The 83,792-nt window shown below is 63.4% G+C and carries 87 protein-coding genes and 1 pseudogene; 37 read left to right on the forward strand and 51 right to left on the reverse strand.

Features of this window, described 5'->3' with window-relative positions; translation table 11 throughout:
• The 6 genes from EPN31_RS15135 to EPN31_RS15160 form a co-directional block, all read right to left on the reverse strand.
• On the reverse strand, positions 1–665 hold a 665-nt coding region (locus tag EPN31_RS15135; RefSeq protein WP_291774927.1), incomplete at its 3' end, for a glycosyltransferase family 2 protein.
• Positions 665–1,006, reverse strand: coding sequence for a MarR family EPS-associated transcriptional regulator (locus EPN31_RS15140; protein WP_291774930.1), 342 nt, complete (start codon positions 1,004–1,006; stop codon positions 665–667). The genes EPN31_RS15140 and EPN31_RS15135, both read right to left, overlap by 1 nt.
• Before the next feature lie 23 nt (positions 1,007–1,029).
• A complete protein-coding gene (locus tag EPN31_RS15145; protein ID WP_291774933.1) occupies positions 1,030–2,436 on the reverse strand; it encodes an O-antigen ligase in 1,407 nt (468 codons plus the stop codon).
• A 95-nt stretch (positions 2,437–2,531) separates the two neighbouring features.
• Positions 2,532–3,971, reverse strand: a complete 1,440-nt coding sequence (locus tag EPN31_RS15150; protein WP_291774936.1) for a mannose-1-phosphate guanylyltransferase/mannose-6-phosphate isomerase — start codon at positions 3,969–3,971, stop codon at positions 2,532–2,534.
• A gap of 21 nt (positions 3,972–3,992) precedes the next feature.
• The gene (locus EPN31_RS15155; RefSeq protein ID WP_291774939.1) at positions 3,993–4,157 is read right to left on the reverse strand and encodes a hypothetical protein; all 165 of its coding nucleotides are present in this window, start codon (positions 4,155–4,157) and stop codon (positions 3,993–3,995) included.
• A 2-nt stretch (positions 4,158–4,159) separates the two neighbouring features.
• Positions 4,160–4,444: a CopG family transcriptional regulator gene (locus tag EPN31_RS15160; protein ID WP_291774942.1), complete on the reverse strand. Its 285-nt coding sequence runs from the start codon at positions 4,442–4,444 to the stop codon at positions 4,160–4,162.
• A gap of 475 nt (positions 4,445–4,919) precedes the next feature.
• Between EPN31_RS15160 and EPN31_RS15165 the strand changes: the two genes are divergently transcribed.
• On the forward strand, positions 4,920–5,255 hold the full coding sequence (locus EPN31_RS15165) for a type II toxin-antitoxin system HicB family antitoxin (RefSeq protein WP_291774945.1): 336 nt from the start codon (positions 4,920–4,922) through the stop codon (positions 5,253–5,255).
• 45 nt (positions 5,256–5,300) lie between these two features.
• Here the strand turns inward: EPN31_RS15165 and EPN31_RS15170 are convergent, their stop codons facing one another.
• The 6 genes from EPN31_RS15170 to EPN31_RS15195 all read right to left on the reverse strand — a co-directional run bounded on the left by EPN31_RS15170 (position 5,301) and on the right by EPN31_RS15195 (position 15,420).
• Positions 5,301–7,454, reverse strand: a complete 2,154-nt coding sequence (locus EPN31_RS15170) for an autotransporter domain-containing protein (protein WP_291774959.1) — start codon at positions 7,452–7,454, stop codon at positions 5,301–5,303.
• A gap of 217 nt (positions 7,455–7,671) precedes the next feature.
• Positions 7,672–8,295, reverse strand: coding sequence for a transcription termination/antitermination protein NusG (locus EPN31_RS15175; RefSeq protein WP_291774962.1), 624 nt, complete (start codon positions 8,293–8,295; stop codon positions 7,672–7,674).
• Between the two features lie 60 nt (positions 8,296–8,355).
• Complete coding sequence (locus tag EPN31_RS15180) at positions 8,356–9,876, reverse strand: nucleobase:cation symporter-2 family protein (RefSeq protein ID WP_291774966.1); 1,521 nt, start codon at positions 9,874–9,876, stop codon at positions 8,356–8,358.
• Positions 9,877–10,082: 206 nt separating this feature from the next.
• Complete coding sequence (pgi, locus tag EPN31_RS15185; protein ID WP_291774969.1) at positions 10,083–11,627, reverse strand: glucose-6-phosphate isomerase; 1,545 nt, start codon at positions 11,625–11,627, stop codon at positions 10,083–10,085.
• 116 nt (positions 11,628–11,743) lie between these two features.
• Entirely contained in the window at positions 11,744–12,940 is a 1,197-nt protein-coding gene (locus tag EPN31_RS15190) for an acetyl-CoA C-acyltransferase (RefSeq protein WP_291774972.1), read from the reverse strand.
• A 59-nt stretch (positions 12,941–12,999) separates the two neighbouring features.
• Positions 13,000–15,420 carry a 3-hydroxyacyl-CoA dehydrogenase/enoyl-CoA hydratase family protein gene (locus tag EPN31_RS15195; protein WP_291774975.1) on the reverse strand — a complete coding sequence of 807 codons (2,421 nt, stop codon included), beginning with the start codon at positions 15,418–15,420 and terminating at the stop codon, positions 13,000–13,002.
• Between the two features lie 213 nt (positions 15,421–15,633).
• Here EPN31_RS15195 and EPN31_RS15200 point away from each other — a divergent pair, with 213 nt between their 5' ends.
• The 3 genes from EPN31_RS15200 to EPN31_RS15210 all read left to right on the forward strand — a co-directional run bounded on the left by EPN31_RS15200 (position 15,634) and on the right by EPN31_RS15210 (position 23,484).
• Positions 15,634–16,422: a hypothetical protein gene (locus EPN31_RS15200; RefSeq protein ID WP_291774978.1), complete on the forward strand. Its 789-nt coding sequence runs from the start codon at positions 15,634–15,636 to the stop codon at positions 16,420–16,422.
• A 901-nt stretch (positions 16,423–17,323) separates the two neighbouring features.
• Positions 17,324–22,006: a glutamate synthase-related protein gene (locus EPN31_RS15205; RefSeq protein ID WP_291774980.1), complete on the forward strand. Its 4,683-nt coding sequence runs from the start codon at positions 17,324–17,326 to the stop codon at positions 22,004–22,006.
• Positions 22,007–22,020: 14 nt separating this feature from the next.
• A complete protein-coding gene (locus EPN31_RS15210; RefSeq protein WP_291774983.1) occupies positions 22,021–23,484 on the forward strand; it encodes a glutamate synthase subunit beta in 1,464 nt (487 codons plus the stop codon).
• 53 nt (positions 23,485–23,537) lie between these two features.
• On the opposite strand, the gene EPN31_RS15215 is transcribed toward EPN31_RS15210, so the two are convergent.
• The 6 genes from EPN31_RS15215 to EPN31_RS15240 all read right to left on the reverse strand — a co-directional run bounded on the left by EPN31_RS15215 (position 23,538) and on the right by EPN31_RS15240 (position 31,037).
• The gene (locus EPN31_RS15215) at positions 23,538–24,470 is read right to left on the reverse strand and encodes a 3-keto-5-aminohexanoate cleavage protein (RefSeq protein ID WP_291774986.1); all 933 of its coding nucleotides are present in this window, start codon (positions 24,468–24,470) and stop codon (positions 23,538–23,540) included.
• An 81-nt stretch (positions 24,471–24,551) separates the two neighbouring features.
• The gene (locus EPN31_RS15220) at positions 24,552–25,496 is read right to left on the reverse strand and encodes a 3-hydroxyacyl-CoA dehydrogenase (RefSeq protein WP_291774989.1); all 945 of its coding nucleotides are present in this window, start codon (positions 25,494–25,496) and stop codon (positions 24,552–24,554) included.
• Between the two features lie 15 nt (positions 25,497–25,511).
• Entirely contained in the window at positions 25,512–26,294 is a 783-nt protein-coding gene (locus EPN31_RS15225; RefSeq protein ID WP_291774992.1) for an SDR family oxidoreductase, read from the reverse strand.
• 37 nt (positions 26,295–26,331) lie between these two features.
• Positions 26,332–28,833, reverse strand: a complete 2,502-nt coding sequence (locus tag EPN31_RS15230; RefSeq protein ID WP_291774995.1) for a branched-chain amino acid ABC transporter ATP-binding protein/permease — start codon at positions 28,831–28,833, stop codon at positions 26,332–26,334.
• Positions 28,830–29,705 carry a branched-chain amino acid ABC transporter permease gene (locus EPN31_RS15235; protein ID WP_291774998.1) on the reverse strand — a complete coding sequence of 292 codons (876 nt, stop codon included), beginning with the start codon at positions 29,703–29,705 and terminating at the stop codon, positions 28,830–28,832. The genes EPN31_RS15230 and EPN31_RS15235 overlap by 4 nt, the downstream gene beginning before the upstream one ends.
• 66 nt (positions 29,706–29,771) lie before the next feature.
• Complete coding sequence (locus tag EPN31_RS15240; protein ID WP_291775000.1) at positions 29,772–31,037, reverse strand: ABC transporter substrate-binding protein; 1,266 nt, start codon at positions 31,035–31,037, stop codon at positions 29,772–29,774.
• Positions 31,038–31,143: 106 nt separating this feature from the next.
• Here EPN31_RS15240 and EPN31_RS15245 point away from each other — a divergent pair, with 106 nt between their 5' ends.
• The 6 genes from EPN31_RS15245 to EPN31_RS15270 all read left to right on the forward strand — a co-directional run bounded on the left by EPN31_RS15245 (position 31,144) and on the right by EPN31_RS15270 (position 35,816).
• Entirely contained in the window at positions 31,144–31,836 is a 693-nt protein-coding gene (locus EPN31_RS15245; protein ID WP_291775003.1) for a GntR family transcriptional regulator, read from the forward strand.
• 87 nt (positions 31,837–31,923) lie between these two features.
• A complete protein-coding gene (locus EPN31_RS15250) occupies positions 31,924–32,751 on the forward strand; it encodes an ABC transporter ATP-binding protein (RefSeq protein ID WP_291775006.1) in 828 nt (275 codons plus the stop codon).
• Positions 32,748–33,533, forward strand: coding sequence for a lipid asymmetry maintenance ABC transporter permease subunit MlaE (gene mlaE, locus EPN31_RS15255; RefSeq protein WP_291775009.1), 786 nt, complete (start codon positions 32,748–32,750; stop codon positions 33,531–33,533). The genes EPN31_RS15250 and mlaE overlap by 4 nt, the downstream gene beginning before the upstream one ends.
• A gap of 63 nt (positions 33,534–33,596) precedes the next feature.
• Positions 33,597–34,157, forward strand: a complete 561-nt coding sequence (gene mlaD / locus EPN31_RS15260) for an outer membrane lipid asymmetry maintenance protein MlaD (protein ID WP_291775012.1) — start codon at positions 33,597–33,599, stop codon at positions 34,155–34,157.
• 89 nt (positions 34,158–34,246) lie between these two features.
• Complete coding sequence (locus tag EPN31_RS15265; RefSeq protein ID WP_291775015.1) at positions 34,247–35,113, forward strand: VacJ family lipoprotein; 867 nt, start codon at positions 34,247–34,249, stop codon at positions 35,111–35,113.
• 46 nt (positions 35,114–35,159) lie between these two features.
• Entirely contained in the window at positions 35,160–35,816 is a 657-nt protein-coding gene (locus tag EPN31_RS15270) for a phospholipid-binding protein MlaC (RefSeq protein ID WP_291775017.1), read from the forward strand.
• A 17-nt stretch (positions 35,817–35,833) separates the two neighbouring features.
• Here EPN31_RS15270 and EPN31_RS15275 read toward each other — a convergent pair whose 3' ends face one another.
• Together EPN31_RS15275 and EPN31_RS15280 are read right to left on the reverse strand one after the other, a co-directional pair.
• Positions 35,834–36,169, reverse strand: a complete 336-nt coding sequence (locus EPN31_RS15275; RefSeq protein WP_291775020.1) for a type II toxin-antitoxin system RelE/ParE family toxin — start codon at positions 36,167–36,169, stop codon at positions 35,834–35,836.
• Entirely contained in the window at positions 36,166–36,399 is a 234-nt protein-coding gene (locus EPN31_RS15280) for a type II toxin-antitoxin system ParD family antitoxin (RefSeq protein ID WP_291775331.1), read from the reverse strand. Before EPN31_RS15280 ends, EPN31_RS15275 begins: the two co-directional genes overlap by 4 nt.
• 150 nt (positions 36,400–36,549) lie before the next feature.
• On the opposite strand from EPN31_RS15280, the gene EPN31_RS15285 reads away from it, so the two are divergent.
• Genes EPN31_RS15285 through hisG form a run of 5 tightly spaced genes read left to right on the forward strand, consistent with a single transcriptional unit; the run spans position 36,550 to position 40,367 of the window.
• Positions 36,550–37,380, forward strand: a complete 831-nt coding sequence (locus tag EPN31_RS15285; RefSeq protein WP_291775023.1) for an ABC transporter ATP-binding protein — start codon at positions 36,550–36,552, stop codon at positions 37,378–37,380.
• Positions 37,377–38,168, forward strand: a complete 792-nt coding sequence (locus EPN31_RS15290) for an ABC transporter permease (RefSeq protein ID WP_291775025.1) — start codon at positions 37,377–37,379, stop codon at positions 38,166–38,168. Before EPN31_RS15285 ends, EPN31_RS15290 begins: the two co-directional genes overlap by 4 nt.
• Positions 38,169–38,172: 4 nt before the next feature.
• Complete coding sequence (locus EPN31_RS15295; protein WP_291775028.1) at positions 38,173–38,424, forward strand: BolA family protein; 252 nt, start codon at positions 38,173–38,175, stop codon at positions 38,422–38,424.
• Positions 38,417–39,670, forward strand: coding sequence for a UDP-N-acetylglucosamine 1-carboxyvinyltransferase (gene murA, locus EPN31_RS15300; RefSeq protein WP_291775031.1), 1,254 nt, complete (start codon positions 38,417–38,419; stop codon positions 39,668–39,670). The genes EPN31_RS15295 and murA overlap by 8 nt, the downstream gene beginning before the upstream one ends.
• Before the next feature lie 31 nt (positions 39,671–39,701).
• Positions 39,702–40,367, forward strand: a complete 666-nt coding sequence (gene hisG, locus EPN31_RS15305; protein WP_291775034.1) for an ATP phosphoribosyltransferase — start codon at positions 39,702–39,704, stop codon at positions 40,365–40,367.
• Between the two features lie 17 nt (positions 40,368–40,384).
• Here the strand turns inward: hisG and EPN31_RS15310 are convergent, their stop codons facing one another.
• Both EPN31_RS15310 and EPN31_RS15315 read right to left on the reverse strand, forming a co-directional pair.
• Positions 40,385–40,798, reverse strand: a complete 414-nt coding sequence (locus EPN31_RS15310; protein WP_291775037.1) for a type II toxin-antitoxin system HicB family antitoxin — start codon at positions 40,796–40,798, stop codon at positions 40,385–40,387.
• A 64-nt stretch (positions 40,799–40,862) separates the two neighbouring features.
• Complete coding sequence (locus tag EPN31_RS15315) at positions 40,863–41,048, reverse strand: type II toxin-antitoxin system HicA family toxin (RefSeq protein ID WP_291775040.1); 186 nt, start codon at positions 41,046–41,048, stop codon at positions 40,863–40,865.
• Between the two features lie 235 nt (positions 41,049–41,283).
• Here EPN31_RS15315 and hisD point away from each other — a divergent pair, with 235 nt between their 5' ends.
• The 12 genes and pseudogenes from hisD (at position 41,284) to EPN31_RS15375 (ending at position 49,907) form a co-directional block, all read left to right on the forward strand.
• Positions 41,284–42,585, forward strand: coding sequence for a histidinol dehydrogenase (hisD, locus tag EPN31_RS15320; RefSeq protein WP_291775043.1), 1,302 nt, complete (start codon positions 41,284–41,286; stop codon positions 42,583–42,585).
• Positions 42,586–42,627: 42 nt separating this feature from the next.
• Positions 42,628–43,215: an imidazoleglycerol-phosphate dehydratase HisB gene (gene hisB, locus EPN31_RS15325; protein WP_291775046.1), complete on the forward strand. Its 588-nt coding sequence runs from the start codon at positions 42,628–42,630 to the stop codon at positions 43,213–43,215.
• Positions 43,216–43,242: 27 nt separating this feature from the next.
• Entirely contained in the window at positions 43,243–43,887 is a 645-nt protein-coding gene (hisH, locus tag EPN31_RS15330) for an imidazole glycerol phosphate synthase subunit HisH (protein WP_291775050.1), read from the forward strand.
• 69 nt (positions 43,888–43,956) lie between these two features.
• A pseudogene (hisA, locus tag EPN31_RS15335) lies at positions 43,957–44,694 on the forward strand (1-(5-phosphoribosyl)-5-[(5-phosphoribosylamino)methylideneamino]imidazole-4-carboxamide isomerase); the annotation flags it as partial.
• An 80-nt stretch (positions 44,695–44,774) separates the two neighbouring features.
• A complete protein-coding gene (gene hisF, locus EPN31_RS15340; protein WP_291775053.1) occupies positions 44,775–45,602 on the forward strand; it encodes an imidazole glycerol phosphate synthase subunit HisF in 828 nt (275 codons plus the stop codon).
• Complete coding sequence (gene hisI / locus EPN31_RS15345) at positions 45,599–46,021, forward strand: phosphoribosyl-AMP cyclohydrolase (RefSeq protein WP_291775057.1); 423 nt, start codon at positions 45,599–45,601, stop codon at positions 46,019–46,021. Before hisF ends, hisI begins: the two co-directional genes overlap by 4 nt.
• Entirely contained in the window at positions 46,018–46,365 is a 348-nt protein-coding gene (locus EPN31_RS15350) for a phosphoribosyl-ATP diphosphatase (protein ID WP_291775060.1), read from the forward strand. Before hisI ends, EPN31_RS15350 begins: the two co-directional genes overlap by 4 nt.
• An 82-nt stretch (positions 46,366–46,447) precedes the next feature.
• Positions 46,448–46,816 carry a histidine triad nucleotide-binding protein gene (locus EPN31_RS15355; protein ID WP_291775064.1) on the forward strand — a complete coding sequence of 123 codons (369 nt, stop codon included), beginning with the start codon at positions 46,448–46,450 and terminating at the stop codon, positions 46,814–46,816.
• A gap of 8 nt (positions 46,817–46,824) precedes the next feature.
• Positions 46,825–47,070, forward strand: coding sequence for a Sec-independent protein translocase subunit TatA (gene tatA, locus EPN31_RS15360; protein WP_291775067.1), 246 nt, complete (start codon positions 46,825–46,827; stop codon positions 47,068–47,070).
• A gap of 20 nt (positions 47,071–47,090) precedes the next feature.
• The gene (tatB, locus tag EPN31_RS15365; protein ID WP_291775070.1) at positions 47,091–47,642 is read left to right on the forward strand and encodes a Sec-independent protein translocase protein TatB; all 552 of its coding nucleotides are present in this window, start codon (positions 47,091–47,093) and stop codon (positions 47,640–47,642) included.
• An 8-nt stretch (positions 47,643–47,650) separates the two neighbouring features.
• Positions 47,651–48,454, forward strand: coding sequence for a twin-arginine translocase subunit TatC (gene tatC, locus EPN31_RS15370; protein WP_291775073.1), 804 nt, complete (start codon positions 47,651–47,653; stop codon positions 48,452–48,454).
• 109 nt (positions 48,455–48,563) lie between these two features.
• Complete coding sequence (locus EPN31_RS15375; RefSeq protein ID WP_291775076.1) at positions 48,564–49,907, forward strand: HipA domain-containing protein; 1,344 nt, start codon at positions 48,564–48,566, stop codon at positions 49,905–49,907.
• A gap of 54 nt (positions 49,908–49,961) precedes the next feature.
• Here EPN31_RS15375 and dsbD read toward each other — a convergent pair whose 3' ends face one another.
• The 28 genes from dsbD to EPN31_RS15515 all read right to left on the reverse strand — a co-directional run bounded on the left by dsbD (position 49,962) and on the right by EPN31_RS15515 (position 71,347).
• Positions 49,962–52,166: a protein-disulfide reductase DsbD gene (gene dsbD, locus EPN31_RS15380; protein ID WP_291775079.1), complete on the reverse strand. Its 2,205-nt coding sequence runs from the start codon at positions 52,164–52,166 to the stop codon at positions 49,962–49,964.
• Positions 52,150–52,605 (reverse strand): divalent-cation tolerance protein CutA, encoded by a 456-nt coding sequence (cutA, locus tag EPN31_RS15385; RefSeq protein ID WP_291775081.1) that lies wholly within the window; start codon positions 52,603–52,605, stop codon positions 52,150–52,152. Before cutA ends, dsbD begins: the two co-directional genes overlap by 17 nt.
• A gap of 116 nt (positions 52,606–52,721) precedes the next feature.
• A complete protein-coding gene (gene rplQ / locus EPN31_RS15390) occupies positions 52,722–53,105 on the reverse strand; it encodes a 50S ribosomal protein L17 (protein WP_291775084.1) in 384 nt (127 codons plus the stop codon).
• Positions 53,106–53,179: 74 nt separating this feature from the next.
• Positions 53,180–54,175, reverse strand: coding sequence for a DNA-directed RNA polymerase subunit alpha (gene rpoA, locus EPN31_RS15395; protein ID WP_291775087.1), 996 nt, complete (start codon positions 54,173–54,175; stop codon positions 53,180–53,182).
• A 135-nt stretch (positions 54,176–54,310) separates the two neighbouring features.
• Positions 54,311–54,934, reverse strand: coding sequence for a 30S ribosomal protein S4 (gene rpsD / locus EPN31_RS15400; protein WP_291775090.1), 624 nt, complete (start codon positions 54,932–54,934; stop codon positions 54,311–54,313).
• 10 nt (positions 54,935–54,944) lie between these two features.
• The gene (rpsK, locus tag EPN31_RS15405; RefSeq protein ID WP_291775092.1) at positions 54,945–55,346 is read right to left on the reverse strand and encodes a 30S ribosomal protein S11; all 402 of its coding nucleotides are present in this window, start codon (positions 55,344–55,346) and stop codon (positions 54,945–54,947) included.
• A gap of 13 nt (positions 55,347–55,359) precedes the next feature.
• The gene (gene rpsM, locus EPN31_RS15410; RefSeq protein WP_291775095.1) at positions 55,360–55,725 is read right to left on the reverse strand and encodes a 30S ribosomal protein S13; all 366 of its coding nucleotides are present in this window, start codon (positions 55,723–55,725) and stop codon (positions 55,360–55,362) included.
• A gap of 33 nt (positions 55,726–55,758) precedes the next feature.
• Positions 55,759–55,872: a 50S ribosomal protein L36 gene (rpmJ, locus tag EPN31_RS15415; protein ID WP_003805360.1), complete on the reverse strand. Its 114-nt coding sequence runs from the start codon at positions 55,870–55,872 to the stop codon at positions 55,759–55,761.
• 28 nt (positions 55,873–55,900) lie between these two features.
• On the reverse strand, positions 55,901–56,119 hold the full coding sequence (infA, locus tag EPN31_RS15420; protein WP_043678924.1) for a translation initiation factor IF-1: 219 nt from the start codon (positions 56,117–56,119) through the stop codon (positions 55,901–55,903).
• A 5-nt stretch (positions 56,120–56,124) separates the two neighbouring features.
• Positions 56,125–57,447, reverse strand: coding sequence for a preprotein translocase subunit SecY (secY, locus tag EPN31_RS15425; protein WP_291775259.1), 1,323 nt, complete (start codon positions 57,445–57,447; stop codon positions 56,125–56,127).
• 12 nt (positions 57,448–57,459) lie between these two features.
• The gene (rplO, locus tag EPN31_RS15430; RefSeq protein WP_291775262.1) at positions 57,460–57,900 is read right to left on the reverse strand and encodes a 50S ribosomal protein L15; all 441 of its coding nucleotides are present in this window, start codon (positions 57,898–57,900) and stop codon (positions 57,460–57,462) included.
• A 14-nt stretch (positions 57,901–57,914) separates the two neighbouring features.
• A complete protein-coding gene (gene rpmD / locus EPN31_RS15435) occupies positions 57,915–58,103 on the reverse strand; it encodes a 50S ribosomal protein L30 (RefSeq protein WP_291775265.1) in 189 nt (62 codons plus the stop codon).
• Positions 58,104–58,106: 3 nt separating this feature from the next.
• Positions 58,107–58,625, reverse strand: coding sequence for a 30S ribosomal protein S5 (rpsE, locus tag EPN31_RS15440; protein WP_291775269.1), 519 nt, complete (start codon positions 58,623–58,625; stop codon positions 58,107–58,109).
• A 9-nt stretch (positions 58,626–58,634) separates the two neighbouring features.
• The gene (gene rplR / locus EPN31_RS15445; protein WP_291775272.1) at positions 58,635–59,000 is read right to left on the reverse strand and encodes a 50S ribosomal protein L18; all 366 of its coding nucleotides are present in this window, start codon (positions 58,998–59,000) and stop codon (positions 58,635–58,637) included.
• Positions 59,001–59,021: 21 nt separating this feature from the next.
• The gene (rplF, locus tag EPN31_RS15450) at positions 59,022–59,555 is read right to left on the reverse strand and encodes a 50S ribosomal protein L6 (protein ID WP_291775275.1); all 534 of its coding nucleotides are present in this window, start codon (positions 59,553–59,555) and stop codon (positions 59,022–59,024) included.
• Between the two features lie 12 nt (positions 59,556–59,567).
• A complete protein-coding gene (gene rpsH / locus EPN31_RS15455) occupies positions 59,568–59,963 on the reverse strand; it encodes a 30S ribosomal protein S8 (RefSeq protein ID WP_291775279.1) in 396 nt (131 codons plus the stop codon).
• An 11-nt stretch (positions 59,964–59,974) separates the two neighbouring features.
• On the reverse strand, positions 59,975–60,280 hold the full coding sequence (gene rpsN, locus EPN31_RS15460; RefSeq protein WP_291775282.1) for a 30S ribosomal protein S14: 306 nt from the start codon (positions 60,278–60,280) through the stop codon (positions 59,975–59,977).
• A gap of 9 nt (positions 60,281–60,289) precedes the next feature.
• The gene (gene rplE, locus EPN31_RS15465) at positions 60,290–60,829 is read right to left on the reverse strand and encodes a 50S ribosomal protein L5 (protein WP_291775284.1); all 540 of its coding nucleotides are present in this window, start codon (positions 60,827–60,829) and stop codon (positions 60,290–60,292) included.
• A 12-nt stretch (positions 60,830–60,841) separates the two neighbouring features.
• Complete coding sequence (gene rplX / locus EPN31_RS15470; RefSeq protein WP_291775288.1) at positions 60,842–61,162, reverse strand: 50S ribosomal protein L24; 321 nt, start codon at positions 61,160–61,162, stop codon at positions 60,842–60,844.
• Between the two features lie 10 nt (positions 61,163–61,172).
• Positions 61,173–61,541 (reverse strand): 50S ribosomal protein L14, encoded by a 369-nt coding sequence (gene rplN, locus EPN31_RS15475; protein WP_043678954.1) that lies wholly within the window; start codon positions 61,539–61,541, stop codon positions 61,173–61,175.
• Positions 61,542–61,835: 294 nt separating this feature from the next.
• Entirely contained in the window at positions 61,836–63,110 is a 1,275-nt protein-coding gene (locus tag EPN31_RS15480; protein WP_291775292.1) for a M20 family metallo-hydrolase, read from the reverse strand.
• 21 nt (positions 63,111–63,131) lie between these two features.
• Positions 63,132–64,427 (reverse strand): amidase, encoded by a 1,296-nt coding sequence (locus EPN31_RS15485; RefSeq protein WP_291775295.1) that lies wholly within the window; start codon positions 64,425–64,427, stop codon positions 63,132–63,134.
• A gap of 7 nt (positions 64,428–64,434) precedes the next feature.
• The gene (locus tag EPN31_RS15490; RefSeq protein WP_291775297.1) at positions 64,435–65,142 is read right to left on the reverse strand and encodes an ABC transporter ATP-binding protein; all 708 of its coding nucleotides are present in this window, start codon (positions 65,140–65,142) and stop codon (positions 64,435–64,437) included.
• The gene (locus EPN31_RS15495; RefSeq protein WP_291775334.1) at positions 65,139–65,930 is read right to left on the reverse strand and encodes an ABC transporter ATP-binding protein; all 792 of its coding nucleotides are present in this window, start codon (positions 65,928–65,930) and stop codon (positions 65,139–65,141) included. The genes EPN31_RS15490 and EPN31_RS15495 overlap by 4 nt, the downstream gene beginning before the upstream one ends.
• A complete protein-coding gene (locus EPN31_RS15500; protein WP_291775299.1) occupies positions 65,930–67,096 on the reverse strand; it encodes a branched-chain amino acid ABC transporter permease in 1,167 nt (388 codons plus the stop codon). The genes EPN31_RS15495 and EPN31_RS15500 overlap by 1 nt, the downstream gene beginning before the upstream one ends.
• 1 nt (position 67,097) lies before the next feature.
• Positions 67,098–68,027, reverse strand: a complete 930-nt coding sequence (locus EPN31_RS15505; RefSeq protein ID WP_291775300.1) for a branched-chain amino acid ABC transporter permease — start codon at positions 68,025–68,027, stop codon at positions 67,098–67,100.
• A 79-nt stretch (positions 68,028–68,106) separates the two neighbouring features.
• A complete protein-coding gene (locus EPN31_RS15510) occupies positions 68,107–69,288 on the reverse strand; it encodes a branched-chain amino acid ABC transporter substrate-binding protein (protein ID WP_291775303.1) in 1,182 nt (393 codons plus the stop codon).
• Positions 69,289–69,415: 127 nt separating this feature from the next.
• Positions 69,416–71,347 carry an EAL domain-containing protein gene (locus EPN31_RS15515; RefSeq protein WP_291775306.1) on the reverse strand — a complete coding sequence of 644 codons (1,932 nt, stop codon included), beginning with the start codon at positions 71,345–71,347 and terminating at the stop codon, positions 69,416–69,418.
• 130 nt (positions 71,348–71,477) lie between these two features.
• On the opposite strand from EPN31_RS15515, the gene EPN31_RS15520 reads away from it, so the two are divergent.
• From EPN31_RS15520 to EPN31_RS15540, 5 genes are all read left to right on the forward strand, one after another.
• Entirely contained in the window at positions 71,478–73,820 is a 2,343-nt protein-coding gene (locus tag EPN31_RS15520) for an acyl-CoA dehydrogenase (RefSeq protein WP_291775309.1), read from the forward strand.
• Positions 73,821–73,881: 61 nt separating this feature from the next.
• Entirely contained in the window at positions 73,882–75,570 is a 1,689-nt protein-coding gene (locus EPN31_RS15525; protein ID WP_291775312.1) for an AMP-binding protein, read from the forward strand.
• Between the two features lie 313 nt (positions 75,571–75,883).
• Entirely contained in the window at positions 75,884–76,879 is a 996-nt protein-coding gene (locus EPN31_RS15530; protein WP_291775315.1) for a TAXI family TRAP transporter solute-binding subunit, read from the forward strand.
• A gap of 6 nt (positions 76,880–76,885) precedes the next feature.
• A complete protein-coding gene (locus EPN31_RS15535; RefSeq protein WP_291775317.1) occupies positions 76,886–77,293 on the forward strand; it encodes a hypothetical protein in 408 nt (135 codons plus the stop codon).
• A complete protein-coding gene (locus EPN31_RS15540) occupies positions 77,272–79,377 on the forward strand; it encodes a TRAP transporter fused permease subunit (RefSeq protein ID WP_291775320.1) in 2,106 nt (701 codons plus the stop codon). Before EPN31_RS15535 ends, EPN31_RS15540 begins: the two co-directional genes overlap by 22 nt.
• A 67-nt stretch (positions 79,378–79,444) precedes the next feature.
• Here the strand turns inward: EPN31_RS15540 and EPN31_RS15545 are convergent, their stop codons facing one another.
• Complete coding sequence (locus EPN31_RS15545) at positions 79,445–79,597, reverse strand: hypothetical protein (protein ID WP_291775340.1); 153 nt, start codon at positions 79,595–79,597, stop codon at positions 79,445–79,447.
• Positions 79,598–79,692: 95 nt separating this feature from the next.
• On the opposite strand from EPN31_RS15545, the gene EPN31_RS15550 reads away from it, so the two are divergent.
• From EPN31_RS15550 to EPN31_RS15570, 5 genes are all read left to right on the forward strand, one after another.
• Positions 79,693–80,451, forward strand: coding sequence for a GntR family transcriptional regulator (locus EPN31_RS15550; RefSeq protein WP_291775322.1), 759 nt, complete (start codon positions 79,693–79,695; stop codon positions 80,449–80,451).
• A gap of 232 nt (positions 80,452–80,683) precedes the next feature.
• Entirely contained in the window at positions 80,684–81,271 is a 588-nt protein-coding gene (locus EPN31_RS15555) for an ABC transporter permease (RefSeq protein WP_291775325.1), read from the forward strand.
• A 5-nt stretch (positions 81,272–81,276) separates the two neighbouring features.
• The gene (locus tag EPN31_RS15560; RefSeq protein WP_291775337.1) at positions 81,277–82,110 is read left to right on the forward strand and encodes an ABC transporter ATP-binding protein; all 834 of its coding nucleotides are present in this window, start codon (positions 81,277–81,279) and stop codon (positions 82,108–82,110) included.
• 34 nt (positions 82,111–82,144) lie between these two features.
• A complete protein-coding gene (locus EPN31_RS15565; protein WP_291775326.1) occupies positions 82,145–83,140 on the forward strand; it encodes an ABC transporter substrate-binding protein in 996 nt (331 codons plus the stop codon).
• Positions 83,137–83,792: GMC family oxidoreductase (locus EPN31_RS15570; protein WP_291775328.1), on the forward strand; the 656-nt coding region annotated here is incomplete at its 3' end. The genes EPN31_RS15565 and EPN31_RS15570, both read left to right, overlap by 4 nt.

Here is an 83,792-nt window from a genome sequence, read left to right on the forward strand (position 1 = left end):
TAGCGGATGGTGGCTGCATCATCGACGGAAACCTCGCCACCACACCCCGCCACGACCATGTAGGTCCACCAGTCATGGGGAATGTCCGGCGCAAACGGCTGCGTCGCCGCCAGCAGCGCTCTGGCCGCCTGGTTGAAGACCATGGTGTTACCCCCCGCGACGTTCTGCGCAAGCGCGTTGGCAAAACTGACCGGACGCGAAATAGGCACCGAAACGCCAATGGGCCGATCGCTCGCATCCACCAGGGTGGAGCGTGAGCAGTACAGCGCGGGCACGTCGGCCGGCACCGTCGTCAGCCACTTCAGCGCCCGCTCGAGCTTGTTGGGCTCCCAGATGTCATCCTGGTCCGAGTACGCAAAATAGTCAGCATGGATATCGGGATGAGCAGCGAGAGACATGAAATTTGCGGCGTAGCCTTTGCGCGGCCCATGCCACAGTGAGACCTGCCCGGCGGGCCTGTAGGCTCTCCAAGCCTCCAGCAGAGGCAGGGTGTCATCCGTGGACCCGTCATCCGATGCGTGGACCACCCACCGGCGATGCGTCTGCGCCTCGTAGGACGCCAGTTGCTCAGCCAGATAGTCCTGGCCCTGGTAAGTGCACAGAAGGATCGCAACCGACGGCGGTGTCGCGACCTTCGGGGCCAACTCCACGGTCTCGCCCCCCATCACGAAGCCTGAACCTCTTTTTGCAGGCGCTCGATCTCCTGGCGCAGTGTCTCGTATTCCCGCTGCTTCAACGCCAGGAAGCGGCGCGTGAGATCCGCCTTCGCCACGATCCCAGTCGGGGTCAGCAGATACGCATAGGCCAGCTTGTTGTCGCTATTCCTGAAGTTCTGCATCTTGACCAGCCCCTTGTTCAGCAAGGCACGGATGCAGTAGTTGGTCTTGCCCAAACTCACGCCCAGCGCCCGCGACAGCTCGCGCTGGCTCAGGCCTGGGTCGGATTCCAGCAGGCGCAAAACCTGTAGTTGGCTTTCTTCGTGCAGAGGAGTTCGCAATTCAAACACGCTACCGCCGTGCTGTTATACGGTCAGCAAGCGCACGAGGTATGTTCATCAAGTGAACGCAATGTTACTTCAGCGTTATTTATGACGACCGCACCATCCGTCACAGGCTGTTTCTGCCAACGGCCAACACCCCCCGATCCGATATACGTTGTTTCACGTTCCCGTATCGCCGCCCACAACACAGCAAGCGACACCAGAAAAAACATCACACCATTATTCCGCCCAAGGATGACTTGGGTCAGACCAAAGGTAGCAAACGAGGCCGGTAGGCTTGCGCCGCAGCAGGCCAGGACACGTAGCAACAAGTCTGGGGATCGCAAACGGCGGGCGAAACTCCAGAAGCTTGAAATCAGCAGCGCGAGGATGGCCACCAGCCCCAAAGTACCCTGGTGCAGCCAGATCTCGAGGAAGTTGTTGTGGGTGTTGGACAGCGTATCCACAAACGGATTCACGCGTCCCACTGCGATTAGATCACGCAGATGGGCATCGTACTGTAGATGCCCCCAGCCCAGAATCGGCCTTTCAGGAATGCTCACGAAGGCAGCCTTCCAGGCCTCGAGGCGGGGACCCACGGTATTGTTGGCAACCTCGCCCAGTCGGCTATATTCCTGCCATTCTGTAAATGCCCCTGTATAACGGCTATCGGCAATCTTGCCGACCGGCAATACGGAGAAAATGATGACCAGCATGACCAGTACCGCCGCCCCACCCGCCAGCAACGGCCGCAAATGACGGCGGCGAAACAGCGCAATGCCGCCCAGCACGGCCATGACTGGCAAAGCCAGCAAGCTTCCCCGGGTGGCCGATGCGATCACCGCATACTCCCCCGCCAACCCCGACAGCAGCAACAGTACCGCCCACACCCTGCGCCCGCGGATGGCCGCCTCGGCTGCTGCCATCAGGCACCAGAAACCCATGGTGAGCGCAATGTCGCCAAAAGGGATGGCGCTGGTGACAAAACCGCTGGGACGATCCAGCGCCAGATGGCCGACCTGCCACCAGGCAATGGCCCCGGCGCCGCTTGTTCCAAGCGCCAGTGCCGCCACAATCCAGCTCAGGCGCAGGGACACGCGGCGAAGACCATACACGATGGGAATGGCGAGCAGATAACGGCTGCCCTGGTCCAGATACTTGCCCTCGTCACCATGCCACACTACCGCGGCGGCATTGACGACGAAGACGGCGAGCAGCAGCCAGCACAAGGTGCGGTCTTCGCGGGACCAGGGAGCCATCGCCGCGCCGACGCCTGCATCAGCGTGCTTCGGTCCACGGCGATCCGTTAACCAGACTGCCAGGCCGCCAAACAGCAGCAACGCCGCCCCCAGGGAATAGCCGGAAAACGCGGTCAGCATCAACAGATAGAACAGCGCCGCACTGGCAGACATCCAGGCAGACAGCCACGCAGGCGGTGAAACGGAAGCGGAGGGCATGGGAGAAAAATCGTAGGGGAGTGGTGAATTGTAATCGGTGCGGAGGAACGAGAATATGGCAGCGTTTGGCGCTGACGATCGCACAACCCGCGCCACTATACCCTGCCGTACAGATCTTCCAGCCGCACGATGTCGTCCTCGCCCAGATAGGTGCCCGATTGCACTTCGATCAGCTCCAGCGGGACGGTCCCCGGGTTCTCCAGCGAATGCACTTGGCCGATCGGGATATAGGTGGACTGATTTTCGGTGACCAGATAGGTCCGGTCGCCATTGGTGACCTTCGCAGTGCCGCTGACGACCACCCAGTGTTCCGCACGGTGATGGTGCTTCTGCAGCGATAGCCGCCCCCCCGGATTGACCGTGATTTTCTTCACCTGATAGCGCGGTCCACTGCCGATGGCGTCGAACATCCCCCACGGCCGGTACACCTGGCGGTGCCGCAGATGTTCGGTACGGCCAAGTGTCTCGAGCTGCGCGACAATGCGCTTGACGCCCTGCACTGCACCCTTGTGGGCGACCAGAACGGCATCGCTGGTTTCTGCAATGATCAGATCCTGTACGCCCACCGCCGCGACCAGACGGCTTTCGGCATGCACGACAGTACCGTGCACAGATTCCATCAGCACGTCACCTTGCAGACAATTTCCGTCGGCATCGCAGCCCAGCTCCGCAGCGAGCGACTCCCAGGTGCCCAGGTCGTTCCACCCCGCATCCAGCAGGACCACTGCGGCATCCTGGGTATGTTCCATGACGGCATAGTCGATGGAATCGGACGGAGACAATGCGAAGGCCTGCGCATCGGCGCGGATGAAATCCAGGTCACGCCGCGCACCCGCCCATGCGGCTCGGCAGGCGGCCAGGATCCCGGGTGCAAACCGTTCCAGTTCCTGCAGGTAGCGGCTGGCACGAAACAGGTATATGCCGCTGTTCCAGCAGTACCGACCTGAGGCCAGGAACTCAGCGGCGCGGGCGGCATCGGGCTTTTCGACGAAGCGGGACACCACCCAGCCCGTGTCCAGCACGGCGCCGCGTTCGATGTAGCCATAGCCGGTTTCGGCGCGATCGGGAGCGACGCCGAACGTGACCAGCCGGCCCCGGTCGGCCAGGACAGTCCCCTGTTCCACAGCCTGCCGAAAGGCCGCCGCATTCCGGACGAGATGGTCGGCCGGCAGCACAAGCAGCAGCGGATCATCGCCCTGATCCGTTGCGTGGAATGCCGCCAGCGCAATGGCCGGCGCCGTGTTGCGGACTGCCGATTCCAGGATCAGGCTGGTGCCCCGGACCCCGGACTGCCGAAGCTGTTCGGCGGCCAGGAAGCGATGTGCCTCGTTGCAGATGACAGACGCCGGGCGGCACGGCAGGCCGTCCAGCCGCATCAGCGTCTGCAGCAGCAGGGATTGCGGGCCCAGCAGATTCAGGAACTGCTTGGGCCTGTGCTGACGCGACAACGGCCAAAGGCGCGTGCCTGCTCCCCCCGCCAGGATCACCGGTTGCAAAGTTCGCAATTCGGACGGGCCAGCGTCATTCCGTGACATGATCAACAATCAGTGCGATGTTCATGGTTCGGCCGGATCGCGCGGAAACCCGGCTTCTCGCTGCGCTCGCACAGCAAGTACGAAGGCGATGTCGAGTTCCGGGACATAACGAGTATGCCTTGCCAGATGATCGATGATTCGATCGAAATCTTCGACGATCTTGGGCGCCAGTTCAATGCGCGCCACGACTACTTCGCCAACCGGCGTGGCGTCGGTGGTACAGCAGTCCGTCCGCCCATACTGCTTTCCAAGTATGCACGCATGTCGGCCCAAGACAGGGCCAGGCCCGATTCGACGATGCGCGCGTAACGCGCTTCAGCCCCTGCTTCAAAATCAGCCTGACGCTCGGCCGCGCGCGTCTTCTGCTCGATGGCCTCAAGAATGAAATGATGCGCCGTGACACCGGACTTCCTGGCAGCAGTCGCAACCCGCGTTTTCAGGTCTTCGGATAGGGGGATGGTGGTGGTGCTCATGACAAGCCTCGTTCGCGATCTACAGCGATGAAATCAATGTAGCGCATCAGCGGCGCGTCTAACGTGAGACAACGATATCCATCAGTAGAAAAGCGACTGGGAGCACGGCGCAATGGTCGTCATGCTGTACCCGCCACATCTACATTGCTAATCTGTGCTAGCAACTAATAGTTAGTTGCTGTATCCGATCGAATGAGGCAATATCTCCCATGTCGAAACGACAGAAGTTATTGGAACGCTTTCTCAAGACACCGCCCCCTTTGGACCTCCGGTTCGACGAGCTGGATACCTTGCTCCGTAGTTTTGGGTTTCGGATGCACGAGAACTCTGGAGGTTCTTCTCACAAATTGTTCGTACGGACTGAAGCCGACGGACGTGAGCACAGAATCGTTTGCAGCAGGCCGCATCCAGGCGGTGTCCTGAAGGCGTATCAGATCCGGGAAATCAGGGACCGGCTGATTCAATGGGGATTCTTATGAGCAACGTGCTGGAATACCGCGGCTATCTCGGATCAGTGGAATTCAGTGTCGAAGATCAATGTCTATGTGGCAAGGTGGAATTTATCGATGATCTGATTCTGTTCGATGGAACTTCGGTCACAGAGGTCGAACAGGCCTTTCGGAACGCTGTGGACGCCTACCTGGTGTCATGTGCCGAGCGTGGCGTGACACCCGATCAGCCCTTCAAAGGCAGTTTCAATGTGCGGATTGGCGGTGACCTGCATCGGCAGGCTGCCTACGAGGCCAAACGCCGTGGTGTGGCGCTGAACGAATTCGTGCTGCAGGCCATCAAAAGCGAGCTGCACGCGTAAGGCGGCTCGGCGGCGGCCAGCGCAAACAGGCCACCCCCTCTCCTGTCAGATCGCGATACTCACGCCCAGCCACACGCCATGCTGACGCTGTTGAGCACCATACTGGCCCGTATAAGCAAGCTTCAGCCGCGCATGACGCGTGACAGGTGCATGGACGCCAATGTCCAACCGCAGCGAGTGGCGCGCCAACGGCGGGCTTGCCACGTCGAACCAACGGTCAGGATCGGCGTTGTAGGCCTGACGGCTGTTCAGGCTCCGATTCCCCCAATGGCTCTGCACCCCCACATCCGCAGCCAAAACAGCAGGGCCGTGCTCCGTTGACCATTGCCGCTGGATCTGCACACCCAGATGGCTGACCCAACGCTGATCAGTCTGGGGTGACAGCGAGACCGCGGCCAGGCTACCCGATTCCTGCAAACCGGGCCGGTGCAGGCGCAGCCACGCCAGGCGGGTGTAGGGCGTGACCCCCCAGTCCCGCATGGCCAGTGGCAGGTCCGGACGCAGGTCGATCCATGCCTGTGTCAATTGTGCCTGGGAACGGGTGCGCAGATCCGCCTCGGCGGGATCAGCCTGCCGGTGCAGCTGCGCATGATGCCAGGCATGGGCAGCGCCAACCGTCAGACGCAGCCCGCGCCAGCCGTGGCTGGAACCCAGGCCGACGTGGGTAGCGGTATCTCTGGCCCCATGGCGAGCGGCGGTCGAGTCGTATTGGCTGGAAAGGTCCGTGGTCTGGGCACCGGCAAAGGCGGACAGGAACCAGTCGGCGGAAGAACCCATCCGATGGCTGATCCCGATCTGCAGACCGGCGGTGTCCCGATCATCGCTCGGCCATCCATCCGCCGCCGGACGCTCGGCATTCGCAGCCCAGGTCTGCGCCCACGCGCGGCCGCTGGCAGCATGCGCCAGCGCCGATTCGCGGACGAACCGGCTGTCCTCGATCAACGCGCTGCGCCAGGCGCCATCGACGGTATTCAGGCCGCGCGAGTTGAACCGAAGACCCAGCAGGACCCGAGTCGGTTCGTAGGTGAGCACAGGATCGAGATAACGGATCGTGCTGGCGGCCGTGGCGAACCGGCTGCCGGCGAGTGCCGACATACCGATCGAATCCGGCACTACCGCGGCCGACGCATCCGGCGCCATCATGGCGAACGCCGACGCGTCGGCTGGCCCGAAGCCTGCGTCCGCCTGTGCAATCACCCAGCGGGTTTGCGGAGTCCACGCGCCGGGTGTGGGCTCGACCCGCAGGTCGCCCGCCAACTGCATGGTGTCCCAGGTCTGCAGCGCATCGGCGCCGCCGGTGGCATCGATACGGATACGCGTCTGCGCGGTGGGCGCCAGACGCAGGCCCTGGTCGAACATCAGGGTGCCCACCGCATCCGGGCTGCCCGGCTGTAAGTGACCGGCGACCTGTGCCTCATGAATATAGCCATTCCCGGACAGCACGGTGCCCGACTCAGTATGGATAGGACCGCGCAACCACAGGCCGTCCACGCGCAGGCCGCCGCCGAGCACAACCAGCGGATCGCCATTGGCGCTCTGGTTGAATTCAGTCAACCGCAGGGTCCCCGCGCCGTCTTTCACGATAGGCGCCGTGGCATCGATGTGCCCGGCCAGCGTCGCCTCGCCCGCCGCGACGCGCCAGGTCACAGGTTCCTCGCTGTGCGCCGCCGTGAGCGTCCATCTGCTGTCCAGCAGGTCGACAGGATCGTCACGGCGTACACGCAACGACTGCGCCAGCCGCACGCCGTCTGCCAGTTCCAGCCGGGTACCCGCAACCAGGGTCAGCGTATTCGTATCGGCACCCAGCGCACCGTCTGCCGCCACCCCCAGGCTGCCGCGCAGCAGCAGTGTCCCACCCCCGCGGCTGCTGTCCGCATGCAGGGCCAGGTGGCCTTCCCCGAGCTTGAAGAGCGAGCGGGTCGCATCAGGGTCGTGGGGGTTGACCGGACCGGTGATATCGCTGTCGACGGCGCCCATCAGCGTGAGTGTGCGCCCTGCCGCCACGTCCAGTGCGCTGTGGTCCGCCAGAATGACGCGGCCGACCACCTGCCGGTCTTCATCGATCACGACCTGTTCACCGTGCAAAACAAAAGGCGCCGGGGAAGCCTCCCACGGCGCCTGCATTGCCATTGCCATTGCCCCGCTGGGCGGCGGCAGTCCCACACAAAAACAAGCGAGTGCAGCATGCATCAATTTCATGTTGTCTCCTGTTTGGTATGTCGTCGTCACTGACTGTGACAAAACGAACCATACGGGAAGACACTGAACGCAATCCGTGTAAAAAACGGCACGATCACGCATTGATCACGCTGTGAATACTTGTGAAGATGCTGTAAATTGTTGCGTTCTCGAAATCTGCGCGGGCCACCTGCCAAGCCGGCCGAAGGCTAAGCATTCCAATCGTTCAACCCGCGCCTCACAGCGGCGCGATCCGCCCGAACTCCACCTGCACGGACTGCGGCCGGCCCAGGATCTCCAGCAGCAGCGTGACACGATCCTTGGACACCGATTGCACCAGCGCCTGGAGGCCGGCGAGCGCCGGATCCAGCAGCCGCACGGCCATGCCAGGCTCGTACGGACTGATGCTGTCCAACGACGCCGTCTCACGCAGGGATTCGGCCTTGCGGATGCTGTGGATGGCCTCGTCGGCCAGCGTGGCCGGATGCTGACCGAACATGACCAGACGGCTCACTCCCACCGTGGAGCGCACCACCGACAGCGACTGCGTGCTACGCGTGGGGCGCAAAAACAGGTAGCGGGGAAACATGGGCTCGTGGATGACGGCGGCTCCGGCTGCCGCCAGTGCGGTCGAGCGTTCAACGCCAGCGGCAGAGACTTTGGCCACGCCACCTGCCGCCGCCCTTCGTCCCGGTTTCCTGAACACCCGGAACAGGGGCAGATAGACTTCGAAGTCCTGGCGCTGGAGCTGCTGCAGCGCGACGTGTTCCTGTCGCGGCTTGGTGTGGGCGACATACCAGGCCGCAGCCGCCGTCGTAGACGGCGTGCAGGTCTGATCGCTGGGCGAAGCCGTGGAAGTCATCGAGAATGCCTGGACGCTGGGTCCTCATTCGCTGGGCCTCCATTGTAAGGGACGCGCCACTCACGCCCCCACTTGCTTCGCAGCCTCGACCGCGGCGCTGGTATGAGCCGGGTCACCGCCCTTCGGGGCACCGTTGAAGAACAGGTTCAGCCCAACCGCAGCGATCGAGGTCAACAGGATCCCGGACTCGATGAGCGGGTGAATGGCGGCGGGCATCCACTGGCGGAAGCTGGGGGCCACCACCGGGATCATGCCCACGCCGATGGAAATGGCGACGATCATGGCGTTGTGGCGGTTTTCCTTGAAATCCACGCCCCCCAGGATGCGGATGCCGGTGGCGGTCACCATGCCGAACATCACGATGCCGGCACCGCCCAGCACCACGGTAGGCAACGATTCCACCATGGCGGCGAGCTTGGGCAGCATGCCCAGGACCAGCATGATGATCCCGCCCGCCACGCAGACATAGCGACTGCGAACGCCGGTGACGGCCACCAGCCCGACGTTCTGTGAGAAGCTGGAGTACGGGAAGGTATTGAAGATGCCGCCGATGAGCGTCCCCAAGCCATCGGTGCGCAGGCCGCGCGCCAGGTCCTTTTGATCGATTTTCTTACCGGTCATGTCGGACAGCGCCAGGAACATCCCGGTGGATTCGATCAGGATCACGATCATGACCAGCACCATGGTCAGGATCATCCAGAAGTCGAAGCGCGGCATGCCGAAATGGAACGGCACGACGATATCGAACCAGGCCGCCCGGGCGACCTTGTCGTAGGTCATCATGCCCAGCGCGCTGGTGATCACCGCACCCACGATGATGCCCAGCAGCACCGCGATATTGGCCAGAAAGCCCTTGCAGAACTTGGCGATGACCAGGATGGACACGAGCACCGCCGCCGCAATGCCGACGCCGGTCAGGTCGGCATAACGCGGGTTGGGCATGGTGGGCAGAATCGCCAGTCCCTGCGGAATCGAGGGCAGCGCCGATCCGGGAGCGCCCGCCATGGCCTTGATGTCCCGCAGCCAGGCCACGTAATTCGGGTCCACCACGCTGGGGGCGGTGGGGCCGAACGGGTTGCCGAAGATCCAGTTGATGCCCACCCGCATCAGCGTGATGCCGATGATGGCGATGATGGTGCCGGTGACCACGGGCGGAAAGAAGCGCAGCAGCCTGCTGACCCAGGGCGCGATGATGATGGTGATGACCCCGGCGGCGATGATGGTGCCGAACAGGAGCTGGGCGCCTTCGTGCCCCTGGGCCGTGTTGGCAATGTGGATCATGGGCCCGACAGGCGCGAAGCTGACGCCCATCATCACGGGCAGCTTGATGCCGAACCACTGGGTAGCCCCCAGCGACTGGATGATGGTCGCGATGCCGCAGGCAAACAGATCGGCGGCAATCAGCATGGATACTTCCGCATCCGTGAGATGCAGGGCACGGCCAATGATGAGCGGCACGGCCACTGCCCCCGCATACATCACCAGCACGTGCTGCAGACCCAGGGTGGTCAGCTTACCGAGCGGCAGGATCTCATCGACGGGAGCAACTGTCTTGCTCGCCGAAACAGCGGCTTCGCGCATGTTCGTCTCCAGAATTTTCTGATGTTGGATGCAAACTCTACCGTAGCCGCCCCGGGCTGGCTATACGGGAAGCGTCATAAGCCGCCTGTGGGATTCCCCATAAATCCGGGATAACCCTGATCTGGCGTCCCGACCGTCGCGCCCCAACCGGATCTGCCCCGATCGTCGCCCCAGACCGCAGCTCCCCCGACCGCAGTTCCCAAACCCTAGCGCTTCAGTTCAGTGATCCAGTGACGGGTGGAGACATCATGAACAGGTTGAGCCGTGTCGCCCTGCAGCTCGCCCACGATGTCGCGTGCGAGCACCTTGCCATATTCCACACCCCACTGGTCAAAGGGATCGATGCCCCAGATCAGGCCCTGGGTGAAGACACGGTGTTCATAGAGCGCCAGCAGCGCCCCCAAGGAATACGGCGACAGGCGCGGCAGGACGACGAGATGGTTGGCGCGGCCGCCCGGGTGCACGCGATGGGGTGCCAGCGCATCGGCCTGCGCCGCATCCAGGCCTTCGGCCAGGCATTCGGCACGCGCCTGATCCAGCGTCTTGCCGCGCATCAGCGCCTCGCGCTGCGCCAGGCAATTCGCCAGAAGCTGGCGATGGTGTGTCGGCCAGTGGTGATCGGCCTGCCGACAGACGATGAAATCGACGGGCGCGCCGTCGCTGCCCTGGTGCATCCACTGGAAGAACGTGTGCTGCGCGTCGGTCCCCGGCATGCCCCAGACGGCCGGGCCGGTCGGCACACCCACGGGGCGCCCCGCCAGATCCACGGATTTCCCCAGGGATTCCATGTCCAGCTGCTGCACATAGGGCACCAGATTCGCCAGCCGCGAGTCATACGGGGCGATATTCAGGGACCCGTGGCCCAGGATGCTGCGGTTGACGACCCCGGCCAGCGCCATGCGCACGGGCGCATTGACGGACAGCGGCGCGTGAAGAAAGTGCTCGTCCATGGCCGCGGCCCCCATGCGCAGCCCCGCCAGCACGTCGGCCCCCACCGACAGCGCGGTGGTCAGGCTCACCGCCGACCAGACGGAAAACCGCCCACCCACCCAGTCCCAGAGATGGAAAATCTGTTCGTCCGGAATCCCCCAGGCCCGGGCCCGCTCGGGCTTGGCGGTGACGGCCACCATATGTGCGGCGGGGTCCAGACCCGCTGCCTGGAGCCACTCGCGGGCGCGGGCGCCGTTCTGCAGCGTCTCGGCGGTGGTGAACGATTTGGAAACCAGCACCACCAGCGTGTGGCGAGGGTCCAGGCCCGCCAGCCCGCCCTCGATCGCGTGGCCGTCGATATTGGCCACGGATCGTACTTCGCGCCAGGTGCCGGCATAGCCGAAGGCCGAGACGGCCAGCCGCACGCCCCAGTCCGAGCCGCCGATGCCGATGTGGACGATGTGGCGCCAGCGGCGCTCGGCGTCGGCCTTGCGGACGAAGGCATCCATGCGCTCACGTTCCGACAGCACGCCTTCGGGGCTGCGCAAGGCGCGCAAGGCCGTATGCCAGGCGGCGCGATGTTCAGTGGTGTTGACGGGCTCGCCCGCGAAGAGCCGCGCCCTTTGTGTCGAAAACTGCCGCGCGGCCAGCAGGGCCTCGCCGGCGGCCAGCAACTCGGCCGAATGCCGCTGCCCGCTGGAATCCAGCGTGAGGCCCGGCGCCTCAATCAGGTCCAGGCCATCCTCGCGCGGCGCACAAGCCTGCGCCACCAGCACGAAGCGTTTCCATTCAGGCAAATCGGTCAGCGCAGGAAAGGTCACGGTGAGACACGCAATGAGGAAAGTTGAAGGCAGTATATCGGCAGCGGAAGAGCTCCGCGAAATCTGTCTCGGCCCGCGCCTCGATTCCGAGGCGGCGACTACACGTTCAGACGCCGCTAGCAGCGCTCGAAAATCCCCGCTGCGCCCATGCCCGTTCCCACGCACATGGTGACCATCCCGTACTGCAATTGATGCCGCTGCATCGCATGGATGGTGGTGGCCGACCGGATGGCCCCGGTGGCCCCCAGCGGATGGCCCAGGGCGATCGCGCCACCCATGGGGTTGACGACGTCCTCATTCAGCCCCAGGTCGCGGATCACCGCCAGCGACTGGGCGGCAAAGGCTTCATTCAGCTCGATCCAGCCCATCTGATCCAGCTTCAGACCGGCCTTCTTCAGGACGGCGGGGATGGCTTCCTTGGGCCCGATGCCCATGATGTCGGGCGGCACACCGCGCACGGCAAAGGACACGAACCGGGCCAGCGGCGTCAGGCCGTGCGTCTTCAGTGCCCGCTCGGACACCACCAACAGCGCGCCCGCGCCGTCGGAGGTCTGCGAACTGTTGCCGGCCGTGACGCTGCCCCGGGCGGCAAACACCGGCCGCAACCGCGCCAGCGCCTCCAGGCTGGTGTCGGGGCGCGGCCCTTCGTCCAGCGTCACGGTACGGTGCGTTTCGCGGACCTCTCCCGTCGCCAGGTCCGGCGTGCGGTGCACGATGTCCACAGGCAGCATTTCGTCGGTGAATTCACCGGCTTTCTGCGCCGCCAACGCGCGCTGGTGCGAGCGCAGCGCGAAGGCGTCCTGGTCCTCGCGCGATACCTTCCAGCGCGTGGCCACCTGTTCCGCGGTCGCCCCCATGCCGTAGGCGATGCCGATGTTTTCGTCCTTCAGATAGATGTCGGGGCTGAAGGACGTGCTGACGCCCAGGATGGGCACCATGCTCATGGATTCCGTCCCGCAAGCAAGCAGCACGTCCGCCTCGCCCACGCGGATACGGTCGGCAGCGATCGAAATCGCCGTCAGGCCGGAGGCGCAGAACCGGTTGATAGTGCAGCCCGCCACCGATTGCGGCAGACCCGCGAGCAGCACACCCACGCGCCCCACGTTCAGCCCCTGGGGTCCTTCCGGCATGGCGCAGCCCACGATTGCGTCCTCGATGGCGGCCGGGTCCAGGCCGGGCGCCTGCGCCAGCACGCCGCGAATGGTGTGGGCGAGCAGCTCGTCGGGACGGGTGTGAATGTACATGCCGCGAGGGGCCTTGCCGATGGGGGTGCGCGTCGCGGCGACGATGTAGGCTTGCTGCAATTCAGTCATCTTGGATCTCCTGGTTCTCGAAGCGAATTTCCGGGTTCCTGGAAACGCGCATCCGCCCTTCAGTTGCGGACCGGCTTGCCGGTCTTGAGCACGCTGTCGATCCGCTCCTGGGTCTTGGAATTGGCGAGCAGCGACAGGAAGGCCCGGCGCTCCAGCGCATGCATCCAGGCCTCGTCCACCAGGCTGCCCGGATCCACGTCGCCGCCGCACAGCACGGTGAAGACCTGTTCCGCCACATGGAAGTCGTAGTCGCTGATGTAGCCGCCCACCCGCATGTTGACGAGCTGCGCCCTCAGCGTAGCAATGGCATCGCGTCCGGCGACCGGGAACCGGGTCGGTAGCGGCGGATGCCATCCCTGGTTGGCCAGGTTGGCGGCCTCGCGCACCGCCACATACAGCAGTTCGGACCGGTTCATGACGATGGGATCGGAATCGCGCAGATAGCCCATGGCTAGCGCTTCGGATGCGGATTTGGACACGCGCGCCGTGGCGATGTTGAGCGCAAAGCGCTTGGCATACGCCAACAGCGGCGCGTCCGGTGCGGACTGCGCCTGGATCTCGGCCGAGTGCCGCGCGCTCCAGGTCAGCCCGCCAGCCCCCGGCACCAGCCCGATGCCGGCCTCGACCAGCCCGATGTAGGTCTCGAAATGCGCCACGCGGCGCGCGCAGTGCACGGCCAGCTCGCAGCCACCGCCCAGCGCCAGGCCGGACACCGCTGCCACCACCGGCACCTGGGCATAGCGCAGACGCAGCATCACCGCCTGCATTTCCTGCTGGATGGCTGCGACCGCCTTGACGCCGCCCGCCTTGAAAGCGGGCAGCATGGCCTTCAAATCCGCCCCCGCCGAGAACGGGTCCTCGAGCTGCCCCACCACCAGCGCCCGGTATTGCCGCTCGGCCACGGTGACCGCGTGATCCAGGCCATGCACCACATCGGGATCCAGCGTGTGCATCTTGGTCTTGAAGGACGCGATCAGCACGTCCTGGGGATGCGGCGCCGGCAAGGTCCAGCACAATAGGCCGCCATTTTCGAACACCACCCGGGGCACGATGGAAAGGTCTTCGCCCACCAGCCGCGGCGCACCGATCTGCCGCTGATAGACTGGCAGCTCGCTGCGCGGCAGATAGCGGTTCTGGGACGGACTGAAAGAGCCCTCAGGCGTGTGCACAGCCTGTTTGTCCCACACCGGCCCGCTGGTGACCCAGGCCGGAAGCGGAGCATCCGACAACGCCTTGCCTGCCGCGATGTCATCCGCAATCCAGCCCGCGACCTGCCGCCAGCCGGCCGATTGCCAGATCTCGAACGGGCCCTGCTGGTGGCCAAAGCCCCACTTCATGGCCTGGTCCAGCTCCCGTGCGCTGTCGGCGATGTGCGCCAGATGCACGGCGCTGTAATGGAAGGTGTCGCGCAGCACGGCCCAGACGAACTGTGCCTGGGGATGCGCGGAATCATGCAGCGCCCGCAGGCGTTTGGCGGGGTCCGGCTCCTTCAGAATGGCCTTGACCTCGTCGGCGGCCTTCTCAGTAGCAGGAACGTAATCGGCCTTTGCGGGATCCAGACGCAGGATGGCCTTGCCGTCCTTGCGGAAGAACCCGGCTCGCGCCTTCTGCCCCAGAGCGCCCTTGGCGATCAGGCCGGCCAGCACCGGCGGCGTCGCGAAATGCGCGCGAAACGGATCGTCCGGCAGCTGCTCCTGCATGGTGCGGATGACGTGTTCCAGCGTGTCCAGGCCCACCACGTCCGCGGTGCGATAGGTGCCGGACTTGGCGCGGCCCAGGAGGGTCCCCGTCAGATCGTCCACCAGTTCATAGGGCAGGCCAAAAGCCTGGGTGTGATGAAAGACCGACAGGATGCCGAAAACGCCAATCCGGTTGCCGATGAAGTTCGGCGTGTCCTTCGCCCGAACGACCCCTTTGCCCAGCCGCGTGGTAAGGAACGTTTCCAGTTGATTCAGCAGCTCCGGCTGCGTAGCGGCGGTAGGGATGAGCTCCACCAACGTCATGTAACGCGGCGGATTGAAGAAGTGCACGCCGCAGAACCGGTGCCTCAGGGCTTCGGGAAGCGCCTCGGACAAGGCCGTGATGGACAGCCCCGAGGTGTTGCTCGCCACGATGGCCTCCGGGTTCAGGGCCGGGGCGATGCGGTGGTATAGATCGCGCTTCCAGTCCAAGCGCTCTGCGATAGCCTCGATGACCAGGTCGCAATCGGCCAGCAATTCCAGGTCATCGTCGTAATTGGCCGGCACGATGAAATCGGCCAGTTCGGCGCGGCCCAGCGGCGCCGGATTCAGCTTCTTCAGCTGAGCCAAGGCCCCGTGGACAATGGCGTTGCGGTCGCCGCCGTCCTGCTTCGGCAGGTCGAACAGCACCACCGGAACCCCGGCATTGACACAATGGGCAGCGATCTGCGCTCCCATGACCCCCGCGCCACACACCGCCACACGGCGAATGAACGGGGAAGCGGTCTGACTGGTAGGCATGATGAATATCCTTGGTCTGAAATGTCCTGGCCCGGTCCCGGCCCGGGACGCCAGCGGCAATTGCCTCAACCGCCAGCAGCCGTGCTTTCACTCCCTATAATAGGCTGACGGTCCTGCGCATAGGCTGCGGTCCTTCACGGGCTGATGACTCTGCGTCCCGGCCCGCATTCCTCCGCAGGCCGATGACCCTGCGTGATCTGATCAAGCTTCATTATGGCCCGTTTACCCCGACTTTACGCCCCGCGCATTCCGCAACTGGTACAGGCGCGCCTCGCACGCCCGCTGGCGTTGCTCGGCGAACCTGCGCCAGCCGCCGCGCTGGACCGCATCCGGGGCTGGCTGGCCGAGGCCGTGCAGGACACGGCTCCACTCTCGATGCACGCCTGGGCCATTTTGCCCGATGCCATCACGCTGCTGGCGACCCCCGGGAATGAACAGGTCCTGTCCAGCGTGATGCAGGCGCTGGGCCGGCGGCTGGGCTCGGGGATGCTGCGCGCACGCGTCTACAGCGGCCGCTACCACAACGCGCTGCTGGAACCCGGGCGCTGGGTGCTGCCGGCGATGCTCTGGGTGGAGACCCTGGCGGTGGCCAACGGCCACGTCGGACAGGCCACCCAATGGCCATGGTCGTCGGCGGCGGAACACTCAGGGCTGGCCGGCGGTTCCATGCTGGACGGCCCGATGCTGACCGACCACCCTGACTATTGGCAGATCGGAGACACGCCGTTCGCCCGCCAGGCGACATGGCGCCAGCGGTTGACCGGTGGCGTCAGCCAGGCACAACGCACCCAGATCGAGGCTGCACTCCACGGCCAATGGGCGCTGGGCGAGAAGATCTTCCTGACGCACCTGGGCCGGCTCGCCTCCAGACGCGTGACGCCCGCCCCCCGAGGGCGCCCCCGGAAGGACAGTCAGTCCACCGATGAATCCCGAACAGGGGGCGAGTCCCGAACACGGCGCACACCCGAATACGGAACGTCGCGGAGCCGCCCCGACCGGTAACGGTAGCGGGACCACTCGTCCTGCGCGCGCCACAGCTCATCCGGCGGCTCGGGAACCAGCTGCGCCAGAATACCCAGCCGGCCCATCGCCCTCAAGTAGCTGATAGCCGCCACCATGGGGTCTCCCTTCTCGACACGCCGCAACGTCGCCTCCGACATACCCAGCTCGCGGCAGAAGTCCTTGGCCTTCAGACGCTGGTCGACTCGCTGCGTCCGAATACAGCGTCCCCAGAATTCAAGCCTGATCTTCGGCACATAGTCCGGCTGCAGATCCGCCGGCAATCTTCCCAACGCCTTCAGATCATCGAGAAGCCCACGATATGCTGAGTCCTGCCACTCGTCGAAGAAAGCATTGATCCGCGAGAAGGCATCCCTCCCCCGCGAGGATAGCCGGATAGAACGCGGAACTGAACGGATTCATGGCGATTCCAGCACACGCCGAGTGGCGGCAACTCCCGACACTACCGCCAAAAAGATGCAAATATTTACGCAACATCAGGAAACACCCGATGAGCCGACGAACACCCACGAACTGCCGGTAAATTCATGCAAGCCAACGTAATACATGCGTCCCTATTTTTATTCAATAAATCCAAACAAATCTATAAATGGGGACGTATCAAATGAAACCCTATTGCCAGCACGGTCCACCCGGCGTAACTTTTGTCTTCCACGGTGCGCTGCAGCATGCACGATGGTCAGTAGGCGTGATCGCAACGAGCCGCCTCCGGATGCACTCAGAAGAGAGACCGGTGACCCGCATGCAGCCGCACACCGTGCCCTAATTGGCTGTACACCGCATGGCTGCACCCTGTGTGGTCACGCACCGTGTCCCGTTTTTTGGCTCGGGTCGGTTGCCGGCGTCGGTAACTGGCCTCCTCCACCTTTCTTTGAGTGTCGTCATGATTGACTCCGCGACCCGCACTGCGTCCAGCACGCTAGGCCTCTATCACCCTGAATTCGAACACGACGCCTGTGGGGTGGGCTTCGTGGCCCATATCCAGGGACACAAGAGCCATACCATCATTCAGCAAGGGCTGAAGATCCTGGAAAATCTGAACCACCGGGGAGCGGTGGGTGCCGACGAACTGATGGGCGACGGCGCCGGCATCCTGATCCAGATTCCTGACCAGCTCTACCGCGAAGAGATGGCCGCACAAGGCGTGACGCTGCCGCTGCCCGACGATTACGGCGTGGCCATGGTGTTCCTGCCCAAGGAAACGGCCTCGCGGTTGGCCTGTGAACGCGAGCTGGAACGCGCCGTGCGCGACGAAGGCCAGGTGGTGCTGGGCTGGCGCGACGTACCCATCGATCACGAGATGGAAATGTCGCCTACGGTGCGCGCCTGTGAACCGGTGATCCGCCAGCTCTTCGTGGGGCGCGGGCCGGATATCATGGTACCCGATGCGCTGGAACGCAAACTCTACGTCATCCGCAAGACCGCCAGCCACGCCATCCAGCGCCTGCAGCTCACGCACGGCCAGGAATATTTCGTCCCATCGATTTCGGTTCGCACCGTGGTCTACAAAGGCCTGCTGCTCTCCGGCCAGGTGGGTCAGTACTACCGCGACCTGACCGACACACGGGCGGTGACGGCGCTGGCAATGGTGCACCAGCGGTTCTCCACCAATACCTTCCCGGCCTGGCCGCTGGCTCACCCTTACCGCATGATTGCGCACAACGGCGAGATCAACACGGTAAAGGGCAACTTCAACTGGCTGCGTGCGCGTGAAGGCGAGATGCGCTCCGCGGTCCTGGGCGAAGACCTGTCCAAGCTCTACCCCATCGTCTACGAAGGGCAGTCCGACACGGCGACGTTCGACAACTGCCTGGAGCTACTGGTGATGTCGGGCTATTCGCTGCCGCACGCCATGATGATCATGCTCCCCGAAGCCTGGGAACAGCACGCGGACATGGACGAGTCGCGTCGCGCCTTCTACGAATATCACGCCGCGCTCATGGAACCCTGGGACGGGCCGGCGGCCATCACCTTCACCGACGGGCGGCAGATCGGCGCCATCCTGGACCGCAATGGCCTGCGCCCCGCCCGCTACCTGATCACGGACGACAATCTCGTCGTGCTGGCCTCCGAAGCCGGCGTGCTGCCGATCCCCGAGCACCGCATCGTCAAGAAATGGCGCATGCAGCCGGGCAAGATGCTGCTCATCGACCTGCAGCAGGGCCGCATCATCGAAGACGAGGAAATCAAGTCGCAGCTCGCCAACGCGCACCCGTACCCGCAATGGATCGAACGCCTGCGCCTGAAGCTGGAAGACCTGCCGCCGCTGAAGGCCGAGGAACCGCCGGTGCCCACGGCCAGCTTGCTGGACCGCCAGCAAGCCTTTGGCTGGACCGAGGAAGACTTCAAGTTCATCCTGCAGCCCATGGCCACGAACGGCCAGGAAGCGATCGGCTCCATGGGCAACGACGCGGCGCTCACGGTGCTGTCGGACCGCCCGAAGCCGTTCTACAACTACTTCCGCCAGATGTTCGCCCAAGTGACCAACCCGCCGATCGACTCGATCCGCGAGCAACTGGTCATGTCGCTGGTGTCGTTCATCGGCCCCAAGCCCAATCTGCTGGACATCAACAACGTCAACCCGCCGCTGCGGCTGGAAATCAGCCAGCCCGTGCTGGACGAAGAAGGCATGGCGCAGCTGCGCCACATCAGCGAACAGAGCAGCGACAAATTCCGCTGCCTGGAGCTGGACATCAGCTACCCGGTCGCCTGGGGGGCGCAGGGCATCGAAGCCTGCCTGGCCTCGCTGTGCGCCAGCGCCGCCGACGCCGTGCGCAGCGGCTACAACATCCTGCTGCTGAGCGACCGCAAGGTGGATGCCGACCGCGTGCCCATCCCGGCGCTGCTGGCCACGTCGGCCGTACACCAGCATCTGATCCACACGGGCCTGCGCACCCGCACGGGCCTGATCGTGGAGACCGGTTCGGCACGTGAGACGCACCACTTCGCATTGCTGGGCGGTTACGGCGCCGAAGCCGTACACCCATGGCTCGCGCTGGAATCGCTGGCGCAATTCCCCAACCCGGAGGAAGCCACCCATAACTACATCAAGGCGATCGGCAAGGGCCTGAAGAAGGTCATGTCCAAGATGGGCATCTCGACCTATATGTCCTACACCGGCGCGCAGATCTTCGAAGCCGTGGGCCTGCACAGCAGCCTGGTGAAGAAGTACTTCCCGGGCACGCCCAGCAACATCGAAGGCATCGGTATCTTCCAGGTGGCCGAAGAGGCCCTGCGCACGCACCGTGCAGCCTTCAGCAACGACCCGGTGCTGGCCACGCGCCTGGACGAAGGCGGCGACTACGCCTTCCGGATCCGTGGCGAACAGCACATGTGGACGCCGGACTCCATCGCCAAGCTGCAGCACTCCACGCGATCGAACGACTATTCGACCTTCAAGGAATACGCCCAGCTCATCAACGACCAATCAAAGCGCCTGATGACGCTGCGCGGGTTGTTCGAGTTCAAGGTTGACCCGGCCAAAGCGATCCCGCTGTCCGAAGTGGAACCCGCGAAGGAAATCGTGAAGCGGTTTTCATCGGGCGCCATGTCGCTGGGGTCGATTTCCACCGAGGCGCACACCACGCTGGCCGTGGCCATGAACCGCATCGGCGGCAAGTCGAACACGGGTGAAGGCGGCGAAGACCCCATGCGCTATCGCGCCGAGATGCGCAACGGCAAGCCCACGGTACGCAAGGGCGACACCATTGCCTCCGTGCTGGGCAAAGACCGCGTGGTCGCGAACATCCCGCTGGCGGCCGGCGATTCGCTGCGCTCGCGCATCAAGCAGGTCGCCTCGGCGCGCTTCGGCGTCACGGCCGAATACCTGTGCAGCGCCGACCAGATCCAGATCAAGATGGCGCAGGGCGCCAAGCCTGGCGAAGGCGGGCAGCTTCCGGGCCACAAGGTCACGGACTACATTGCGCAACTGCGCTACTCGGTACCGGGTGTGGGGCTGATCTCGCCCCCGCCGCACCATGACATCTATTCCATCGAGGACCTGGCCCAGCTCATCCACGATCTGAAGAACGTCAACGACAAGGCATCGATCTCCGTCAAGCTGGTGGCCGAAGTCGGCGTCGGCACAGTGGCGACCGGCGTGGCCAAGGCCAAGGCCGATCACGTGGTGATCGCCGGGCACGACGGTGGCACGGGCGCCTCACCCCTGTCCTCGATCAAGCACGCCGGCATTCCCTGGGAAATCGGTCTGGCCGAAACGCAGCAGACACTGGTGCTCAACCGGCTGCGCAGCCGCATCCGCGTGCAGGCCGACGGCCAGATGAAGACCGGGCGCGACATCACCATCGCGGCCATGCTGGGCGCCGACGAATTCGGCTTCGCCACCGCACCGCTGGTGGTCGAAGGCTGCGTGATGATGCGCAAGTGCCACCTGAACACCTGCCCCACTGGGGTCGCCACCCAGGATCCGGTGCTGCGCAAGAAATTCAACGGCAAGCCCGAATACGTCGTGAACTACTTCTTCTTCGTGGCCGAAGAAATGCGCGAAATCATGGCGCAACTGGGCATCCGCACCGTCGATGAACTGATCGGCCGCGCGGACCTGCTGGACATGCGCAAAGGCATAGACCACTGGAAGGCGCACGGGCTGGACTTCAGCCGCGTGTTCTACCAGGTGTCCACCACCGATCCGGTCCACAACACGGAGCTGCAGGATCACGGGTTGGAACTCGCGATGGATCACCAGCTGATCGAACGCAGCAAGTCGGCGCTGGAGCGTGGCGAGAAAGTCTCCTTCATCGTCCCGGTGCGCAACAAGAACCGCACCATCGGCGCCATGCTCTCGGGTGAGGTGGCACGCCGCTTCGGCCACGAAGGGCTGCCCGACGACACCATCCACATCCAGTGCAACGGCGCCGCCGGCCAAAGCTTCGGCGCGTTCCTGGCGCACGGCATCACGCTGGACCTGGTGGGCGAAGCCAACGACTATGTGGGCAAGGGCCTGTCAGGCGGGCGGCTCATCCTGCGCTCGCCGAACGACTTCCGTGGCTTCGGCCCGGATCACATCATCGCCGGCAATACGGTGCTCTATGGGGCCACAGAAGGCGAGGCCTATTTCAACGGGGTCGCGGGCGAGCGTTTCGCCGTCCGCAATTCGGGCGTCACGGCCGTGACCGAAGGCACGGGCGACCATGGCTGCGAATACATGACGGGCGGCACCGTGGTGGTGCTGGGCGAGACCGGGCGCAACTTCGCCGCCGGCATGTCGGGCGGCGTGGCTTATGTCTGGGACCCGGAGCACGTCTTCGCCAAGCGCTGCAACACCGAGATGGTGGTGCTCGAACCGGTACAAACCAACGCGCAGCAATCCTCTGAAGGCGAGCGCCAGTTCTGGCACAGCCTGGTGCGCCACGGTGAGCGTGAGACCGACGAGACCATTGTGCGCCGCCTGCTTGAGAACCACTTCCGCTACACCGGGAGCTTCCGCGCCCGCGAAATTCTGGAGGACTGGGCTCAGGCCTACCGCGCTTTTGTCAAAGTCACCCCCACCGAATACCGCCGCGTTTTGAGTCAGCTCTGGGAAGCCTCCCACGCAAAGGCCGCGTAAAGGAAACACACATCATGGGAAAGATTACCGGTTTCATGGAATACGCGCGGGTCAAGCCGGCCACCGAGCCGCCCGAGGCGCGTCTGCATCACTGGAAGGAATTCATCAAGCCGCTGACGGAAGAAGAGGCGCGCATCCAGGGGGCGCGCTGCATGGACTGCGGCGTGCCGTACTGCACCCACGGCTGTCCAGTCAACAACATCATTCCGGACTTCAACGACCTGGTCTACAAGTCCGACTGGAAGCGGGCGCTGGACGTGCTGCTGTCCACCAACAACTTCCCGGAATTCACCGGCCGCATCTGCCCGGCGCCCTGTGAGGCGGCTTGCACGCTGAACCTGAACGACACGGCCGTGGGCATCAAGTCCATCGAGCACACCATCATCGAGCGCGGCTGGTCCGAAGGCTGGGTGGTACCGCAGCCGCCGGCGCGCAAGACCGGCAAAAAGGTGGCCGTGATCGGCTCCGGTCCGTCGGGCCTTGCGTGTGCACAGCAACTGACACGCGTGGGCCACCAGGTCACTGTGTACGAGAAGAGCAACCGGATCGGCGGCCTGCTGCGCTACGGGATCCCGGATTTCAAGCTGGAGAAGGTCAACATCGACCGGCGTCTGGCGCAGCTTGAAGCCGAAGGCATCGAGTTCCTGCCGTCCACCTACGTGGGCCGCGCCGAAAACGCGCCCGAAGGACTGACGGTGGTGGACGCCGACGATCTGCTGGCCCAGTTCGACGCGGTCGTGCTGGCGGGCGGCTGCGAGCATCCGCGCGACCTGCCCATCCCCGGGCGGGACCTGCGTGGCGTGCACTTCGCCATGGACTTCCTGCGCCAGCAGAACAAGATCAACCATGGCGATCGGATCGCCAAGCCCATCAACGCCAAGGGCAAGCATGTGATCGTGATCGGCGGTGGCGACACCGGCTCGGACTGCGTGGGGACCAGCAACCGCCAGGGCGCGGCCTCGGTCACGCAATTCGAACTGATGGTGCGTCCGCCTGATCAGGAAGACAAGCTGCTGACCTGGCCCTACTGGCCGATCAAGCTGCGCACGTCCACCTCGCACGAGGAAGGCTGCCAGCGCGACTGGGCAGTGGGCACGCAGGCCTTCGAGGGCAAGGGCGGCAAGGTCGAAAAACTGGTGGCATCGCGCCTGCAATGGACCAAGGACCGCGCCACCGGCCAGCTGAAGATGAAAGAAATGAAGGACTCGCGCTTCGAGATGCAGGCGGATCTGGTGCTGCTCGCCATGGGATTCGTGTCCCCGGTGCGCGCTGTGCTGGATGCGTTCGACGTAAGCGTCAACCCGCGCGGCAACGTGCTGGCCAACACGGACGATTACTGCAGCAGCCGCGAGAAGGTGTTTTCGGCCGGCGACATGCGCCGCGGGCAATCGCTGGTGGTCTGGGCCATCCGCGAAGGCCGGCAGTGCGCACGCTCGGTGGACGAATACCTGATGGGAAGCTCGCTGCTGCCGAGATAGGCGCGGCCGCGGGCCCCACATACAGCCGCCCGGGAAACGGGCGGCTGTACTGCTCAGAAGTTGACCTTGTCGCGGCCCTTGAGATGCAGGATTTCGCGCGCCTCGTCCGGCGTGGCGATTTCGATGTTCAGGGCTTCGAGGATCACCCGGATGCGGCTGACCTGCTGCGCGTTCGACGCAGCGAGTTGGCCCGGTCCGATCCACAGTGAATCTTCCAGGCCCACGCGCACGTTGGAACCCATGGCCGCGCCCATGGTGGCCAGCGGGATCTGATTGCGCCCGGCGCCCAGGATGGACCAGCGGTAGTCATCGCCGAACAGACGGTCGGCGGTGCGGTGCATGTGCATCAGATCTTCGGGGTCGGGGCCAATCCCACCCAGAATGCCGAAGACCGACTGGATAAAGAGCGGCCCCTTGGCGATGCCGCGATCATAGAAGTGCTTCAGGTTGTAGAGGTGGCTGATGTCGTAGCACTCGAACTCGAAGCGCGTGCCGTTCTCCGTCCCCCGCGTCAGGATCGTCTCGATATCCTTGTACGTGTTCTTGAAGATCAGGTCGCGGCTGTTTTCGAGGTGAGTGCGCTCCCAGTCGTACTTGAACTCCTTGAAGCGCTGCAGCATGGGGAAAAGACCGAAATTCATGGACCCCATGTTGAGCGAGGCAACTTCCGGCTTGAACGTCATGGCCGGCCGCATGCGCTCTTCGACGGTCATGTGCGGGCTGCCGCCCGTGGTGATGTTGATGACCGCGTCGGTAGTGGCCTTGATCTTCGTGAGAAACGGACGGAAGAGTTCGGGGTCCTGGGAAGGATGGCCGTCCTTCGGATCGCGGGCGTGCAGGTGCAGGATGGCGGCGCCCGCCTTTGCAGCTGCGATGCCGGCCTCGGCGATCTCATCAGCGGTCACCGGAAGATTCGGCGACATGCTGGGTGTATGAATGGCGCCCGTGACGGCGCAGGTGATGATGGCTTTGTGTGTGTGGGCCATGATGTTTCCTCTGTGTGGCATAAAGGGTGAAACGGCGCAGGCCGATCGCTGGCCTGCACCGGGTGACAGATCGGATCGCGTTCAATCCTTGGGCGGAGTCTCGGCCTCGGCCTGCCGCTTGTGCCGCAGCAAGGACATGAGCCGTTGATCACGCCACAAGCGGCGCTGCAGCAGCTCGGACTCGGGCAGTTGCTCGCGCCGCTGCCGTTCGACTTCGTGCACGGTATCGTCGGGCCAGCGCTCGCAGTCTCGCTGCTCCTGGGCAATCGAGGCATACATGCCGCCGTAGCGGGTGCAATAGTCGGCAACACCCCCTGGCGCGTTCAGATCGATAGTCTCGAATGGCCCCATGAAGACCCAGCGCAAGCCCAGTCCGTCCTTGACCGTGACGTCCAGGTCCTCGACCGTGATGGTGCCATCCTGCACCAGACGGAATGCCTCGCGCAACAGTGCGCCCTGGAGGCGGTTGAGCACAAAGCCCTCCAGCTCCCGGTGCACGATGACCGGTTTCTGACCCGCGCCGGACTGGATGCGGCGAGCGGCCTCGATGGTCGCGGCGTCCGTCCACGGCGCGCCGCACAGTTCGACCACCGGAATGAGATAAGGCGGATTCACGGGATGCGCGACCAGACATCGGCCGCGTCCCGGAAGATCCTCGGTGAATACTGAGGCTGGAATACTGGAAGTCGAACTGGCGAGCACCGTGCCGGCGGCCGCCAGGGCGTCCATCTGGCGGAAGATCTCGCGCTTGAGTTCGGGCTTTTCAGGCAGATTTTCCTGGACGTAGGCCACGCCTTCCAGGGACTGCGCGAGCGTATCGCACACCCGGACGCGCGCGCTCAGCCCATCCGCATCATCCAGCAGACCCTGCTGCACCAGCATCCTGGCCTGTCCGGCGATGAGTTCCACCGCACGCGCACGTGCCTGGGCATCCCCATCCCACAGCCTGACGCCATACCCGGCCCGGGCAAAGACAATGGCCCAGGCCTGGCCGATGAGCCCGCTACCGATGACTGCAACATCCATGTCGGTCTCCAGCGATCAGATCAGTGCCTGTGTCAGGCCGTCCACGGCCAGTGCCTGGCCATTGACGCTGGCAGCGGCGTCGCTCGCGGCAAACAGCACCATGTTGGCAATGTCGCGCGCCGAGACCATGCGTCCCATGGCCGACTGATCCTCGTAGGCGCGTGCGATCTCTTCGACTGGTGCGCCCAGCGTCTTCGCCTTGGCCGCGATGACCGCACGGATGCGCGGGCCTTCGACCGCACCCGGAAGAATCGCATTGACCCGGATGCCAAACTTGCCCAGTTCGATGGCCAGCGTCTTGGTGAACCCGACGACGGCCCACTTGGAAGCCGCATAGGCCGAACGGCCGGCAAAACCCAGGTGTCCCGCCGCCGACGACAGATTGATCATGACACCGGCCTTGGATTGCTTGAGCAGCGGCACCGCAAGCCGCGCGCACAGGAACTGCCCGGTGATGTTGATGGCCAGCGTCCGATCCCAGTCGCTCTTGCTCAGCGTCTCTACATAGCCGGTGGGGCCGGCTACCCCTGCGTTGTTCACCAGGACGTCCAGCCCACCCAGGCGGTTGCGGACTTCCTCGAACAGGGCGGCGACGCTCGCCTCGTCGGAGACGTCGGCAACCGTGGTGTGCAGCCCGGCAATCCCGGCGCGTGCCTGATCAAGGGCCTGCTGGTTCACATCGCACACCAATACCTTGGCGCCAGCCGCCGAAAACACCTTCGCCATTTCCAGACCCAAGCCGCTCGCGCCGGCCGTGATCAGGACCTTGCGGCCCTTCATACCATTTTCTTCAAACATGCTTCCCTCGATTTGAACGCACTGCAATCCATCACCATCACACACCCAGGAACTTCACCTGAAGTTCCTTGTTCTGCTGCAAGTCGGCTGCCGTCCCTTCGTACGCCACGCGGCCATTCACCATGATGTAGGCTCGGTCCACCATCTGTAGAGCCAGATCGATGCGCTGCTCCACCAGCAGGATGCTGGTGCGCTTGCGCAGTTCGACCACCGCCTCCAGCACTTCTTTGACGATCGCGGGGGCGAGCCCCTCGAAGGGCTCATCGAGCAGAATGAGTTTCGCGGGTGCCATCAGAGCGCGCGCGATCGCCAGCATCTGCTGTTCGCCGCCGCTGAGATTGCCCCCCAACGAGGTCTGCAGCGTCCCGAGTTTCGGGAACAGGTCGAACACGTCCTTCACGTCCCAGCCCCCCGGACGGCGGGCGACCAGCAGATTGTCGAGAATGGTGAGGTTGGGGAATACCCGTCGCCCCTGCGGGACGATGGCGAGCCCCAGGCGATTGATGTGATTGGGTGGCATCCCTGTGATGTCGGTTCCGTCGAACTGCAGATTGCCGCCGCTCGCGCTCAGCAGGCCCATGATGGTGTAGAGCGTGGTGGTCTTGCCCACCCCGTTGCGGCCCAGCAGCGCGATGGCTTCGCCCTCCCGGACCTCGAGCGACAGGCCATCCAGGACGCTGCTCCCCTCGTAGCCCGACACCACGTCCTTCAACGCCAGAATCGGCTTGCCGGATGGGACTGCAGGCTTGCCTGCCAGCGAGGGCGCGATGGACCCGGACTCGGTCTGATCCTCGCCCAGATAGGCCTTGACGACCTCGGGATCGCTCACCACGGTCTGTGGGTCCCCGTCAGCAATCATGCGGCCCTGGTGCAGCACCGTGATGCGATCGGAGAGCGCGATCACCCGGTCGATGTCGTGCTCGATCAGAAAGATCGTGTAATGACCGGCCAATCGGCGGATCAACGCACCGATGCGCTCGCGGTCGGCATCAGCCAACCCCGCCAGCGGTTCGTCCAGAAGCAGCAGCTCCGCGCTCGTGGCCATCGTGACGGCGATGTCCAGCAGCCGCTGCTCGCCATGGGGGAGATTGGTCGTGATTTCACCGGCCCTGTCCGCCAGGCCCACGACCTTCAGCAACCCCCAGGCCCGCTCCAGCGGTTCGGACAGACTGTAGGCATCCCGCCAGAGCGAAGCCCTGTGGGGAGACCCGGCTTGCGCCGCCACCCGCACGGTCTCCAGCGCCGTCAAATTGGCCGGCAAGCTGACCACCTGGAACGAGCGCGACATCCCCAGCCGGGTCCGCTCATGAACCTTCAGCGCGCCGATGTCCTGGCCCTTGAAGGTGATGCTCCCCTGGTCATGGGGAATGAGGCCGGTCAGCATGTTGAAGAGCGTGGTCTTGCCCGCGCCGTTCGGCCCAATGAGGCTGTGCACGGTACCGGCGGTGATCTTGAGACTGATGTCGTCGGCAGTCACCACGGACCCGAAGCGCTTGCTCAGATGATTGACTTCCAGAATGGTCTGGTGCTCGACCGACCGCTGGGTCGCGAACGGGTCAGCCAAGGTGGACGGCATGGCTGGCAGTGGCGTGCGCGTGAGGGTCCACCGGTTGTGGCCCCTGAGCCGCGCATAGACGCCGCTCAGCCCCTCCGGCGACAGCAGCACGACGGCGATGATCAGCGCCCCGAAGATGAGCCACCAGTGTTCGGTGAAGGAGCTCAGCTGGTCACTGAGGTTGATGTAGATGATCGCCCCCCACAGCGGTCCCAGGAAGTGGTGGATGCCACCCAGCAGGATCATCATGATGGGATCGCCGGCGTGCTGCCAGTTCAGGTTGTCGGCGTACGCCCCGTGGATGAGCATCGAGAGCATGCTGCCGCCCAGGCCGATGAAGGCCGCGTGCAGCACCATGGCGCTGAGCTTGTAGCCCCAAGGGTCGTAGCCCAGATACTGCACGCGCTTTTCATTGTCGCGAATAGCCTGCAGCACGCGTCCAAACGGCGAGTGCACGATGCGATCCAGCAGCCAGGCGCAGAACAGCACAATGACGGCGCAGAACAGGTAATACAGCCAGCCGTTCTCCAGTCCCGGGCGCAGTACGCCCTGAAGGCCGTTTTCCCCGCCCGTGAGGCTCGTCCAGCGGAAGGAAATTTCATAGAACAATTGCGTGAAGGCCAGCGTCAGCAGGGCGAAATACAGGCCCCTGCGGCGCAGGGCCAGCCCGCCCACCAACAGCCCGAGCAGCGCAGCAAAGGCCGTGCCGACAATCAGGGAGAGCACCACGTTCTGCGACACATGCAGCGCGAACAGCGCGCTTGCGTAGCTCGCCATGCCGAAGAAGAGCGAGGAGCCGAACGAGACCATGCCCGTATAACCCAGCAGCAGGTTATAGGCGATCCCGTAAAGGGTGTAGATCACCACCATGGTTGCGAGGCTCACGGTGGAGCCCGCAGCGGTCATCACCCAGGGCATGAGGATGAAGACGATGGCCAGTATGACGACCGGATGGGAGAGTCCCCGTTGCAGCAACTTGTTCATTCGAAACGCTCCCAGCGTTCACCAAACAGCCCTCGTGGAAACAGCAAGAGCACGATGATCATCAGCACATACATCACGGAGGTGGAGGCGACCGGCCAGAACTGAATGGTGAACGCCACGGCGATGCCGACCATCAGCCCAGCCACCACCGCGCCTCGCAGGCTGCCCAGGCCACCGATCACGACCACGACGAATGCGGGCATGATGGCCTGCTCGGCCATGGACGGCACCACACTCCACAGGGGGGCGGCCAGTACCCCGGCGGCCCCTGCCAGCAGACAACCCAGTGCGAAAATGAACATGAAGACCCGTTTCAGATTGATGCCCAGCATGCTCACCATGTCGGGATCACGCGAGCCAGCCCGCACGATGCGGCCGTAGGGGGTCTTTTCGAGAAAGAGCCAGGTCGCCACCAGAATCAGGATGGTCGCCACCAGGACCGCAAGCCGGTACTGGGTCACGAATACCGGACCGAACTTCAGGAACCCCGACAGAAACGCCGGCGTGTCGAAGGGATGGCCAGCAGCACCCCAGATGGTGCGGATGAGCTCCTCGATGAACAGGGCCAGGCCGAACGTGAGCAGCAGGCTGAGCAGCGGCTCCTTGTCATAGAGCGGCCGCAATAACGTTCGCTCGACGATCAGACTGATGGCACCGACCAGCAGAGGGGCCACCACCAGCGCCCCGCCGAAGCCCAGGAAGGGCCGCAGGCTCAAAGCCAGGTAGGCGCCCAACGCAAAAAATGCGCCATGGGCGAAATTGACCAGCCCCAGCATGCCGAAGATGATGGACATGCCCACCGCGATGAGCACAAACAGGAACCCTAAAACCAGCCCATTCATGAGCTGTGACGCAAGCAGCGTAACGTTCATCAACAAATACCTCTGTGGCGGGCGGACGCCGGGCCCGTCACGGACCCGGCGCGCCCAAGGGCCCGATTACAGTGCCGGCATCTTGCACAAGGACTCTTTTTGGGAGCCGTAAAGCTCGTCCACGGTCTGACCCTTCGTTGGGACTTCTTCCAGGATGTCGAAGTAGTCGTACTTGTCGGTGATCTTGGACTTGACCTTCGCAATCAGCGTGGGCTGGATGAGCTGGTGGTCCCAGGACCTGAAGTACATGGCATCCCTCTTGAAGCCATCGAACTTGTGGCCTTCGAGGAACTCGACCAGCTTGCGGGAATCAGTGGAACCCGTCTCACGGATGGCCGTGATGATGGCCGTGGTGCCGAACCAGTCCTGCCAGGCCTCGGCTTCCGGGGCCGACTTGAACTTCGCCTGGTATTCCTTGGCGAACGCATGGCTGCGCTCGGTGTTCTGTGCGCCTGTGTAATTCCAGATTTTCGGGTATAGGCCGGTCGCAGCCTCGGGGCCCGCCGACCACAGGTCGGTGTCGTTGCAGATCAGCGAAGAGACCGGGATCTTGCCGGTCAATCCCATCTGCTTGAACTGCTTGAGGAAATTGGTCAGGTCGCTGCCGCCCAAGCCCACGAAGACGGCATCCGGCTTCGCGGCGACGATTTTCAGGATGAACGAGCTGTAGTCCGTGGTCCCCAGCGGCGTCTGGTCTGCGCCAGCGATCTTGCCGCCGTCTGCCGTCAGCAGGGCGCTCATCTGCTTGTAGCCGTCGATCCCCCAAGCGTAGGAGGCGTAGAGGAAATACCAGTTCTTGCCGTTCTTGGAGAACGTCGGGTAGATGCTGCGCACGGTCTCATAATTGGGCAGGTCCACACGGAACGTGTAGCGGCCGCACTTTTCACCCGTGATTTCCGTGGCATTGGGGCCAGTCGCCATGAGCAGCGTCTTTTCCCGTTCCGCGACGGGCATGATGGCCAGGACGTCGCCGCTGGAGATGCCGCCTTGTACCGCCACGACCTTTTCCTGCTGGACCAGACGGAGCATGTTCTGCTGGGTGGTCTGGGGACCGTTTTCGTCCAGCCAGACCAGCTGGATCGGGCGCCCCAGGACTTCGCTCTTGGCATCGGCCACGGCGATCGTCGCGCCGTTGTAACCTTGCTCGCCCTGGACGGCATAGGGTCCGGACTTCGATAGCAGGACGCCGATCTTGATGGGCTCTGCGGCCAGCGCATAGCGCGCGAACGGAACCGCGCCCGCCAGTCCGGTCACCAGTCCTGCCGCGCCGGCCTTGAACAAACCGCGCCGGCTGATGCCGCTACGGCTGGGTGTCACTTCTGTGTTCGACATAGTCGTCTCCTGTGGATTTTTGACGTGCCTCACTGAGCTGTTCTATGTTATCTATCTGTGATCACAGATCACACTAGGGTTTTCGCTAGACTTACAATTTGATCCCATGAATTCACTGCTCAAGCCAATACCGCAGCGCGAAACACTGGGCGATCACGTCTTTCAGCAGATCAAGGAGATGCTGCTGACGGGAAAGGTCATGCCTGGCGAACTGCTGTCGCTGCGCTCGACGGCTGAAGTGCTAGGCGTCAGCATGACGCCGGTGCGCCAGGCGGTCTACCAGCTGGTGGCCGATCACGCGCTGGAAGTGGCGCCCAACCGGTCAGTGCGCGTCCCCACCCTGTCGGCAAGCCAGTTCCGGGAAATCACGACCATCCGGCTGGAAGTGGAAGGGTTCGCGGTGTCGCAGGCCGTCCCGCGTGCAACGCCTGATCTGATAAAGTCGCTGCGAACCCTGAATCAGACGTTGTCCAGACAGATGGACAGCGGGGGCGCGAGCCTGAGTGAAGCGATCCTGCTCAACAAGCAGCTGCACTTCTCGCTGTATGCGGCGTCCGACATGCCGATGCTGGTGAAGATCATCGAATCGCTATGGTTGCGAATCGGCCCCATCCTCAACTACGACCTGCGGTCGGGCTCAGCACGCACGCGGAACAAAACAGCCGTGGCGCACCACGAGGCGATGATTGTCGCCGTGGAACGCGGCGATGTGGCGGCGGCACGCCAGGCACTGCATGACGACATCGAGAGCGCCTACCAGTACATCACCGACCAGCGCTACGCCGAACTCCTGTCCTGAGCCGGCCCCCCCAAGAATGTCACACTTGCGCGAGCAGGCCGACACGCCCGCCGGTACAATCCAGGATGACGGCTTCAACGAATTCCCATGACACCTCACCCCACCCCCATCGTACAGTTCGACGGCGTTTCACTGGGCTACGGCGACTTCACCGTCCTGAGCGGCATTGATCTGCAGGTCCTGCCGGGCCAGGTCGTGGCCATGATGGGCGGATCCGGATCGGGCAAGACCACGCTGCTGCGGGCCGCCACGGGGCAGCTGCACGCGCGTGCCGGCACGGTGCAGGTCTTTGGCCAGGACATGGCGGCGCTGCACGGCGAACCCCTGCTGAAGGTCCGCCAGCGCATGGGGGTGTTGTTCCAGGGCGGCGCGCTGTTCACGGACCTCGACGTCTTCGAAAACGTGGCCTTCCCGCTGCGCGAGCACACCTGCATTTCCGAATCGCAGATCCTGGAACGGGTGCTGGCCACGCTGCAGTCGGTCGGCTTGCGTCATGCCGCACACCTTCGCATTGCGGAAATCTCCAGTGGCATGGCGCGGCGTGTGGCGCTGGCCCGCGCGGTGGTGCTGGAACCTGAACTCGTTCTGTATGACGAACCCTTCGCCGGGCTGGACCCGATCTCGCTGGGTATCACCGCACAGCTCATTCGCACGATGACAGACCAGTTGCACTGCGCGTCCATCGTGATCACCCACGACGTGGGCAAATCGCTCCCCATCGCGAACCAGATCTACCTGATCGGCCAGGGCCGGCTGATCGCGCACGGCACACCGGCCGAACTGTCGGCCTCGCAAGACGAATATCTGCAGCAGTTCCTGCAGGGCCGCCCGGACGGGCCTATCGGTTTCCACTATCCGCTCACGCCCGCTTTCGAGCGCTGGCTGGCGCACCGCCGGGAGGCGATCGGCGCATGAACCTCACCCATTCCATCGCGGCGCTGGGGCGCGGCCTCATCACGATGATCACGGGCCTGGGGGCCTTCGTCCGGCTGTTCGGCGCCATCATCGCGCGCAGCACCATCCTTTGGCGCCGCCCGCGTCTGACGAGCCAGCAGGTGCACTTCATCGGCAACCATTCGCTGCTCATCATCGGCGTGTCGGGCCTGTTCGTGGGCTTCGTGCTGGGGCTGCAGGGTTACTACACGCTGAACCGCTACGGGTCTGAAGAAGCCCTGGGGCTGCTGGTGGCGCTGTCGCTCACCCGCGAGCTGGGCCCGGTGGTGACGGCGCTGCTCTTTGCCGGTCGGGCGGGGACGTCGCTCACAGCGGAAATCGGCCTGATGAAGGCGGGTGAACAACTCTCGGCCATGGAGGTCATGGCCGTGGACCCCATCCGCCGGGTGCTGGTGCCGCGCTTCTGGGGCGGGGTGATTGCCATGCCCGTCCTGGCCGCCGTGTTCTCCATGGTCGGCATCATCGGCGGTTGGTTCGTCGGCGTGGTGCTGATCGGCATCGATCCGGGTGCTTTCTGGTCGCAGATGCAGGGCGGCGTGGACGTGGTCAAAGACGTGCTGAACGGCGTCATCAAGAGCATCGTCTTCGGCGTCGTGGTGACCCTGATCGCCCTCTACCAGGGCTGGACCACCAAACCGACACCAGAAGGCGTCTCCCGCGCAACTACGCGCACGGTGGTCAACGGGGCGCTGGCCGTGCTGGGGCTGGATTTTCTGCTCACGGCGCTGATGTTCTCCAACTGAACCCTGACAGCCGGCGATGGGCGATACTTGTCTGAAAACGATAGCGATTGACGGAACGATTCCATGACACGCGAAAGAACCGATTTCTGGGTGGGCCTGTTTATTCTGCTGGGCCTGATTGCGCTGGTGTTCCTGGCCCTGCGGGCCGGCAACATGAGCTCGTTCTCTTTTGCACCGACCTACAGCATCCAGGCTCACTTCGACAATGTGGGCGGGCTGAAGGTGCGCGCGCCCATCAAGAGCAGCGGGGTCGTGGTCGGGCGGGTCGCAGCGATCGGCTTCGACAACAAACGCTTCCAGGCGACAGTGACCATGAACCTGGAACAGCAGTACCAGTTTCCGGACGACACCTCGGCCTCCATCCTGACCTCCGGCCTGCTGGGCGAACAATACATCGGCCTGACGCCGGGCGGCGACGACAAACCCCTGAAGGACGGCAGCCAGATCCAGTTCACCCAGTCGGCGGTCGTGCTCGAGGACCTGATCAGCAAATTCCTGTACAACTCGGCGGAAAAACAGGGTTCGGCGACTTCTGGCAGCCAAGGCGCCACAGCAACGCCGGCAGCATCTGCACCACCTGCGGCGGCAAAGCGCCCCGCGCCGACCGCCCCATCGGCACAGTGACGGCCCGCCCCGAATGGTCCGGCAGGGCAGCGCGGGGCAGGACGCATGCAGACGTTACAACACGCGACAAACGCATTTAAACTGAACTCATGATGAGTCCTTTCTCGCTTACCTTCCCTGATTCTTCCGGCGACACCACCCGCGCCAACCGCCCGCGAGGCCCGCTCACGCGGCTGTGCCTCGGCCTGGCAACCGCCGCTCTGTTGGCCGGCTGCGCCCATGTGCAGCACCCGTCGCCCAATGACCCCTGGGAGTCCTACAACCGCGGCATGTACGCCTTCAACGACACGGTGGATCGCGCGTTCCTCAAACCCATCGCCACCGGCTACGAAAAGGTCACGCCCCGCCCAGTACGCACCTGTATTCACAATATCTTCGGCAACCTGGGCGACGTCTGGTCGGGCATCAACAGTCTGCTGCAAGGACGCGGACGCGACTTCGTGGACACGCTGGGCCGCGTGCTGTTCAACAGCACGATGGGGCTGGGTGGCTGCATCGACGTGGCTTCCATGAACGGCGCACGCAAGATCCCCAACGACTTCGGCATGACCCTGGGGGTCTGGGGCTTTGGCGCTGGTCCCTACTTCGTGCTGCCATTCCTGGGACCCAGCACGGTACGTGACGCGACCGGCACGGCCGTGAGCTTCGCCTCGCCGATCTCGCCCACGGCGGCGATCTTTGCCATCGACGACGTGCCGGTGCGCAATTCCGTCGTCGGGCTGTACATCGTGGACACACGGGCCGGTCTGCTGGAGGCCGACCGCCTGGTGGATCAGGTCGCGCTGGACAAATACAGTTTCATTCGCGATGCCTACCTGCAGCGCCGCAAGGCCATGCTGGACAGTCGCCGCGCCGGCGAACACGCCTCTACCCAGGACAACCTGAAGCAACAGCCGGTTTCACAGAACCAGGACCTTCCGGTCTATGATGACCCAGACAGTCAACCGCTGCGGTAACGCAGCATGATGAACCCCGCCTCGCGGCGGGACGCTGGAGCCTTCAATGATTTTCTTTCGCCACTTGCCGAATCCATATCGCCTGGCCCGCGTGGGCTTGCTGGGTGTCGTGCTGGGCGCAAGCGCCGTCTGCGCCGCGCAGGCGGCAGAACGCACTGTGGATCCGAAGGCAACACCGGACGTCTTCCTGACGGCCGTCGCCAACAGCATGCTGGACGCGGTAAAGGCCGACCCCCAGGCCTTGCAAGGCGACACGGGCCACATCACCACCATCGTGCGCAAGTACGCATTGCCCTATGTGGACATGAACAAAACGACGCGGCTGGCCGCCGGGCGCTATTGGCGCCAGGCTTCAGCCGGCCAGCAGGCCGAACTGGTGAAGGCGTTCACCGGCACCCTCATCAGAACGTACAGCGGCGCCTTCACGCGGGTGACGGAAAACACCAAGATCACCCTGCTGCCATTCCGCAGCGATGACGCCGCCAACGATGCCGTGGTGCGGACCACCGTGTCGCAGCCCAACGGTGCCCCCATCGGGGTGGACTACCGCCTGGAAAAAACGGCCGACGGCTGGAAGGTCTACGACCTGAACGTCGAGGGGATCTGGCTGATCCAGAACTACCGCAACCAGTTCTCCGAAGAAATCGGCCGCAGCGGCATCGACGGGCTGATCAAGGCATTGAACCAGCAGGTGAATCACTGATCCAAAGGATCAACGCCTCATCGGGAAAGCGCGTCAGGATCGCAAAACATGGGGGGAATATCGCGCACAGCGTGCAGAACCCGCCATACGTCGACGTAATCGGCGCGCGTGACATAGAACACAAGATACGGGTATTTTCCTAGCGACCAGCACCGCAGATCAGGAAGGTCAAGCTCGTAGGCATACCGCGTTGAACCCATGGCCGGGTGTCTCGAGAGATGGGCATAGGCTCTCTCCAATTCATCGATGAAGCCAAGCGCTGCTGACACGGCGCTTTCCTGAAGATAGTACTGAATGGCTTCGTCGACATCCCGATTGGCCATTGCCCTGGGGACGACGGGCAGTTCCTTCATTTCGCACGGCGCACCCGCAGCCGCAGATCTTCGAAATAGGGTTGACTGACGGGCTCACCTGGCGAAGACGCCGCCCCCGCAAGCAGCAGGCCGCGCAGATGTTGACGGCTTTGGTCCCTGCGGATCAGTTCGCGCACATATTCGCTGCTCGTGCTGTAACCGCGCCGATCAACCTGCTCGTCAACATAGGCTCTCAGCGTGTCAGGAAGTGAGATATTCATGGTGTTCATGAAACTCATGGTAGCAATCTTGCCAATAATTGGCAAGATTGGCCGGCATTGACAAATACCAACCAGCGGCCGTCGCAATGACTGCGGTGAACATGACGAACCGCTTATAATGCTCAATTGGGCCCACTTTTGGGGGCCCTCTCTTTGCCCATGCCCGCCCTAGACCTGCAACACGTCTCCAAAATTTATGCCCCCGCGCCCCAGCGATTGCGCGACCGCCTGCTCGGTCGCCCGGTCGCCAAGGGATTCCAGGCCCTGCACGAAATCAATCTGACCGTGGAACACGGCGAATTCTTCGGACTGCTGGGACCCAATGGCGCCGGCAAGACCACCATGATCTCCGTCCTGGCGGGGCTGGCGCACGCCACCCAAGGCCGCGCCGAGGTCTGCGGCTACGACGTAGTGAAAGACTTCCGCCGCGCCCGCCAGTCGCTGGGCGTGGTGCCGCAGGAAATCGTCTACGACCCGTTCTTCACCGTGCGCGAGACGCTGCGGCTGCAGTCGGGCTATTTCGGACTGCGCCACAACGACGACTGGATCGACGAGATCCTGGAGAACCTGGGGCTGCTGGACAAAGCAGAGACCAACATGCGGGCGCTGTCGGGCGGCATGAAGCGGCGTGTGCTGGTGGCGCAGGCGCTGGTGCACCGGCCGCCCGTCATCATTCTGGACGAACCCACGGCCGGCGTGGACGTGGATCTGCGCCGTACGCTGTGGGATTTCATCACGCGGCTGAACCAGGCCGGACACACCATCCTGCTCACGACCCACTATCTGGAAGAAGCCGAGGCCCTGTGCGGGCGCGTGGCCATGCTGAAAGCCGGCCACATCGTGGCGCTGGACACCACGCAGGCCATCATGGCGCGCTTCGGCGGCGGCGATCTGGAAGAAGCCTTCGTGCACATCATGCACGACGACACGATCCGTGACGATACGCGGCCCGAGGTCGGCCAGACACCTGCGCTGGAGGTCGAGCGATGATCCGCCCCACCACACAGGTCCGCCCGGCAATGGGCTCGGGTTTCCCCACGCTGCTGCACAAAGAGCTCATGCGGTTCTGGAAGGTCGCCACGCAGACGATCGCCGCCCCCGTGGTCACCGCCCTGCTCTATTTGCTCATCTTCTCGCACGTGCTCGAAGACCGTGTCCAGGTCTACGGCGCGATCTCGTACACGGCCTTCCTGGTCCCAGGCCTGATGATGATGAGCATGCTGCAAAACAGCTTTGCCAATCCGTCGTCGTCGCTGATCCAGAGCCGCATTACGGGCAATCTGATCTTCGTGCTGCTGCCGCCGTTCTCCCACCGCCAGATCTTTACGGCATACCTGGTGGCTTCGGTCGCGCGTGGCCTCATGGTGGGCGCCTGCATCTGGGCGGTGGCGCTGTTCTTCGTCCGGCTGCCCGTGCACGAACCCTTGTGGTTGCTGGTCTTCGCCGTACTGTCGTGCTGGATCCTGGGAACGCTGGGGCTGGTGGCCGGCCTGTGGTCGGAAAAATTCGACCAGCTGGCCGCGTTCCAGAACTTCCTGATCGTTCCTGCCACATTCCTGTCCGGGGTGTTCTACTCCATCTACAGCCTGCCGCCGTTCTGGCAGGCAGTCTCGCGCTGGAACCCGGTGTTTTACATGATCGACGGCTTCCGCTATGGGTTCTTCGCCCTGTCGGACGTCTCCCCCTGGCGCGGCGCGGCGATCGTACTGGCCGTCGCCGTCGTCCTGAGCCTGTTCGCCCTACGCCTGCTGACCAGCGGCTACAAACTACGGAGCTGAGTCCATGCCGACCACACCCGAACACGTCCGCCAATACATCGCCGATCACCTGAATTGCGAGCACCTGGAAGTCCGCGGCGACGGCTCCCACTTCGAAGCCCTGATCGTCAGCCAGGAGTTCGAGGGCAAGCGCACGCTGGCCCGCCACCAGGTGGTCTATCAGGCCCTGGGTGAACGCATGCGCGAGGAAATCCACGCATTGTCCATGCGTACCCTGACCCCCGCCGAATACGCTGCCGACCAGCAGAATGGATAAGCTGCTCATCCGGGGCGGCCGGCCACTGAAGGGCGAAGTCCGAATCTCGGGGGCAAAGAACGCCGCCCTGCCCATTCTGTGCGCCGCCTTGCTCACCGACGAGCCGCTGCAGCTGACCAATGTCCCGGTGCTGCGCGACATCGCCACCACGCTGTCGCTGCTCGCGCGCATGGGCATGCGCACCGAGCGCCACGACGAGGAAAGCGTGACGCTGCAAGCCAACCAGATCCACAGCCAGGAGGCGCCCTACGAACTGGTCAAGACCATGCGCGCCTCCATTCTGGTGCTGGGGCCGCTGCTGGCCCGCTTCGGACACGCCCGCGTGAGCCTTCCGGGCGGCTGCGCCATCGGCCAGCGGCCCGTGGACCAGCACATCAAGGGCCTGGCGGCCATGGGCGCGGACATCCGCATCGAGCACGGCTTCGTGGTCGCCCAGGCCACCCGGCTGAAAGGCGCAAACATCCTCACCGACATGGTCACCGTGACGGGCACGGAAAACCTGCTCATGGCGGCAACGCTGGCCGAAGGCCGCACGGTGCTGGAAAACGCGGCCTGCGAACCAGAAGTCGTGGATCTGGCCAACGTCCTGAGCACCATGGGAGCGCGGATCGAAGGCCAGGGCACGGACCGCATCGTGATCGAAGGCGTGTCCCGGCTGCACGGTGCGCACCACCGTGTGGTGCCCGACCGCATCGAGGCTGGCACCTTCCTGTGCGCCGTGGCGGCTGCGGGCGGCGACATCACGCTGCGCCAGGCCAAGCCCGATACCCTGGGCGCGGTGCTCGACAAGCTGCGCGACACGGGGCTGGAAATCACCACGGGCGAGGACTGGATCCGCGCGCGAATGGCCAGTCGGCCGCACGCCACGGGCTTTCGCACCAGCGAATACCCGGGCTTTCCGACCGACATGCAGGCGCAGCTGATGGCCTTGAACACCCTGTCCGAGGGAACCGCCGTCATCACCGAAAACATCTTTGAAAACCGCTACATGCACGTCCAGGAGCTGTGCCGGATGGGCGCCGACATCGAGATCGATGGCCATACGGCCGTGGTCAAAGGCATCCCGCAACTGCTGGGCGCAACTGTCATGGCCACCGACCTGAGAGCCTCGGCCAGCTTGGTGATCGCCGGGCTGGCTGCGCATGGCCAGACCACAGTGGAACGAATCTACCATCTGGACCGCGGCTACGAGCGCATGGAACGGAAGCTGCAGGCTCTAGGCGCCGACATCCAGCGGATCCAATGATCCGGATCTCTCTACTAGCAGGTGAAACTCCATGGCGATTGCACCCCTCACCCTTGCGCTATCCAAGGGCCGCATCTTCGACGAGACCCTGCCGTTGCTGGCGGCGGCCGGCATCGGCGTGCCCGAAAACCCGGAATCTTCGCGCAAGCTGATCCTGCCGACCGACTCGGGTGACCTGCGGATCATCATCGTGCGCGCCTCCGACGTGCCCACCTATGTGCAATACGGTGCGGCGGACTTTGGCATCGCCGGCAAGGACGTGCTCTACGAGCATGAAGCACAGCACCCGGGCGGCCTGTACCAGCCCATCGACCTGAACATCGCACGTTGCCGGCTGTGCGTGGCGGCACCCGAGGGCTTCGACTACCAGGGTGCGGTGCACCAGGGTTCCCGCCTGCGCATCGCCACCAAATACACCCGGGCGGCCCGCGAGCACTTTGCCGCCAAGGGCGTGCACGTGGACCTGATCAAGCTGTACGGCTCCATGGAGCTGGCGCCGCTCGTGGGCCTGGCCGATGCCATCGTGGATCTGATCTCGTCGGGCGGCACCATCCGCGCCAATCATCTGGTGGAAGTCGAGGAAATTCGCCAGATTTCCTCGCGCCTGATCGTGAACCAGGCGGCCCTGAAGATGCAGGGCGCACGCCTGCAGCCCATCCTGGACGCGTTCGAACGGGCCTCCGCACAGATGGCGTAGGCCTCAGGTACCCGGCATCAGGCCAGAGCAACCTCCAGGTGCCGCCCAAGCGCGGACAAAGCCGCTTCGACTGATTCGATCCTGGACGAGTGCCCGAGGTCGAGCAAGCGATCGACCTGGGGCGGATGGACCCCCAACAAGCGAGCCAGATCCGCCTTGCGGACCCCCTGGCGGACCATCTCGTCTGCGAGCAGCAACTTTGCAGTCACGGCCGTACTCAGGGCCACAGCCGGTCCGGTTAAGCACGAAGCGACAGGCAGAGGCCGCCGGGCGTCAACGTACATTTGCAGTGCAGCCTCCAGTCCGTCGACGGCCTGCACCGGCACCTCAGCTTCCGTCTCAGCAACTGCGGCAGCCTCCGGTACCTCGGGGAACCGGATCAGCAGGGTGCCATTGTCGTCCGGCACCAGGGTGTAATGGTAGATCAACATGCGAAGCTCCTTTTTTCCGGAAGGCTCAAGCGGGCAGATCGCGAGCCCCCAAGTCTATCCTTTTTCATTTCAGGCCCAAGTCCTTCTTGATCTTGTCGACCAGCCCGGAGCCCATTTCTTTGCTGCCATGATCCGGAAAAATCGTCATCCGATCACCGAGTGTCGCTTTGTAGTGGCTGCTGCCAGACTTGTGTGGAACCAGCTTTACTCCCCTTCTCAGCAACCACCGTTTAAATTCGCTGTATTTCATCGCCCCCTCTGTGCGGCTCTGATGAGATACCTGTAATCTTACCTGTTGTTTTTGACAACACATGGGATACATTTATCACATTCACCATGAAAGTGGCAAGGCCGTCCGCGTCGAAGGCGGCCAGGCGGCTGCCAAGGGGACTATCGATCTGCCACGGGCCGGCGCCTCTGCGCCAAGCGCCATACGCTAGAATGTCCATACGGTCACAATTTCAATTCGATTTCCCAAGCTAGCCATGCCTCTCATCAATCGCCTGGACGCCCGCGCCGCGGACTTCGACGCGGCCCTGGCCCGCCTGCTGGCCTACGACGCATCCCAGGACGAAGCCATCGAAACCACGGTGCGCGACATCCTCGAAGACGTGCGCACGCGCGGCGATGCAGCCGTGCTGGACTACACGCGGCGCTTCGATCACGTCGCAGCCGACTCCGTCGCCGCACTCGAAATCCCGCGCACTGAACTTCAGGCGGCGCTGGGCGGCCTGCCCGCCGACCAGCGCCACGCGCTGGAAGCCGCCGCTGACCGTGTGCGCCGCTACCACGAACACCAGATCGCGCAAACCTGGACCTATACCGAACCCGACGGCACGATGCTGGGCCAACAGATCACGCCGCTGGACCGGGCAGGCCTGTACGTCCCGGGCGGCAAGGCCGCCTACCCGTCGTCCGTTCTGATGAACGCCATCCCGGCCAAGGTCGCGGGGGTGCGGGAACTCATCATGGTCACGCCCACGCCTGGCGGCACGCGCAACCCGCTGGTACTGGCGGCAGCGATGCTGGGCGGCGTGGACCGGGTCTTCGCCCTGGGCGGCGCACAGGCAGTCGGCGCGCTGGCTTACGGCACGCAGACGCTGCCCGCCGTGGACAAGATCACCGGCCCGGGCAACGCCTACGTGGCGGCTGCAAAGCGGCGCGTCTTCGGTACGGTCGGCATCGACATGATCGCGGGCCCGTCCGAAATCCTGGTGCTCGCCGATGGCAGCACGCCCGCCGAATGGCTGGCGATCGACCTGTTTTCCCAGGCAGAGCACGACGAGCTTGCCCAGGCCATCCTGCTGTGTCCGGATGCCGCTTATCTGGACGCCGTGGAGGCGGCCATGGCGGACGCGTTACCGCGCCAGCCGCGCGTGGACATCCTGCGTACCAGCCTCTCCCGGCGCGGCGCGCTGATCCACGTACGGGATCTGGACCATGCCTGCGAGATCGTCAACCGGATCGCCCCGGAACACCTGGAGCTGTCCGTGCGCGACCCGCAGGCGCTGCTCCCCAACATTCGCCATGCTGGCGCGATTTTTCTGGGTGCCTACAGCTCTGAACCGCTGGGGGACTACTGCGCGGGGCCCAATCACGTGCTGCCCACGGCGCGCACGGCGCGCTTTTCATCGCCGCTGGGGGTGTACGATTTCCAGAAACGCAGCAGCCTGATCCAGGTCTCGCAAACCGGCTCGCAGACCCTGGGCCGAATCGCCGATACCCTGGCCCGGGGCGAAGGCCTGTATGCTCATGCCCAGAGCGCCCGCCTGCGGCTGGCCGACTGATGGAACTGATGGAACCGACAGAACTGACGGACGAAACCTTTCATGCGCACCGCCACGATTGAACGCAATACCCAGGAAACTCGCATCCGCGTATCCATCGATCTGGATGGGACAGGACAACGCACGCTGGACACCGGCGTGCCGTTCCTGGACCACATGCTGGACCAGATCGCACGCCACGGCCTGTTCGATCTGGACATCCGCTGCCAGGGCGATACCCACATCGACGACCACCACAGCGTCGAGGACGTGGGCATCACGCTGGGCCAGGCCTTCGCCCAGGCCGCCGGCAACAAGGCGGGACTGCGCCGCTACGGCCATGCCTATGTGCCGCTGGACGAAGCGCTCTCGCGCGTGGTCGTGGACCTGTCCGGGCGCCCGGGCCTGTTCTACCATGTGGATTACACCCGCGCGCGTATCGGCAGCTTCGACGTGGACCTGGCGCGGGAATTCTTCCAGGGATTCGTGAACCACGCCCAAGCCACGGTGCACATCGACAACCTGCGCGGCGAAAACGCCCACCACCAGTGCGAGACGATCTTCAAGGCCTTCGGCCGCGCGCTGCGCATGGCCACCGAAGTCGACCCGCGCGCCGGCGGCGCCATCCCTTCGACCAAAGGCGCGCTATAAGCCCCCTACCGACCCAGGACCCGCATCGTGACACGCATCGCCATCGTTGACTACGGCATGGGCAACTTCCACTCCGTGGCACGGGCGTTGCAGGCCGCTGCCCCGGACCAGGACATCATCCTGGCTCGCCACGCGTCCGAAATCACCTCGGCCGACCGCATCGTCTTCCCCGGCCAGGGCGCCATGCCGGACTGCATGCGCACGCTCCAGTCGTCTGGCCTGCACGATGCTGTGCTCAATGCGGCGCGCAACAAGCCGCTGCTGGGCGTCTGCGTGGGCGAACAGATGCTGTTCGAAGGCAGCGACGAGGGCGATACGCCCGGCCTGGGGCTGTTTGCCGGCCGGGTGCAACGATTCGCCGGTCCGGCCTTCCAGGCCACTCCCGGCGGCGCCATGGCGCTGAAGGTGCCGCACATGGGCTGGAACGCCGTGCGGCAGACGCGCAGCCATCCGCTGTGGGGGGGCGTGGCGCAGGATACGCCGTTTTACTTCGTGCACAGCTATTACGCGGTTCCCCTGAACGAAGCCACCATCGCCGGAACCGCGCTCTATGGACAGGATTTCTGCTGCGCGATTGCCGCCAACAATATTTTTGCCGTACAGTTTCACCCAGAAAAGAGCGCTGCACCCGGCCTGCAGATGTACCGTAACTTCGTGCACTGGCAGCCTTAGTGCCCGGCCCGCGGCCAGGCATCGACCCCGAGTCTGAACCCCCATTTTCCTGCACCGAATCCGACGATCATGCTTCTGATCCCCGCCATCGACCTCAAAGACGGGCACTGTGTCCGCCTGCGCCAGGGCGACCTGAACGACGCCACCCTCTTTTCCGAAGACCCGGCCTCCATGGCCACCCAATGGGTGACCCAGGGAGCCAGACGCCTGCACCTGGTGGACCTGAACGGTGCCGTCGCAGGCAAGCCACGCAACCGCGCCGCCATCGAGGCCATCATCGCCGCTACGGACGAGGACTTCCCCATTCAGATCGGCGGCGGCATCCGCGACCTGGACACGGTGGAATACTACCTGGACAACGGGGTGTCCTACGTCATCATCGGTACGGCCGCGGTCAAGGACCCAGGGTTCCTGAGCGACGCCTGCTCGGCATTTCCCGGCCACATCATCGTGGGGCTGGACGCGCGTGACGGCAAGATCGCCACGGATGGCTGGTCCAAGCTGACCCGCCACGACGTTCTGGATCTGGCGCGCAAGTTCGAAGACTACGGCTGCGAGTCCATCATCTACACCGACATCGGGCGTGACGGCATGCTCTCGGGCGTCAATATCGAAGCCACGGTACGGCTCGCGCAGCACGTCCGTGTCCCGGTGATCGCCTCCGGGGGCGTGGCTTCCCTAGACGACATCCGCGCACTGTGCGCCGTACAGGGCGAAGGCATCGACGGCGCGATTCTGGGCCGCAGCCTGTACGAGGGCACACTGGACTTCGCCAGCGCCCAGGCACTGGCCGACGAACTGGACGAATCCAGGGCGGAATCCGATGATGAGCCGGAAGGCGAGACCGGAAACGGATCGGTGGACGACGCCCCAAAAGGCCCTGCCGCATGACCGTTGCAGCACCTTCCGCGGGTCCCCGTTCGGGCTTGTGCTGCCGCATCATCCCCTGTCTGGACGTGAACGCCGGCCGGGTAGTGAAGGGCGTGAATTTCGTCAACCTGACCGATGCCGGCGACCCGGTCGAGATCGCCCGCCGCTACGACGAGCAGGGCGCCGACGAACTGACCTTCCTGGACATCACCGCAACATCGGACGACCGCGGACTGATCCTGCCCATCATCGAGGCCGTTGCGCGCCAGGTCTTCATTCCGCTAACGGTGGGCGGCGGCGTGCGCCAAGTGTCCGACATCCAGCGGTTGCTGGACGCGGGTGCTGACAAGGTCTCCATCAACAGTGCCGCAGTGGCCCGCCCCGAGCTGGTGGTGGAAGCCGCGCGTCACCACGGCTCGCAGTGCATCGTGGTGGCGCTGGACGCACGGCGGGTCTCCGCCAGCGGCGAGCCGCCGCGCTGGGAGATCTTCACCCATGGCGGGCGCAAGCCCACCGGCCTGGATGCGGTGCAATGGGCGCGGCGCATGACGGACGCCGGCGCAGGCGAGCTGCTGCTCACAAGCATGGACCGGGACGGAACCAAGTCCGGTTTCGACCTCGAGCTGACGCGCGCGGTATCGGATGCCGTCCCCATTCCTGTCATCGCCTCGGGCGGCGTAGGCACGCTCCAGCATTTGGCCGACGGCGTGACCCAGGGCCACGCCAGCGCCGTGCTCGCCGCCAGCATTTTCCACTTCGGGCAGTACACACTGGCACAGGCCAAGGCCCACCTGGCCGCCCAAGGCATCCCCGTGCGGAACGTACCGGAACCCGCTGCACCATGAATCCTTCCTCCCTCTCATTGCCACCGGACTGGCTGGTAGAGCTCCACTTCGACACGCAGGGTCTCATTCCCGCCATCGCCCAGGACGCCCACACGGACAAGATCCTGATGATGGCCTGGATGAATGCCGAATCCGTACAGGAAACCGTGCGCACGGGTCAGGCCGTGTATTTCTCGCGTTCACGCGGGCGCCTGTGGCGCAAGGGCGAGGAATCCGGCCACACCCAGACCGTTCAGGAAATCCGTCTGGACTGCGACGGCGACGTGCTGCTGCTGAAAGTCACCCAGGCGGGGGGCATCGCGTGCCACACTGGACGCGAGAGCTGCTTCTTCCGCCGGCTGGACGGTGTGCCGTCGACTCCCGTCTGGACAGTGACGGACCCGGTGCTGAAAGACCCACACGATATCTACACCTCATGACCGTTCCCGATACCTCTACCGATCTGCTCGCCCGCCTGGCGGACACCCTGGCCACGCGCCGCCCCGATCGCGGGGGCGACCCAAAGACATCCTATACGGCTCAGCTCCTGTCTCGCGGGCCGGACGCCTTTCTGAAAAAGATCGGCGAGGAAGCCACCGAGCTGGTCATGGCCGCCAAGGACGGCAAGCCTGACCGCATCGTGGCCGAAACTGCCGACCTCTGGTTCCACTGCCTGGTGGCGCTCACGCACTTCAACCTGCGGCCCGAAGACGTGCTGGCCGAACTGGCGCGCCGGGAAGGTTTGTCTGGCCTGGAAGAAAAGGCCTCACGCAAGCAGCCCTGAGAACGGATCCACCCAGCAGCCACGCAAAATGTGGCAAGATACGAGTTTGACGGGTCGATGTCCGGCCCACCTTCCGAACCTCATGAGCCACGATTGCCTGTTCTGTAAGATCGCCCGGCACGAGATCCCGGCCAAGGTCGTGCACGAGGACGACGAGTTCATCGCCTTTCACGACATCAACCCGGCCGCCCCCGTGCATCTGCTGCTGATCCCGAAGCGCCACATCGCTTCGCTGGCCGATATCGCGCCGCAAGACGGTGAATGGCTCGCGCGCATGCTGCGGCTCGTCCCCAGACTGGCGTTCGAAAACGGCGCCAACCCGCTACCAGAAGGCGGCTTTCGCCTCGTGGCCAACGCCGGCATCGAAGGCGGACAGGAAGTCGATCACTTGCATTTTCATATTCTGGGCGGCGCGCGCCCCTGGAACAAACGTGCGGCCCCGGCTGCCTAGGAGATCCCATGGGAAGTTTCAGCATTTGGCACTGGCTGATCGTACTGGTCATCGTTGCACTGATTTTTGGCACCAAGAAACTGCGCAACATCGGCGAAGATCTGGGTGGTGCCGTAAAGGGCTTCAAGAAAGGCATGAAGGATGCCCAGACCGAAGGCCAGAACGAAGCCACGCCTGCCGCACCCACCGTGACACAAAAGGTCCAGGACAACAACACCGTTGACGTCCAGGCACGCGAAAAAACTGACGCCTGAACGGCTGGACCGGAAGCTCCATGTTCAACATGAGTTTCAGCGAGCTGATGGTGATCGGCGTCATCGCGCTCATCGTCATCGGCCCCGAACGCCTGCCCAAGGTCGCCCGTACAGTCGGACACCTGCTGGGCCGCGCTCAACGCTATGTGAATGACGTCAAGTCCGACATCCAGAAGGAAATGGACCTGAAGGACATCGGTGACATCAAGAACCAGATGGAAGACGCCGCGCGCTCGGTACAGACGTCACTGACCGCATCAGCCGAGGAATTCAAATCGGCCGTGGAAGCCCCGGCGCAAGCGCTTAAGGGCGATCTGGAAGAAGCGCGCCAGGCACTGGACGTCAAGTCGCTGACCGAGCCGGTGACGAATCCGGCGAGCACGCCGGCACTGGCCGCCACAGCACCGGCTCCGACACCGGCAGCTGCGACTGCGGGAGCACCAACGGTCGCAGCGACGACAGAACTGACGGCTGAGACAAAACCGACAGTCGCAGTGGCACCTGCGCCCGCTGCACCTGATGCGCCGGCACCCGCCGCTGCCGCCCCGACATCCACCGAATCCAGCCACTGAATGCCGGCATGACAGACGCATCTGAAGATACCCAGGATTCCTTCCTCTCGCACCTGATCGAGCTGCGTTCGCGTCTGATGAAAGCCGTGATCTCCGTGCTGGTGATCACGATCATCCTGTTCATCTTTCCTGGGTCCGACCGGATCTATGACCTGCTGGCCCGCCCCATGCTGGCGGCGCTGCCGCAGGGCTCGCACATGGTGGCGATCGGCATCACCACCACCTTCATCGTGCCGCTGAAGGTCACGCTGCTGGTGGCCTTCGTGATCTCGCTGCCCTTCGTGCTCTACCAGGTGTGGGCGTTCGTCGCGCCCGGCCTGTACCGCAACGAGCAGCGCCTGGCGCTGCCGCTCATCATCTCCAGCACCATCCTGTTCCTGCTGGGGATGGCGTTCTGCTACTTCGTCGTGTTCCGCACGGTGTTCCGGTTCTTCGCCAGCATCGCGCCGTCTTCCATCGAGATGATGCCGGACATCGAGCACTACGTGAACTTCGTCATGACGCTGTTCCTGGCATTTGGCGTGGCTTTCGAAGTCCCGATTGCCGTGGTCCTGCTGGTCAAGACGGGCATGGTCACCGTCAAGAAATTGCGCGAGGTGCGCGGCTACGTGATCGTGGGCGCATTCGTGCTGGCGGCCGTCATCACGCCGCCCGACGTGCTCAGCCAGACCATGCTGGCCGGGCCGCTGTGCCTGCTCTATGAGATCGGCATCCTGGCCGGCGCCATAATCGAAAAGCGCAAGGCCGCAGAGGAACAGGACGAGGCCGACACGGCCCGTGAGGTCACGAAGACCGACGATACGGAAGACTGAGCGGGCATCGTCCCCAGGCCCGCAGAAGCGGCATCCGGCCCCGTGGACTTGTGTGACCGTTCGAATTGGGAAGATAATTGAACTTACCCCTATATCTACCCATATATCCATGCAAAACCGGACTGCCGATGAACGCAGACTGCTGGAGTTTCTGACGCGCCAGGGGCTGGCGTCGTCCAATCAGATTCAATCTTTCCTTGGAAAAAGCCAGTCGGCGGTTTCCCGGCTACTGGCTGTGCTGGATCAGGAAGTCACCCGGATCGGTCGAGCGAGATCTACCCGCTATTCGATTCCCCGGAAAATTCACGGCCTGAACCACGAGCAGTCACTGTACTGGACGGATTCCCGGGGTACCGCCCGACAGATCGGCACGCTGATGTTTCTGACCGGCGACCTGATCCACGTTCAGGCGGGCGCGTTCGAGACGACCACCCAGGGGCTGCCCTGGTATCTGTCGTCCTGGAAGCTGGAAGGATTCCTCGGGCGACTCCAGGCACAGCGTCTCGCGACCCAGGGTCTGGACGGCAATCCCGATCACTGGAACACGGAAGACGTGCTGTATTCCGCACTCCAGATCGGCAATCACACCGGCGCCCTGGAGATCGGCGAGCTGTCCGCAACGGAACCGCCACCAGTCCTGCCGCCAGACGCCGCCATGATGGATCAGACGCTGGACGAAATCGCGGAGGATGTGTCGCGAACCCTGCCGGCGGGTTCCTCGGCGGGCGGTGAACAGCCGAAATTCCTGGCGCTGCTGACGGCCGAACCGGCGCCCAGCGACCCCAGCCAGGCCAGACCAGCGCTGATCAAGTTCTCACCCCCGCTGGGGACACCTTTCGGCGACCGCTGGCACGACTTGCTCCAGGCGGAGTCGCTGGCCGGCCAAGTGCTGAGCGACCATGGCATCGCAAGCGCTCGCAGTCGCTTCCAGTCTACTGGGCATCGCGCTTACCTGATCAGCGAGCGCTTCGATCGGGTCGGCGCGAGGGGCCGGCGTCACGTCATCGCCATTGGTTCCGTCCATCGAGGGTTGCTGGAAGAACGCTACACCCACTGGGGCGACACCGCCCGGGCGCTGGCCCGCATCGGCCGTCTGCGGTACGAAGACATGCAACGAACACAATCGGTGTTCCATTTTGGACGGCTGATCGGCAACGCCGACATGCACGGCGGCAACCTGTCTTTCTTTGTGGAGCCCGACGAAATCACGAGCGGGCCGCTGGAGCCGGCTCCGATCTATGACATGCTGCCGATGATCTGGAAACCCAACCCGGCGCTTGGGCTCGAAACCCGCTATTCACCCTTCGCGCCCGATGAACGCGCCCTGGGCAGCACCGCCCGGCCCATGGCGCTGGACTTCTGGGACAGACTCGGACAGAGCCAGGCAGTCAGCCAGCCCATGCGTGAAACCGCGCGGTCCATGGCGGACCGCTGCCGCCCGTCCGCCACTTGAACAGCCCTTCGCCCCGCTGCGCGACCACCAGACCAAACTGCGGGGGCACATCGATCAACCCGATGTGCGCGCCAGCACACGGTCCTGGATGCGCCCGAAGGCATCGGCCTTCAGGAACCCCACCACGCGCGCTACAGAGGCCACTTGACCGTGGGCATCGAAGAACAGGATGCCGGGGGGCCCAAACAGGTTGAACTGCTTGAGCAATGCCCGATCTTCAGGCGTCATGCGGGTGACATCGGCCTGCAGCAGCAGCATGCGACCCATGCGGGCCGCTACCTGGGGGTCGCTGAAGGTGAATCTCTCCATCTCGATGCAGGACACACACCAGTCCGCGTAAAAATCCAGCATCACAGGCCGGTCAGCGGCGGCGATCCGCGCGCGCAGATCGCCCAGGGAAGTCACCCGTGTGAAGCGGGCCCGGATGGTCGTCGGGTCAGCAGAGGCGCCCGCCACCGGCAGGCCGGCCGGCCCGCCAGCGCCACGGGCAGCGAAAGGCGCCAGAGGCCTGAACATATCACGTCCGCCAGCCAGCAGCCCGGCGCCCTGCGCCAGCCCCCAGGCCAACAGAGTCAGTGCCAAGGCACGCAATAGCAGCCGCAGCGGTGCGGCCGTCTCCATCGCAGTGCCTGCGGAAGACGAGGCAGAGAGGCCCCCCGCGGCCGCCCCGGCCGCGCTCCACAGCAATAGCGCCGTCCAGAATGCCAGCAGCACCCAGCCAGCCGCGTACCAAGCCTCGCCCAACAAGGGACGTGCCATCCACCAGGCCGTCGCCAGCAACAGCAGTCCGAAGCCCGTCTTCAGCGTCTCCATCCAGGCTCCGGCACGCGGCAGCAGAGCACCCGAGCCAGCACCGACCGCCAGCAGGATCAAACCTTCGCCCCAAGCCATGGCGAAGAGCGCGCTGCCCCCCACCACGACGTCGCCAGTCTGCGAAATGAACAGCAGCACGCCCGCCAGCGGCGCCACGACGCAAGGCCCCACGATGAGCGCCGACAGCATGCCCATGACGAATACCCCGCCCGCCCGGCCGCCCGGCAGACGCTGCAAGCGCATCTGTATCGCGGACTGCAGCCCCACCGGGACCTGCAGGTTGAACACCCCCAGCATGGCCAGCGCAAAGAGCGCGAGCAGCACGGCAAACGCGCCAATCACCCAAGGCGACTGCAGCCAGGCGGCCAGGCCCGCACCCAGCAATCCCGCCGCCACGCCCAGGGCGGTGTAGACCAGCGACAGGCCCAGTACATACGCCGCCGCCAAGCCCAGCCCGCGCGCACGGCTCGTCGGGCCGGACCGGCCTCCCGAGACGACAGCCAGCAGGATGGGAATCATGGGCAACACACAGGGCGTGAGGGACAGCAACATCCCGAACACCAGGCTGAGTCCCAGAATCTGCCACAACGGCGCCTGATGCAGCCAGGCTGCCATACCGGTGTCACCCAGATCCAGCCAGCTGGTGCCTGAACCAGCCGGGCCGGTGGAGGAAACTGCTTTCGGGGCGAGGGCTGCACCCGCTGATGCGGAGGTCGCCTGCCCGGACCCGGCAGCGGAGGCAACCCCGCCAATCAGATTCAGGCGCCCGGAGCCTGCCCCCGCTGATCTGGGAGCCGATTCTGCCGCCTCGTCCACGGGTCCGGGCACGCTGGCACGGACCTGCGGCCCCTGCGCTCGATATCCCCCCGCAGCGGCCACGAGCTGCAAGGTCTGCGTCATGGGCGGATAGCACAACCCCTGATCGGCACAGCCTTGGCCCGTCACGGTCACCCGCAACGGAGCTGCCGCCCCCGCGCGCAGCGGGATGCGCAGCGTGACTCCCCCGTGGTAGACCTCCATGTCTTTTTGAAACGTGGGGTCGTATTTCACCCTACCGTGCGGGAACATGACCGGCATACCCCACTGCGCGCCCGCGGGGCGCAGATCGGGTGGCGTCAGCGTCGACGGGCGGTACAGCAGCAGGTGATTCTGGGCATCCTCTACCCGTATCTCGAATCGTTCCTGGTACATGTAATAGCCAGGCGCCACGGCGTAGTGGACGTCCAGCGTCTGCGGATCAGGCATGGCAGCCGTGGTAACGAACGCCACCGCCGGATCCAGAAACTGATCATCTGCGGCCACGGCCCCCGACCACCCACCCAGCAGCATGAGCAGTGACGCAGCCAGAACCGCCAGCCAGCGACCTGAAGTGCAGAGCACGGCCGTCAGGGCCATCCGGCCGGAGTCAGATCGGCGCAACGTCACGGAATCATTCTTCAGCATCATGCTTCGGGGAACACACAGAATCCGGCAACTGTCCGCCGGATGAGCCCCCGGCACCGCGCACGGCTGCGCGCGTCGCCTGGGCCGTCCAGTCCAGATAATCGCAGCTTCCCGCAGCGACCGGCAGAACCAGAAATTCAGGGACCTGATAGGGATGCAGTTGGCGCAGGCGGGCATGGAGCGCCGGTAAGGCATCCGTCGTGGTCTTCAACGTCATGGGGAATTCATCTCCGCCTTCCAGCCTGCCTTCCCACAGATACATGGCGGTGACGGCCGCCCCCACCTGGGCGCACGCGACCAGGGACTCTTCCACCAGGCAGTGGACGATGTGCTTGGCAAGCAGCGCATCAGGAGCCGTGGTGAGCACCAGCACGGCATCGGTGGGTGCGCCATTCTGGCTGCGCACGGCCACCGGGGCGACGCCAGGAGTCTGAGCTTGCATGATTTTCCAACTAAAGACAGCCCGGTCATTGTACTTGTGGCACGCCCGACGCGTGGGGCCTCAAAAAAAAGGGGCCTCACGGCCCCTTGTTGGTGATCCAGACGGCCTGCGCGGGATCATTCCTCGGCGGCTACCTCGACCTCGGGGCGATCCACCAGTTCCATGAACGCCATGGGTGCGTTGTCGCCCTGGCGGAAGCCCATCTTCAGGATGCGGGTATAGCCGCCATTGCGGGCTTGGTAGCGGGGAGCGACCTCGGTGAACAGCCGGGCCACCGCGTCGCGGTCACGCAGCCGGGCAAATGCCAGGCGGCGATTGGCCAACGTCGGGTTCTTGCCCAACGTGATCAGGGGTTCCACCACGCGGCGCAATTCCTTGGCCTTGGGGAGCGTGGTCTTGATGGCGTCGTGCGTGAGCAGCGAGACAGCCATGTTGCGGAACATGGCGAGCCGGTGGCTGCTGGTGCGGTTGAGTTTGCGAAGGCCGGAACGATGGCGCATTTGGATTTCCTTTGAATCTATGACCCGGATCTTCTATCGCACAAGGCGCGGCCCAGGTGGGGGTTAAAAATTGATTATGGGCGCTCAAGGCCGACGGGCGGCCAGTTTTCGAGCTTCATGCCCAGCGTCAGGCCGCGTGCGGCCAGGACTTCCTTGATCTCGTTGAGCGACTTGCGGCCCAGGTTCGGGGTCTTGAGCAGCTCGTTTTCCGTGCGCTGGATCAGGTCGCCGATGTAGTAGATGTTCTCGGCCTTCAGGCAGTTGGCCGAACGCACGGTCAGTTCCAGGTCGTCCACCGGGCGCAGCAGCACCGGATCGATGGCGGCATCCTGACCCAGCGGCGTGCTGGTGGTGAGCTGGCCTGTGTCCTTGTCCGCCAGCGAGGCAAACACCGAGATCTGGTCCATCAGGATGCGGGCCGACTGCCGGACCGCTTCTTCGGGGCTGATCACGCCATTGGTCTGGACATCCAGCACCAGCTTGTCCAGATCGGTGCGCTGCTCGACGCGGGCGTTTTCCACCGCATAGCTGACGCGATGCACCGGGCTGAAGGAGGCATCCAGCACGATCTGGCCGATCGTGGCGGAATGGTCGTCGACCAGCGCGCGGACGTTGCCGGGAACGTAACCGCGTCCCTGCTCGACCTTGATCTGCATCTCGATGCGGCCGTTGTCGGTCAGGGTGGCAATCAGGTGGTCGGGATTGAGGATTTCCACATCATGCGGCAGCTCGATGTCACCGGCGCGGAACGCGCCCGGACCCTGCTTGTTCACCTGCAGGGTGACTTCGTCGCGGTTATGCAGCTTGAAGACCACGCCCTTCAGATTGAGCAGGATGTCGACCACGTCTTCCCGGACGCCCGGGATGGTGGAGTATTCATGCACGACACCGCTGATCTGGACTTCAGTCGGTGCATAGCCCGTCATGGACGACAGCAGGATGCGACGCAGTGCGTTGCCCAGCGTATGGCCATAACCGCGCTCGAATGGCTCCATGACGACCTTGGCGTGGTTGGCGCCAACGGCCTCGACAGAGATGGTGCGGGGTTTGAGAAAACCTTGTGCAGACATGGAGGAAATTCCTTTTCAATACCCTCGGCTCGTTACACCGATAAGGCTGACGGAAACACGAACCGGCGCAAAGACCGGAACAAGATCACAGCCCACCGGAACCGGTGGGCTGCCAATCGGACAAAAAATGCAAAATCAGCGCGAGTACAGTTCGACGACCATGGACTCGTTGACGTCGTGGGCCACGTCCTGGCGATCAGGGGCCTGCTTGTAGACGCCCGAGAGCTTGGTCGCATCGACTTCGACCCACTGCGGCAGACCGTTGCCGGTCGCCAGTTCGACGGATTCCTTGATGCGGATCTGGCTCTTGGCCCTTTCGCGCACCGCCACCACGTCGCCGGCCTGAACCAGCATCGAGGCGATGTCGGCAGTATGACCGTTCAGTTCGATAGCGCGGTGATTCACGAGCTGGCGCGCCTCGGCACGCGTGGAGCCGAAGCCCATGCGATAGACGACGTTGTCCAGGCGGGACTCCAGCAACTGGATGAGCGTTTCGCCGGTGTTGCCGCGACGGCGCTCGGCTTCCTGGAAGTACCGGCGGAACTGACGTTCCAGCACGCCATACATGCGCTTGAGCTTCTGCTTTTCGCGCAGTTGCAGACCGAAGTCGGAAGTGCGCGAACCCGAAGTGCGGCCATGCTGGCCGGGCTTCGATTCGAGCTTGCATTTGGAGTCCAGCGAGCGCCGGGCGCTCTTCAGGAACAGGTCGGTGCCTTCACGACGCGAAAGCTTGCAGTTGGGTCCGATGTAACGAGCCAAGATGATCCCCTTAGATGCGACGACGCTTGGGCGGGCGGCAGCCGTTATGCGGCACCGGCGTGATGTCCGAAATGCTGGAGATACGGATCCCCAGGGCATTCAGGGCACGAACGGAGGATTCGCGGCCAGGGCCCGGGCCCTTGATGCGGACTTCCAGTGTCTTGATGCCATATTCCTGAGCCACGCGGCCTGCGGATTCGGCAGCCACCTGGGCTGCGAACGGCGTGGACTTGCGCGAACCCTTGAAGCCTGCGCCGCCCGAAGTCGCCCACGACAGAGCGTTGCCCTGACGGTCGGTGATGGTGATGATGGTGTTGTTGAAGGAAGCGTGAACGTGTGCGATACCGTCGGACACGTTCTTCTTGACCTTCTTGCGGACGCGTGCGGCGCCGCTAGCTTGAGCTTTCGCCATGTTCTATCCTTGGTTATTTCTTCAGAGACGCTGCTGCGCGGCGCGGGCCCTTTCGGGTACGCGCATTGGTGCGGGTGCGTTGGCCCCGCACGGGCAAGCCACGCTTGTGGCGCATGCCGCGATAGGTGCCCAGGTCGATCAGGCGCTTGATGGAGAGCTGCACTTCGCGGCGCAGATCACCCTCGACCGAGTAATGATGGACCTCGGCGCGAATCTTCTCGAGTTCGTCGTCGCTCAGGTCCTTGACCTTTTTCGAGTATTCGATGCCGCTCGCATCGCAGATCTTGCGTGCACGCGCACGCCCGATCCCGAAGATGGCGGTCAAGCCAATCTCGGCGTGTTGATGCGGCGGAATATTGATGCCAGCAATACGGGCCATGACTGTTCCTCGTGAAATCCGTGATGCCCGGCCTTAGCCTTGGCGTTGCTTGTGACGCGGGTCGGTGCAGATGACGCGCACCACCCCGTGACGTTTGATGATCTTGCAGTTGCGGCAGATCCGCTTTACCGATGCCATTACCTTCATGGTGATCTCCTGGTTTTCGACCGGCCGCCTATTTGGAGCGGAAAACTATCCTGGCGCGCGACAGATCATAGGGCGTGAGCTCCACTGTGACCTTGTCACCCGGCAGAATCCGGATGTAATGCATACGCATCTTGCCCGAAATGTGGCCCAGCACCATGTGGCCATTTTCAAGTTTGACACGGAACGTTGCGTTGGGAAGGTTCTCGATCACCTCCCCTTGCATCTGAATGACGTCGTCCTTGGACATGATCCTTAGCGCATGGGCAAGCCCGCACCCTTGAAGTTCGCCTTCCGCAGGAGCGAGTCATACTGTTGGGACATCATGTAAGCCTGAGCCTGCGCCATGAAATCCATGGCCACGACCACGATGATGAGCAGTGACGTACCACCGAAGTAGAACGGCACGTTCCAGCGCATCTGCATCAGTTCCGGCAACAGGCAGACCAGCGTGACGTAGATGGCACCCACCAGCGTCAGACGCATCAGAATCTTGTCAATGTAGCGCGACGTCTGCTCGCCGGGACGAATCCCGGGCACGAAGGCGCCGCTCTTTTTCAGGTTGTCCGCCGTCTCGCGGCTGTTGAACACCAGCGCCGTGTAGAAGAAGCAGAAGAAAATGATCAGCCCGGAATACAGCGTCACATACAGCGGCTGCTGCGGCGACAGGGCGGCTGCCAGATCACCCAGCCAGCGCATGTTCGGATCACTGGAGAACCAGCTCGTCACCGTTGCCGGCAGCAGGATGATGGACGACGCGAAGATCGGCGGAATCACCCCGGACATGTTCAGCTTCAGCGGCAGGTGCGAGGACTGGCCGCCATAGAGCTTGTTGCCGACCTGGCGCTTGGCGTAGTTCACGGTGATGCGGCGCTGGCCGCGCTCGACATAGACCACGAAGTACGTCACCGCAAAGACGATCACCAGAATGAACAGGGCCGAGAGCACGGACATGGAGTCGGTCCGCACCAAATCCAGCATCCCGCCCAGCGCACCGGGCAGGCCGGCCACGATCCCGGCGAAGATCAGCAGCGAAATGCCGTTGCCGATGCCGCGTTCGGTGATCTGCTCGCCCAGCCACATGATGAACATGGAGCCGGTCACCAGCGTGACGATGGTGGTCACGCGGAACGTCAGCCCCGGGTCGATCACCAGGCCCGGCTGCGACTGCAGCGCAACCGAGATGCCGACCGCCTGGAACAGCGCCAGGAACACGGTCCCATAGCGCGTGTACTGCGTGATCTTGCGCTGCCCGGACTGGCCTTCTTTCTTGATGGCTTCCAGACTGGGCACCACCACCGCCAGGAGCTGCATGATGATCGCCGCCGAGATGTACGGCATGATCCCCAGCGCAAACACGGAGAAGCGCTCCAGGGCACCGCCCGAGAACATGTTGAACAGCCCCAGGATGCCGCCCTGGTTTTGCCGGAACAGATCCGCCAGTGCATCCGGATTGATGCCTGGCACAGGAATGTGCGTCCCCAGCCGGTAAACGACCAGGGCCATCACCAGAAACAGGACGCGGCGCTTGAGGTCGCCGTATCCTGCGCTGGGCTTATGAGCCTTATCCTTGGCCACTGCTGTTGCCCCTTAAGCCAGCGAACCGCCAGCGGCTTCGATCGCGGCGCGCGCGCCGGCCGTCGCACTGATGCCCTTCAGGGCGACCTTGCGGCTCAGTTCGCCGGTCTTGATGACCTTGACGTAGCGCACCATGTCGCCGACCACGCCGGCCGCCTTCAGGACCTGGACGTCGATCTCTTCGACTGGCAGGGCCTGCAGATCCGACAGGCGGACCTGAGCGTACAGGTGACGGCCCAGCGGCGTGAAGCCGCGCTTGGGCAGGCGGCGCTGCAGCGGCATCTGGCCGCCTTCGAAACCGACCTTGTGGAAGCCACCCGCACGGGACTTCTGGCCCTTGTGGCCACGGCCCGCAGTCTTGCCCAGCCCGGAACCGATGCCACGGCCCACGCGACGGCGCGGACGCTTGGAGCCCTCGGCCGGTGCGAGCGTATTGAGTTGAGTGATAGCCATCTGGATTCCTTTGTTCAGGCTTCCGAAACCGTGACGAGGTAATCCACCTTGCGGATCATCCCACGGACTTCGGGAGTGTCGGTCAGGACACGGCTGCTGTTGACCTTGCCCAGGCCCAAGCCGCGCACGGTGTCGCGGTGCGATTTGAGCGTGCCAATGGTGGAGCGCACGAGCGTGACTTTGATTTGTTTCTGTTCAGCCATGTCTTACCCCAGGATTTCTTCGACGGTCTTGCCGCGCTTGGCCGCAATTTCCGCCGGGGTGGAGCAGGCGCGCAGACCGTTGAGCGTCGCGCGAACCATATTGTAAGGGTTGCTGGAGCCCAGGCTCTTGGCCACCACGTTGCGCACGCCCATGACGTCGAAGATCGCGCGCATCGGGCCGCCGGCGATCACACCGGTACCTTCGGCAGCAGGCGAGATCAGCACGGTGGAGGCGCCATGCTTGCCCACCACGGTGTGATGCAGCGTGCCGTTCTTCAAGGCGACCTTGATCAGGCCACGACGGGCCTGTTCCATGGCCTTTTGCACGGCAACGGGGACTTCGCGAGCCTTGCCCTTGCCCATGCCGATGCGCCCATCGCCATCGCCCACCACGGTCAGCGCGGCAAAGCTCATGGTGCGACCACCCTTGACGACCTTGCTGACGCGGTTGACCGCGATCATCTTTTCGCGCATGCCGTCATCGCGTTCCTGATCGGCGTGCTTGCGTTGTTCTTTAGCCATTTGATTTCCTCAGAACTTCAAGCCGGCTTCACGCGCGGCTTCGGCCAGCGCCTTGACGCGGCCATGATAACGGAAGCCCGAACGGTCGAAGGCGACGAGTTCAATGCCGGCCGCCTTGGCCTTTTCGGCCACGCGCTTGCCGACCAGCGTGGCAGCCGCCGTGTTGCCGCCGTTGGCCTTCTGGCTGGCGAGTTCCTTGCGGACTTCGGGCTCCAGCGTGGAAGCGCTGACGAGCACGCGGTCGCCTTCCGGCGAAATGATGTTGGCGTAAATGTGCAGATTCGTACGATGCACCGACAGGCGATGCACGCGCAGTTCGTGAATCTTGCGGCGGGTCGCCGTAGCACGACGCAAACGGGAAAGTTTTTTATCCATGATTCGTCCTTGCCTGCGCGCTTATTTCTTCTTGGTTTCTTTCAGGATCACGCGCTCGTCCGCATAGCGCACGCCCTTGCCCTTGTAGGGTTCGGGTTCGCGGTAAGCGCGGATCTCGGCGGCCGTCTGACCGACGGCCTGCTTGTCGGAGCCCTTGACCACGATTTCGGTCTGCGACGGGCATTCGATCTTGATCCCTTCGGGAATGTCGTGCAGCACGTCGTGCGAGAAGCCGAGCTGCATTTTCAGTGTCTTGCCCTGGACCTGGGCGCGAAAACCCACGCCCACCAGGTTCAGACGCCGTTCGAAACCGGCGCTGACGCCTGTGACCATGTTATGCACCAGCGCACGCACGGTGCCGGACATGGCGTTGGCCTCGCGGGATTCGTCGGCCGCGACGAAGGTCAGGTGGCCGTCTTCCTGAGAGATGCGCACACGGCCGTCCAGCGCCTGGGTCAACGAACCCAGCGGGCCCTTGACGGCGATCTGTCCGGCGCTGATTGTGGCTTCCACGCCCTTGGGCAGCGCGACCGGGTATTTGGCGATACGTGACATGTGATGACCTCCTTATGCCACGAAGCAGAGCACTTCGCCGCCCACGCCATTGGCGCGGGCCTTGCGGTCCGTCATCACGCCGCGCGGCGTGGAGACGATAGCCACGCCCAGACCGTTCATGACCTGGGGAATCGTGGCGCTGCTCTTGTAGATGCGCAAGCCGGGGCGCGAGACGCGGTCGATGCGCTCGATCACCGGGCGGCCGGCGTAGTATTTCAAGGTGATTTCCAGCTGCGGCTTGGTCTGTTCGCCAGCCACGCGGAAATCTTCGATGTAGCCCTCGTCCTTCAGCACGGCAGCAATGGCTGCCTTCAGCTTGGAGGAGGGCATGGAAACCGACGTCTTGTTGACCATCTGTGCGTTACGCACACGGGTCAGCATATCGGCGATGGGATCGCTCATGCTCATGAATGGTTCTCCTACCAGCTTGCCTTGGTCATGCCGGGGACTTCCCCGCGCATGGCCATCTCACGCAGTTTGTGGCGCGTGAGACCGAATTTGCTGTACACGCCCCGCGAGCGGCCCGTGACCACGCAGCGGTTGCGCTGGCGAGTGGGGTTCGAGTTGCGCGGGAGCTGTTGCAGCGCCAGGCGAGCCTGGTAGCGCTCTTCGTCGGTTTTCGACTGGTCGTCGACGATCGCTTTCAGCGCGGTGCGCTTGGCGGAGAACTTGGCCGCCAGCTTGGAACGCTTGATGTCGCGATTGATGAGGGAAAGTTTTGCCACGTCAGCCCCTTAGTTGCGGAAGGGGAAGCTGAATGCGCTCAAGAGCGCCTTGGCTTCCTCGTCGGTCTTTGCGGTGGTGGTGATGCTGATGTTCATCCCGCGAATGGCATCGATCTTGTCGTACTCGATTTCCGGGAAGATGATCTGTTCTTTCACACCGATGTTGTAGTTGCCGCGGCCGTCGAATGCCCGGCCGGACACACCGCGGAAGTCACGCACGCGCGGCAGCGCCACGGAGACCAGGCGGTCCAGGAATTCATACATGCGCGAGCCGCGCAGGGTGACCATGCAGCCGATCGGGTAGTTCTCGCGGATCTTGAATCCGGCGATAGCCTTGCGGGTGTGCGTGACCACGGGCTTCTGGCCGGCGATCTTGGTCATGTCGCCGACGGCGTTCTCGATGACTTTCTTGTCAGCGACCGCTTCGGAGACGCCCATGTTCAGCGTGATCTTGGTGATGCGGGGCACCTCCATGACCGAATGGTACTGAAACTTCGCCTGCAGGTCAGGAACGACCTTGGAGCGGTAGAGATCTTGTAAACGAGCCATTTATTGCGCCCCTTATGCCTTCGCGCCAACGACGGAGCCGTTGGAGCGGAAAATGCGGACCTTGGCCCCGTCCACGACCTTGACGCCCACGCGGTCGCCCTTGCCGGTCTCGGGGTTGTAGAGCGCTACATTGGAGATGTGGATGGGCAGCGTCTTGTCGACGATCCCGCCCTGGGTACCCGCCATCGGGTTGCCCCGGGCGTGCTTCTTCACGACGTTGATGCCTTCGACCAGGACACGGTCCGTGCCCACCAGGTCCAGCACCGTGCCGCGACGAGTGCGATCGCGGCCTGCGAGAACGACGACTTCGTCGCCTTTGCGGATGTTCTGCATGATCGGTTCCTTACAGGACTTCGGGCGCCAAGGACACGATCTTCATGAACTTTTCGGTGCGCAGTTCGCGCGTGACCGGTCCGAAGATGCGCGTGCCGATGGGCTCGAGCTTGGCGTTGAGCAACACGGCCGCATTCCCGCCAAAGCGGATCAGCGAGCCGTCCTTGCGGCGCACGCCCTTGGCGGTACGCACCACCACGGCGTTGTAGATTTCGCCTTTTTTGACGCGCCCGCGAGGGGCCGCTTCCTTGACGGACACCTTGATGACGTCGCCAATCGCGGCATAACGGCGCTTGGAGCCGCCCAGCACCTTGATGCACATGACGGAACGTGCACCGGTGTTGTCGGCCACGTCCAGCGTGGTCTGCATTTGGATCATGATTTTTCCTGTTCCAACTTAACAACGAAGCCGAGAACACCCATCGGGTTTTCAGCAGCCACGCAGCCAGTTTTGGTCCCGTCAAGCCAGCACAAAATCGCACAGGGCTCTGGGTTGAAATTCCTGCCCGGCAAACCGTAAACGGCCGCGCAAGGCAATGTCGCTATCCAATCGCCGCGTTCAGGCCCGAAATGCCGGACGCAACGAGGCGAAGACGCACACTATACGGCATCGCGCTGGATTTGGCAAACGAAGGCGAGGTCCAATGTGAAAGACTCACAACGATGGCTTCGCTCACAGGGCAAGGGACGCCACAGCATGCGCCAGCGCCCGGACCCCCAATGTCAGAGGCTCGGGAGCTGTGGCTTCCGCCGCGTTGTGACTGATACCGGCGATGCTCGGCACGAAGATCATCGCGGACGGGCAATGCTGCGCCATGTACATGGCATCGTGGAACGCGCCCGAACTCAGGCGAACGGCCGCATCAAACCCGGCTTGCTTGCTCACCTCGTCGCAAGCCTGTGCGACGACCTCGAGTACCGACGCGTGGAAGATGGTGGGCGCCTTGCAGAAAAAGCGATCGAGCGTCGCTTCTCCGCGCCAGTCCCAGGCGGTGACGGTCCGATTCAATATTTCCTCGAACCGATCGAGCGCTGCGTCATCCGGGCAGCGCGCGTCGACCGTAAAGACGACTTTCCCGGCGATCGTGTTGATGGAATTCGGCTCGACGACCCAGCTGCCCATGGTGACGCGCAAGGCGGGATGCACCTGGGCGGCGGCCTCATTCAAGCGTTGCACCATGCCAGTCGCCGCCACGATGGCGTCGGCCCGCCGCTCCATGGGTGTGGTGCCGGCGTGGCTGGCCTGCCCGAGGCACGTGGCGCGGTACCAGCGCACGCCCTGGATGCCCGTCACCACGCCCAACGGCAGCCCCGCTTGCTCGAGTACCGGCCCCTGCTCGATGTGCAGTTCCACGTAGGCGGAAAGCGGCGTCCCCATGGGGCAACGCCGCACGTCGGCCATCTCGGCCAGGGCCTCGTCGAGCGCCTCGCCAAATGTAACCCCATGGCCGTCGGTCGACTTGCGGTACTCCGTCAGGTCTGCGGCGCCCACGAACGCACTCGAGCCCATGGCGCCAGGACCGAAGCGGCAGCCTTCTTCGTTGGTCCAGGCAACGACCTCGACCGGCCGCCGTGTACGGATCCCGGCATCGTTCAGGGCCGCAATGACCTCCAGGCCCGCGATCACGCCATAAGCGCCATCGAGCTTCCCGCCGACCGGCTGTGTGTCGGCATGGCTCCCCGTCAGCACCGGGGGCAACGCCTCCGTGCCCGGTCGCCGGAAAAACAGATTGCCGCAGTCATCGACCGCCACATCACAGCCCAAGGCACGGGCCTGTTCGACCAGGAAGCGGCGCGCCGCACGATCGACGGATGAGAGGGTTTCGCGCGCTACCCCGCCATCAGATCGTCCGCCGAAGCGGGCCAGCTCCGCAATGCGTGACTGGACGCGGTCGTGATCGACCGCACTGGTGGCTTGCCAAGCAATGGCAGCAATTTCCTCGTTCATCTCGTCTTCCCTTGTCATCCCTCAGTGCGACGACAAAAGGTGCTGTTCGAGCGCGTGGGCGGCCGACAACGCCAAGGCGTCACCATACAAAGAACCGACTATCGTCACACCGATCGGCATGCCGGTAGCGCCAACGCCCGTAGGCACATGCACACAGGGGCTTCCCAGCACCGTCCACATGCGGCAGAAGAGCGGGTCGCCCGTCGAATCCAGGCCGACTGGAGCCTCACCCACCGTGCTGGGAGCGAGCACGACGTCAAACGGAGCGAGCACCTCACGCAAGGCAGCGCGCGCCTCGGCTGCAAGGCGGCGCGCCGCGATAGCCGCTTCGCCTGGTGTCCTTGCACCGCCCTCGAGCATCTGAGCGAATGGCGCACTGAATCGGGCGCGATCAGGCACGGGCACCGCCTTGAAGGAAGCCGCCGCCTCGTACGCCATGAGAACCGCCTGTGCCTCGTTGAGCCCCTCAAACAGGGGCGGCAGCACGACATCGGACACCTTGGCGCCCATGCGGGAGAAAGCGTCAGCGCCCGCTGCCATCGCGCGCTCAGTGTCGACGCCTGCCTGCGACCAGTACGGTGTGCGGCATAGTCCCACCCGCAGTCCGTCGATCTCGCGCGGAACCAGCATCCATCCCGTGAGTGCACTGACGAAGCAGGCGGCGTCGTCGACCGTACGCGCCAGCACACCCACCGTATCCAGGCTTTGGGCAAGCGGCCTGACCCCGGCAGTGGAGACCGTGCCAAAGCTCGGCTTGTAGCCGACCACCCCGCAAAAAGCGGCTGGCCGAACGATGGACCCCGCCGTCTGCGTCCCGAATGCCAGCGGCACCATGCCGGCCGCCACGGCGGCCGCCGACCCGCTGGAAGAGCCCCCGGGCGTGTGAACCATGCCGGCCGGGCTGCGTGGATTGCGCGTGACACCCGGCGTATAGCATGCGAACTCCGTGGTGACGGTTTTACCCATCACCACGGCCCCCGCGCTACGTGTCAGGGCCACGCAGGCCGCATCCAGCGCGGGGCGGTGTCCTCGGTAGATCGGCGAGCCGTAGGTAGTGGGCATGTCGGCCGTGTCGATGAGGTCCTTGACCCCCACCGGCACGCCGGCGAGCAGTCCACCACGGGTCGTCGGGCTTGCGTCCAGCGCACGGGCCTGAGCCCGCACGGCATCGGGCTCAAAGTGCTCCCAGGCGCCGATCGCCGCTTTCTCGTGCACCCGGTCGATGAAGGCTTCCACGACCGCCAGCGCACTCAATTCGCCGCTGGCCACGGCGCGCGCCAGCGTGCGAGCCGAAAGCCCTGTTATTTCCGTAGCCATGGCCGTTCTATCCGAAATAGGCCGAACGAACTTCATCGTTCTCGGCCAGTGTCTGCGCCGTGCCATGCGCGACGACGCGCCCTTGTGTGAGCACATAGCCGTAATGCGAGATCGCCAGCGTTTGCCGCGCGTTCTGTTCCACAAGCAATACGGTGATGCCCAATTGGTTGATATGCTTGATCACGTTGAAATTCTCTTTGACGAACAGAGGAGAAAGGCCGAGCGACGGCTCGTCGATGATCAGCAGTTTGGGCTCCGCCATCAGTCCGCGTCCGATCGACACCATGGCCTGCTCACCCCCGGACATGGTACCTGCGAGCTGCGTGGCGCGTTCCGCGAGCCTGGGGAAAATCTCGTATACCTTCCCCAGGCGCTCGCGCAGTATGTGCTCATCCTTCTCCAGAAATCCACCCAGCGCAAGGTTCTCAGCCACCGTCATGCGGGGGAAGACCTTGCGCCCCTCGGGAATGCAGGCAATGCCCTGCGCCACGATGTCGTGCGTTTTCATGCCTGAGAGCTCTCTGCCGCCCCAGAGCAGCGAGCCCGCGCGCGGCGGGGTCAGACCGAAAATGGAACGGATCAACGTTGTCTTGCCGGCCCCGTTCGCACCCAGGATGCAAGTGATCCGCCCCTGCACAACGTCGATCGAGACGTCATGCAGTACGTCCACCGTGTCGTAGCGGGTACAGAGATCGCGAACCACCAAATCGCTCATTGATCATCCTCCCCGCCGAGATACGCAGTTTGTACGATAGGATCGGCGGTGATCTGCGCGTAGGTGCCCTCCGATATTTTCTGCCCGAAGTTCAGCACCACGCACCGATCCGTGATGCGCTCGATCACATTCATCTCGTGTTCGATCAGGATCACGGTGAGGCCCGTCACCTTTTCACGTACCTGGAGAATGTCGCTCATGAGCTCAGCGGTTTCGTCATGCGTCATACCCGCCGAGGGCTCATCGAGCAACAGCAGCGACGGGTCGCCGATCAGCGCCCGGCATACCTCGATACGCCGTCGATCGATCATGGTGAACGTCCCCACGGCTTCGAACAAATGGTCCAGCAGCGCAGGACTGAAAATCTTCAATAATGCACGCACCTTCTCGACATAGCGTTCATACTCTTGCCGGAAAGCCCGCCGCCGCAGCAAATTGAACACAATTCCGCGGTGCATGTTCTGGTAATCGCCGATGACGATGTTGTCGAACACCGTCAGGGAAAGCGACAGCCGCGAGCGTTGAAAGGTGCGCGCCACCCCCATCCGGTAGACTTCCTGTGGCGATTTGCCGACGACTTCCTGGCCATCGAGCGTCACATGTCCGGATGATGCGCGGTAAAGGCCGGTGAGGACGTTGAAGAAGGTGGTCTTGCCCGACCCATTGGGCCCCAACAGCCCGAGGACCTCTCCTTTGAATACCTGCATGTCGAGACGGTCGAGCGCCACCAGGCCGCCAAAGCGCATGGTGAGATCGTGTGCCTGGACGAGTACGCCGTTGTCGTTCATCATGCCTCGACCTGGCGGAAAAACAGGCGCGTGGCGCGTGGGATGAGACCATCGGGCCGGAATAACAGAATGGCGATGACCAACGCGGCGTAGAAAAGAAAGCGGTATTCCTGCATGAATTGGAATTTCTCGGGCAGCACCAGGACGATGACGGCGGCCGGCAGTATGCCCAGGCTGTTGCCAAGCCCCCCGAGAATGACGATGGACACCATGAGCAGGGAGTCGGAGAACGCGAAGTTGTTCGGTGCGACGAACGCCGTCGCCATGGCGTAGACGCTACCCGCCACCCCGGCCATGAAGTTCCCCAGGGTGAACGACAAGGCCTTCCAGCGCGCGATATGCAGCCCGAACGTGGCGGCAGCGGTTTCATCGGTACGCACGACGTCCATGCTCAACCCTATCCACGAGCGCCGCAGTACGTCGATGGCGAGGTAAGACACGGCGCAGATCACCAGCGCGAGCAGCGCATAGCTGGCATAAAACGAGACGTCGGTCCCGAACACGGTGAAGCCATCGTTGAAGTGATAGCCAAAGAGCGTCATGCCCGGAACGTTCAAGCCCTGGGGTCCGCCCAGCGTATCGTTGACCTCGAGGAATGTCTTGAAGAGAATGCCAAATGCGATGGTGACCAGCGCCGTGTAATGGCTGCGCGTGCGCAGCACCGGCAGCACGAGCAGCCCGCCCACGAGTGCGGCCACCACTCCACCCAACCCAATGACGAGCCAGTGGGGCACGCTGGTGTGCGCTGTCATCACAGCGGCGGTGTAACTGCCAATGCCGAAGAAGGCAGCACCGGCGAAGTTCGGTATACCGGTGAAGCCGAATTGCATGTTCAGCCCCAGACAAACCGTGGCGAACAGCAGCACCGTGCACACCATGAGCAGTTGAAAATCGGCATCGTACAAGGCCGCAATCAGGACGACGGCCCCGGCCAGCGCCCACAGCCTGGCCTGTGCAGCATGTGCGTCACCCGCCTGACGGAGGCGCGCGGCAAATCCAGTGCGGTGGGCCGCTGCCACCACGAGGCCCGCAGCCACCAGCAACACCGCCACGCCGACCTGGTTGGTGGTTTGAAGGAATACCCAAAGGTAGGCGACCAGCGCAGCGGTGGTGATCGCGAGCAGGACACCTGCGGCGCGGGTGGAGACGGAGTTGGGGAGAGCCATGTCAGACCCTCTCACTGAATTTTTCGGCGATCAGGCCTGTGGGCCGCCAAGCCATGAGCACGATGACGACGGCAAAGGCGAACACGTCCTTGTAAGCGCTGGCGATGCCGGGCACCAACGCGGGCAGCGCCACACTGCCGAACACCTGCAGGCCCGCGAAGATGAACCCGCCGATGACGGCACCGTACATGCTGCCCAACCCGCCCAGAATGGCGGCCGCAAAACCGATGACGCCCAGCATCAGCCCGACGCTGAAATTGATCTCGTTGTAGTACAGGCCGTTCATGACGCCGGCAAGCGCGGCCAGACCCGAACCCAGCGCGAAGGTGACCAGCACCACCGCTTCGAAATTGATGCCCATGAGACGCGCCGTTTCACTGTCTTGCGCCACGGCGCGGATGGCGCGGCCCAGGCGCGAACGGGTAATGAGCAAATGCACGCACACGATGGACGCCAAGCCAAACAGCAGGAGAATGACGCTGTCGATGCGCAGGTTGAAGCCTCCGAGATTCACCGATCCGGTCGGGAGCAACGCGGGGAAGCGCTTGGGATTGGAGCCGTCAGGATAGAACAGGCGGACCGCCTCGCGCAGCACCGTGCCCAACATCAGCGTGACCAACAGCGTGTTCATTGGATCCGCCTTGCGCAGCGGCAGCACCAAATATTTGGCAACGGCGGCACCCAAGAGTGCCGTGATGCTCACCGCGCACACCAAGACTGCCAGCAACTGCAGCCAAGGTGAGCTGAATCCCAGCGCCAGCACGCCGAACGACGCCGCCAGGCCTGCAAAAGCGCCCACGACCAGCACATCGCCGTGCGAAAAATTGATGACGTCGAGCACGCCGAAAAACAGCGTGAAGCCGACTGCCACCATGGCATAGATCATGCCGAGCATGAGGCCATTGAAAACGTACTGCGCAAGAACAGCCATGATGCTCCCTAACCGGCTGGGCCTGTAGGATTACAGGAATACGTGCGCCGCGCCCCAAACCTCCGGGGCGCGCCGGATGTCAGAGACCGGGCAGCTTCTTGGTGCCCTTGCCGTAGGCGCTGTCTTCCCAGACCGCCCACTTTCCATTGTCGACCACGTATTTGGTGATCAGCGGCACGACATTCTGCCCGTGGTCGTCGAACGTCACCTTGCCGATAATGGTGTCGGCGTCTTTGGTTTTATGCAGTTCCTGGGTGACTTTCTTGCGATCAGGGCCCACCTTGTCGATGGCGTCCATGAGCAGGTTGGCGGCAACGAATGCGAACGGACCATAGGCCTCGGGCCGTTCACCGTAGCCTTGCTTGTCATAGGCCTGGACGAATTGCGCGCCGCCGGGCAGCTTTTCAAGCGGTGCCCCTTCCAGGAACGCGAGCGAACCTTCTGCCACCTTGGGTCCAACGCCCTCTATGTAGGCGTCGGACTTGATGCCTGAGGTCCCCTGGAAGACCGCGGGAACCCCCAGCTTCTCCATCTGGGTGCGAATACGCACGCCCAGCGGCGTCAGCCCCCCGAAGAACAGTACCTGGGGGTGCGCCTCCTTGATCTTGGTGAGCTCTGTCGTGAAATCCTGCTGATCGACGGTCACGCCGAAATTGGCCAGAACCTTACCACCGAATTGCTTCAGATAGCGATTGAAGTACTCGTTGTGGCCCTTCCCGTAATCGGTCGTGTCGTGAATCACACCCCAGGTGCGGTAGCCCAGGTCGTGCATGAACTTCACCGCCACCTCATTCTGGTTGATCATCGTACCGTTGACACGGAACACTTCCTGATAGTCGTGGCCATAGGTGACTTCGGGCAGAACCGCGCCCCACACGATGGCCGGCATGTGGAATCGGTGATAGACACCCACCGTCGCGCTGGCCACGGCGGAGCAGTAGTGCGTGATGCCACCGATGATGCTTCTGTCAGCCCCCATCTTGGTGGCTACCTGGACCCCTATATTGGGCCGGCACTCATCATCCTGCACCACCAGCTGGTAGGTGTACTTGGCCTTGGGGTCCGCATTGTGCTGACGCACGGCGAGGTCCGCCGAATTCCGACCCCCCAGGCCAATGGCTGCCGAGCCACCGGTCAACGGCCCAATGAACGCGATCTTCACGACCTCTTTGGCTTGAGAGCCCAGCGGCATCAGTGCCATCCCCAACGACAGGCACAGTGCACTCGCCTTCAACAACGTCTTTGCCCCAACCTTGTCCATCCCTGTCTCCTTGACTGTTTTCAATGGCGACACTGAATTCCGTGTCTTTATCCAAGACTCGTGAGTATATCGGCCTACATCCGGCAGGCGCAATCACTGGCCGCGCCCCGTTGGTACGAAGCGACTGCTAGGCCGCGCGGCTGCCTCTGGGAGCGCTGCGGCTGGCGACTCTGGGCAACGCCCCGTATTCCATGACCATGCGACGCGTCGCCTCGTCGTCGGCATCGTCCACATAGACGCGCATCCCCATGCCGATGGCGGTTTCCGTGATGGCCACCATCATCTGGACCCCGCCCGGGCTGGACAACAGATCGTGCATGAAGGTCCCGCCCAGCTTCACATAGGCGAAATCGACCTCATGAAGCTGGCGCAGCGCGTCGGTCTGCTGATCCAGTCCGCGTAGTCCAATATGCAGGCCGGCGGCAATCACGCCCTGTGCGAATTCGCGGAACACCTCCAGGTGGCGACACAGGCCGTAGGCATCCAATTCCACCACGATGTGGCCCACGAGCTCCGGATCGGCCCGTTCGCAGACCTGGCGGACTTCATCCAGAAACTGCGTATCCAGCAGCGACGATACCGACATGCGGACAACCAGCAGCGCCTCCGGGTGTTCTCCCAGCCAGCCCAAGGCCAGGCACAACGCCCGCACGTCACAGGCTGACGAGAGACCAAGGCGCGTGGCCGCCGGCATGAACAGATGACCAGGGAGCGGCGGCTGCCCCGGCTCGTCTTCCTGGAGGGACAGGGCGGCCTCGTAGCGGGCCTGGATGTCGTCGCCTTCGTACTGAACCTGCTGCACGTCCAACGCCAGCCGGTCGTGCTCCAGCGCTTGCGTGATGAGCGCCCGCCACGAGGCCTCGCCCATCCGCAGGTCACTGTCCTCGTGATCGGCATGCGAGAGGAATTCGACCTCGGAATGACCGGCGCTTTCCGCGAACATCAGCGCTTGATCCAGCCGCGTCAGGACTTCCTTGGGGGTGCACTGGACGGTGTAATCGGTGAGGGCGAAGGCCCAGCGCGATAGATTGTGGCTGTCGAGCTTGATCCGCAGCGTCTCCAGGACCTCGCGTAGCCGCTGGATGGGGCGCATGACCTCGGGACCACCGCCGACCGGAAACAACACCACGAAATCGGCACCGTTCAGGCGTGCCGGCACGGCGTGCGCCGCCGGATAATCCTGTAGAACCTCTGTCAGACGCCGCCCCAACAGACGCAACCAGTCATCCAGATCGGCCCGCTCAGTCTGGTTCTGCAGCCGCGCCATGTCGCGCTGGCGCACCAGCAGCACATAGCCGCTGACGGCGCCCTGGCGCGAATCGTCACGCAGCCTGCGCTTGAGCTCGTTGAAAAAATACGCGCGGTTGGCCAGGCCGGTGACCGGATCGCGATTGAGTTCGATCTCCAGCATCTCGATGCGCGCCATCTGCTCATCGACAGTCGGGGGAACAGGTTCCGGGACTTCCGCCAGCAGCTCGGCGGATTCGTCATCCGACTGGGGCTTGATCTTGATTTCAGGCGCCGCGTCGGCCGCCAGGTCCGCCAGCGCCCGGCGCAGCCGGGACAACAGCGCCGCCACGAACAGCGCCCAGAATGCCGCAATGCCCAGCGCCAGCCAGGTCCACTGCAGCACATGTGCCCAGAGTGCGTCACGCGCCGGTACCGGGTCCAGCACCAGCGACAGCCGCCCCATGCCCGGAATGTCACGCGAGGCGACATGGGGGGTGACGCCCGCCAGCACGCCAAACCAGTTGGGCGCATCGCCCGTGTGCAGATTCATACGCCGCGCATCGAAAACCGCCGCGCCATCGGGCAAAGCAAGCGTCAGCCGGGCGAAACGCCCTTGCTGAAAGGACGAGTCGAGCACCCGCTGTCGGTCCCGGGGATCGGGCTGGGCGCTGACCAGCAATGCGAGCGTGGCGACCGTGTTCTCGCTGTCCACCTGCCCCTGGGCATCGAGCTTGCGCTCCATCAGCCCTGTCCCGGCGGCCAGCATCCCGACGAGAATGCAGGCGATCACCAACGACGAGATCACCAGCAATTGACGTATGGAAGCCATCCGGACCCTCTTGTTCATTGTGCGACGGTAGACAAGCGCAAAGTGTATCCTCTGTGACGCCTTTTCCCAAGAAAATACCACTGGGCGTTATCCTTGACGGTACCGAGTGTCCGCTCGCCGGGAGTCCTCCATGACGATTCTGATTTTCCTGGTTGTCTTGATCATCCTGGCGGCGGCCTTCGTGCTGTCGCGCAGCGACCTGCGGCTGCGCTGGCTCAGCAGCCCGCTCTACCAGGTCTTCCGCCGCATCCTGCCGCGCATGTCCGACACCGAGCGCGAGGCGCTGGAGGCCGGCACCGTCTGGTGGGACGGCGCGCTCTTCGGGGGCCGCCCCAGCGCACGCGCCCTGCACGCCATCCCGGTGCCGAGGCTGACCGAAGACGAGCAGGCCTTTCTGGATCATGAGGTCGAAACATTGTGCGCCATGGTGCACGACTGGACTGTGTCACGTCAGGACCTGGATTTGCCGCGCGATGCCTGGGAGTACATCCGGACCCACCGCTTCTTCGGCATGATCATCCCGAAGGAATATGGCGGGCTGGGATTCTCGGCCATCGCGCATTCGGCGGTGGTCACCAAGCTGGCGTCGCGGAATTCGGCCTTGTCGGCCACCGTGATGGTGCCCAACTCGCTGGGGCCGGCGGAGCTGCTGCTGCACTACGGCACCGATGCCCAGAAAGACCACTACCTGCCACGCCTGGCAAGCGGAGAAGACATCCCCGCCTTCGCGCTCACCAGTCCATGGGCCGGCTCGGACGCCGCGGCGATCCCCGATCACGGGATCGTCTGCAAGGGTAGTTGGTTGGGCGAAGAGGTGCTGGGCATGCGCGTCACTTGGGACAAGCGCTACATCACGCTAGGGCCGGTGTGTACCGTGCTGGGGCTGGCATTTCGCCTGTATGACCCGGACGGCCTGCTGGGCGACACGCCGGACATCGGCATCACCTGCGCCCTGGTGCCATCGGACCACCCGGGCGTGGAGATCGGCCGACGCCATTTCCCGCTGGACGCCATGTTCATGAATGGACCCACGCACGGACGAGATGTCTTCATGCCGCTGGACTTCATCATCGGCGGCCCTGAACGCGCCGGCCAGGGCTGGCGCATGCTGATGGAATGCCTGGCCGCCGGCCGCTCGATTTCGCTACCGTCGTCGTACGTCGGGATGGCGCAACTCACGGCACGCGCGGTAGGGGCCTACAGCGTGGTCCGCGATCAGTTCCGCACGCGCATCCACAAGTTCGAAGGCATCATCGAGCCACTGGCGCGCATCGCAGCGAACACCTACCTGATGGACGCGGCACGCACCATGACCGCCGGCGCGGTGGACTTGGGCGAAAAGCCCGCCGTGGTCTCAGCCATCGTCAAATACCACGTCACCGAACGCGGCCGCCTGGTGGTCAATGACGGGATGGACATCATCGGTGGCAAGGGCATCATCCTGGGGCCACAGAATTTCCTGGGACGCGCCTACCAGCAGATTCCGGTCGGAATCACGGTAGAGGGCGCCAATATCCTGACCCGCAGCCTCATCATCTTCGGCCAGGGCGCAATCCGCTGCCATCCGTATGTACTGGCCGAAATGCAGGCCGCACAGGCCGACGATCCCGACCAGGGCCTGCGGGACTTCGACCGGGCATTCTGGGGCCACATGCGCCATACCGTCGGCAACGCAATGCGCGCGAAGCTGCATGGCTGGACGGGCGCGATCTTCGCCCGGCCCGACACCGACGTCGCCCCCGGGATGTCCCGCTACTACCGGCAGCTCACACGCTTCTCGGCGGCCTTCGCCACCCTGGCGGACGTGTCCATGCTGATGCTGGGCAGCTCGCTCAAGCGCCGCGAATCGATTTCCGCGCGCCTGGGCGACATCCTGTCGCAGCTCTATCTGATTTCCGCCACGCTCAAGCGCTACGAGGACGAGGGTCGCCAGGCGGCGGACGCCCCGCTGGCGCATTGGGCCATCCAGGACGCCTTCTGCCGGGCGCAGGACGCCTTCACCGGCGTGCTGGCCAACTTCCCCAACCGGTTCATGGCCGGCACGCTGCGGGTGATGCTGTTTCCCTGGGGCCGCACGTTCCCGGCGCCGTCGGACAGGCTCTCCGCCGCCGTGGCGGACACCCTCTGCCAGCCGGGTGGCGCCCGCGACCGCCTGACTCGGGCAGCCTACATTCCCGCTGCGCCGGACGAACCCATCGCCGTCATCGAGGCTGCGTTCCAGGCAACGCTGGATACCCAGACACTGGACACCCGGATGCGCGAATTCGAGAAGGCGGGCCGAATACCGGCAGGCGATCCACGCGCCAACGTACGCGACATGGCCGATGCCATCCACGCGGCCGGCGGCCTGACGGACGACGAATACGGCCGCATCCAGGCCCGCAACACGCTGCGCAACCGGGTGATCGCCGTGGACGACTTCGCACCCGACTTCCAGGGGCCCTCCAGCACCGAGACAGCTCCCCGTTCATGAGCATCCAGGCACACGGCCCGGCCATCCCTCAGGCAGCCGCACTGTCATAAGGAGTCCCATCATGGATCGCATCTGGCTGGCGCACTACCCCAAAGGCGTACCGGCGGACATCGTCGACCAGGCCGCCACCTATGACTCCTTGGCGGATCTGTTCGAACAAAGCTGCCGGGCACACGCGAACAACGTGGCCTACATCAGCATGGGCGTCTCGCTGACCTATGCCGGACTGCGGGAAAGGGCGCACGCTTTTGCCGCGTGGCTCCAGACACAAGGGGTCGGCAAAGGTGACCGCGTGGCGGTCATGCTGCCCAACCTGCTGCAATACCCCGTCTGCCTGTTCGGCACACTGGCCGCCGGAGCCGTAGTGGTGAACACCAACCCGCTCTATACGGCGCGTGAACTCAACCATCAGCTGGCGGATTCTGGCGCCACCACGGTCGTTGTAGCCGAAAACTTCGCACACACCCTGCAGGAAGCGATGCCGGGCACCGCTGTCCAGCGCGTCGTCGTCACCTCGATCGGTGAACTACTGGGATTTCCCAGGGGCCTGCTCACCGACTTCGTGGTGCGGCGCGTCCGCCGGAAAGTCCCGGCCTGGCGCCTCCCGAACGCCCACAGGCTGCGCGACGTTCTCAAGGCGGGCGCCCGATCGCGCTTTCAGCCGCCAGCACTCACGCACCAGGATCTCGCCGCCCTCCAATACACGGGGGGCACGACGGGCGTGGCCAAAGGCGCGATGCTGACACACGGCAATATGGTCTCGAACGTCTGCCAGGCCCACGCCTGGGTGCAACCCTTCTGCCAGGGCGAACAGGAATGCATCGTGACGGCCCTCCCCCTCTACCACATCTTCGCACTGACGGCGAACTGCCTGACCTTCACCATGCTGGGCGCCCGCAACCTGCTCATCGCCGATCCCCGCGACATCCCGGGCTTCGTGAAGAGCCTGGGTCGCGTCCCGTTCACGGCACTCACGGGCGTGAACACGCTATTCAACGCATTACTGAACAACGCCGAGTTCGCCCGCCTGGACTTCAGCCATCTGCGCATCGCGCTGGGCGGCGGCGCGGCCGTTCAGGACGCGGTGGCGCGGCACTGGCTGGAACTCACAGGCGTGCCCATTGCCCAGGCATACGGTCTGACCGAGACTTCCCCGGCCGTCACTATCAACCCGCTGGATCACGTCGCCTTCAATGGTTCCATCGGCCTTCCCGTGCCCTCCACCGACGTCGCCATCCGGGACCAGGGGCGCACGCTGCCGCTCGGGGAGTCGGGCGAAATCTGCGTCAAGGGACCGCAGGTCATGAAGGGCTACTGGAACCACCCCGACGAGACGGCCAAGACCTTCGATGCGGACGGCTGGTTGCTGACCGGCGACATCGGCACCATGAACGAACAAGGCTATGTGTTCATCCGGGACCGCAAGAAAGACATGATTCTGGTGTCGGGCTTCAACGTCTACCCCAACGAGGTCGAGGCCGCCGCCCTGGAACACCCCGGTATCCGCGAAGCTGCCGCCATCGGCGTGCCCGACGAACACTCGGGGGAAGCCGTCAAGCTGTTCGTGATCCGCAAGGATCCCAGCCTGACCGAGGCCCAGGTCATCGCGCATTGCCGCACCCTGCTCACCGGCTACAAGGTGCCCAAGTATGTGGAATTTCGCGAGGATTTGCCGCGCAGCAACATCGGCAAGGTCCTGCGGCGGAAACTCAAGGATGAGGCAGGACACATGGCAGCTCCTGCGGGCTGACATGCGCCTGACGAATCCGAACCGCTTGCAAGCGGTGAGGTGGGGGAGGCGCGTTGAAGATTCAGATCTTGTGCGTGCTTCGACAAGACAAACGCAGATGGCCGGACTAGCAAGATCCCTGATTGCCACCCGTGGCAGGTTGCATGACAATCGGAGCAATCTCCGAAGTGTCCGCGTCCGCTGGTTCGCAGCATTCCAGACAGAACCGCTCAAGCTGGCGCCGGCATCGTGTATCGCGTGGCTTTGCGATCTCCACGTTCCGGGGTGATTTACATAATAAGTTCCCAGCCAGAATAAATTGCGGAGGCATATAGTGAACAAACTGAGGCTTTGGGTCGGCGCACTACTGATTGCAGCGCTCGGATCCGGTACCGCGTTCGCGGACCAGGTCGTCATCGGTACGGGCGGTACCGGAGGCGTTTACTTCTATTACGGCACCCAGGTAGCGCAGATCATCAGCACCCACACGAAGCTGAACGCCACGGCCATCCAGACGGCGGCCTCGGTGGACAACAACCTGCTCCTGCGCGACAAAACCAACGCCAAGCGCGGCATGTACTACTGCGGGCTGTCCCTACCCGACACGGCGCTGGTCGCCTACAACGGCACGCACGAAAAATTCGTCGGGAAACCGGCACCCATCCGAATTCTGTTCGTGATGTACCCAAATGTGCTGCAGATCGTCACGACGGCAGATTCGGGGATCACCCAACTCAGCGACCTGGTCGGCAAACGCGTTTCCACAGGGGCCCCCAGCTCCGGCACCGAGTACTCGTCGCTTGGTCTGCTGAAGGTCGCGGGGGTGGACAAAAACTCGTTCGCGAAGTGGGCACGGCTTGGCGCGGGCGAATCGGCCGATGAGCTGTCCAACGGCACACTGGACGCCTATTTCTGGTGGGGTGGCATCCCCACGGGCTCCATCAGCGAGCTCTCGACCACGCTGGAACGCAAGGGCAAGAAAATAGCTCTGCTGTCGCTGGATCCGCAGGGCAAGGTGATCCAGGCCTTCGACAAGGAGTTCCCGGGCCTGGGCAATCCAGTCACCATCCCGGCCAAGGTCTACGGTACCGCAGGTGATGTTGCCACGTTCGGCTTCTGGAACCAGTTCGTGTGCCCGGCGTCCATGCCGGACGACGACGCCTACGCGATCACGAAAGCGGTGTTCGAGCACACGGACGGGCTCAGCAAGTCCATCGCAGCCGCAAAGGACACTACGGTCGCGAACAATGTGCGGTTCATCCAGCACTCCGCCATACCGTTCCACGCTGGCGCCTTGCGCTACTTCAAGGAAATCGGCGCAATCAAGTAGCCGACGATGGTTCACCGGCTACGGTGGCTGTTTGCCGCCGCACTCGTGCTGACCGCGGCCGCCCTGTCCAGGCCGGTCGCGGTGCACGGCGACGGCGTGGACAGCACGATATGGCTCTGGGCCTGGCAACACGGCAGCGCCCGCTTCATCAACTCCGTCACCCATGTGCCGGTGCGGATCGATTTCGGCCTGGTCACGGGCTTTGATCGTTTCAGCATGACCACGGACGAAAAGACCGAGCATTACTACACGAGCGGCGTCTACGACATCGACAGCCGTCTGATGGGGCAACGCACCGATACGCTCCAGTATTGCTCGATGGTCGGCATCACCGTGCAACTCGGCCCCCGCCACTTCCAGGTGGCGGACGGCTGTCTGGAATTCAAGATTCTATGGCCACCACAGCTCCCATGATGACATTCCTCAAACGGTTCACGTTCGGCGTACTGATAGCGGCCTCGCTCTATCACCTGTACCTGGTCATCCACCCGTTCACGCCTTGGTCGGTATTCCATATCTCAATTCTGGACCTGACTCAGGTGCAGCGCGCTACGCATGTGTTCCTCATCGTTTTCGCGGGCTCGCTGCTGTCGGTCGTGAAACCAGCACCGCACGGGTCCGGGAAGGTGGGCGCCGGGCTCTGGGCCTATGTGCTGCTCTGCGCCGTCCCGCTCTGGTCCTTCTGGACGCTGGAGCTGCCCCTCGCGCCGACGCTCGTAGGTACGCTGTACTGGGCCGTAGCGGTGCTTCCAGCCGTCTTTCCCCGATTGTCCAAACCCTTCAACCTGTTGGCCGCCGCGCTCAGCGTGGCGCCATTTCTCTATCTCCTGATCGATTTCACTGAACTGGTCAACCGGGCCATGCTGGCCACGCCCTGGGATCTGGCGATGTCCTTCGGACTCGTGTTCCTGGTACTGGGCATCGTTCAGCGGCTGCTGGGACCCGTGCTGCCGAGCATCGTCCTGATTTTTCTGCTCTACAACCTCTTCGGCTACGAAATCCCGGGCTCTTTCAAAAGCCCGGGCTTCCCGCTTGACATGCTGCTGGGCAAGCTTTACGCGGAAACCGAAGCCGGGCTGTTCGGCATCATCACGGGGGTTTCACTCAAATACCTCGTGTACTTCACCATCATGGGAGCCATCATTTCGGCGATGGGGTACGGCCGGGTCATCGCCAACATCGCATTCCGCCTGGTAGGCGGCAGCCCGGCGGCTCCCGGACGTGCCACATCGGTGATGGCGATCATGATGGGCCTGTTTTCGGGTTCTGGCGCAGCCGATACGCTGTTTGTCTCGACGCTGAACAGGCCGCTCTTCGAACGGGCGGGCTATCGGCCGCTGATCGCGGCCGGCATCTCCGCCACAGTCGGCACGCTAGGCTACATCACCCCACCGGTATTGGGATCCATCGCCTTTGTGATGGTGGAGCTGCTGGGAATTCCGTACACCGACATCATGATCATGGCGCTCGGGCCACTGGTGCTGGTGCTGCTGGCAGTCTGGACGTACAACGAGCTCTACGTGCGCAGCGCGGAACTGCCGACGATCGCACCCTCCGACGAAGTCCATCCCGGCTACCTGCAGCGCTACAGCTACGTCTTTCTGCCGGTCGTGCTGATCATCTTCATGATCTTCCGCGGCTATACCGTCAATCTGGCGGTGACGCTCGCAATCTTCACCTTCATCGTCTTCGGATTCGCCGACCCCAAAGTCCGTCCGCCGCTGCGCAAGCTGTGGGACGGCCTGGCCGAAGGATTCGAGCACCTCATCCCCATTGGAGCAGCGGTGGTGGCGGCCAACGTCATCATGACGATGATGGTTCTGACCGGCATCGCCCCCAAGGTATCCGAAGTACTGCTCGCGATCTCCGGCAATTCCCTGGTGGTGGCGACGGTGCTGGGCGCACTGTTCAGTCTGATACTGGGGATGGGAATTCCTCCCATCGCCACCTATGTGCTGACCTCCGCTCTGGTCGCCCCGGCGATCCAGCAGCTCATCATCGCGCATGGTGTGCCGCAGGGCGCCGCGCTGCTGGCAACCCACATGTTCCTCTTCTATTACGCCGTGCTGGCGGACATCACGCCGCCCGTGGGCCTGTCGGCCTATGCGGCCGCCTCTGTGTTCCAGACCGATCCAATCAAAACCTGCGTCTACGCCGCCATGGTGGCCCTGCCAAAATACCTGTTCGGTTTCGCGTTCCTGATTTCCATCTCGGGCATGGCACTGCTCATCGTGCCGGTGCTCCAGACCGTCGACACCGGAGAGGCCATCGCGTTGATTGCCTCGCGCTTCCTATTCACGATCGTAGGGATCGTGATGCTGGCGGCCTGCGAGGTCGGCTTCCTGCGCCAGCACCTCCGACCGGCCAAGCGCTGGGCGTTTGGGATTTCGGGGCTGCTGCTCATCTATCCCGAGACGGTGCTGAACATGGTGATGCTCGTCATTGCCGCCTTGCTGATCCTGTATGAATTTCGCCGCCCAGCCCTGCGCAGTGCTTGACGAAATCGCGGGGCAGCGGGAGGGCGCTCGGGGACAACGGCAATCCGCGAATCCGGCGGGTCCGCTCTCAATACCCGAGCGTCGCCCCGTCTGGATTGCGCGGATCCGACGCCCCGTAGAGCACACCGTCCACGATCTGAATGGTCTGCGTCTTGCCCATGGTGGGCTTGACCACTACGTGCTGGCCGTAGCTGCGCAGCAGACAGCGTCGTACTCTCACACGGCTCTGCTGGGCGACACTCGTTGATCAGTCAAAGTTCAGCAATAGGAAAATAACCTATTGCAAAGTCATATTGTGCTTATTACCATACACATATGACCAATAGTCCAGAACGCACGCAACAAAGCCGCATTCCTCTATACGTTCAGACGGCGAAACTGATGCGCCAGAAGATCGAGCGCCAAGAATGGCGCTTGGGTGATCAGATCCCGACACTGGTGCAACTTGAGGAGCTGTACAGGGTCTCTCGCATAACCCTGCGAGGCGCACTCGACTATCTTGAAGAGTCCGGCATTGTTCGGCGCGAACGCGGGCGGGGCACGTTCGTCACCCGTGACCTCTCAGAGGAGCGTTGGTACAAGCTTCCCAACACGCTCGATGAGCTGATCGAAACGGTCTCGGGGCTGAAAGTGGAATTGCTGCAGGTCGGCGCATCTGACAAGCCGCCAGCTCCCGCGTTTGCATTCGGCACGCTCGGTGATGCCTATCGGTACCTCAGACGAGTGCACTATCACGATCAGCAACCATATTGTCTGATCGATCTTTATCTCAGCAAATCGTTGTTCGAGTCCGACCCGCAGGGGTTCATTGGCTCGCCAGCGGTGGCGGTTCTCGCGAAGCGGCCAGATGTGCGGATTGTGGGGGCAAAACAGATCATGCGCATCGGAGTGGCTCAAGAGGAAACGGCAGCCTATTTGCACATCGGCGTGGGTGAACCGGTGGCCGAAGTGTGTCGAACGTTCGTAGACGACTCAGGCGAGATTTTCTATTACGCGCACATCATTTACCCAACTCAAACCATACAGATCGAAACAGACCTGCTAGGCGCAAGTCATCGCGAGGCCAAACCATGATTATTGGCAAGCATAGAAACAAGGAACAAGAATGAAGTCCAGGACAACAGCGCACAAGTCGATTGTCGAACGCACCCTGAGGCCCACATTACCCTTTGTCTGCCTAATCATCGTCTGGGAGCTATTTCGCGCCTCGGGTCTCATGAATCCCGAATTGCTGCCCTCCCCGCTTCAGGTCCTACAGACCTTTTGGTACAGACTCACACAGGCCGGGCTGATCGTCGATATGGCGATGTCAACGCAACGCGTGTTGCTCGGGCTCGTGCTGGGCATGATCGTCGCCGTCCCGGTGGGATTCCTCATCGGCTGGTATCGGCCGGTGCGGCGATTCGTGGATCCGCTCATCAATTTCTTTAGAGCATTGCCCCCCATCGCGCTGATTCCGCTCGCCATCGTCTATTTCGGGATCGGCGAGATGGCAAAGGTGCTGATCCTGTTTTATGCGTCTTTCTTCTCGGCCGTCATTGTCATGTACGAGGGCATGACGCAGATCAGCCCAGTATATGTGCGCGTCGCCCGCACTCTCGGGGCCACCGACATGGAAATCTTCCTGAAGATTGTGGTCCCGATGTCCGTCCCGCACATGTTGACAGCCATGCGGGTCGCACTGGGTGTTGGTTGGGCCACGTTGGTCGCCGCCGAGCTCGTTGCTGCGCAACAAGGGCTGGGCGCAATGATTCAGAACGCCTCCTCGTTTTTCGATTTGCGCACCATCTATCTTGGGATCATCTGTATCGGAGCGATCGCTCTACTGATGGATGTCATTCTGCGCCGCATCTCCGACCACTTGGCTGGCTGGCAAGAAAAAATTACGCGTTGAATCAGGTGAATATGGAAATAACCAACCAAGACCGCGAACGCATACGCTTCGAAAACGTATCGATGGAGTTCCAGACAGCCTCAGGGCCACTGGAAGTCGTACACGACGTATCGTTCTCGATCAATCAAGGTGATTTCGTCTCGCTGGTTGGTCCCTCGGGCTGCGGAAAGACAACCCTGCTGAGCATCGCTGCGGGATTCATCAACCCGGCCAGTGGCTCGGTAACGCTTGATGGCCATCCAATCGTTGGGCCTGGTCCGGACCGGGGCGTCATGTTTCAGGAATACGGTGTCTTTCCGTGGCTGACCGTCGAGCAAAATATCGCGTTCGGGCTGAATCTGAAGGCCAACCGTGGCCGAGATTCCCAACAGAAAAAAGAAATCGTTGACACCTACCTGAAGCTGATGCGTCTGGAAGCGTTTCGCAAAGCCTATCCGAAGCAGCTGTCGGGTGGTATGCGGCAGCGCTTGGCGCTGGCGCGCACCTACGCAGTGCATCCCGAATTCGTACTGATGGACGAACCGTTCGGGGCGCTGGACGCGCAGACACGCAGTGCCATGCATGATCTCCTTCTGGATGTTCTTTACGCTGAAGGCAAGACAGTGCTTCTCATCACGCACTCAGTGGAAGAGGCCGTGTACTTATCCAATAAGGTGTTCGTCATTTCCGCACGCCCGGCTCGCATCAGGGAAGTCGTCGAGATTCCGTTTCCGTATCCACGGCATCACGATCTGCAAGAGACAGAAGAATTCGGTGCCCTCCGTTCGCACATTCACCAGATGGTCATGCGCGAATACGCCGCTCAAGAGGCGCAATCATCGCCCCCAGGCACCGCCTAATGTAGTCACTATCCGATAACAGGAGACATCAACCATGAAACGTCGCTCGTTCCTACAACTCTCACTCGCCGGTGCTGCCACGGTGGCCATGCCCTCGATCGCCTTCGCCGCTACCGATGAAATTAAAGTGGGGTACCTGCATACGCTTGCCGTCGATGGACAAATGTGGACCGCCGACTTACGGGGCCTTTGGAAAAAGAACGGTTTGTCCCCGAAATTCATTCAGTTTCAGACCGGTCTGGATCTTTTTCAAGCGATGAGCGGTGGAAGCATCGATGTGTTGAGCACAGGTGCGGTGATGTCAAACTTCCCGGCTCGTGGCCAGGGTAAGGTTTTCCTCATCAATGATATTGAGTACGCAACCGCGCAGCTGTGGGTACACCCCGATATGGGAATCCACACGTGGGAAGACCTGAAAGGTAAGAAGATTTCCACAACCACGGGCACGACCGCCCACGTATTCCTTGACACGGCACTTCGGGCACATCACATCGACCCGGAGAAGGATGTTCAGGTCATTAACCAACGCATGCCCGATGCTGTCACCGCTTTCATCTCAAAAGCGGTCCCAGCCGTCGCTCTATGGGTACCGTTCAATATTCCGGTGGAACAGAAGTCGCCCGGTTCAAAGATGCTGGGCGACGCGTCTGCGTACTACCCCGAAGCTGCCATTGTTGACGGGTGGGCTGCACGAAATGACTTTTTTGAGAAACACCCAGACATCCTGAAACGAATCATCCGCACTTGGATCCCAGCCAACGACAATCTCGTTGCCCACCCTGATGAGACACTGGCCGCCCTGCAAAAAGCTCATTACCCGGACGTGCCGCTCAAAGACCTGAAGACGCAATATAAAGCGCAAAAGATGTTCTCGTCGGAGCAATGGGTGAAGTTTTATGCCGATGGTACCGTCACCAAATGGCTGCAGCAGGTCACCGACTTCTTCACACACTTTGCGAAGATCCAGAACCCGGTCCCAGCGTCGCAATATTTTGATCCCAAACTCTATCTCGAGGTGAAGAAGGCATGAAACCCGTTTTGGGTGCATCCGCACCCGTTTACGATTACATCATCGTAGGTGCAGGCTCCGCCGGCTGCGTGCTCGCCAACCGACTCTCCGCCGACTCATCCGTCCGTGTTTTGCTGATCGAGGCCGGCGGACAGGATCGGAATTTCTGGCTGCACTTGCCAGTCGGCTATTTCAAGACCATCTACGATGACCGATTTTCGCGTCTGTTTGAGACCGAACCGTGCGAAGGGACCGCGCAGCGTCGCATCATGTGGCCTCGTGGGCGCGTGATTGGCGGGTCCAGTTCTATCAACGGGCTGATCTACATTCGCGGTCAGCACGCCGACTACGACGATTGGGCTCGTATGGGCGCGACCGGGTGGGACTACCAGAGCGTGCTCCCTTACTTCAAGCGTTCCGAGAATTATGAGAATGGGGAGGACACCTATCACGGCGCCTCTGGTGAACTCGGCGTCTCGAACCTGAAGAACGACCACCCCTGTTGCAAGGCCTGGCTGGACGCGGCGCAGCAGGCCGGCTTTCCTTTCAATCCAGACTTCAACGGACAAAGCGATTATGGCGTAGGCGCCTACCAGCTATCGATGCGCGACGGCTGGCGTTCGAGCGCTGCCGTAGCTTTCTTGCGTCCGGCTCTCAAACGTCGCAATCTCAC

This window comes from Castellaniella sp., from assembly GCF_004321985.1.
In the GTDB taxonomy this organism is placed as follows: Bacteria; Pseudomonadota; Gammaproteobacteria; order Burkholderiales; family Burkholderiaceae_B; genus Castellaniella.

Coding starts and splice junctions, on each gene's coding strand:
- rplF (WP_291775275.1), bottom strand. CDS start 59,555: ATGTCACGTATCGCCAAATACCCGGTCGCGCTGCCCAAGGGCGTGGAA.
- infA (WP_043678924.1), bottom strand. CDS start 56,119: ATGTCCAAGGACGACGTCATTCAGATGCAAGGGGAGGTGATCGAGAAC.
- dsbD (WP_291775079.1), bottom strand. CDS start 52,166: ATGATGCTGAAGAATGATTCCGTGACGTTGCGCCGATCTGACTCCGGC.
- rpmD (WP_291775265.1), bottom strand. CDS start 58,103: ATGGCTGAACAGAAACAAATCAAAGTCACGCTCGTGCGCTCCACCATT.
- EPN31_RS15350 (WP_291775060.1), top strand. CDS start 46,018: ATGACCGTTCCCGATACCTCTACCGATCTGCTCGCCCGCCTGGCGGAC.
- EPN31_RS15235 (WP_291774998.1), bottom strand. CDS start 29,705: ATGAACGTTACGCTGCTTGCGTCACAGCTCATGAATGGGCTGGTTTTA.
- tatC (WP_291775073.1), top strand. CDS start 47,651: ATGACAGACGCATCTGAAGATACCCAGGATTCCTTCCTCTCGCACCTG.
- EPN31_RS15165 (WP_291774945.1), top strand. CDS start 4,920: ATGAGCAACGTGCTGGAATACCGCGGCTATCTCGGATCAGTGGAATTC.
- EPN31_RS15565 (WP_291775326.1), top strand. CDS start 82,145: ATGAAACGTCGCTCGTTCCTACAACTCTCACTCGCCGGTGCTGCCACG.
- EPN31_RS15200 (WP_291774978.1), top strand. CDS start 15,634: ATGGCCCGTTTACCCCGACTTTACGCCCCGCGCATTCCGCAACTGGTA.
- mlaE (WP_291775009.1), top strand. CDS start 32,748: ATGAACCTCACCCATTCCATCGCGGCGCTGGGGCGCGGCCTCATCACG.
- EPN31_RS15225 (WP_291774992.1), bottom strand. CDS start 26,294: ATGTTTGAAGAAAATGGTATGAAGGGCCGCAAGGTCCTGATCACGGCC.
- EPN31_RS15285 (WP_291775023.1), top strand. CDS start 36,550: ATGCCCGCCCTAGACCTGCAACACGTCTCCAAAATTTATGCCCCCGCG.
- cutA (WP_291775081.1), bottom strand. CDS start 52,605: ATGCAAGCTCAGACTCCTGGCGTCGCCCCGGTGGCCGTGCGCAGCCAG.
- rpsM (WP_291775095.1), bottom strand. CDS start 55,725: ATGGCCCGTATTGCTGGCATCAATATTCCGCCGCATCAACACGCCGAG.
- EPN31_RS15195 (WP_291774975.1), bottom strand. CDS start 15,420: ATGCCTACCAGTCAGACCGCTTCCCCGTTCATTCGCCGTGTGGCGGTG.
- EPN31_RS15295 (WP_291775028.1), top strand. CDS start 38,173: ATGCCGACCACACCCGAACACGTCCGCCAATACATCGCCGATCACCTG.
- EPN31_RS15515 (WP_291775306.1), bottom strand. CDS start 71,347: ATGGCTTCCATACGTCAATTGCTGGTGATCTCGTCGTTGGTGATCGCC.
- EPN31_RS15280 (WP_291775331.1), bottom strand. CDS start 36,399: ATGAACACCATGAATATCTCACTTCCTGACACGCTGAGAGCCTATGTT.
- EPN31_RS15265 (WP_291775015.1), top strand. CDS start 34,247: ATGATGAGTCCTTTCTCGCTTACCTTCCCTGATTCTTCCGGCGACACC.
- EPN31_RS15245 (WP_291775003.1), top strand. CDS start 31,144: ATGAATTCACTGCTCAAGCCAATACCGCAGCGCGAAACACTGGGCGAT.
- EPN31_RS15315 (WP_291775040.1), bottom strand. CDS start 41,048: ATGAAATACAGCGAATTTAAACGGTGGTTGCTGAGAAGGGGAGTAAAG.
- rplQ (WP_291775084.1), bottom strand. CDS start 53,105: ATGCGCCATCGTTCCGGCCTTCGCAAACTCAACCGCACCAGCAGCCAC.
- hisD (WP_291775043.1), top strand. CDS start 41,284: ATGCCTCTCATCAATCGCCTGGACGCCCGCGCCGCGGACTTCGACGCG.
- murA (WP_291775031.1), top strand. CDS start 38,417: ATGGATAAGCTGCTCATCCGGGGCGGCCGGCCACTGAAGGGCGAAGTC.
- hisG (WP_291775034.1), top strand. CDS start 39,702: ATGGCGATTGCACCCCTCACCCTTGCGCTATCCAAGGGCCGCATCTTC.
- EPN31_RS15175 (WP_291774962.1), bottom strand. CDS start 8,295: ATGACTTCCACGGCTTCGCCCAGCGATCAGACCTGCACGCCGTCTACG.
- EPN31_RS15210 (WP_291774983.1), top strand. CDS start 22,021: ATGGGAAAGATTACCGGTTTCATGGAATACGCGCGGGTCAAGCCGGCC.
- EPN31_RS15480 (WP_291775292.1), bottom strand. CDS start 63,110: ATGAACGAGGAAATTGCTGCCATTGCTTGGCAAGCCACCAGTGCGGTC.
- rplO (WP_291775262.1), bottom strand. CDS start 57,900: ATGGCTATCACTCAACTCAATACGCTCGCACCGGCCGAGGGCTCCAAG.
- EPN31_RS15150 (WP_291774936.1), bottom strand. CDS start 3,971: ATGTCACGGAATGACGCTGGCCCGTCCGAATTGCGAACTTTGCAACCG.
- EPN31_RS15540 (WP_291775320.1), top strand. CDS start 77,272: ATGGCCACCACAGCTCCCATGATGACATTCCTCAAACGGTTCACGTTC.
- rplX (WP_291775288.1), bottom strand. CDS start 61,162: ATGCAGAACATCCGCAAAGGCGACGAAGTCGTCGTTCTCGCAGGCCGC.
- EPN31_RS15180 (WP_291774966.1), bottom strand. CDS start 9,876: ATGCGCGAAGCCGCTGTTTCGGCGAGCAAGACAGTTGCTCCCGTCGAT.
- EPN31_RS15220 (WP_291774989.1), bottom strand. CDS start 25,496: ATGGATGTTGCAGTCATCGGTAGCGGGCTCATCGGCCAGGCCTGGGCC.
- EPN31_RS15550 (WP_291775322.1), top strand. CDS start 79,693: ATGACCAATAGTCCAGAACGCACGCAACAAAGCCGCATTCCTCTATAC.
- EPN31_RS15170 (WP_291774959.1), bottom strand. CDS start 7,454: ATGAAATTGATGCATGCTGCACTCGCTTGTTTTTGTGTGGGACTGCCG.
- rplN (WP_043678954.1), bottom strand. CDS start 61,541: ATGATCCAAATGCAGACCACGCTGGACGTGGCCGACAACACCGGTGCA.
- EPN31_RS15230 (WP_291774995.1), bottom strand. CDS start 28,833: ATGAACAAGTTGCTGCAACGGGGACTCTCCCATCCGGTCGTCATACTG.
- EPN31_RS15205 (WP_291774980.1), top strand. CDS start 17,324: ATGATTGACTCCGCGACCCGCACTGCGTCCAGCACGCTAGGCCTCTAT.
- hisI (WP_291775057.1), top strand. CDS start 45,599: ATGAATCCTTCCTCCCTCTCATTGCCACCGGACTGGCTGGTAGAGCTC.
- EPN31_RS15375 (WP_291775076.1), top strand. CDS start 48,564: ATGCAAAACCGGACTGCCGATGAACGCAGACTGCTGGAGTTTCTGACG.
- EPN31_RS15240 (WP_291775000.1), bottom strand. CDS start 31,037: ATGTCGAACACAGAAGTGACACCCAGCCGTAGCGGCATCAGCCGGCGC.
- EPN31_RS15510 (WP_291775303.1), bottom strand. CDS start 69,288: ATGGACAAGGTTGGGGCAAAGACGTTGTTGAAGGCGAGTGCACTGTGC.
- rpoA (WP_291775087.1), bottom strand. CDS start 54,175: ATGTCTGCACAAGGTTTTCTCAAACCCCGCACCATCTCTGTCGAGGCC.
- EPN31_RS15490 (WP_291775297.1), bottom strand. CDS start 65,142: ATGAGCGATTTGGTGGTTCGCGATCTCTGTACCCGCTACGACACGGTG.
- rpsK (WP_291775092.1), bottom strand. CDS start 55,346: ATGGCGAAAGCTCAAGCTAGCGGCGCCGCACGCGTCCGCAAGAAGGTC.
- EPN31_RS15495 (WP_291775334.1), bottom strand. CDS start 65,930: ATGAACGACAACGGCGTACTCGTCCAGGCACACGATCTCACCATGCGC.
- EPN31_RS15355 (WP_291775064.1), top strand. CDS start 46,448: ATGAGCCACGATTGCCTGTTCTGTAAGATCGCCCGGCACGAGATCCCG.
- EPN31_RS15520 (WP_291775309.1), top strand. CDS start 71,478: ATGACGATTCTGATTTTCCTGGTTGTCTTGATCATCCTGGCGGCGGCC.
- EPN31_RS15505 (WP_291775300.1), bottom strand. CDS start 68,027: ATGGCTGTTCTTGCGCAGTACGTTTTCAATGGCCTCATGCTCGGCATG.
- EPN31_RS15145 (WP_291774933.1), bottom strand. CDS start 2,436: ATGCCCTCCGCTTCCGTTTCACCGCCTGCGTGGCTGTCTGCCTGGATG.
- mlaD (WP_291775012.1), top strand. CDS start 33,597: ATGACACGCGAAAGAACCGATTTCTGGGTGGGCCTGTTTATTCTGCTG.
- EPN31_RS15290 (WP_291775025.1), top strand. CDS start 37,377: ATGATCCGCCCCACCACACAGGTCCGCCCGGCAATGGGCTCGGGTTTC.
- tatB (WP_291775070.1), top strand. CDS start 47,091: ATGTTCAACATGAGTTTCAGCGAGCTGATGGTGATCGGCGTCATCGCG.
- tatA (WP_291775067.1), top strand. CDS start 46,825: ATGGGAAGTTTCAGCATTTGGCACTGGCTGATCGTACTGGTCATCGTT.
- rpsE (WP_291775269.1), bottom strand. CDS start 58,625: ATGGCTAAAGAACAACGCAAGCACGCCGATCAGGAACGCGATGACGGC.
- EPN31_RS15215 (WP_291774986.1), bottom strand. CDS start 24,470: ATGGCCCACACACACAAAGCCATCATCACCTGCGCCGTCACGGGCGCC.
- EPN31_RS15160 (WP_291774942.1), bottom strand. CDS start 4,444: ATGAGCACCACCACCATCCCCCTATCCGAAGACCTGAAAACGCGGGTT.
- EPN31_RS15250 (WP_291775006.1), top strand. CDS start 31,924: ATGACACCTCACCCCACCCCCATCGTACAGTTCGACGGCGTTTCACTG.
- EPN31_RS15310 (WP_291775037.1), bottom strand. CDS start 40,798: ATGTTGATCTACCATTACACCCTGGTGCCGGACGACAATGGCACCCTG.
- rplE (WP_291775284.1), bottom strand. CDS start 60,829: ATGGCTCGTTTACAAGATCTCTACCGCTCCAAGGTCGTTCCTGACCTG.
- EPN31_RS15270 (WP_291775017.1), top strand. CDS start 35,160: ATGATTTTCTTTCGCCACTTGCCGAATCCATATCGCCTGGCCCGCGTG.
- hisF (WP_291775053.1), top strand. CDS start 44,775: ATGACCGTTGCAGCACCTTCCGCGGGTCCCCGTTCGGGCTTGTGCTGC.
- EPN31_RS15525 (WP_291775312.1), top strand. CDS start 73,882: ATGGATCGCATCTGGCTGGCGCACTACCCCAAAGGCGTACCGGCGGAC.
- rpsH (WP_291775279.1), bottom strand. CDS start 59,963: ATGAGCATGAGCGATCCCATCGCCGATATGCTGACCCGTGTGCGTAAC.
- rplR (WP_291775272.1), bottom strand. CDS start 59,000: ATGGATAAAAAACTTTCCCGTTTGCGTCGTGCTACGGCGACCCGCCGC.
- EPN31_RS15485 (WP_291775295.1), bottom strand. CDS start 64,427: ATGGCTACGGAAATAACAGGGCTTTCGGCTCGCACGCTGGCGCGCGCC.
- hisB (WP_291775046.1), top strand. CDS start 42,628: ATGCGCACCGCCACGATTGAACGCAATACCCAGGAAACTCGCATCCGC.
- EPN31_RS15190 (WP_291774972.1), bottom strand. CDS start 12,940: ATGACTGAATTGCAGCAAGCCTACATCGTCGCCGCGACGCGCACCCCC.
- rpmJ (WP_003805360.1), bottom strand. CDS start 55,872: ATGAAGGTAATGGCATCGGTAAAGCGGATCTGCCGCAACTGCAAGATC.
- EPN31_RS15275 (WP_291775020.1), bottom strand. CDS start 36,169: ATGAAGGAACTGCCCGTCGTCCCCAGGGCAATGGCCAATCGGGATGTC.
- EPN31_RS15535 (WP_291775317.1), top strand. CDS start 76,886: ATGGTTCACCGGCTACGGTGGCTGTTTGCCGCCGCACTCGTGCTGACC.
- EPN31_RS15555 (WP_291775325.1), top strand. CDS start 80,684: ATGTCAACGCAACGCGTGTTGCTCGGGCTCGTGCTGGGCATGATCGTC.
- EPN31_RS15500 (WP_291775299.1), bottom strand. CDS start 67,096: ATGGCTCTCCCCAACTCCGTCTCCACCCGCGCCGCAGGTGTCCTGCTC.